The organism is Acinetobacter nosocomialis NIPH 2119, assembly GCF_000368085.1.
GTDB lineage: Bacteria > Pseudomonadota > Gammaproteobacteria > Pseudomonadales > Moraxellaceae > Acinetobacter > Acinetobacter nosocomialis.
The window spans coordinates 2,567,184-2,682,526 of the sequence record NZ_KB849239.1 but is presented as its reverse complement, the minus strand read 5'-3'; the positions used below and the strand labels follow the sequence as shown (position 1 = coordinate 2,682,526).

The window sequence follows — 115,343 nt, the reverse complement described above, 5'->3', positions numbered from 1 at the left end:
GCTATGTTTGGTATGTGAAAAGTGTTATTTTTGAGCGATCAATAATAATAGGATTTATGAGAACATGTCTCAGACATCACCAGTTTATCAAGGAAGTTGTTTATGTCAGGGTATCCGCTATGAAATTAAAGGCGATATCGGAGATATTATTCAGTGTCACTGCCAACGCTGTCGGAAAGCCAATGGAACAGCATTTGCCACGAATGCTCCTATCAACAGTGCAGATTTTAAAATTACGCAAGGTGAAGACCTTGTTAAAAAATTTGCTGTGAATGGTGTGTACCGTTGGTTTTGTAGCGAATGTGGTTCACCGCTTATTAGCTCGCGTGATGCCCAGCCTGAACTGTATCGTTTAAGAATTGGGACACTAGATACACCATTAGATCAAAAGCCGACAATGCATATTTTTGCTGCTTCAAAAGCAGAGTGGGAAAGTATTTGTGACGATTTACCGCAATACGATGAACGTCCATGATTTAAAAAGTATGTTTTAATCAAATCTTAGATGATCTAATATACTTAAAACAGGGAGATGGCATTCCTCCCTTGAAAAACCGCCGTATTGGCTAATGATGCCTACGTTACCCTCATGTATTTATATCGCTGGGTACGTAGGTTATTGCGTACTCTGCTTATTTTTGGAGTACGCCATGTCACGTTTCCCATCATTTTTATTTGCTCTTTTAGCATCTCACTAAAGGGGTAGTTCTATGTATTATCCTTTACTTTCAATTGCTTTAGGCTCAGTTCTAGGGGCGTGGTTGCGTTGGTTTTTAGGTCTAAAACTCAACCCGATTTATCCGCAAATTCCACTGGGTACTGTCACTGTTAATTTAATCGGTGGTTTTATTATTGGTTTTGCGATGGCTTATTTTGCTCATAGTGATTTGAGCCCGAATTATAAACTTTTTGTGATTACCGGTTTTTGTGGTGCTTTAACTACTTTTTCAACGTTCTCGATTGAGATTGTGACTTTATTGCAAAGTGGTAAGTGGGGAATGGCGATGTTGGCGATTTCTATTCATTTAATTGGGTCTTTAATTTTTACGTGTTTGGGGTTGGCGACTTATTATTGGGTAGCGGGACATTGAGTATTTGTTCTGGCTGAAATGTTTACTGCAGAGTCTTTTCAATAAAGTTTTATGTCTGGATTAGCCGTCGGCTCGACCTACTTTTGTTTCGGCAAAAGTAGGCAAAACCATTTTCATCAACAGAACCTGTTATCTGTTTACAATTATCCAATATGTCGCAGAAACATTATATTGCTGATTCGAGTCAGGCTGTTGATGATTTTCCGAGTATCCAATGTAAGAGATTAATCAAATAGTTTAATTAATAATTAGTCATTTACTATCGTGACAGACGGCATGGATGCCGTCGTTTCGCTGTGCTACATGGATGTAGCATCAGCGTAACAAAGGATTTTTGTTACTTTTCATCCTTGAAAAGTAAGCTTAGCCTATACAATCCATCATTTGGATATCACTTCCTTTTAAGGCGGTGCTCATAATAAAAAATTAAGACATTTCTATTATTTATTTAAATCGTATTATTTTTCAGTTAAAGCCTGACCTTCAAACTTCACACCATCCCAACCATTTTGCATAAACTGACGAATATTTTGATGATCAGTTCCTTCTGGTGTAGCCAATACAGATGCGTAGTGCTCTGCAAATAAACTTAAAGTTTGTGCTTGGTCTAAACCTTGTAACTTAGCAAAAGAGAAAACTTTTGCACTGCCTTGATTTTCAGTTGCAGCGTTATGCTGTGCGCCATTTTGAAAAGCTGTTGGAGTATGTTGGTAGCGTGCTTCAATATAAGCTAAAACGTCTGAAAATTTTGCTGTGCCTGCTTGTAATTGGGCAAGTAACTCTTGTGCCATAATCTTAAACTTCCTATCAAATGGGGCTTAAGCATAGCATTGAATACATGCTTTGAAAGCTTGGGAGTTATAAAAAATGATGGGTTGTTGAAAAGAATCAGAAGCATTCTTGTGAAAATTGTGGATAAGTTTAACTTTATACACACCTTAGAAAATCATTGAAAAAATGCACATAAAAAAAGAAGCCTAAGTGGAGGAGATGAGTCTTAGGCTTCCAATGATTTAAGTGTATTGGTTAAAACTTAACATAAGATTAACTCTTACGATTAAAGCGAGCGAAGCGTTTGTTAAAGCTTGCAACACGGCCTTCATTACTTGCTTGACGTACTTCACCTGTATAGAAAGGATGTGAAGCACTCGAAATATCAAGAGTCACATAAGGATAGACTTGTCCTTGATATTCCTTAGTTTGTTTAGTTTGAATGGTACTACCAATTAAGAAGTATACGTCTGCATTGGTGTCATGAAATAACACTTGTTGGTAAGCAGGATGAATATCTTTACGCATGAGAGATTGTCCTAAATTATTTTTGATTAAAGAAATGTTATAACATAACAACAGATAAGTCAATGTAACCTCTGAAAGGTTACATTGATCAGTTCATTGAATTAGTTAGAAGGCGGAACAAGTTCTTCAAATAAATCATTCAGGTTGTCATGTACTTTTAAGTGAATGAGGTTCCAGTAGTGTCCTGAAATGGTTCTATTAACCATTAATGTATCTGGTGAAGGTTTAAAGACATCCCAATATTTTAAAGACTTTTTCACGAGTAACATGCCATCATGATGGGATGAATTCTCTGCAAAATCATAGGTTTTGGTAAGCGGACGCAATAACACTTCAATCCAGAGTTTATAAAGATCGCTCGGGAATTTACCTTTTTCGGTCAAAGAGTGCAGGGCAAGTAATTCGGTTTCAATAAGATCAATATCTTCATGACGAGCTGCATTCACCAGTCGTTTGAAACTGTAAACAATTTCATTGGAAAGTGTTTTAACACTGCCATAGTCATAAATAATGACACTGCCATCTTGGCGGAAGGCAAAGTTACCCGGATGAGGGTCACAGTGAAAACGTTTTAAAAAGAACATTTCCTGACCTAAAGCGCGGATTAGACGACGGCCAATTGTGTTTCGAATTTCGATAGGCCAAGAACTAGCAGTTTCAATACTGTCACCTTGTTCAAGGCTTAAGGTTAAAATACGTCTTGAAGAGTAATCTTTATAAACAGTCGGGATAATAATTTTGTCGTCTAATTTACTATGAAAAGTTTTAAAGACCTCAAGATTTTGAGCTTCGATTTCATAGTTAAGCTCTGCTGATAGACTATCTTGAATCTCTGCAAAAAGCTGATCTTGCAGCTTTTTATCAATCTTAAGTACACCCATTAAGCGTAGTGCTAAACGTACTTGTTTTAAGTCACTTTCACAGGCTTCATCAACACCGGGATATTGAACCTTAACCACAACTTGTTCACCATTTGGCAAAACTGCTTTGTGAACTTGTCCAATCGATGCAGCAGCAAAAGGCTGTTCATCAAAAGATTTAAAGGCAGCGTTGAGCGGTTTTCCAAGCTCACGTTCAACTTGTTGCTGAATCGCTGCAAAAGGCATGGCTGGAGCTTGGCGTTGTAGTTTTGATATTGCTTTAGCAACTTCTGGTGGGAAGATATCTTTATATTGCGATGCAATTTGCCCAACTTTCATGACAGCACCTTTCATTTCGCCTAAGGTGTCTGCAATCTGTAGACCGATATCTTGAAACAATTTAGTTTTTGCAGCCAGTTTCTGTTCTTCATCCGCAGTCAGGTTTCGAATCGAGTTAGAAACGGTTTTTGTTGCAATGCTCGCGGTCATTCCTGCAAGTTTCATAAATCGTTTGCCAGGTGAACTTGCATTCTTTGCCATATCTTCGATACCTCGTTGACTACAACATAATATTGTCTAGTTTTGATCATAGGTGACAAAACTTAAAAAGCCTATATGAAATTGTTTATCGCATGTAAGAAAATTTTCGAAAAACAAAACGTTATTTTTAAAGTAAAAAATGTGAAAAGGTTTTCAAAATTCATTTCATAAACAAAGCTTTAATATCTATAAAGTCGCTGTTTTTTTAGTGCTAAGGTGAAGGACATGTTAAATAAGAAATAGAGACAATAAAAGTTATGACCAGTCTAAATTCGTCCTATGGGCGCTCTCAAGCGGTTCCTTTATCTGTATTCGAGCAGTCGAAAGATGCACATATTATTCGTTCTGATGAAGAAGCAATTGAGATTGCCAAGCAACTTGCTCAAGAGTTTGCACAAGAGGCATCAGATCGTGATAGAGAACGCCGTTTACCCTTAAATGAAATTCAGCAGTTCTCACAAAGCGGCCTGTGGGCCATTACAGTACCTAAGCAATTTGGTGGCGCACAAGTCAAGTATCGAACTTTAGCAGAAGTGATCAAAACAATTGCAAGTGTCGATCCTTCTCTTGCTCAGTTGCCTCAAAATCACTTGGCTTTTGTTGAACATTTAAGACTAGATGCGAAACCTGAACAGCAACAGTTCTTCTTTAATTTGGTGCTAAGAGGAATTCGTTTTGGCAATGCATTTTCGGAAAAACACAGTAAGACAGTCGCGGAGCTCACGACTAAACTTGAAAAGACCGAACATGGCTATGAAATTAATGGCAAAAAATTCTTTGCAACGGGTGCTTTGCTCGCACATTGGATTCCAATTGTTGCTGTAAATGAACAAGGACAACCTTATGCTGCACTTGTGCCACGTGAAACTTCTGGGGTCAATATTATTAATGACTGGTCTGGTTTTGGACAACGTACCACCGCTAGTGGCACGGTAGAACTAAATCAGGTGCCAGTACGTGAAGAATATTTAGTTCCGATTTACCAAGCATTTGAACGCCCAACACCAGCAGGTGCTATTTCTCAGTTTATTCAGGCTGCAGTCGATGCAGGTATTGCGCGTGGTGCAATTGAAGAAACGATTCAATACGTCAAAAATCACAGCCGTGCATGGATTGATTCAGGTCTGGAAAAAGCCAGTGATGACCCTTACACCATTGCAAATATTGGTGACTTAAAAATCAAACTGCGTGCAGCAGAAGCAGTCCTTGACTTGGCTGGAGATGCAATTGATCAGGCGATTGCTGACACCAGCGAAGAACATGTAAACCAAGCGACACTATTGGTTGCCGAGGCAAAAGTACTTACCACAGAAATTGCTATTTTGGCTGCCAATAAACTTTTTGAGTTATCGGGTACGCGTTCTACTTTATCTGAACTCAACCTTGACCGTCACTGGCGCAATGCCCGTACCCATACCTTGCATGACCCTGTGCGTTGGAAATATCACATTGTCGGTAACTACTACCTCAATGGAGTTCAACCACCTCGTCATGCATGGAGTTAAATTGAAGAAAAAACAAAATTAGGAGAATAACGATGACAACAGCTCAAATTGAATTAGAAGAACTATCGGTCGGTGCGGATTATGAAAAGGTTGCAAACAGATTTCGTCCTATTTTTGAGAAAATTGCGCAAGGTGCAATTCAACGGGAAAAAGAGCGAATCTTACCTTTTGAACCGATTCAGTGGTTAAAAGAAGCTAAGTTGGGTGCTGTACGAGTACCCCGTAAATATGGTGGAGATGGGGTTTCATTACCTCAACTGTTCCAGCTTTTAGCAGAGTTAGCAGAAGCTGATTCCAATATTGTACAAGCTTTACGTGGTCATTTTGCATTTGTTGAAGACCGTTTGGTTGCTCATAAAGAGCACTCACAAGAGGTCTGGTTTCAGCGTTTTATACAAGGCGATTTAGTCGGAAATGCATGGACAGAAGTTGGAAACGTACAGATTGGTGATGTCGTTACACGTGTCACCAAAGACGCTTCGGGTAACTTGGTGGTAAATGGCGAAAAGTACTATTCAACAGGAAGTATTTTTGCTGACTGGATTGATTTATTTGCTTACGATGAGGTAAATGACCGTCATGTGATTGCTGCTATTTACCGTCATGAAACAGGTGTAAGTGTGCTTGATGATTGGGATGGCTTTGGTCAAAAGACAACCGGCAGTGGTACTTTAAAAGTACATCAAGTTCATTTGCCAGCTTCAAACCTCATTCCATTTGATCAACGTTTTAAGTATCAAACCGCTTTTTATCAGGTGGTGCATCTTGCAACTTTAACCGGTATTGCGCGCGCTGCAGTCGAGACGTTCAGTCAGGAAATTCGTGAACGCAAACGTATTTTTAGTCATGGTAATGGTGACTTGGTTCGTCACGACCCACAAGTTTTACAAGTGGTCGGTAAGGCCTCAGCTCAAGCTTATGCAAGTGAAGCAATCACCTTGAAAACGGCCGAGGCATTACAAAAGGCTTATGAAAGCCATTTTGCCGAGTCTGAAGTGAAAGAGCATCAGTTTAATGTAGATGCCGAGCTTGAGTCGGCACAAGGGCAGGTCGTAATTTCTAATTTAGTGCTTGATTTAACAAGTCAGTTATTTAATGCATTAGGTGCATCAGCAAGTAGCCAAACGAAACAACTTGACCGTTTCTGGCGTAATGCAAGGACTGTATCTTCACATAATCCGCTTATTTATAAAGAAAAAGTGATTGGAGATTGGGAAGTAAACCGTACGGATTTACCTTTTGTCTGGCAAATTGGAGCAAGCCCGCGGGCAAAGTCTGCATAAAATAAAAAAGCCGATATTTCATCGGCTTTTTTATTAGGTTTGACTTAGGCGCTTTGTATTTAGGTAGAGCCTTGAGAGCAGTAAAACACAGGCGATACTTAAACCAATAATTAAACCAAGCCATACGCCAGCTACGCCCCAATGTGTATAACGTGCCAAATAAAGCCCGATTGGGAAAGCGATCACCCAATAAGCCATTAGGGTAATCCACATTGGTGCTTGAGTGTCTTGCATACCTCTTAAACAGCCGGCAGCGCTGACTTGTAGAGCATCCATCAACTGATACCCCATTGCAAACCAGAGCAAATACATGGCAACAGGTACAACGTCTATATCTTGAGTATAAACCGAGACAATTTGTTCACGGCCTAGAGCAATAAAAGACATGGTCAATAGAGCAAAAAATACTGCTGTGCTTAGACCAATCTTTTGTACTTGGTACATGGAAGCCCAGTTCTTTTCACCATAATATGTCCCCACGCGAATGGTTAAGGCAATTGCAAGTGATAGCGGAATCATAAACAACACAGAGGTAACTGAAATAGCCACTTGGTGTGCAGCAATAAACACTTCACCTAATGGGCTAAGGACTAATGCGCCTGTACTAAAAATACTTACTTCAAAGAACACTGCTAAACCAATTGGCAAGCCAAGCTTTAAAATTCTTTTAACCCAAGTCAGGTTAATTTTGTCAAATCTACTAAAAATAGAGGTATTTCGATAAGCAGAAGCTTTATAAATATAGCCTGCTAAAGTAATCAGCATTAGCCATTGTAAAATGGAGGTTGCAAAGCCACAGCCTGCACTACCTAACGCTGGAATTGGTCCTAAGCCATGCATAAAAATCATGTTAAGCGGGATTAAAACCACTAAGGCCAATAAGCTAATCGCGGTTACAGGACGTGGGTGGCCTAAAGCTTCTGAATAGCCACGTAGCGCTGCGTACATAGTTACGGCAGGCATACCTAACCCAATAGCATGCAAGAATAAACTTGCTTTAGGTCTTAAGCTTTCTGGAACACCGAATACGTGTAAGAAAAAAGGCATAAGCTGTAAAATGAGCATAGCCATTACACCTAAAATGATGGCAACCCATAATGACTGACGAACAATCACAGGAATTTGTTCTGTATTTCTAGCGCCTTTTGCCTCTGCAACTAACGGCGTAGTGGCAATCATGATTCCACTAAACAGAAGCATAATCGGAACCCATAAACCTACACCTACCGCAATAGCGGCTAAGTCTGCGGCAGATAAATGCCCAGCCATAATGGTATCAATTAACCCGAACCCTGCTTGAGCAAACTGCGTAATTAAAATAGGTAACATTAAATGGAAGAGTTGTTTTAATTCAGCCCGAAACGACGTGACATTCGACACAAAAGGTACTCTTTATAAATATAAAAATGAAACTAGCGCTGCAAGGTGAGTAACACACCAACAAAGATGACCACTCCACCAAGAAACCGTTGCCATGTAACAGGTGTCTTTTCGGTGCCTAACCAGCCAAAATGATCAAGTAACATAGAAATGACCAATTGTCCAAAAACGACTAACCCTGTAAAGGTTAAAAAACCAAGCTTAGGTGCAGTATAAATGCTCATGCTAATTGCATAAACCCCAAGAAATCCTCCGGTCCAAAGAAGCCAAGGAATATTAGATATTTCACTTAAAGAGGGTTTTTCAGCACTTTGGAAGAACACCATAATGGCCAAGACAATAGTGCCTATGAAAAATGATAACAATGCCGCTTGTAATGGTGAGTGTAATTGCTCACGAAGCTGAGCATTGATTGCAGTCTGAAAAGCCATGGCAACACCGATTCCCATAGCTAAGGGTAAGATCAGGAAAAGTTGACTAGAGAATTTCATCATTTTTATCAATATTTAAGTATGTTTAAAAACAGTCTAAAGCAATTAAGGTATGTTTTCATAAGCCCATTGATGCAGTCATGTTAAAATAGAAATATTGTGTAAATTGGACCCTGTTCCTTGGCTGTATTAAACCCTGCTTCTGTTCCGTTATCTTTATATATCCACATGCCTTGGTGCGTGCGTAAATGTCCATATTGTGACTTTAACTCGCATGCGGTGCCTGATGGTGCGCTTTCGTCAGAACTCGAGCAAATCTATTTAAAAGCCTTAGTGGCCGACTTTGAAACTCAAGTTGAGATGGCCCAAGGGCGTTCAATTCACAGTGTATTTATTGGTGGGGGAACGCCTTCACTCATTTCTGCTAAAGGTTATACATGGCTGTTTGAGCAGCTTAAGTCATTACTTAAATTTGAAGATAACTGTGAAATTACTTTAGAAGCTAATCCGGGAACACTAGAACATGACCCGTTTGCAGGCTATTTAGAGGCGGGTATTAACCGGTTGTCGATTGGTGTACAGACTTTTAATACAGATCACTTGCAAAAGCTTGGACGTATTCATTCAGCAAACAATGCTATGGATGCAATAGAGCAAGCAAGACAAGCAGGCTTTAAGCGAGTTAATGTCGATTTAATGCATGGTCTGCCTGAACAAACACTCGAACAAGCACTTTATGATTTAAAGATGGCTGTAGAGCATGGTGCTACACATATCAGTTGGTATCAACTTACTATTGAGCCAAATACCGTGTTTTTCCGAACACAGCCTGTTTTACCTCAAGATGAAGTGTTAGAAGATATTCAAGAGCAAGGCGAAGCATATCTAAAAGCAAATGGCTTTATCAATTATGAAGTGTCAGCTTGGCGTAAAGAGCAGCCTTCAGCTCATAATTTAAATTATTGGGAGTTTGGTGATTATCTTGCAATTGGTGCAGGTGCACATGGCAAAGTAACACAGCCAGATGGCGTCTATCGTTTCCAAAAGACTCGTTTGCCGAAAGACTATTTAGCTAAAGTTCCAGCAGAACATTTGCAAATGAAAAAGATTGAAGCAGATGAACTACCTTTTGAATTTATGATGAATACTTTACGCTTAAATGATGGGGTAAAAGCCGATTTATATAAACAGCGTACAGGCTTAAGTTTAGATGATTTAAATGATGTGCTTACTTCATTACGGGCAAGGAAACTTCTGGTAGAGGACAGCACTCGTTTGGCCTGTACAGAGCAAGGGCATATTTTCTTAAATTCGGTACTCGAAGAGTTTTTATAATTAAATAGTCCTAAAGAAAAAGCCGCACGATGAGATGCGGCTTTTTTAATTTTAGCGGGTAGTATAACCGCCATTTGCGAAAATCGTCTGGCCCGTAATCCACCAACCATCAGTGACTAAAAAGCGAACGAGAGGCTCAATATCTTCAATTTTAGTAAGTCCACCTAAAGCTGAAGCTGATTTATGATAAGCGACTGCTTCAGCAGACTCTTGGCCATAAAAGAAGGGTGTGTCCATTGGACCTGGTGCAACAGCAGTTACAGAAATCTGGCGGTCACCAAATTCTTTCGATGCAGCGCGGGTGTAATGCTCAACAGGTGCTTTTAAACCTTCATAGGTTGAATAGAGTCCAGTATAGGCTGCAAGAAGAGAAGTCACGATTGAACAGATTTTTCCGCCGTTATTTAAATGTCGACCTGCCGATTGAATAAAGAAATAGGCAATTTTTGAGTTGATATCGCTCATGCTATCAAACTCTTGTTCTGTCGTTTCTAAAAACGACTTCTTTAAGACCTTTCCAACTGTATTAATCGCAATATCTATTCCACCAAAATGCTGCTTAGTGTCTAAGAATAACTTCTCGATGTTATCGATATCTGTTAGATCTGCCTGAATTAGAATTGCATCTGTACCTAAGGCTTTTACGTCTGCGAGTGTTTGCTCGGCATCTGCTTGAGTTTCTGAACTGTTATAGTGAATTGCGAGTTTTGCTCCTTGTTCTGCAAATTTTCGGCTAATGAGTCCGCCGAGGTTTTTAGCACCGCCAGTAATCAATACAACTTTATCTTTGAGGCTATGAGTTGTCATGATGATTGTTCCTATGATGACTTGTTTTAATGTATTTTTAGTCTAGATTGGCGGTAATTTTTGATCAATTGTGCTAGTTTGGTTTAACTATTCAGAAAATACGAACAATTAAATGGATCGTTTACAGCAATTTTTTATTTTTACAGAAGTCGCTAAACGACAAAGCTTTAGTGAGGTTGCACATCGACTCGATTTACCGCGCTCAACAGTAACGAGTGCTATTCAACAGCTTGAGACTCACTATGGCGTACGCTTATTTCATCGAACTACACGTAAAGTCAGTCTTACGCAAGATGGACAGCGAATATTGCCAGAATGCCAAAATCTTTTATTGGACTATGAACAATTAGAACAACTCATTCAGACCCAAAAACAGCATTACCGAGGCACATTAAAAATTTCGATGCCCAGTCGGATTGTGCATCAAGTAATTATTCCTGAACTGTCAGATTTTTATCATCGCTATCCAGATATACATTTGCAGCTTAATAGTTCTGATGACATGACTGACTTAATTGAAAAAGGAATTGACTGTGTTGTTCGGGTAGGTGAGCTAGATAGCAGTAGTTTAATTGCAAGATTTATTGGCCATTTGGTCATGGTGAATTGTGCAAGTAGAGGCTATTTAGAACAGTACGGTATGCCTGAACAATTAGAAGATCTATCTCAGCACAAACTCATTAACTATGCGGGAGCCGTAGGTGAAAAGCAGGGTGAGTTTGTATATCAAGGAGGAAGCGTCATGATGGATAGTGCTTTAAGTGTAAATAATACCGAAGCTTATAGTGCTGCGGCCTGTGCAGGTTTAGGAATTATTCAAGTTCCTTACTATGATGTTCAAGATAAAATTGAGCAGGGAATCTTGGTTGAGGTCCTGAGTGCTTATAGTGCACCGTCACTTCCACTTAATATTTTGTATCCCAACAGGACTTATATTCCGAAACGATTAGAAGTTTTTATGAATTGGGTGGGAGAGGTTTTAAATCGAAAATGTATCGTCATCTTTTAGTCATAAAAAGAAAATAAGATAACAATAAAAAAAGCCTCTCAAATTGTGAGAGGCTTTTTAGAATTTGGTGGGTCGTCCGCGACTCGAACGCGGGACCAACGGATTAAAAGTCCGCTGCTCTACCAACTGAGCTAACGACCCAAATAGGTTCAAAACAGATAAGTGGTGGGTCGTCCGCGACTCGAACGCGGGACCAACGGATTAAAAGTCCGCTGCTCTACCAACTGAGCTAACGACCCGTATCGTTTTGATGTCGCGTATTTTAGCAAGTTATTCAACTAACACAAGAGGAAATTTAAAAACATTTGCATGATTGCCTATAAAAAGCACGATTTCCTCTTGTTTAGCTAAAAAATGAACTAAAAACGGTATTTATATGCCTGAATGTTGTCAAAAATTTCAGTTGTGATGTCACAATAACTGCTTGCGCCAGGCAATAAAGCGAGTAAACGTTCAGAAGTTTTGCTCGGATTAAACGCATCTTCTTTCAGTTTATTCTTCTGATATTTAAATGTGCCTGTTGTTTCGACCTTTTTTTGTACACGTAAAAATACCGGTACAGCATAAGCAGGCAAACACTTCTTAAACACAGTGACCATTTCGGTTAAATCTGCATCATTTAACTCTTCACCATCTGCCAGCGTAATTGCTGCCATACCAGCACGGCCGTTGGTATTTGGAATTTCTACACCATACACAACAGCTTCAGCAATTTTTTCGTATTCACACACCATGTTTTCCACTTCAGTGGTCGATACGTTTTCACCTTTCCAGCGGAAAGTGTCGCCTAGGCGGTCCACAAACTGAGCATGACGGAAACCGATATCTCGAACTAAATCACCAGTGTTGAAATAAGAGTCACCTTTTTTGAAAACATCTTTCCAGATCACTGATTTGTTCTTTTCAGGGTCGGTGTAACCATCAAATGGAGAACGGCTAGTAATTTTCCCAATGAGTAGGCCAACTTCACCTGCTTTTACTTTTTGGCACCAGCCGTTTTTATCGCGGATTGGTTCATTTTTTTCTTTATCGAACTGAACAATGGCATATGGTGTAGGAGAGAAGCCAACTGTGTTGTCAAAGTTGAAAATGTTGCTAAATCCAACGTTACCTTCGCTCGATGCATAAAGCTCAAGCACTTCTTTAACACCGAAACGTTGTTTGAACTTGTCCCAGATATTTGGGCGCATGCCGTTACCGATCATTTTTGTGACACGATGGTTACGGTCAAGTTCCGTAACAGGAGCATCCATTAAGTAGCGACAAAGTTCACCGACATAACCAATAGCAGATGCATTAAATTTTTGAACGTCTTTCCAGAAAGCGCTAGTCGAATATTTACGACGAATTGCAAGGGTTGCACTTCCAGCAATTACACCACACCAGCAAACCACCACACCTGTTGCATGGTAAAGTGGTAAGGTTACATACATGACGTCATCTGGTCCTAAGTTTAAGATATGGCCATAAGTACCATACGCTAATGTCCAGCGACTGTGTTTGAAAATAACTGCCTTTGGTAAACCTGTTGTACCAGAGGTGTAAATATAAAACAGGCCATCATTACCAGTCACAGAATGGGTAGTGGATGGGTTAAATTTTGGAAATTGATCAATTTGGTCAGCTAGATTGATATAACCTTGAGGTGCTGTACCCGAATTTTGACGGGTTGCCTGATCTGCGAACCAGTGGAAACGATCTTTAGGAACATTTAAATCCTGACGAATTTCGTCAATAGCAGCACGAACTTCTTCACCCGCAATAACAGCAATTGGCTTTACCAGATTGATGCTATGAGCAAGAACCTTACCGACTTGTGATGTATTCACAAGCGCAATCGTGACTCCAATCTTGGCTAAACCAATAATTGTTGCGATTAGCTCAGAGCGGTTTTCAATCATTACAGCAATGACGTCACCCTTATGCGCTCCCAGCGAAAGGTAGTAATGGGAAATCTGGTTTGCCCATTCATTTAAAGCTTCATAAGAATAACTTTGATCTTCAAATAATAATGCCGCGCCTTTAGGATTTCGCTTAACAGCTTTTTCAAAAGCAATACCCAAACCTGTTGGAGTATGTGATGTTCTTAAATAAGCCTGTCTAAGACCATTTAGGATATGGGGTACTTTGGGAATGAAGCTAGGAAGTCTTGTGGCAACATCACCAAGCGTAATGATATCGGTCTGTGTTGTCTGGCTCATATCAATCCTATTTATTTTTCGATCAATCCAAAAAAGGTTGTGGGGCAAAAAGTCCAATAGTTTTCATGGTTCACCATGCTTTTAAAACTTTTCTTCTAGTGCAATCAACCTAATTGGTTAAAAATAACAAAAAAAACCTAGTCATCGAAATGACTAGGTTTGTTTAAATTAGCTGCAATTGAGCAAATGGCTTACTCAGCTACAGGATTAGCTTTTTTTGGCGGACGGCCACGAGGACGGCGAGGACGACTTGGTTTATCCTTGTCGGCTTTAGAGTCTTCTGTTTCAGCATCAGCTGCCGCTTCAGTCGGAGCCGCTGTTTCTTCAGGAACTGCTTTCGCTTTGCTTGCTGCTTTTGATGGCGCAGGTTCTTTTGCTACAGGAGCTTCAGCTACTTTTTCTGTAGTTTTTTCTTCTACAGGGGCAGCTTCAGGCTGTGCAACTTCAGTTGACTGATTAAGTTCAAGCGGTTGCTGTTCTGGTTCAGCAGTAGCTTGTGTTTCAGCTGGTGCAGTAGCAACAGTTTCTTCTGCTACAGGAGTAGGAGTTACAACTTCTTCTTGAGCAGAATGTTGTTGTTTCACTTGCTCAAATGCTTGCTCCGCAGCTAATTTTGCTAAACGGCGACGTTCACGCGGGTCATTTGCAACACGTGGAGTCGGTGCTTGCGATGGAGTAAGTGGAAGTACTGGTGCTGGTTCTGCTTCTTCAGCCGGTTTATGGCTTGGAAGTTCTGCATCACGAGTTACAGGCTTTTTCTCTTCTGTTTCAGAAGTTACTTCAACCACTAAAGTACTTGCATACTGTTCTGCAAACTTTTGCAATGCACGATTAAACGTTGGTACTAAACCAAATTGTTCAATCAATACGGTACAGTCTTCGCCATATATATGACGAATTAAGCTACCAATCGTGTGTTGTGCCAAAGTTGGTATTTGCGATGGCGCAATAGATGGCGCAGCAGCTTTGGCTTGTTTAGCCTCACGTTGCTGACGACGACGCATACGTGGGTCATTGCTAGCACGTTGGATTTGTGGCTGAGCAGCTTGTTCAGTTGGCTGAGCTTCATTTTTTGCTTCAGCAACAACTGCTTTCTCTTCTGCAACAGGAGCTGGTGTTGACTCTGGAGCAACTTCAGCAGGAGTAGGCTCAACACGCTCAACTTGGCGTTCAGGTGTAAGCGCCACAATCTCGCTTTGACCTTGATCAACATTAATAATTAAAGCAGTGTTCATGACATCATGCTTAGGTGCATCAATCACATCAACTTTAACTTGTTTTTCATCAACAACAACTGGTGCCGGCGTATTTTGATTTTCATTTAATACGCTTGGATCGCGGTGGCGATTTGGACGGTTCGGACGCTGTTGATTATTGCGATCACGACGTGGAACAACATTTTCAGTTTGTTGTACATCATTATTTTGATGTTGCTGATCTTGCTGTTGTTGACGTTTTTGCTGACGTTTTAACTCACGTTGCTCTTGGCGTGACAACTGAACCACTTCTTCATGCACTTGATGTTGCTGTTCATGAGATTGGTGATGCTGCTCACGTTGCTCTTTATGTTTACGCTTTTTGTTGTTCTGACGTTGTTGCTGAGATTTATCATCTTTTTCAACATGTTCACGAACTTCTTGTTTCACAGGTGACTGTGAAATATAAGCGTTATTTGTTTGAACTGGCGCAACTTCTGCAACAGCCGGTACGGCTACTTGACCGAACTGACCACGGCTAACAGCACCCGTATTTACCATTTGCTCAATCGCAGCAGCAGCGTTTTGTGCTGAACGAGATTGATCAACAGTTTGCGCTTGTTTTTGAACAAATAAGTTTTCTAACCATGCACAAGGACTTGCTGCTTTTTGAGCTGCAGGCTGTTGTGCTACAGGTTGAGTTGCATGGCTTGTCTTTTTCTGAGCAGAACCATTTTTTGAAGCAGGAGCTGTTACATGAGCATGATCTGCTTCTTCTAAATGCCATTCAGAAGACTCATAACCTAACTCTTTCTCACTAGAGCGAGTTGCTTCAGTACGTTCATAGCTAGATGGAGCAAAACCATCTGGGTTATAAGCAATTTCGTAATGTGGAGTTTCTAAATGCGGGTGAGGTAATACAGTTACACGTACACCAGAAGTTTGCTCTAAATACACCAAACTATGGCGTTTTTCATTAAGCAAGAAGGCTGCAATTTCAACTGGAACTTCAACCTGAACTTCACCATGACGTTCACGAAGAGCAATCTCTTCAACTTTACGCATGATTGAAAGAGAAAGTGAACGTAAGTCACGAACCATGCCTGTACCATGACAGCGAGGGCATACATAACCTGTTGCTTCTTCAAGCGATGGACGTAAGCGTTGACGGCTCATTTCCATTAAGCCAAAACGAGACAACTGACCGAACTGAATACGGGCACGATCGCTTTGGGTTGCTTCACGAAGTTTTGCTTCAACCATACGTTGATTGCGTTCTTTAGTCATATCGATGAAGTCGATGACAACTAAACCGCCAATGTCACGAAGACGAAGTTGACGAGCAATTTCTTCTGCTGCTTCAAGGTTTGTATTCAGTGCAGTTTCTTCAACATCATGTCCGCGAGTTGATTTCGCAGAGTTAATGTCGATTGAAACTAAAGCTTCAGTCTGGTCAATTACGATTGAACCGCCAGAAGGAAGTTTTACTTCACGTTCGTAAGCAGTTTGAATTTGGCTTTCAATACCAAAATGAGCGAACAATGGCTCGTTTAAAGTATAAGTTTTTAATTTGTCTAATTGACGTGGCATAACTGCTTTAACAAAGTTATATGCTTCGTTATAAGCCTGTTCACTATCAATTAAGATTTCAGCAACGTCATCACGTAAGTAATCACGAATCGCACGTGTTACAACGCCAGCTTCCTGATGAACAAGCATCGGAGAAGGGCCTGAGCTTGCTGTACTTTGAATTTGTGCCCAAAGGTCAAGCAAGTGTTGTAAGTCGAGTTGTAATTCTTCTTGAGTACGGCCAATACCAGCGGTACGTACAATAACGCTCATACCACGAGGTACATTTAAAGACGCTAAAATTTCTTTTAACTCTTCACGCACTGAACCTGAAATTTGACGGCTAATACCACCACCTTTCGGGTTGTTTGGCATAAGAACCAAATAACGGCCTGCAAGAGAAATAAAAGTAGAAAGGGCTGCACCTTTATTACCACGTTCTTCTTTTTCAACCTGAACTAAAAGCTCTGTGCCTTCAGTAATAAGTTCACGAATGTTTGAAGTTTGACGTGGGTCTGCCTGAAAATAGCTGTTCGCAATTTCACGCATAGATAAGAAGCCTTGACGACCTGCGCCGTATTCAACAAAAACAGCTTCTAATGAAGGTTCTACGCGGGTGACATGGCCTTTATAGATATTGGATTTTTTCTGTTCTCGGGTACGATTCTCTAAATCAAAATCGTAAAGACGATTACCAGTGATAAGTGCAACGCGAACTTCTTCGGCATGAGTTGCATTAATCAACATACGTTTCATGGGTGTGACACCTAATAGTGACTCACACAAACAAACCAAACAAACTTAAAGGTTCTGAACGAACATCGAACATGACGGATCATTTCCCAGATCTCAAAATACTTGTGGTCTGAGTCATCTGTTACCGGCTACATTTAGCCTTAGCTTCGATTCTCGTCTGTGATGTAGGCAATACTGCTTCAACCTTTAAATCGGAATTCCCTTTTGCTTCACTGGCGGGTGAGCGGTGCATTGGTTAATGACTTTCACTGTCATTGGGCGCGAAGTGACTTCTTTATTGGAAGTTTGATACGGAATGCTCATCGTATCGGTGCTTTCGGCAGTTCCAATGCATCAACGCTTTAGCCTGAAGGCAACATTAAGGATCGATTTGTCTGATGTGTATCAGTTTACGTTCCATAACCAACTAGAGTTGGTAACATATTTTTTTGAACAAACTGAATTAAACGCAACAGTTTGTCATTTTGCCGATATAATAAGCCTTCGGCGTCGGCATAATTCTTTAGGACCTGTCCGAGCTGGTGATGAAAGCATCATTTTGATTGAGGTTTCAATCAGGGAAATTTCCCTTTAGATGTTCACTTACGGTGGTATCCGTGCGCTGACTATATCAAACCTTGCAGCATCTGCCTATGGGCTAAGCTTAGATTTCTTGTGAAAAAACTAAGCTAATCGGTCATTTATTAATCAAATTTCGTAAAATTTCAGGTTTAAATATTAGTATGAATTCTACACAGCAATGGCAAAGTGTCACTTGGTTTGAGGTGGATGAGCATCAAGCAGGACAACGAATCGATAATTTCCTGTTTTCACGTTTGAAGGGTGTACCAAAGAGTCGAATTTATCGTTTGATTCGTGAAGGTCAGGTTCGCGTAAATAAAAAACGTATTAAAGCCGAGACCAAACTTGCAATTGGGGACCAGATTCGCGTTGCGCCTATTCGCTATGAACAAAAAGATGAAACTACTGTTCCTGTAAGCGACAGTGTAGCTCAAGGTTTATTAAGCCGTGTGGTTTACGAAGATGAAGGCCTATTAGTTGTAAATAAACCTTCAGGTATTGCCGTACATGGCGGTAGTGGCGTGGCGTATGGTTTGATTGAGGCACTACGCGCGGCAACAGGTAAAAAATATTTAGAACTGATTCATCGTATTGACCGTGACACGTCTGGTCTGGTCATGATTAGTAAAAAGCGTAGCACCTTAAAACTGCTACAAGATATGTTGCGTGAACACAAAATTCGTAAGACCTATGCCGCTATTGTAAAAGGTCAGGTAAGTCTTGATAAACAACTCATTGATGCTCCTCTATTTCGCTATGAGCTAGCAAATGGCGAGCGTCGCGTACGTGTATCTAAAGAAGGTAAGCCAAGTAAAACTGAATGGGTGGTTGCAGAGCGCTTTAAAAATGCCACACTGGTTCATGCTTCGCCTTTATCGGGTCGTACCCATCAAATTCGTGTACATGGTTTAAGTATTGGACATCCTTTGCTGGGTGACGATAAATATGGTCACAACACTGCTTATGCGGGGCCTGAAGCACGCCGTTTGTGTTTGCATGCCATGCGTTTAGATATTCCGGGTTATCCAACGATTGAAGCACCGTTACCAGAAGACATGACCCAGTTATTAGAGGCTTTGAGAGTAGCAAAATGAGTCTGAAAACCGAATTAGTGATTTTTGACTGGGATGGTACTTTATATAATTCTGTTGGTCAGATTGTGGCAAGTTTACAGCATGCGGCCGAGCAGCATGAGTTAACGCTAACGGATGAAGCCGCAAAAAGTATTATCGGTTTAGGTTTACCGGAAGTGATGCAAACTTTATTTCCGGAAACACCAGAGCTACATGAATCGATTTTAAAAGCATATGGCGATCACTATATTGCCAACTCGACAAATGATGCATGGTTCGAAGGTATTTCTGAGTTACTTCATGACTTAAAAGCTCAAGGTTTAAAACTTGCGGTAGCAACAGGTAAAAACCGCCGTGGGTTAGACCGTGTGATTGCAAAAACACAAAGTACTCATCTGTTTGATGTTACTCGAGCAGCCAATGAAACCCGTTCAAAACCAGATCCACTCATGTTGCAGGAAATTTTGAATGTAACAGGGGTAAGCGTCGAGCGTGCCATAATGATTGGTGATAGTAGCTATGATCTTGAGATGGCACAGCGTTTAGGTATGCCACGTATTGGTGTTGGCTATGGTGTGCATTCAATCGAAGTTCTACAACAGTTCCAGCCTTTAACGATTGCTAAAGATGTACCTGAGCTGCACAACTTTTTAAGAGAGTATGCAAAGTTATCTAATGCAGATGTAGCATAATTTAGAATGATATAAGAAGGGGGAATTTATTCCCTCTTATTGTATGTCCAATAACAATAAGACGAGAAAAATGAGCCGTTCTATTCGTTTATTAAATCTTTTACAGCAACTTCGTGAATCCCGTTATCCAGTGACTGCACAAGTCTTGGCTGAGCGTATGGGAATTAGTGTTCGTAGTATTTACCGCGATATTGATAGTCTACGTGCCCAAGGTGTGAGAATCGATGCATCAGCGGGTTTAGGATTTCAGCTTAAAGAAGACATAGTATTGCCACCAATGACGCTCAATGAAAATGAAGTTGAAGCTATTTTTCTGGCGTTGTATTGGTTGAAGAGTGTACCCGATCAATCTTTACAATCGGCTTCTACATCAATCTTAGCTAAATTAAATTCTGTTCTGCCTGAACATCGCCAATATTTATTACAGCAAACAACCTTAAGAGCGTTTAACACATGGCTGCCTGTAGATAAAAATCAGGTTGAACAAGTACGTTTAGCCATTCGGCAGCAAGTCAAAATTACAATGCATTATCATGATGAACAACAACGAAGTAGTGTTCGAACCTTGTGGCCTTTTGCCTTGGGATACTTTAATGACAAAATTGTGTTGGCCGCATGGTGTGAATTAAGACAGGACTTTCGACATTTTAGAATGGATCGTATTCAACACTTAAGTTTAACCCAAGAAGTATATCCATCATTTAAGCAGCAACTCTTCCAGCAGTGGTGGGCACAAGAATCGCAGACTACTGACAAAAACTGACAAAAGATATTTGTAGACTAGAACCACGATAAACAAGGAGCCATAAAAATGAGCCTTAAACTTTATACTAACAAAGAATCGCGTGGTGTAGTGATCGACTGGCTTTTAGTCGAGCTTGGTGTTGAATGTGAACGTATTGAAGTTGCATACCGAACCGAGATGAAGTCACCAGAATATTTAAAAATTAATCCTTTTGGAAAAGTACCTGTATTGGTAGATGGCGATGTTATTATTTATGAGTTAGGGGCAATTTGCGCATATCTTGCGGACAAGTTTAGTGACAAAGGCTTGGCACCAGCCTTGAATGATCCAAAGCGTGGTTTGTACTATCGTTGGTTATTTATGATGGCTGGTCCTTGGGAAGCTGCTGGCGTTGATAAAGCTCTAGGAATAAAAGTATCTCCTGAGCAAAAAATGTTTGTGAGTTATGGTGATTACAACGATGCTTACCAAGCTTTGATTCAAGGGCTGAGTGAGGCTAATCCATACTTATGTGGTGAACAGTTTACGGCAGCAGATGTCAGCGTGGGCGCGATGTTGTTATGGCAATTGAAAATGAACACGATTGAATCACATCCTGCCATTACACGTTATGTTGAAACGATTAAACAACGTGAAGGGTTAAAACAAAGCAGTATGGGCGGATTATTGTAAACCTATGCTACTTCGAGCCACCTTTTAAGGTGGCTTTTTGTTTTTTAATCAAAAGCTTTAATTGCTAATAAAACCCGCAGCGACGTTAATACAAATTGCTAAAATAGTCGTGTTAAAGCCAAATGCCAGAACGAAATGAAATAAGTTTAGCAAACGCATATGCCTAGTGGTAACCGATACATCTGCTGTTTGTGCTGAAGTACCAATAATATAACTAAAATATAAGAAATCAGGATATGTTGGATTTTTGGTCCCTGGAAAATCTAATCCACCACTTTCTTCATTTCTGGATAAAGCCATGTAAAAGTCATGTGCATAGTGCAAGGCGAAAACGGTGTGCATAAAAAGCCATGCTGAAACAATGGTAAGTAAAGCTAAAGCAACATGTCCTAATTTTGCATAATGGTCAGAAGGAAGCTGAGACAGCTGTACTAATATAGCAACTAGACACATAGAAATTGCAAGTAAAACAATCAGCATAATGACCCATTTGCTTTCATCTTGTTTTTTAGCTTGCTGCTGCATTTGAGAGTGATCAGCATTTTTCATAAGTTTGAAAACATTCAATAAATATAAGCCAATCGAACCGTTCCAGCTTACTAATAAAATAGTAGACCATTTCCATGAGGTAAACCAAGTCAATAGAATTCCGGCAATAACGCCAACGAATAAAGCAATAAAGAAGTGAGGTCGGTTTTTTACGCTACGCCCCAAATGCTTTAATAGTCCCAACATTTACTCGACTCTCCTTATGCCGTAAAAACTATTTTTTTACTATTTGGTTAATTTAACATTAAGTTTTATATATTGTTTATACTTTTGATTGTCTTTTTAAATAATATTTTTGATAAGCTAAAATATAAAAAATTATCGCAATTTAAATAATGGATCAAAAGTATAAAATAAATCTTAAGCTCATTTATTTTATACTTTAATTTAGATTTTCTAACTAATTTATTATTGCCAAATAAAGTTAACTTTAATTTGTCGTATTTAATCGAGATTCTTATCAAGATGAAACACTTTATTGAGCTGGTCAATAAATCTTTTAACACCTACAGATTCTGTATTTTTACGATAACTGACAAATAAATCTAAAGAAGGTAAATCCACATCCAAAGGGCGAACTACTGTATTTGATACACCTAGAGGTGCAACATAGGCTGGTAAAATCGTACAACCTAGACCTGACCCAATAGAATTAATATTGAGTAAAATACTATCGGCCTTTTGTACGATATTCAGATCAATACCATGAGTTTTAGTAAATTCTAAAATAGTATTGTGCAGCGTATTCGATTGTTCGGCGGCAGGAATAATAAAATCTATACCGTGTAAAGCTTTTACAGGAATGCGTTCATATTTAGCCAAAGGATGGTTTCTAGGTAATAAAAAAATTAATGGTTCTGTTAAAACAAATTGGCTTTGGATTTCATCGGTTTCGGTATTATCACGAGTGAAGGTGATGTCGAGTTCACCTCTTTTTAATGCTTTGAGTTGTTCTGTATTATTTAAGCTTGATAGTTCAATGGTCAGGTCAGGATGTTGTAATCGTAGATTTGGAAGTACGTACGGGAAAATTTTCATTTCTGCAATGGGGACAAAACCAATACGTAATAATTGTTGTTTGGCCTTTGAGACTTGACGTGCCATCGCTACAGCTTTATCTGCTTGAGCAAGTGTTAAACGGGCATGTTCTAAAAATACTTCACCTTCTTCAGTTAACTCGACTTTACGTTTTGTGCGGTTTAAAAGTCGTACACCGACATCTTCTTCTAAATCTTTAATTTGTTGGCTAAGGGAGGGTTGAGCAGTATAGAGTTTTAGAGCGGCCTTACTAAAATTTAATTCTTCAGCAACAGTGATGAAATATCGAAGATGGCGTAATTCCATAAGACTAATCCAAAAAATGTCTTACTATGATTTAAGTAAAGTATAAAGCATAAAACTATATAGCGTGAAGATGCTTTAGATATTTATAAAATAAATGAAAATTTATAAATCATTATTAAATTAATATGAAATTTTTCTTAATTATTAATTTATAAAATATATTAATTGCCGATTATTAACTGTTTTTTTTAAATTTTCATAGGAAATTTTAATTTCTTTTTTAAAAATCACTTAAAGTTTTCTCATATTATGAAAAAATCTATTATTAATGTAGAGATTTAGGTGTTGATTTTTTTAGCGAAAAATTTTGGAAAGTATTTTTATAGTAAATATATCACACTTATATTGCTCTATTTTTTTAGTTTATCAAGCATCGATAAAAGTTGATAAAATTAAGCAATTTAAAAGATTTATTGAATAACCAAGATAAAAGTAGTTCATCCTTTAGCTATAGATTACTTATTATATATTATTGTTATGTTATACAGTAGCTTTTAATAAGAACTGTAAGTAACGAATCACAAACTCAACACATCTAAACATTTTTTTGTGGCACTTTAGATTGGTGTATGTCGGCGGCGATAAAAATAAAGGGATATTTATATGATAAATAAGTGTAAGTGTCATAGCTTAATTTATTTAAATCGCTAAGATAGAAAATTGAATGAATCATCCTCCTGATGCTACAACCATAGAATAAGCCCATGAAAGACAAGCCGACATTAACTTATCAATTGCCGACTCAGTCCTGTTGGACGCATACATGGATAAAACCGCCTTTTTGTCATCCTGAATTGGGCCATGAAAACGACACCCGTTTTTATAATCAGCAGCCTAGATCGCCTGCACGAGGATCGAAAGAATTATTGCGTTGGTTAGTCACTCGTGAATCTTATACATGGAATGTTGATATTCAAGGTGAATACGAAACTCGTGTGAATACACCAATTGCCTTACCACAGAACCGTCCTCATGCGGATTTAGATGATTGGCAAGTATGGTTTGTAGGTCACGCTACTGTACTCATTCAAATTGGACCATATAACTTTATTACCGACCCGGTTTGGTGTGATTATGCGAGTCCGTTGCATGGGCGTGGACCACGCCGTGTATGCCCGGCCGGTTTTGCTTTGGAACAGTTGCCCACTATTCATGGAGTCTTACTGAGCCATAATCATTATGATCATATGGATTTGGCAACGCTTGAATGGTTGCACAAGAAATTTGCGATGCCGATTTATACAGGGCTTGGCAACGGGTTTTACTTGCCTAAAGATTTCCATGTCATTGAAATGGATTGGTGGCAAGAAATTCCTTATCATGAGTTAAGAATTGTCTATACACCTGCTCAGCACGGTTCGGGGCGGGGCTTACGTGATCAAAATAAAGCACTTTGGGGTGGTTTTTCGGTTTTAGCAAAAACAGGTCATTGTTTTTTCGCTGGTGACACTGGCTATGCAGCACACTTCAAACAGATACATGCACGTTATGGCGCACCACGTGTTGCTTTACTTCCAATTGGAGCTTATGAACCTCGTAAACTAATGAGCTACGTTCACATGAACCCTCAAGATGCAGTTCATGCACATTTGGATTTACAAGCGCATCGTTCTGTTGCGATTCACTATCGAACTTTTCAGTTAACAGATGAAGATCGGGAAGACCCTGAACATGCTTTAGCTCAAGCTATTAAAGCTTCATCAAAACTTGCTAATCCCTTTTATTGTATTCGAGAAGGGCATAAATTGACTGTCTAAAAGCCTATGGTTTTTATATTAAAAAAGCCAGTTCAAATTGAACTGGCTTTTTATTATTTCGACTTAAATTAAGCTAAGTCAAAACGGTCAAGATTCATGACTTTTGTCCATGCTGCAACAAAGTCTTTAACAAATTTTTCTTTACCGTCGGCTTGAGCATAAACCTCTGCCAATGCACGTAAGATTGAATTAGAACCAAAGACTAAATCATTGCGTGTTGCAGTAAATTTAACTGCACCTGTTTTACGATCTTTGCCTTCAAATACTTCACTTGTTGAATCAACAGGTGCCCATACATTCGACATGTCGAGTAAGTTTGTAAAGAAATCTGTGCTAAGTACACCGACTTGCTGAGTGAATACACCATGCTGTGAACCATCCCAATTGGTGCCCAGTACACGTAAACCACCAATTAATGCAGTTAACTCTGGTGCAGTCAAAGTCAGTTGCTGAGCTTTATCAATCAATAAGATTTCAGCTGGTGTGTTGACTCCCTGTTTTTTCCAGTTTCTAAAGCCATCAGCAGCGCCGAGTAGTAATTGGAAAGTTTCGATATCAGTTTGACTTTGTAATGCATCTACACGACCAGGAGCGAATGGTACGCTAACGTTGAAACCTGCCGCCTGAGCAGCTTGTTCTACACCGATGTTCCCTGCAAGCACAATTAAGTCAGCCAATGATAATTGAGTTGATGCTTTGAGTTCTTCAATTTTAGTTAAAGTCTCAACAGCTTTTTTATTGACTTCCCAACCACGTTGAGGAGCTAAAGCAATGCGTGCACCGTTTGCTCCACCGCGTTTGTCTCCACCACGGAATGTTGATGCTGATGCCCAACCAAGAGAAACCAACTCACCGGCAGATAATCCTAATGCCACAATTTTTGCTTTTGCATCAGCAATACTTGCAGCAGATGGAATAGCGTTAGTGGCCGGTAATGGGTCTTGCCAAATTAAATCTTCAGCAGGAACTTCGGGACCTAAATAACGTGCTTTTGGACCCATATCACGGTGAGTTAATTTGAACCATGCGCGGGCAAAAGCATTTGCAAAGGCTTGAGGGTCGTTATGGAAGCGACGAGAGATCTTTTCAAATTCAGGGTCAAAACGTAAAGTCAAATCTGTAGTCAACATTGTTGGCTTACGTTTAATTGACGGGTCGAAAGGATCAGGAATAATTGCCTCAGCATCTGCTGCTACCCATTGAATTGCACCAGCAGGTGAACGTTCTTGTACCCACTCGTATTTGAATAGGTTTTCAAAGAAGTAATTGCTCCATTGTGTTGGAGTCTGTGACCAAATTACTTCTAAACCTGAAGTGATCGCATCTTTACCCACACCTGTGCCATAGCTATTTGCCCAGCCAAAGCCCATTTGCTCAATTGGAGCGCCTTCTGGATCGGCATGAACATGGTCAGCAGAGGCTGCACCGTGAGTTTTACCTAAAGTATGACCGCCTGCAATCAAAGCAACAATTTCTTCATCGTCCATTGCCATGTTGCCGAAAGTCGCGCGAATAAACGGTGCAGCTGATCTTGGGTCACCGCTAGCTTCTGGACCTTCAGGGTTTACATAAATTAGTCCCATCTCGGTTGCCGCAAGATTACTGCCAGCTAAAGCTTCAGAGTTACGGTGAGCTAACCATTCTTTTTCATCGCCCCAGTTTACATCGTTGTCTGGTTCCCAAACATCTTCACGGCCTGCACCAAAACCAAAGGTACGGAAGCCAGAAGACTCAAGTGCAATGTTTCCGGCAAGAATAAATAAGTCAGCCCATGATATTTTTTGACCGTATTTTTGTTTAACAGGCCATAGTAAACGGCGTGCTTTATCTAAACTTGCGTTGTCAGGCCAGCTATTTAAAGGCGCAAAACGTTGTTGACCACGACCCGCACCACCACGGCCATCACCCATACGGTAGGTGCCGGCAGCATGCCATGCTAAACGAATAAATAAGCCTGTGTAATTTCCCCAATCGGCTGGCCACCAATCTTGGGAATCGGTTAAGACATTTTTGATATCCGCTTTAAGTGCGTAGTAGTCAATTTTTTTAAATTCTTCACGGTAATTAAAATCTTTACCAAGTGGATTAGAGCGTTCTGAATGTTGATTGAGTAAGTCGACGCGTAATTGATTTGGCCACCAGTGCAAATTAGTCGTGCCACCACCGACTGTTACTTGCGGTTTTGAGTTATGACCTGAAAAAGGACATTTTGATTCGTTTGACATGATTATATTCTCTCTGGGTAATATTTATTTGAGCTCTTAATGGAACCGAAAGCTCATTTTCCTGGACTTCTGGGTTAAAAAATGATGCTTATCGAATAAAGAAATGAGGAAACAAGTGGTGAGATAAACCGTTTTAAAAATTTTTCACTGTTATGTCAGCTCATCATTTTTATTCAACAATACATGAGTTTCCTTTGTTTATTATTCCTTCAATTTACTGCATGAAGGCTAAAAAACAAGAGGGAAAATGGTTCGACTTTTGCAAATAATGATGCATGGCATGAGCTCCTTAATCATTGAAACATCGCAATATCTTTCAATTTCGTTCTTTAAATATACTAAAATTTGATTGTTTATTTTTCAAATGGATTAAATTGTCTATATTAATAGGTAAAATCGATTTTAAGGGTTAAGCAAAATTGTTGAGTACGGTAAATGGGGATTTGAAAAAAGAAAAAACTAAAACTAGTTCAATTAAAAAGGAGAGTTAAAACTCTCCTTTTTTAAATATTTATACGGTGACAAGGCGGTTAGATTTAACCATATCCGCCAAACCATGCGTTTTAAAGTAATACTCAAGCCAGCTTTTTACAATAAGCGGGTTATTCATTTTCATGACATCATCAAGTAACTTTTGCGCATCTGTCATTGGTACATGGCAAATTGCTTTACGCACACGCAAGATATTGCTTGAACTCATAGAAAGAGTATTAAAGCCCATTGCCATTAGTAAGATTGCTGATAATGGGTCACCCGCCATCTCACCACAAATACTTACCGGTTTTTGGTATTTGTGACATTCCTTCACCAGTCGAGTCAACGCACGCAAAATAGATGGATGGAAGTGTGAATATACGCTAGCCACATGCGGATTATTACGGTCTACCGCAAGTAAGTATTGAGTTAAGTCATTTGAACCAACCGAGAAGAAATCGACAAGTTCAGCAAACTCATCAATTTGTAGCAGTACACTTGGTACCTCTACCATAATCCCGATTTTTGGTTTAGTAATTTTAACTTGCTCTTCTTCTTGCACGGCTATCCAGTCTCGCTCAAGTAAATAAAGTACTTCTTCGACTTCACTTACTGTTGTCACCATTGGCAATAGAATATGTAAGTTATTTAAACCAATACTGGCTTTGAGCATTGCTCGGATTTGTGCTGAGAAAATCTCTGGATGATCGAGTGTAAAACGAATACCGCGCCATCCTAATGCTGAGTTTTCTTCTTCGATACTAAAGTACGGTAAATCTTTATCGGCACCAATATCGAGGGTTCGCATTACCACTGGTTTATTGGCAAAGTGACTCAACTGTTGGCGGTAGATTGCACGTTGTTCTTCTTCACCCGGGAAACGTTCCCGTAACATGAATGGAATTTCACTTCGGTATAGACCTACACCTTGCGCGCCGCGTTGTACGCCGCGAACAACATCAATCATGAGACCTGTGTTTACAAATAGTTGAACAGAAACCCCATCAGGAGTAATCGCTTCTTTGGTCTCGTATTGTTTGAGATCTTTTGCGATTTGCTCGTCTTCTTTTTGAATTTCTTTATAGCGTTGGCGTAAACGACGTGGAGGGTTCACAAAAACACGACCCTGATAGGCATCCACAATCATTTCCGCGTCATCAAGCGTATTTACAGGCAGTTCGGTTACACCAACTACAGTTGGAATACCTAATGCGCGTGCCACAATCACCATATGTGAATTAGCTGCACCTTCTGAGGTTACAATAGCAGCGATATTATCGACCGGTAACTCGACGAGCGCAGCAGTACTAATTTCTTCACCAATTAAAATACTGTCTGGACTGAGTTCACGGTGGCTAGAATCTTCTTCTTGTAAACACGCTAAAATACGTCGGCCTAAATCTTTAAGATCGGAAACGCGTTCGCGAAGATAGTCATCTTCCATTTGCGCAAATAGGGCAGTGTGCTTTTCAATTACACGACGTACAGCACCTTGTGCCCAATGACCATCACGAATCAGATCTTTAATTTCTGCGGGTAATGCATTTTCATCTAGCATTCTTAAGAAAACACTAAATAAAGCGCGTTCTTCTGCCATGAGTGAATCATGCATTTTTTCGTCTAAAGAACGAATTTCTGAACGAACTGATGAGATCGCTTGATCTAAAAGGCGAAGTTCATGGCTAATATCTTCTGCTTCACGGTCAGGGACAGCACCCAAATCGGCAGGTGGATATAAAATGATAGCGCGGCCTAAAGCAACACCGCCTGCACCTGAAGCGCCTTGGAAGGTTTTATAGGCAGGTCCATTGCTTGGTTTACGAAATACATCGATGTTACCAACCGCGTGAGCATGTGCAATTACCCCGGAAAGCTGTGCACATAGCGTAACTAAAAAGGACTCGGCTGCTTCGCTAAAATCTTGAGGAAGTCTATTTTGGACGACTAAAACACCCATAACCTTACGACGGTACATGACAGGTACGCCGAGGAATGAGTTATAAATTTCTTCGCCCGTTTCGGGTAAGTACAAGAAGCGCTCATGCTTTGGGGCATTATCAAGGTTAACGATTTCCTCACGTTGCCCAACCAGACCGACCAAGCCTTCACCTAACTGCAATGAGACATGTCCAACAGATTCTGGATTTAAGCCTTTTGAGGCCATCAAGACATAACGCTGATTGCGTTCATCGAGTAAATAAATAGAGCAAACATCCACTTTCATGGCCTCAGCAACCTGATTGACCATAATGTCTAACGATTCATGCAAACTCACGGACGCATTAATCTCTTGGACAATGCGTCTTAGAGTGTCGAGTTGCATGTTTGACATGGATGTATACTCCAGTATTTTTTAGACTATGAATGTATTTATAACAGCACTTTTAATAAAAATCATTTGCTAGATAAATGATTTTTAGGGTAATTGTTGCATAGGCAACTGTGTACACAACTCCACCATGGCTTTGCGGTAAACATCACGCTTAAAGTTCACCACTTGACCAAGAGGATACCAATAGCTAACCCACTGCCATTCATCGAATTCGGGCGGGTCAGAGAGGTTCAACTGAATATTTTTTGCAGGCGCAGTTAACTTCAGTAAAAACCATTTTTGTTTCTGTCCGATACATACGGGGTCAGAGTCTGACCGAATGTACCGATGTGGCAAACGATAACGCAGCCATCCCTTGGTTTGCGCAATAATCTGGACATGTTCGGGCAATAAGCCGATTTCTTCTCTCAGTTCTCGAAAAAGTGCCTGTTCAGGGGTTTCTCCAAACTGGATGCCTCCTTGTGGAAATTGCCAAGCATTGTGACCAATGCGCTTTGCCCATAAAACCTGTCCATCATCGTTTGCCAAAATGATCCCGACATTCGGTCGGAAACCTTCTGAGTCGATCATTTGGCTACCTAAATATTTGTCTATATCGTTGACTTTGACCACGGGGACCAACAACTTTTTATGTCCAGCTCGAAAAGATCAAAGTAAAATGTTTAAATTGTTACGATCTTAACGAATTTCTATCGACTAGCGGAGATAGATTTACATTTTTTTTCTTAAATTTCAGTTTAAACGAGAATTTTCATGAAACTGGCGTTGTTTGATTTAGACCATACCTTGTTAAATACCGATTCAGACCATTCTTGGGGTGAATTTTTAGTCAATGAAGGTTTGGTTGATCCGGTTCATCATCGTCAGATGAATGATAAATTTTATGAAGATTACAAAGCTGGGCAACTTGACCCCTATGCTTATAATGAATTTGTTTTTGGCTTTTTAACTAAGCATGACAATAACTATTTAACTGAGCTTCATCAGTTGTTTATGGAAAAAGTAATTCGCCCTCAAATGCGTCCTAAAGGTTTTGAGGCGATTAAGAAACATCAAGATTTAGGCCATACCATTGTGGGTATTACGGCAACGAGTGATTTTATTACGGCGCCGATTTTCCGTGAATTTGGCATTACTGAAATTTTAGCAACCAATGCCGAAGTTGTTGATGGCAAATATACAGGTAAAGTTGCGGGCTTGGCATGTTATCAAAAAGGTAAGCTTGCGCGTCTTGACGATTGGTTGGCTGGACGCAGTGTGTCTGAGTCTTGGGCTTATTCAGATTCAATCAATGACCGTTTTTTACTTGAATATGCAACACATGCAATTGCTGTAAATCCTGATGATCGTCTAGAAAAGTTAGCTCAAGAGCATAACTGGGAAATTCAGGACTGGTCGATTTAAGATTGTAGAGTTGGAAGACCCATACGGTATTTAAGGTTTTCCAACTCTTCATTCATTAGGTTTAAATCGTTCTTTTTATATCCCATGAAAATCCTAATCCAAAAATAAATATTGATAAGTTCAATAAAAATAAATTTAAAAAAAGAGGTAATAATGTCAAAAACACCACAGATTAAATTACCAGAACAACTTTGGAATAATCAAAGCATTGATTTAACACGTCATAGCTATCAAGGAAAATTACTGAGTAAAAGTGAGGGTTTTAAATTAGGTAAGACTCAACGGAAAAAAGTACCGCTTGAACAACTTTCAAAACTTTCTGAACGGCCAGAAGGAACAACTGCTTTAACGATCTATGATTGGAGTAACCAAGGACGTTTAGAAAAACTCAAACCGATTCGTGCAAAACGGATGAGCGTTTCACCATTTACATTTTATCGTGGCATGCCTTCTTTGATGCTATTTGACCAAGTGTGGGAGCCACTAAATTCAGGTTTATTTCAACAGATTTGTGGTGATTGTCATTTAAGTAACTTTGGTGGTTTTGCAAGTCCAGAACGCAACCTGTTATTTGGAATTAATGATTTTGATGAAACTTTAGTTGCCCCGTTTGAATGGGATGTAAAGCGTTTAGCAACCAGTTTTGTGATTGCAGCACGCGATATTAATCTTGCAGATAAAGTGGGTTTAAAAGCAGTTAAAATAATGCTGAATAGTTATCGTCAGCACTTATTAGAAAATGCCAAACTTTCGCCTCTACAAGTTTGGTATGAAAAAATTGATGCCGTTACCTTATTAGAAAATACTGAATGCCGAAAACTAAGAAAAAAAAGTGAAAAGGATCTTGATTCTGCGCAGAAAAAAACGGTGTACTCTGTATTGCCGAAACTTACACAGCAAGACCAAGATACAGGCTTGCGTCATTTTGTAGATGATGCGCCGTTATTATGGCACCCAAATGCAGATGAACCATTTAGTAAAGATGTTGACGTATTCTTTAAACAATACCGTGACTCTTTGAAATATGATCGCCAAGTCCTTTTTGATCGTTATCAATGTACAGATGTGGCTTTTAAAGTGGTTGGTATCGGAAGTGTTGGTACACGATCAGCCATAGCATTATTTCAGGATGCAGATCGGGAACCATTAATTTTACAAATGAAAGAAGCGAATCCATCAATTCTTAGTCCGTTATTTGTAGAACAAGTAAATCACGAAGGTGAACGTGTAATACATGGCCAGCAACTGATGCAAGCCGCAAGTGATATATTTCTTGGATTTTCCTCAATATCAACTCAACATTTTCATGTACGTCAGTTACGTGATATGAAAATCTCTTTTAATCTTAAGGATATGGATGAAGAGTATTTCTATAAGTATGCTGAAGATTGTGGCTTGGCTTTAGCGCATGCCCATGCAAAATCGGGAAATGCAGATGTACTTATAGGATATTTTGGAGAGAGCGATACGATTGTAGACGTATTACAAACCTATGCAGAAGAATATGCAGAGCGTAATCTAAACGACTATCAGCAATTTATGAATGAAATTGCTGATAGTAAGATTCAGCTCGCCGGAGATGATGCGCTTTAATAAATTATTTAACTTTCTCTGTGGCATGCCAAATATTTGGGTCAGGGTTCTGTTGATGCCAAAGCTTGAATTGCGCCCGCCATTGCTGAAAGGGCTCCGATAACGTAGGGCGTGGATCATCACTTAAGCTATAAGCCATGCCTTCTACCAGCCATTTAGGTTTAGTCAGCATTGCTATATTTCCCCATTCTTCGGCTTGTCGATGATGAATAAGCTCATGAGTGATATAGAAATCTTTCCAGCCTCGCGGTGCAACCAATAACCCCAAATTACCAACCGCTTTAGCGGCTGCTTTTTCCATACCAAAGGTATTGGCACATTGTGGAGTGGAGCAAAAAACCATAATGGGTTGTTGATGAAAAGTACCTACTTTATCTTGGGTTTCTTGTAATGCCTGATTATAAAGTGTGTTCGCAAGAGGTTGTGTCTTTGGATCATCTACACAGACTTGACCATCACAATGTAACAATGAAAGGTGATGGGCGAAAATAACACGTATCGGTTTAAACCAAATAAATGTAACTAGAACTAAGATAGCTAAAGTTATAAATATATATAAACCGACTTTAATTATATTTGAATATGGATTCTTCACGATCATGAATCTTAAGCGAAAAGTATAAGGATAGTAGAGTAAAGGGTATATATTTACAGTATTATTTCTAATCAATATATAACTTTATTAATTAAAATAGCATGACTAAAAATAAGCGCACTAAAAGTAAAGGTAGCAATGGTTTCTTTCAAGAATTTATAGATCAGTTCATTACCGCTATTTTTGGTGAGTTACTTATTTATATCATTGCTTTACTGTTTATGAGTGCACTTGGCGGAATTATTTTCGCTGCCATATGTTTCAGTTGGGGCGTTCTATTTTTACTACTACCTTTCGCAGTTTTGATTTATATCCTTGTTAAAAAATATAGCCATTAATACCGTTATTCTTGCATCATTTTAATCAACTCTTGCATGGCTCTAGATTGCGTACGTGCAGGGTGCCATACCATACCTAGCTGACGGTTCATCTCGACATTTAAATCGAGCTGCTGCATATCTTGATTCAATAAAGTTTTTGGTAAAACTGACCAACCTAAACCAATAGAGACCAACATACGAATTGACTCTAGAGGGTTATTACTCATAGTAATTTTCGGTTTAAGCCCCTGTTTTTCAAACTCGGCCAAAGTAATTTGGGCTGTATAAGTCTGTGCGGCAGGCAGCAAACTTGGATATTCAATTAAATCTTGTAAGGTTAAATTCTTTTTTTGAGCCAATGGATGAAATGGAGCAGCTACAAAAACTAAAGGATCATTCCAGATGGTAATGTAGTTAAGACGTTCATCACCTGAAGGAGGAAGCGTTAAAAATGCAAGCTCTAAATCACCAGCAAGGACCTGTTCGTGGGCTTGTTCTGAGTCAACAAAATGTACGTCTAAAGTGACTTGTGGAAACTGCTGAACAAAGTGTTTAAGTGGAGCAGGTAAGTGGTGCAAACCGATGTGATGACTCGTGCCAATTTTTAAACGACCTTGTATTTGTGTTTGTTCATGACTTAGCGTGTGGTGAATATCTTTAAGTTCATTTAACCAGCTTTTGACTTTTGGTAATAATGAATGCGCAGCATGAGTGGCTTGAACCCCACGTCCTGCCGACTCAAATAGCTTTACGCCGAAATATTCTTCGAGACTATGAATACGTTTGGTAACAGCAGGTTGGGTAATAAAGAGTTGATCTGCAGCCACAGAGATAGACCCTGTTTCCATAACTTTTACAAAAGCTTCAAAGGCTGCAAGATTCATAATACAACTCTACTTGGGATAGAAAAATCGAGAGAGGCTAAAGTCGCCAAGCCAAAATCGTATCATGCTTGCAGCCAAACGTTCTATAAACTTGTGATTTGGCGTATTAATCTTAACCTAAGCAGTTGTCTCTTTTTCGTTTAAAGCTGAAATACGACGGTCTTTTGCTGCCCATACTTTTTCATGAAAGAAAAATGCAAATGCTTGTACGGTTGGTTCTAACATACTTAATGTTAAAGCCATCCAAATATTACCCGTTACAAAGTAGGCAACTAACATGGCTACCGTAATATGCATAATGTAGTAACTTAAGGTTTTCTTTAATGTACGTTGGTTATTTACAACGAATTTTTGAATATTAGCCATCATCGTTCTCTCTACCTATATTTGATATTTTTAGTATAGAGATAAGAGTATAAGATTAAAAATGGATTATGCAAATGATAATCATTAACAAAACCGATTTAAATATTTTTGAACAATATAAATAAAGACGGGAATGATTCCTAAAAGTTTTCTAATTTATAAAAATGATAAATTAGATTTATGTGAAACTCTGGCTATAATCGAAGAAAGATTAGAATTACCCAGTCCAATGGAGCAAGACGACATGGCAGGCAAAACTTTATATGACAAATTGTGGGATGACCACGTAGTTACAGAGCGTGATGATGGTTCGTGTTTACTTTATATCGACCGTCATTTATTGCATGAAGTAACAAGTCCACAAGCATTTGAAGGTTTGCAACTTGCGGGTCGTCAACCGTGGCGTTTAAGCGCAAACGTAGCTACACCAGACCACAACGTTCCAACGTCTAAAAAAGAGCGTGATCAGGGCATTGCAGGTATTGAAGATGATACATCGCGTATTCAGGTTCAAACCTTAGATGATAACTGTAAAGCATTTAATATCTTTGAATTTGGTATTAATGATATTCGCCAAGGTATTGTACATGTTGTTGGTCCTGAACAAGGCTTAACTTTACCGGGTATGACGGTGGTATGCGGTGACTCGCATACAGCAACTCACGGTGCCTTTGGTTGTTTGGCACATGGTATCGGGACATCTGAAGTTGAACACGTTTTAGCGACACAATGTTTGATTCAGAAAAAATCAAAAAATATGTTGGTTCGTGTTGATGGCGTTTTAGGTAAGGGCGTAACACCAAAAGATGTGGTGTTGGCGATTATCGGTAAAATCGGTACTGCAGGCGGTACGGGTTACGCAATTGAGTTCGGTGGCCAAGTTTTCCGTGATATGTCGATTGAAGGACGTATGACGGTATGTAACATGGCGATTGAAGCGGGTGCTCGTGTTGGTATGGTTGCAGTTGATGACAAAACCATTGAATACGTAAAAGGCCGTAGCTACGCACCAAAAGGTGAGCAGTGGGAACAAGCGGTTGCTTATTGGAATACTTTACATTCAGACGATGATGCTGTTTTTGATGCAGTCGTTGAGTTAAATGGCGCAGAGATTGAACCACAAGTATCTTGGGGTACTTCACCTGAGATGGTAATTCCAGTATCGAAAGCTGTACCAACTTTAGAACAAGCGAAAGATGACGTACAACGTAGTGACTGGACACGTGCGTATCAATATATGGGGTTAAACGCAGGTCAGGCATTGGCTGAAATTCAACTTGACCGTGTGTTTATTGGTTCTTGCACTAACTCACGTATTGAAGATATCCGTGCTGCTGCTGAGGTGGTTAAAGGCCGTAAAGTGGCTTCTAGCATTAAGCAAGCGATGATTGTTCCGGGTTCTGGTTTAGTGAAACAGCAGGCAGAAAAAGAAGGTTTGGATAAAATTTTCTTAGAAGCTGGTTTCGAGTGGCGTGAACCGGGTTGTTCAATGTGTTTAGCCATGAATGCAGACAAGTTACAACCGGGCGAACACTGTGCATCGACATCAAACCGTAACTTTGAAGGTCGTCAGGGTAATGGTGGTCGTACTCACCTGGTAAGTCCAGCAATGGCTGCTGCTGCTGCGATTGCAGGTCATTTTGTTGACGTTCGTTCATTTTAATTCGGTCTGGAGCAAACCATGAAAGCTTATACAGTTGAACAAGGTATCGTTGCACCATTAGATCGTGCCAATGTCGATACAGATTTAATTATTCCAAAACAGTTTTTAAAATCGATTAAACGTACTGGTTTTGGCGACAACTTATTTGATGAACTTCGTTATTTAGATGAAGGTTACCCAGGTCAAGATAACTCGGTACGTCCAAAAAATCCGGACTTTGTTTTGAATCAACCACGTTATCAGGGAGCAACAGTTTTAATTGCTCGTACGAACTTTGGTTGTGGTTCAAGTCGTGAGCATGCACCTTGGGCATTAAACGAATATGGTTTTCGTACCGTTATTGCGCCAAGCTTTGCTGATATTTTCTTTAATAACTGTTTTAAAAACGGCATGTTACCAGTTATTTTATCTGAGAATATTGTTGATCAGTTATTCAAAGAATGTGCTGCGAATGAAGGATATCAATTAACAATTGATTTGGCTGCGCAAGAAGTTCGTACACCAGCAGGTGAAGCATTTAAATTCGAAGTGGATCCATTTCGTAAGCACTGCTTGTTAAATGGCTTGGATGATATTGGCTTAACTCTCCAAAATGCGGACGCAATTCGCGCTTATGAAGAAAAAACCAAACAGGTTCGTCCTTGGGTATTCCAAGAGATAAATTAACCTTTTGGTACATTTTAAACATAGTCATGGCGTCGTGTTCAAACTCTTGCTAACATGCTAAAGCATAACAACAGCTTAAAATTATGCACTAGATGAGGATTGGGCTTGAACAATGAAGAGGAACGTTACTCATAGCTTTTTGTTGGGCCTGTGCGCAATAACACTAAGTGCTTGTCAGAGCACTTACAATGTAGTGGATACTGTTCGTATTAAGCAGGCTGAACAAGAAAATTTGGGGCAGAATGCAGCAATATATTGTTCGGGCGCAAAAAGTTGCGAATTTGAACGGCTAAATGATATTACTGTTGTTGATGCACAGACACGTCGTATTAGTAATCAGGCAATTCATCAAGGAATTGTGAGATTAAATGGTTCGGTGTTAAGTCAAAGCAATAGTTTGTATTTATCTGTGCCTGCCAAACAATATGAAGTGGTGATTCGTTACTATCCGATTTCTCCAGATCGGGCAGAAACCATCCATGTTATTCACCAATTCAAAGCCAACCATCGCTATATGTTTAAAATGTACCGAGACAAATCTAACCGTTCGGGTAGTTTGCTGAATGTTTCTGTACCAGATCCATTATGTGTTGACTTAGAGCAGGATGGGCGTGTAATTCGCCGTTTTTGTCGACCATTTGATGTAACCACAGGACTCGGTGAATTTCTCGAACAGAAAAAACTAACACCACGACAGTCATAACACTGTCTTGTCTTTGAAAATGGAAAACTTCATGTCTAAACAGATTTTAATTTTGGCTGGCGATGGGATTGGTCCTGAAATTGTTGGGGCAGCAGAAAAAGTATTAAATAAAGTAAATGAAAAATTTAATTTGTCTTTGACTTGGGAACATGGCTTGTTAGGTGGAGCTGCGATTGATGCTCATGGAGAACCGTATCCAGCTGTAACAAGTGAGCAAGCCAAAAAAGCCGATGCCATTTTATTAGGCGCCGTTGGTGGACCAAAATGGGACACTATTGAACGCTCTATTCGCCCTGAACGCGGTCTTTTAAAAATTCGTAGTGAACTTAACTTGTTTGCTAACTTGCGCCCAGCGATTTTATATCCACAATTAGCCGATGCTTCTAGCTTAAAACCTGAAATTGTTGCAGGTTTAGATATTTTAATTGTTCGTGAATTGACTGGTGGTATCTACTTTGGTCAGCCACGTGGTATTCGTGAACTCGAAAATGGTGAAAAACAGGGCTATAACACTGACGTTTATTCTGAGAGCGAAATTAAGCGTATTGCAAAAGTTGCTTTTGAACTTGCAGGATTACGTGGCGGTAAAGTGTGTTCTGTAGATAAAGCAAACGTTTTAGAAGTGACAGAGCTTTGGAAGCAAACGGTTACTGACTTACAGCAAGCGAACTATCCAAATATTCAGCTTTCACATATGTATGTGGATAATGCTGCTATGCAACTTGTACGTGCACCTAAACAGTTTGACGTAATCGTTACAGGTAACTTGTTTGGCGATATCTTGTCTGACGAAGCAGCAATGCTTACAGGCTCAATTGGTATGTTGCCGTCAGCTTCTTTAGATGAAAATGGCAAAGGCATGTATGAACCTTGTCATGGTTCGGCGCCTGATATTGCGGGTCAAAATGTGGCAAACCCATTAGCAACCATTCTTTCTGTTGCAATGATGCTTCGTTATACCTTCCGTGAAGAAGCTGCTGCTAAAGCAATTGAAGATGCGGTAGGGCAAGTACTTGATCAAGGTTTCCGTACAGCCGATATTATGTCTGAAGGCATGACTAAAGTAGGTACAGCCGAGATGGGTGAAGCAGTCGTTGCTGCTCTTGCTTAATCGCTACTTTGCTAAAAAACGCAGCCTCAAGCTGCGTTTTTTTATGGTTGTGTTCAGCAAGCTTTACCTTCGTATTGAATAGATTCAGCAATGTCATTTTTAAGCTGAAAAATAACTTTGCAATTAAAATTAACATCGTAAGAGTTGCTCCCTAATGTCCCGGATTGGATAGGAACTGGATTACCACCCATCTCTACATTACTCACCATAGGAATGGGAATACTTAATGGCCGTAAAATCGTGTAGATGAGTTGATTTGATGTTTTTTGTGGAACATGCGCAATTTGAAAGCCAAGACCGCGTAAGTTTAGTTCTTGTTGAATGGTGGTCGATGATTTGCCCAGAAAGCCTTTTAAATATTCTTGTAAGTCGACAGATTGGCGTGGTTGAGTTGCGCAACCGTTCAAATAAATAGACATCACTGAGAGCAAGGTTATTCGGCATAGGTTCGATATATTCATTTTTCTCTCTATCAAATTATATTTATTGTTAGATAACGGTAGGTTGGATTGCCTAGCTTGTAAAGAAAAAAAGGAAGTTTATGATAAATGGAGGATGAGTTTATCTAGCAATTCATACTCATATCTGAAAGGGTTTATAATTATTTTGCAAAAAACTTAAGGAAAACATGATGAAAAAAATATTTTTAGCACTTTTATGCAGCTTTGGAGTAACAGCGGTATATGCCGATAATTGCGACACTACTCGTAATACCTATGATGATATTTACTGTACAAATAAAATCTATGCGAGTGCTGATGCAGATCTAAATAAAAATTATCAGGCATTAAGAGCAAAATTGAATACGGCACAAAGAAATACACTTAAGAAGTCTCAGCTTGCGTGGATACGTCAACGTGATGCTGAATGTACAGATTCAAATAGAAATAGTGTAGACGTGCAGTGTCGTTTACAGACAACGCAGGAAAGAAACCATTGGCTACAAGAAAGATTGCGTGAATGCCAAACAGTTGGGTGTAAGTCCAGTCGATTAAGTGAATAAATAAAGCAATAAAAAAGCCACATCATGAAGTGGCTTTTTTGCATTCACTAATTAGCGAGCACGGTACGTAATACGACCTTTAGTTAAGTCATATGGAGTCATTTCGACTTTTACACTGTCGCCAGTAAGAATACGGATATAGTGTTTACGCATTTTACCAGAAATGTGTGCAATAACTTCGTGACCGTTTTCAAGACGTACACGGAACATCGTATTAGGAAGCGTTTCGGTGACAACGCCTTCGAACTCAATGAGTTCCTCTTTATTGGCCATAGCCTACCTGATGATCAAATTGGAAAGGCGCAAATTATAGTCAATTTATTTAAAAAAAACAAGATAGACATCTTCTTGTTAAAGCATCTGGTTAAACTATGACTAGTAAAAAAAGATGTAATTTTTTTCACAAAACAACTCTAATTCTGTTGTCAGTTTGGTCAATCAACGCTAATCTAAAATCATAGTTATTAGGGACTGTTCATGCATAAAGAGTCAACAGCTCCTAAGTATCAATGAAGTATCTACATGGAAGGGCACTGCGTGGGTCAGCTAACAGATGCATCAGTTGTATTACGTTTTGGCTATCAAGCAATTCGTCGTGCAGGATTGCCAACAGAAGAAATATTAACTAAAGCGGGAGTCGCTTTAAATCAGGTCGATACAAATGCACGTACTCCGTTAAGTGCACAGTATGCCTTTTGGACTGCAGCTCAGGAAGTCAGTAAAGATCCAGACATCGGTTTGCATTTAGGTGAGCATTTGCCTTTGTACCGTGGTCAGGTGATTGAACATTTATTTATTAGTAGTGAAACCTTTGGTGAAGGCCTTAAAAGAGCTTTAGCGTATCAACGTCTAATTAGTGATGCATTTGATGCAAAGCTGGTTGTCGAAGATGGGCGTTGCTATTTAACCAATGGTGAGCAAGTGGGGGCTGATAACCTTGTGAATCGTCATTTTTCAGAATGTGCGATTTCTGGTGTGCTTCGATTCTTCAAATTTATTACCGAAGGTCAGTTTCATCCTATCTTCATCGATTTTAACTTTAGTGAAGGTGCTTCGGAAGATGAATATTTCCGAGTTTATGGCTGTCCGGTAAGTTTAGGGCAAAAAGAAACAAGGCTATATTTTGATCCTGCTATTTTAGACTTCCAGCTTTGGCAGGCGGAACCTGAACTATTGCAACTGCATGAACAGCTCGCAATTGAAAAGCTACAAGAATTGGCTCGTTATGATTTGGTTGGTGAGGTTCGTCGAGCGATTGGTTCAACACTAGAAAGTGGAGAAACCACGCTAGAAACTGTAGCAGCACAATTAAATATTACGCCACGTCGTTTACGCACTCAGTTGAGTGAAGCGAATACCAGTTTCCAACAAATACTTTCTGACTATCGTTGTCGTTTAGCTAAAAAACTTTTGGCAAATACCAGTGAGAGTGTGGAGCGTATTGTGTATTTAACGGGTTTCTCTGAACCAAGTACGTTCTATCGTGCGTTTAAACGTTGGACCAATGAAACACCAGTTGAGTACCGTAAGCGTAAACAGCACCGCTAATAAAAATGGGTTAAGCCTACTCAGGTAGGTTTAACCAATGTGGCCCAAGTGGTGGCTGTGGTAAGTCAAACTGCTCGGGATAGTAACATTGAATAAAGTAGAGACCGTCAGGTGGAGCAGTGACTCCTGCCGCTTTACGATCTTGTGCTGCAAACATCGTATCAATATGGTCTATTTCATACATACCTTGACCAATTTCGAGTAAGCATCCAACAATATTACGCACCATATGGTGTAAAAAACCATCTGCTTGAATATCTAACACTAAATAGCGGCCATGTTCAAATAGACGACAATGCGTTACATGTCGAACAGGTTTATTGGACTGACATGCTGCTGCGCGAAAGGTTTCAAAGTTATGTGTACCTTCAAATTTACTAGCAGCTTTAATCATCTTTTGCACATCTAGCTTTTGGTAAATGTGCGTGACCTGTTTATGTAAGAGGGCTGGTCGGCAAGGAGCGTTATAAATAACATAGCGGTAACGTCGAGCCGTTGCTTTAAAGCGTGCATGAAAATTTTCATCCATCAGTTTAATCCACTGAATGGAAATATCTTTAGGTAACTGGCTATTTGCTCCTCTCAACCATCCCATTTCTGGACGAATGGCGTTCGTATCGAAGTGTGCCACCATATTCGTTGCATGTACTCCCGCATCTGTTCGGCCTGCACCGTGAAGTGCAATAGGTTCATCTGCGATTTTGCTGAGTACACGCTCGATAGTTTCCTGAACGCTGGCAACGCCTGGCTGTTGTGTTTGCCATCCTCGATATTGAACTCCGCTAAACTCAATACCGACCGCATAACGTTGCATAGCTTTACCTCTATTTAATGCAAATTTTCATTCCAATGGCTGAGCCATTGTTCTGGGGTTGGGTATTTTAAATAGATTTGAAGTGCTTTTGCATAAAGATCTGCATGACTATGCGCATCATTAATGACAATTTTTGCAGTTTTGGCCCATGCACTAATTGCATAACGTTGGTCAATGCCGCCAAATGTCACTTGTGTTGCCAAGATTGGAACACAACCATGAGCATAGAGTTCATCTAAGGTTGCCAATAGTTCAGGGTTAACTGCGATATTGCCTGTACCAAAGCCTTGTAACACTAAAAAGTGCGGTGGAGCAGGAAGTAAGTGACGTAACTGTTGTACCAAGTGCTGTGTTGCAATCGGTTGCATCATCCAGTTTAAAATCTGAAATGAAGCGGCTCGTTCAATTTGAGCATCTTGTACGATCAATTCATTTTGTTGAGGCGTAAATTCAACTTCACTACTTAAACCTGAAAATGCATCGAGTTCAGTTGTATGAGTTTTTAATGCAGTTTGTGCATGGAATACTTGATGATGGAATGCAAGATAAGCACCTACAGGTAAGCTAATAACTTGTTCTAATGCAAGATATAAGTTCTCAATTGCATCAGTGAATTCACGAGTATTATCACCTTGAACATTGAGTAACGGGTATTGGCTACCAGTAATCACAATATGACAGCTTTGGCCTAAAAAGCGAGCTAGGGTCGCAGCCGCATAACTGAGCGTGTCTGTACCGTGAATAACAACGAAATGCTGATAGCCTTCAAGTTGTAGTTGTTGTATGCGTTGAATTAGACGTAACCAATCAGGTGCCGTACATGCACTGCTATCGACAATATTGGGTGCTGCAAAGCAGTCAACTGTTAAGTGTGGAGGTATCACTTTCTCAAGTTGAGGTAAGAATTGGTCATAAGGCATAGGTGCTAAAGGCTCACCGACGCAACCAAAAGTACCACCCATGTAAAATAAGGCTATTTTTTTCATATTTTTGCAGGCATAAAAAAGCAGTCATCTCTGACTGCTTATGGTAAATCGAACAGTTCTAAGAAGCTATGCGATTAAGTAGGTTTTTCGCATGTTGTTGTTGTTCTGTGTTGAATTTTTGCTCATTAGCCTGTAGTAAATTGCGCGCTGCTTGGTTCTCACCAAACTTGATATATTGCTCAGCCAGTTTTAAGTCGAGCTCACTTTCATTTACTTGTTTTAATTCTGGAAATGCGTCTAGTAGTGGATCCTCTATTTGAGTTTGAGTAGCCTCTTTAGTTACTACATCTAGATGGTTTTGAGTTTCAATTTCTGGTGCTGTAACTAGTGCAGGTTCATCTAGCGAAAACTCAAGAGGTGCGATAGAAGTCGCTTCTAATGGTGCTTGTTCTACGAGTGTAAGTTCATCTAATGATGAAACTTGTTCATCAGATTTCTTTTCTGAAATTGAAGGATTTAAGTCAAGGTTAAAATCTAATGCATTGACGCTATTTTCTTGATTTGCTTTTACTTCTACTGCTTGAGTTTTTTCTTCATTTTCATGCAGAGGTGCCAAGTCAAAAGAAAACTCTAAATCAGCTAGTTCATTTGTTTCTTGAGATGACGAAACTTCTGGTATTTGCTGAGATGTTGATTGTTCTGGTTCCTGTATGGGTTGACTGATATTTTCGGTAGCTGCAGTTTTTTCAAATGAAAAGTTAAATTCTAACGGTTCAACTTCAACTGCTGGTTCTTGTTTTACAGGTGTATAGTCTTTCTGCAAGTCATCAAAAGAAGTTTCAGAAGAACTTGTTGTTAACTGGTCAAACTGAGCAGTTGTGTCAGGTGTGTTTTTCGGTTCTTCATACGATTGAGATTGAGGAAAATCAATAGCATCGGGTTGTCTTGCAGACTCATATTCTTTTTGTCTTGCTTCTGCTTTAATCGCGATTTCATTTAATGCCAAACTGCGAATGTGGCTAATTAATTGTTGAATCGCGAATTCATCTTTTTGAGCAATATGAACTTCAAGAAGTAATAAATACAATTCGTGCTGGGTATTGTCTTTTTTTAGTGCCTGATTGACTTGAGCTTCAGCCGCTGAAAACTGTTTTTCTTGAATGAGCTGTTGAATATTTTGACGAACAGCCTCAGGAACAGGACTACTTTGTGGAAGAGCAGGAGCGACTTCTTCAACTACACTGGCTTTACTTTTTTCACGCGAGCTTTTACTCGATTTGGCACCTGCTTTTTTGCCCGATTTTTTACTTATACTCTTTGGGGAGGTGGTCTCTTGTTTTTGGCCATTCTCGCGCTTTTTTAAAACAACGGCGACCACGAGTAATATGATAAACGGAATCACATATAACATTACTTTCCCCTTAAAAAATAAAATTTTGCAATATAAAGCGAGCTAACTCTGGTTTTAACTTAGTGTTTTTGCTTGTGAGTTTGTTGCTGTGCTTTTAATTGCTGCTGTAACTCTGCCAAACGCGCATTCAGAAGTTGAATACGTTGGTCTTTTAAACTTAAAGTTTGATTTAGTTTGGTTACATTCCTTTGTAATGTAACGGTTTTTTCTCGAGTTGTCATAACTTTTACTGCTAACTCAGTATTGTTTTGACCTTGTTGTGTGCTCTTTTTTGCACTTCCATGATTAGAATTTGGGCTGTTCTCTGCCACAATGCTCATTTCAGCTTGTTGCAAACGATATTTAGCTCGGCCAGAAGTAGGTTTTGCTAAGTTAGCTTCAGTTGATTTAGATTTTGTATGAGGTGCTTTGGCTGTATTTGCTGCTGTTAAATTTAGTGAAATTCCCTGACGTAAACGGTTTACATCGCCTTGGATAAAAGCATGTCGATTTTGAGCTTGGATATCTCTCATGACTTTAGCCACAGGTTGTTTAGTTTGTGCTGCAATACGATTGGCAATAGACCATAAAGACTCATTACGTTGTACGACATACTTACCTGTAGGTGCTGGACCTTTATAGGTGCTTATTTTTTGCTTTGTTTGTGTGTTTTTACTTAATACATTTTTGTGTTGAGCAGGCTTAGGTTGGGCTGCTTTTTTGACTGTAGTTGTTTGATTGTCATTGCTTGGTTTAAGAGGCGTAGATGGCTGTTTTTCTATAGCAGATGGCCCAGTACTCATTGCTGCTATAGTTTGCTGTGGCGCTTGAGTCGAAGGTTTTTCGGTAAAAGGCGTCGCAGGAGCAGAGCTATTCAAAGCTGGAGCAGTTCCAGTACTAATATTTAGATTACGTTCATTAGCTGGAGTTTCTGCTACGGCTGTTGCTGTCTCAGCAGGTGTGTATCGAGTACTTTCCGGTAAGTTTAACGCGATGTCTTTTTCATTTACGATAAATTGCGGTGAAAGTGGACTTTCGTTAGCAGCGACCTTTTTTATAGGCGATGGCTTTAAAACGGTTTTAATATGTTGAAGACGAGTTGCATTACCTTCACTGACTTTTACGACAATATTCAATTCAGGATCAATAATAGGACGAGATGAGGTAATCACAATAACGCCAGAACCTTGGCCATTTTGGCGTGTATAAAAATTCAGATTACCAGGAGGTTGGTGAGTGACTCCCAAACTATTAAGATCTTCTTGAGTGGCTAAACTGACTTGTAATGGGGTATTTGGATCCGCTTGCTGAAAATTCATTTCTGCATAAAGTAATTCCCCAGGCGCAGATTGAATTTGAATAGGATCTAATGTAATCGCATAAACACAAGGCGAAGACATAATGGTGAAAATGGCAATTTTTAATTTGTTATATGCAGTCATCTCAATCCATGACCTGATCAGTCGTAAAGTCGTTCAAAATTATACAATAATGAAATGTAAATAAATTGTTAATTTTTCACAAACCAGTTACGAAAAAGCCGATCAAATGTGATCGGCTTTTTATTTTGACTGAATAATTCAGGTCAAATTATGAACTTTTGTATTCTACTAAAATACGTAACATACGACGTAAAGGTTCAGCAGCACCCCAAAGTAGCTGATCGCCTACTGTGAATGCACCGAGATACTCTTTACCCATATTGAGTTTGCGTAAACGGCCTACAGGTACAGTTAAGGTACCAGTCACAGCTACAGGTGTAAGATCAGTCATTGATGCTTCACGTGTATTTGGTACAACTTTAGCCCACTGGTTTGAGTTACGAATCATATCTTCGATCTCATCAAGCGGAACATCTTTTTTCAGTTTGATGGTTAATGCTTGAGAGTGGCAACGCATTGCACCGATACGCACACAGTGACCATCAATAGGAACAATTTGAGAGTTACCTAAAATCTTGTTGGTTTCAACTTGACCTTTCCACTCTTCTTTAGATTGACCGCTTTCAAGCTGTTTATCAATGTAAGGAATCAATGAACCAGCAAGTGGCACACCAAAGTTCGCAGAAGGGAAGCCTTCACCACGTTGTAACTCAGCAACTTGACGGTCAATATCAAGAATTGCAGATTTAGGATCATCTAACAAAGTCTTGGTATTGTTGTACAAATAACCCATACCTGTTAACAACTCACGCATGTTTTGTGCGCCAGCACCTGATGCTGCTTGATAAGTCATAGCAGTCATCCACTCAACCAAATTATTTTGGAAAAGTGCGCCTACGCCCATCAACATAAGTGATACTGTACAGTTACCACCAACGAAAGTTTTAGTACCTTTCGCTAAACCGTCTTTAATTACGTTAAGGTTAACTGGATCAAGAACGATGATTGCATCATCAGACATACGTAAAGTAGATGCAGCATCAATCCAGTAGCCATCCCAACCAGTTGCTTTTAACTGTGGGAAAACTTCAGACGTGTAGTCACCACCTTGGCAGGTAATAATGACATCCATTTGCTTCAGACTGGTAATGTCTGTAGCTTCCATAAGTGCTGGGGCAGTCTTACCACCAAATGAAGGAGCTTCACCACCTGCATTACTGGTAGAGAAGTAGAATGGCTCAATATGAGCAAAATCATTCTCTTCAACCATACGTTGCATAAGGACGGAACCGACCATCCCGCGCCAACCGACCAGACCTACTTTCATGTCATTTTGCCTCGGTGCGTTAAAATTGTTAGGGGGAGTTGAGTGTATCAAAAGTGCTCACAACTGCAAGCGTTACAGAATCAAAACAGCAATTTTATTGAGTAGAATATCTTGTTTATGTTACATACAAAATTGATAAAGATGACAAAAACATTAAAAAACAAATCATCTTAAAAGAGTAATTTCAATGATTTATATCGAAGTTGTGTCTGTGATGGTGATTTGGTTGACTTTCTGGTCACTTATCCCTCGTGATGAGTGGTGGTTTAGAGGGGCTGATTTTCCACGTTTACAAATTCTGTTTGTGGGCTTTATTGCTTTAATTGGCATGTTGTTTTGGCCGTCTGAATGGAACATATGGCGTGAGCTTTTGCTTGCAGTACTCATTGCAGCAATTGCTTATCAACTTAAAATGGTTTTGCCTTATACCTTGTTTTGGAAAAAACAGGTTAAAAAGGTAAAGCAACATCAAGTAGATCCTAAAAAGCAGATTTCACTAATTGTTTCTAATGTGCTTACACCCAATGATAAATATCATTTATTACTTGAGCATGTACGGACATTAAAACCTGATTTATTGTTGACGTTAGAAAGTGACAAGACATGGGAAAATGCTCTAAAAGAAATTGAAGAGGAGTACCCTTACCGTGTGCCTGTGCCATTAGATAATTTATATGGCATGCATTTATATAGCCGGTTACCGCTTAAAAATACTGAGGTTAAATTCATTTTAAGTAATGAAATTCCTTCTATTCATACCACTGTAATCTTACGTTCTGGGATGCCTGTTCAGCTCTACTGTTTACATCCTAAACCGCCTAGTCCAACTGAAGCAAAAGATTCAACACTACGAGATGCAGAGCTTTTAATTGTTGGAGATCAAATTAAAGATCTGGATGAGAGTTGTATCGTGATGGGAGATCTAAATGATGTCGCATGGTCACGCACAACACGTTTATTTCAACGTATTAGTGGATTACTCGATCCGCGAGTTGGCCGACACTTTATTAATACTTTTCATGCAGATTACTCTTTATTGCGTTGGTCACTTGATCATATCTTTCATAGTACAGACTTTGGTTTAGTAAAAATGCAGCGTTTATCTCATATTGGCTCAGATCATTTTCCTGTCTACGTTGTTTTACAAACAGGTCGAATATTTGAAGAGATTCAAGAAGAAATTGAAGAAACTCAAGATGATGAAGAAGAAGCTCAAGCTGCTATACAAGAAGGTATTGCTAAAGCTGAAAAAGAAGAAAAGATAGTGACTGATGAAATTGCAGAGCCTTATAAAGAGAAAAGTATATAAAAGCAGGTTGTAAGCAATATCGTACAAAGATTTGAGTCTAGGTCCAATAGGCAGGGGGAGCTAAAACCCGTATTCTACATTCATCGGCACACGGAAGCGGGAATGGATAATCCCAAGTAAGGATGCACTAAGCTGATATGGAACGACATCACGGATAAGATGTTAGAACGGAAGCAATAAAAAGAATTATATACCCTGAAAGCACAACCTCATTTACCCGAGTTTTGCAGGACGCAGAACTCGGGTTGATATTTTATATAAATACCATTTAATTATTTGTAAATTAAAGAAATATTTTTAAGGTTATCTTAATTTTAAAATCTATTTAATTATAGGTAGTTGTCCATAAGTTTTTTTATATATCCGAGCCTTTTTCGATGAAAATAGATACAAAAATTTTTTTTGATAAGTTTTTGTTTTTATAGATTATTGAAGAATAAATATAGGCTTTGGTCTATTTAGACATAAATTGGACTTGTTTAATTGGCAAATCTCAATAGAATGTGCCGATCGTTGACATGTTGGATCGTCAACAGGCATTGTTGTTTACTTCGCCGGATCGGCGGGTTGTGATTTGCTTGTGCATTTAAATTTCTGTTTGGAAATTAGTGTACATATTGAGGTTTCACTCTAAGATAGTGGTCTTCTCCCTCTCATATTTGATACTTTGCGGTGCATAAGGATTGTCTTATGAAGAATTTTAAATTTAGCCTTGCGTGGCAAATTTTAATTGCTTTAATCCTAGGGATAGTTGTCGGGGCTGTTTTACATAATCAGCCTGAAATCAAAGATAGTATTGTAAATAACGTTCTTACGCCGTTAGGTAAGATCTTTATTAGCCTGATTAAAATGATTGTTATTCCAATCGTTTTCTCTACATTGATTTTAGGTATTGCGGGTGTTGGCAGTACAAAAAGTCTTGGGCGTCTTGGTTTTAAAACCATTCTCTATTTCGAAATTATTACTACTATTGCTATTTTGGTCGGCTTGGTTGCAGCAAATATCTTCCATCCAGGTTCAGGCATTGATATGTCTCAACTGGTTCAAACTGATATTTCTCAATATAAGCATACAACTGAAGAAGTACAGTCACAGTCTCATGGTATTATCCAGACGATATTATCGCTTATCCCAACGAACATTATTAGTTCAATGGCACATGGCGAAATGTTACCAGTGATTTTCTTTGCTGTGCTTTTTGGTATTGGCTTATCTTCATTGCCAGCTACAACAAAAGACCCATTATTAAATGTATTTCATGCTGTATCGGAAACAATGTTCCGTGTGACACACATCATCATGAAATATGCGCCAGTGGGTGTATTTGGTTTAATCGCTGTAACTGTTGCAAACTTTGGTTTTGCTTCACTTATTCCATTAGGTAAATTGGTTGTATTGGTTTACGGTGCAATCTTGTTCTTTGCTTTAGTGGTACTTGGTTTAACTGCAAAAATGTTCAGCATCAACATCTTTACTTTGTTTAAGATTTTGAAAGATGAATTAATCTTGGCATATTCAACTGCGAGTTCTGAAACAGTTTTACCGCGTATTATGCAAAAAATGGAAGCTTATGGTGCGCCAAAAGCGATTTCTAGTTTTGTAATCCCAACTGGTTATTCTTTTAACCTTGACGGTTCTACGCTTTATCAAAGTATCGCAGCAATCTTTATTGCACAGCTTTACGGTATTGAAATGTCGATCAGCCAACAAGTTATTTTGGTTGTAACATTAATGATTACTTCGAAAGGTATTGCAGGTGTTCCTGGCGTATCGTTTGTTGTGTTATTAGCGACATTAGGTAGTGTTGGTATTCCTGTGGAAGGCTTAGCGTTTATTGCTGGTGTTGACCGTATCATGGATATGGCACGTACTGCGTTGAACGTTGTTGGTAACGCACTTGCTGTACTTGTTATCAGTAAGTGGGAAAAACAATATGACTATGAAAAAGCTGCTGCTTATGAAGCAACATTTAAATAAGACTGCTTTCTTTTAGTTAATAAAAAACCCGCGATGATCGCGGGTTTTTTATTACGTTATTTCAATACACTTTGATATAGCTCAAGCGTCTGGTCGCACATATCTTTTAAACTGAACATTGTCACAGGTGCGACTGTTTGCGGTTGTTCAATATGATGCTTTACTGTTTCTACTAAAGCTTTTTCATTTTCAGCTTCAACAAGACCTTGTGGATATACATGAGATAAAATCTCTGCAACACCTCCACGATTCCAGCCAATCACTGGCGTACCGACTGACAGTGCTTCTAAGGCTGTTCTACCGAATGTTTCTGCTTGATTGGATAGAGAGAGCACAATGTCGCTAAAAGCGAGCCATTCACGTATATCTGAGCGATGTCCTACAAAGGTGATCTTATCTGCAAGTCCTTTGTTTTGAATGGTGCTTTGCAACTCACTTAAATAGGCCTGTTTTTTAGCATCGGCACCCCCCACAACAACAGCATGAAGTTGAGGATATTGCGACTGAAGTTGTTGCATCAATTCAATTAAGCTTTCATGTCCTTTTAAACGCGTAATACGGCCAGGCAGACAAAGTAAAAATTTATTTTCGAGTTCAGGAAAGTCATTAAAAACTTGATTAAACCACTGTGCTGAGGGTTGGTAGTTATGCGGGAAAGCAGCTGGATCAATCCCTCGATAAATCCGGACAATATCTTGTGGTGGACAGTTTTTATAATGGTCAGTGATGTATTTAACCACGCTGTCAGAAACGGCAATTACTTTTTCTGCCTGAGTCATGATCGCACTATAGCGATTGACTGAGTAGAAACCATGTACTGTACTGATGAGGTGAGGGCGCTTATGGGCTGGTATTCCTTTTAAAGCAAAATGGGTAAGCCATGCAGGAACACGTGAGCGTACATGAACAATATCGGGCTGATGCTCTTCAATAAGTCGACGTAAAGGGCGGATTTGCCATAAGCTCGATAAAGATTTTTTATGAATCGGTAGTGTTAAGTGTTTAGAGCCCTCGGCTTCAAGTTGAGACACTAATCGTCCGCCATTTGATACAACCAAAGATTTGTGGCCTTGTGCAACCAGTGCACGTGCAATTTCCAGTGTGCCGCGTTCTACGCCACCGCTATTGAGTTCTGGGAGAAGTTGCATCACTTTCATTGATTTTGCCTTTAGGTTGTAGCAAAGCGGTGTTTTACCGGTTATTCATTTAATAGGTGGAGTTTACTCCTTACTTTTGTTTTGGCAAAAGTAACAAAACCATTTGTTGGACTAACGACACATCCTGAGCGATTCCCAAAGCACTGCTTTAGGAATCAGCGCAAGGTAGTCCAACGGGCGACGTCCTTGTCGCCTTCGCACGATAGTACATGCTGGTGTTTATTTAGATGTTTATTACTACAGTGCGGCCGTTACTAAAGATTATTTAATAGATCTCTTCATATCCCTCAGGACGTGTCTTAAATCGACGATGAAACCACATATATTGAGTTGGTGCGATGCGAAGCTGACTCTCAATAATCTTATTCACGCGGGTTGCATCATCGACTTCATCTTCGCTTGGCATATTGTCGACTGCAGGCTCAATCAAGATATGATATTTAGGGTCGTGTACATCGCCATGACGATAAAAATATAAAGGAACAGCAACCGCTTTGGAAATTTTTAATAAACGACGGTGAGCCGTTACTGTCGCAGCTGGCACTCCAAAAAATGGTGCCATAACGCCTTGTTTAAGCCCGAAGTCTTGATCGGGACTATACCAAATGGCATCACCATCTTTAAGGTGACGAATTAAGCCGCGCATATCATCATGATCAATTTGTGCTTTGTAGATTGTGCCGCGGCAGCGATAAATCAGCATATCGAGTAGTGGATTATTTTGAGGACGATAAACAACATCAGGTTCAAAATATTGAGCGCATACATAACCACCGGCATCAAGCAAAGTACTATGAGTTCCCAGTAATAAAACACCTTTGCCCTGAGCTTGAGCATCAGTAATGTGTTCTAAACCTTCAATTGTGACGCGGTTTTTAAACCAGTAAGGCTTATACCATGCGTTTAAGGTTTCAAAAATACCAAGCATCATATCTACAAAAACTTGTTTTGCTTGTTGCTGTACTTTTTCAGGTGACCATTCAGGGAAGCAAACTTCTAAATTACGAATAGTAGTTTTGCGACGAGATTTTAAATATTTCCAAGCAAGGTTTGCTAATCCATGAGCTAAACGCCATTGGATCGCCCATGGTAAAATAGCCAAAAGCATGAGGAAAGTAATCGCAATCCATACACCCCAATATTTAGGTAACAAAAAGGACCATTGAAACTCACCGGGCGTATAAGGCTGCTTTTGGCTCATAACGATATAAAGAATTTAAAAAGTTAAAACTGGCAAAAGTGTATCACGAACTGAATTTATCGTCGTAATACACAGGAGTAAATTGAAGTTTTAGAGCAGGGGGAAGAAAACAAAGTGGGTTATCGGCGGTGTTCTAAAAGAATACGAACAGCGAGTCCGGCTAATACAGTCCCCATAATCCAGCGTTGAATGCTTGCCCAAAGCGGTTTTTGCTGTAGAAAGAGCGCAATACTACCTGCAGAAAATACAATAAGTGCATTTACTGAAACACTTACAAAAATTTGTATGGTTCCGAGTTGAATGGACTGCGCTAAAATACTGCCTTGTTGTGGATGTATAAACTGTGGCAATAAAGACAAATACATAATTGCAATTTTAGGATTAAGTAAATTTGTCAAAAAGCCCATTAAAAATAATTTTAATGGTGAGTCAATAGATAAGTCTTTTACACTGAAAATAGGCGCTGCATTTGGACGTAATGCTTTCCATGCAAGCCAGAGTAAATATATGGCACCGGCAATACGAATCGTGTCATAGGCATATGGAACTGCCACAACAAGCGCTGTGATCCCGAAAGAAGCGCAGAGCATATAAAATACAAAACCAACAGCAACCCCACCGAGGGAAATAAAACCTGCTATTTTGCCTTGACTAATGGAGCGAGAGATAAGATAAATCATGTTCGGACCCGGGGTGAGTACCATCGCCAAGCAAATGAGTCCGAATGCCAAAATTTGAGAGAGATCTAGCACGGAATTATCCTTAAATATTATTATACTGATAGGTATATCATAATTATTTTATATACAGCGAAACTTTATTCATTGTCTTTTTAAATTAAAAAATAAGAATAATTCAGTATGATATGAATATCCTGATTTCATAGAAATTTATGAGAAATCTCCATATCGATGCCACAAAAGGCATCTTAATTTTTCTGGTTGTATTAGGTCATTACCTTGAAAGGTTAATTGGCTGGAACGAGCCTTTAAATCAAGCGATTTTAGGGAGTATTTACTTTGTTCATATGCCAGCTTTTATTTTTATATCGGGCATGTTTTTTAAAGAAGAGAAAATACTAGAAAAATTAATTTACTTTCTATCTTTATATTTGCCATTTCAAATTTTATTTCAATTGCTTGATGCCTTTTATAATGGAAGTCTTTGGACTGGTACATTTCATTTGGCATGGTTTGCTAAACCTTATTGGGTGTTATGGTATTTATTTGGCATGGGGGCTTGGACGGTTCTCGCTTTTTTCCTAAAAAAGATGGCATATCCACTTCTGTTTTCAATAGTTTTAGCTTTACTGGTTGGATGCTCACCCATTAATAATTACAGCTATTCGATGGGTCGAATTTTCGTATTTCTACCTTTTTTTATGGCTGGGGCGATTTATGGTAAAACCATTTTTCAGTATATATCGCAGTTGCCTTATGCAAAGTTATTTGCTGTTATTACATTATTCATCATTACTGCTGTAGCGGCTATAAGTCATTATAGTTATTACTGGTTATTTGGCAGTTTATCTTATCTACAGTTACATGTGGATGTTTGGCAAGGAATGCTGATTCGCAGTGTAATAATGTTGCTATCGGCTATGGGAGTTTTGAGTTTATTTATACTCACTCAAAGCTTTAAACAACCTTGGATTGGTTTAGGCCAAAAAACGCTGCCAGTTTATATATTGCATGGTTTTATAATTATTGTTTTGACTCATCAGTTAAGCTTTAAATATTCGGTCGAGATCAATATTTTGATTAGTCTTGTTTTGGCTATCCTGACTTGTATGGTTTTGCAGTTACAGCTATTTGAACGTTTAATTGGTTTAATTTCCTTCTTTATTTACAGACCTTTTATAAAACTATTAGAACTTTTAAAACCAAAAAAGGGCTTTAATTAAAGCCCTTTTTTATTGATTAACTGCCTTTACTCATTTGCTCAAGTTCATCCCAACGCTCTAATTTTTCAAGCAATAATTCTTCAATTTCTGCTAGGCGTTGACTTGCTTGAGTCGCAGCATCTGCATCAGACACAAACCATGAACCATCTGCAAGTTTGTCAGAAAGCTCGGCTTGTTCAACTTCCAGCTTTTCAATTTCAGCAGGAAGTTGCTCAAGTTCACGTTGGTCTTTATAGCTCAATTTCACCTTTTTTACGGTACTTTGAGCAGCAGCTTTTTCAGCTTCAGCTTTTGCCTGAGCTTTCTTAACGTCAGACTTCTGGTCTACCACTTTTTCATCTGGGCGTTGTAGTAAGTAGTCTTGGTAACCACCTATGTACTCTGCAATACCACCTTTACCATCAAAGACCCAAGTAGAAGTGACAACATTGTCCATAAATGCACGGTCATGCGAAATAAGTAATAGCGTGCCTTTATATTCAGAAAGCATCTCTTCAAGTAGCTCAAGAGTTACCATATCCAAGTCATTGGTTGGTTCGTCCATCACAATCAGGTTCGATGGTTTAAGCAATAATTTAGCAAGCAAAATACGGTTACGCTCACCACCAGAAAGGGCTTTTACTGGTGTACGTGCACGTTCAGGTGAGAACAAGAAATCTTGTAAATAACTGTAGATATGACGACGGTTGCCATTTACATCAACAAAGTCAGAGCCTTCTGAAACGTTTGCCATGACTGTTTTTTCAAGATCTAAGGCATTACGTAATTGATCAAAATAAGCAATCTCTAATTGAGTACCTGTTTTAACAGAGCCACCGTGTTCGATTTCACCTAAAATAGCTTTAATTAAAGTCGTTTTACCGACACCGTTATCACCGACTAAGCCAATACGGTCACCACGCATGACGAGCGTAGAGAAGTCTTTGATGAGTGGTTTACCATCATAAGATACGCTCAAGTGCTCAATATCAAATACTAATTTACCAGAGCGATTTGCTTCTTGAGTCGCCATGCTCACTTTGCCTTGTTGTGAACGGCGTGCTTTCGATTCTTCGCGTAAAGCTTTTAATGCACGAACACGGCCTTCGTTACGTGTACGACGTGCTTTAATGCCTTGACGAATCCAAGCCTCTTCTTCAGCTAATTTTTTATCAAATAAAGCATTTTGTTTCTCTTCGGCTTCCATTTGCTGAGCTTTAAGCTCCAAATAGCGTGAATAGTTACCTTCGTAGCCACGTAAGATGCCGCGGTCAAGTTCAACAATTCGAGTCGCAATGCTATCTACAAAAGAGCGGTCATGCGAAATAAATAGAAGTGTTAAATTATTTTGATCGAGTAGGAATTTTTCTAGCCACTCAATACTTTCAACATCTAAATGGTTGGTTGGTTCGTCTAGAAGCAATACGTCTGGCTGCGTTAAAAGAGCACGAGCGAGTAAAACACGACGTTTACGTCCACCAGATAAGTCTGCTAAGTCTGCATTTGGATCGAGACCCATTTTACTTAATAGAGCATTCACCTTATTTTCAAGTGCCCAACCGTCTAGTTGGTCTAGCTTGTGCTGAAGGTTACCCATACGGTCGCAAGCTTCCATATCGCCAAGCATACAAGCATCGGTTGCTTGGTGATACGCTTTGAGTACTTCAGCCGCTTCTCCTGCGCCGTCTGCTACAATATCAGCAACCTTACCTGAATCCATTGGAACGTCTTGGGCTAACATGGAAACCGTTAAACCATTTTGGATAGAAACTTCACCAGAATCCGGTAATAAGCTTCCCTCGATGAGTTTAAGTAAAGTAGACTTACCTTCACCATTACGCCCAATTAAACAGACTCGTTCGCCACGTTCTAGATTAAAGTTCGCGCCATCGAGCAGGGCAGGTCCGCCAAAAGCAAGTTGGACATCCCTTAGGGTAATATAGGCCATAATGTTTTCCAGAATCTCAAATGAGGATTTAAATGACTAAACCACCATATCATGATGATCAAGCGTCATTTTCCGCACCCATTGAAGATTTGCAAGTGCGAATTACATTTTTGGATGATTTAGTTGAACAATTAAATCAACAACTCGCTATTCAAACTCAGGAAATAGCTGATTTGAAAAAACAAATGCAATTGCTTTATCAACGTGTGGAATCTTCGGATTTATCAGAAGGCATTGCACCTTTTGATCCATTAACGAATAAACCCCCGCACTATTAATAAAAAGGCAAGTTCAATACTTGCCTTTTTATTAGGGGGTATTTTGAATTTTACTTAAAAACCTTGTAAAACAATCTTCCCTTTTGTTGTTCCACTTTCAATTTGCTGATGAACCCGTTTTAAGTTTTCAGCATTAATTGGGCTTAAAACTTCAGTCACAGTTGTTTTAATTTTCCCTTCATCAACCAGCTTGCTGACTTCATTTAATAGATCACTTTGTTTTTGCATATCTTCAGTCTGAAACATTGAACGCGTAAACATAAATTCCCAATGTACGGATACAGACTTCGATTTAAACGGTTTAATATCTAACTGTTCAGGGTCATCAATTAAGCCAAAATGCCCTTGTGGTGCAATCAACTCTACAATATCTGATAAATGCTGATCCGTTTGAGTGGTCGAGAACACATATGAAGGTGCATTTAAGCCTAATTGCTTGATTTGTGGGGCTAAAGGCTCGCGATGATCTAATACATAGTCGGCACCTAGTTGTTCTACCCATTCTTTTGTTTCAGGGCGTGAAGCTGTAGCAATAATCGTGAGGTTAGTTAATTGCTTAAGAAGCTGAATGGTAATTGAACCTACACCGCCAGCTCCACCAATCACTAAAATAGTTGTATTAGCAGGTGCAGTCTTTGGAACTTGCAGACGATCAAATAGCATTTCCCAAGCTGTGATTGCAGTTAAAGGGAGAGCTGCTGCCTCTGTTGCTTCTAAAATTTTTGGTTTATGACCAACAATACGTTCATCAACCAATTGCAATTCACTATTACTGCCTTGGCGATTTAAAGCACCTGCATACCAAACAACATCGCCTACTCTGAATTGAGTGACTTTATCGCCAATCGTTTCTACCGTGCCTACAGCATCCCAGCCAAGCACTTTCCAGCCGGATTCGGCACTTATATTTTTACGTATTTTGGTATCGACTGGATTTACTGAAATAGCTTGCACGCGAACTAGTAAATCGTGTCCCTTCGCAGCAGGTGTATCGAGTTCAATATCAACGAGTGATTCTGGCGATGTAATGGGACCTGCTTTTTGATATGCGACAGCTTTCATAATTGTGATTCCTCTTGTTGAGAGTTTGATCATAACGTAAGCTTAAAAATAGTGACTACAGACAAATAACGCTCATAGTGTCAAAAAGGATACTGTAAAATGGCAAAAGCTCGACATTCAAGTTTTGACTGCTCACCGGGTTGTTCAGTTGAAGCCGCGATCAGTTTGATTGATGGTAAATGGAAATGCGTCATTCTTTGGCATTTATTAAATGAAGGAACTTTACGATTTAATGAAATCCGTAAACGAGTTCCAAGCATTACGCAAAGAATGCTCACCAATCAGCTTCGTGAGTTAGAACAAGATGGCATTATTCATCGCGAGGTTTATCCTCAAGTTCCTCCTAAAGTGGAATATAGCCTGACTGATTTGGGGCTCGGGCTGGAGCAGATACTTCTTGCTCTAAAAACGTGGGGAGATGCGCATCTGAATCAGTTTGGTAAGTTAGCTAGTCTTGAAACTGAAAAGAGCGCCTAAATATTGTGCCTAGATTGCTAAGAATATCTATGAGGAAATGTTGTAGTTTTTAACCTCGTCGGTTAATTGGACATTATTTTTATGATGTAACTTGCGTTTTCTGGTCAGCTTATGCAACTCTAATAAAAGAGATTAATAGGTTTTGCTATGGACAATATCGGAATTTGGGTTACCGTTATCATTGTTCTTTTTGTGCTGGGCTCCATTTTTGGTTTAAGAGTGAGTCCGCGTGAAAAGGCACTCGGTATTATGCGAGACAAAGCCCGTAAAATGGGACTACATCCACGCATAATTGCCGCACCTGAATGGACACATGTCCCGATGGCAACTGAAAAGCGTGCCAGCATGGTTGCTTATTATAGTGTATTGATCCCCGATGCTCGTTTAACGCTCATGCGTGCTCGTGTTATAGACGGAAAATTAAAAGTAGTGCAGGGTGATGAGAAATTTAATGATTCTCCCATTGCATTAAAAGGGATTTATGCTATTGATATGCAGGCAAACTGTGTAGGCCTTTATTGGGATGAGGAATCGGACCTAAAAGCCACGCAATTAGATGAGATGAAGGCTTATCTGTTGGCCTTGGCTGAAGCCTGATTTTTAAATTTATTGGTATAGGAATAACATTTTATATGGCGAATACCTCGCGCTCTGCATCTCAAAGCACAGCATCTACTGCCTCTGCTGCACATAAACGTGCCTTAGTGATTGTGGAGTCGCCTGCCAAAGCGAAAACCATCAACAAATATTTAGGTTCGCAGTACATTGTTAAGTCTTCTGTAGGTCACGTACGTGACTTGCCAACAGGCGGCAGCAAATCAACAGAGAAAAAGCCGGCTGCCCGGACAAAACTCACTGAAGCTGAAAAAGAACAAAAAGCTCAATCTGCGCTGATTAATCGTATGGGTGTCGATCCGGAACATGACTGGAAAGCACACTACGAGGTTCTACCTGGCAAAGAAAATGTTGTTGCTGAACTCAAGAAACTTGCCAAAGATGCAGATGCAATCTATCTCGCAACGGACTTGGATAGAGAAGGGGAAGCAATCGCTTGGCACTTACGCGAAGTGATTGGTGGTGACGATAGCCGTTATCATCGTGTGGTATTTAACGAAATTACTAAAAATGCCATTCAAGAAGCATTTAAACAGCCAACACGTCTCGACTTAAACCGTGTTAATGCACAGCAAGCGCGTCGTTTCTTGGACCGTGTAGTAGGCTTCATGGTTTCGCCATTACTATGGGAAAAGATTGCCCGTGGTTTGTCAGCAGGTCGTGTACAGTCTGTAGCGGTAAAGCTTGTTGTTGAACGTGAACGTGAAATTCGTGCTTTTATTCCAGAAGAATATTGGCAAGTGTTTGCAGACACTAAGGCTAAAAAAGATGATATTCGTCTTGAGGCTGTTAAACAGGCTGGAAAAACACTTAAATTAAAGAACAAAGCTGAAACAGATGCCCTGTTGGATGTATTAAAGGGCGCTGAATATAAAGTTGCACAGCGTGAAGATAAGCCGACTAAGGTGAATCCGAGTGCACCATATATCACGTCGACTTTACAACAGGCGGCAAGTACACGCTTAGGTTTCTCTGTAAAGAAAACCATGATGTTGGCGCAACGTTTGTATGAAGCTGGTTTTATTACCTATATGCGTACGGACTCAACATTCTTGAGTGATGACGCTGTAAGTATGGTCCGTGCGCATATTGAAAGCCAGTTTGGTGAGAAATATTTACCAGCAAAGCCAAACCGCTATGGTAACAAAGCGGGTGCTCAAGAAGCCCATGAAGCAATTCGTCCGTCAAATGTTGCACTTACAGGTGATCAACTTGCAGGTGTAGAGCGTGATGCGCAGCGTTTATATGATTTAATTTGGCGTCAATTTGTTGCTTGCCAAATGACTCCGGCAGAATATTTATCTTCAACTTTAACCGTTGAAGCTGGCAATGTGGAGTTAAAGGCAAAAGGCCGTACGCTTGTATTTGATGGCTTCACTAAAGTTCGTGGTGCTAACAAATCTGATGACGATATCATTTTACCTGCAATTAAAGTGGGTGAAATTTTAAAATTAGAAAAGCTAGATCCAAGTCAGCATTTTACCAAACCACCAGCTCGTTTTACTGAAGCATCTTTAGTAAAAGAACTTGAAAAACGTGGTATTGGTCGTCCGTCAACTTATGCTGCCATTATTTCTACAATTCAAGAACGCGGTTATGTTAAGTTAGAAAATCGCCGTCTCTTTGCCGAGAAAATGGGCGAAATCGTAACAGATCGTCTTGATGAAAGTTTTAATAACCTGATGAATTATGCTTTTACCGCAGATTTAGAAGGTCAGTTGGACCGTGTGGCAACGGGTGAGCGTAATTGGAAAGAATTACTCGATACATTCTACGGTGATTTTAAAAAGCGTCTGACCAATGCTCAAGGTGAGCAGGGAATGCGCCGTAATCAACCAGTTGAAGTGCCAGCAGTACATTGTCCTGAATGTTCACGACCAATGCAGATTCGTACGGGTACTACAGGCGTATTCTTAGGTTGTTCAGGTTATAACTTGCCGCCTAAAGAACGCTGTAAAGGAACTTTGAACTTAACACCAGTTGAGTCATTAGCAGCGTTATCTGATGATGACAGTGCTGAAACCGCAGACTTGATGTCTAAACATCGTTGTCCTAAATGTGGTACAGCAATGGACAGTTATGTCATTGATGGTGGCCGCAAGTTACATGTTTGTGGTAACAACCCAGACTGTGATGGTTATGAGCTTGAAGAAGGCGAGTTCAAGATCAAAGGTTATGATGGTCCAACCATTCCATGTGATAAATGTGATGGTGAAATGCAGCTTAAAACTGGCCGTTTTGGTCCGTATTTCGCTTGTACAAGCTGTGATAATACCCGTAAAGTCTTGAAAAATGGACAACCTGTACCACCACGCGTAGAACCAATTAAGATGGAACATTTGCGCTCGACCAAACATGATGACTATTTTGTGTTACGTGATGGCGCGGCTGGTCTGTTCTTGGCTGCAAGTAAGTTCCCGAAAATTCGTGAAACACGTGCACCAAAAGTTGCTGAGCTTCGTAGTGTTGCTGACCAACTTGATCCAAAATACCAGTTTATTTTACAAGCTCCGGATGTAGACCCTGAAGGTAACCCAACGATTGTGAAGTTTAGTCGTAAGAACCAATCACAGTATGTGGGATCTGAAACACCAGAAGGTAAACAAACTAAATGGAGCCTGATTTACCAAGACGGTAAATGGATTGAAGGCTAAATAAGACAAATGAAAAATGCTAGCTCAGCTAGCATTTTTTATATCTAGAACAAGAAAAGAAAATTTAATTTTTATGGGGAACAAGAATGTGGAAAAACATTCGGATTTTGTGTCTATTGATTGTTTTATTAATCGTTGCAGTTCAAGCGTGGCGTGACCAAAACCAAGACTGGAATCAGCCTATTGTTGTGGTATTGCACCCAATAAATGTGGATGGTTTACAAACCACGCAAGCTTATATTCATCAGCTACAAAACGCTGACTTCCAAACGCTTAAAAGCTACCTAAGTGAATGGTCACAGCATTATCGTGGGCAATCTAGTAACTTTGAAATTCGTTTAGGGCAGCAACTACAGCAGAGGCCGCCTGTAGTTCCTCAAAATGCCAATATCCTGAATGTCATTTGGTGGAGCTTAAAGTTTCGTTTTTATGCATGGCGACAACAGCAACCTGAAGACAGGGACGCATCACTCAAACTTTATTTAAATTATTATGATCCAAGTTATCAAAAAGTTTTGGTGCATTCGACTGCTTTAGAAAAAGGCCGTATTGGTAGCGTTAATTTGTTTGCTACACGAGAGCAAGCCCCACAAAATCAGGTTGTTATCGTTCACGAGCTATTACACGGCTTTGGCGCAAAAGATAAATATGATTTAAAAACAGGTCAGCCGATTTATCCATTAGGCTACGCACAACCTGAAAAGGTCCCTCTTTATCCACAAACACGATCAGAAATCATGGGTGGTCGAACACCATTATCTGAACAGACCAATAAAATGCCAAGTGATTTACAAGAAACTGTAATCGGTTTACCGACTGCTCAAGAAATTGGATGGTTGAAATAAAATTGTGGATAAATACTGTTTTATCCCCATCAATTGTTAATAAACGATGCAGATCTTATACAGACAATAAATGTGAAGTACATCACTATAATGACATTATATAAACTTTCTAATACCTGATAATAAGAGTAGCCATGATGAAAACTGTAGGTAATGATTTAGTTCGTAATCAGCTACATGCTGATCGTAAATGGTATCTAATATTAGGCTTTGTGCTCATTATTTTCGGTTTGGTGTTATTTAGCTCACTGCCATTTGCAACATTTTCGGTTGTTTTCCTATTTGGTATTTTAATGATGATAGGTGGTGTGCTGCACTTGATTGCTGCCATAAGTGTATTTAAGGGCGGTAGCCGATGGCTGTGGGCACTTTTTGGTGTGCTGTATTTAATGGCGGGCTATTACGCATTTTCTACGCCTGTGACTACGGCTGTGGTTTTAACTAGCTTATTATCAATTGCCCTGATTATTGCCGGGGTAATTCGTACTATAAATGCATTTTTATTGAGACCAATCGCTGGATGGGGCTGGACCTTATTTTCCGGGTTACTAACACTCGCTACCGGTATTTTAATTTTAGTTTCTAAAGACTCACCTTTTTGGGTGTTGGGAATGTTTTTAGCAGTAGATATTTTATTTCAGGGAATCAACTTTTTAGGACTTGCTTCTGCAATTAAACATTTGCCTTCTAGTTCAAAAACGGTTTCTTAATATAAATAACGAACAAAAGGACACCTAGGGTGTCCTTTTTTGTTTTTAGTGAGTGAAGGTCCATCTCATGGCATGGGTCTGTTAAACTAAGCCTTGGTGTTTTAGCGATATGTGTTATGAGTCTTGCAAAGTTAATTAATGAATTAAATGCTCAGCAAAAAAAAGCAGCAACTACTACAGCACAAAACTGTTTGGTTTTGGCTGGAGCGGGCTGTGGCAAGACTAAAACCATTGTTGCTCGCGCAGCTTATTTAATTGATCAGGGTTTGTCAGCCAATCAAATTCAGATTTTAACGTTCACGCGCCGTGCTGCGAGTGAAATTGTTGCAAGGGTTGAACAGCATGTTGGTGCACAAGCCAAAGGCCTTCGCGCATCCACTTTTCATACCTTTTGCATGTATTTATTGCGTCGTAATCCGCAAGCGTTTGGTTTAACCCAATTTAGTATTATTGATCGTGATGATCAGTTACTCATGTTTCGCTTATTGAGAGGCAAAGACAAAGATAGTGTTTTGCCTAAAGCGGCAGAGCTGTGTGATTTATATTCTTATGCCCGAAATACGCAATCTAAGCTGTCTGAAGCGTTACTCAAGCAATTACCTGAAGCATATGAATATAAATCACAAATTGCTGAGTTAATGAAAACCTATGAACAGCGTAAAAGAGAGCGTAATTTTTTAGATTATGATGACATTTTGTCGATCGTCGCTGTTCATTTACAAAACTCGGAAGCACTGACGAATTGGGTTGCAGGCTTTTGCCAAGCTTTACTGGTTGATGAGATGCAAGATACCAATCCTTTACAGTGGGCTCTTTTGCAGCCACTGATTGGTAAGGTGAAATTATTTTGTGTGGGAGATGATGCTCAGTCGATTTACGGTTTTCGTGGTGCCGACTTTGAAAACATTCATTCGTTTAAAGAGCGGATTCCAGACGCAGTAATTCATACTTTAGATTTAAATTATCGCTCGACTCAAGAAATATTAGATTTATCAAATTGGTTACTCGCCCACAGTCCAATCGATTATCAAAAACAGTTACAGGCACATCGTGGCAAAGGACAAAAGCCACAACTCCATTTGTTTGGTAATGAATTTGAAGAAGCCAACTGGATTGCACAAGACTTAATAGAGCGGCATCAGCAGGGCGCAAATTGGTATGACCATATGGTATTAGTCCGCTCTGGCTACAGTGCTCGTTATTTGGAAGGGGCATTTATTGCTGCTGAAATTCCGTATCGTTTTATTGGGGGCGTAAAGTTACTTGAATCAGCGCATGTAAAGGATGTGCTCAGTTTATTACGTATTGTGAGTAACCCGCAGGATGACTTGGCTTGGATGCGCTTTTTAACCTTATGGGATGGTATTGGTGACGTTGGGGCCAGCAAGTTAGCACAAGAGTTAATGAGCATTAGTGAGGTTGAAGAGCGTTGCCAGCGTTTGGAGCGTCATGGAAAAGTTCCTTTACAGGCTATTTTGATTTTGAAGCAGCTTGATGTGCTACAGCAGCATGTTGAGGCAAGTATTGGACTAGCTCTTGATGCCTTAAGTGAACAGTTGGAGCAAAACTATAAAACTAAAGATTGGTCACGTCGCGCTAGAGATTTTGATTTAGTCAAACAACTAGCGCGTAAACATGCATCTCTTGGTGAGTTCCTTGAAGAATATGTGCTTGAACCAATTTCAGTTTCTGAAATTGAAAAAGCGGGTGATGATGATTTAGTGACCTTAATTACAATTCATTCGGCTAAAGGTGCAGAACAGAAGGTGTGTTATGTGCCGCATGTCTCACCAAATCAATTTCCATATGCGCGTGTGCAGGGCGATTTTGATGAAGTCGAAGAAGAACGCCGTGTATTGTATGTTGCATTAACACGTGCGGAAAATGAATTGATTTTAACGAAGCAAAATCTCAATACATGGTCACAAGATACATATGACGAACAAGGCCGTAAAATCGAAAGTTATTTCCTAAATGATTTACCTGCTCATTTGGTGCAGGCAAAAATTCATCGTCAAGTTCCGCAGCCATTTGCCAAAAAACAATGGAACACTTCACGAACAGTAAACTTAGGTTTTGGTATCGATCTCGACTAAACTACTGTATAAGACACTGTGAATACTCAAATGTGTATTGGCCTTTATTATTTAAGGCTAATCAAGGTTGGAAAATGAAAATATTAGTTCGTAATTTAGATCGTTCAGTGACTGAAGCAGAAGTTTTAGAGCTGTTTAAGGCTTATGGTAAAGTTGAGTCTTGTGTGGTTGTTACCGATAAAGATACAGGTAAATCAAAAGGTTTTGGCTTTGTTGAAATGCCGAATTCGCGTGAAGCCATTAAAGCAATCAAAGGTCTAAATACACTTAAGGTAAAAGGTTATGGTATTCGCGTTAAGGCTGCTGAAGAGTAATACTTTTATGCAACAATTTTTAGCTCTTTCTGTGGTTGCTCCAAATGGAACCTATATAGCCCAAGGTGTAAAGACACTTGAAGTCCGTTCATGGGTGCCTACAGAGTTACCTCTTAAAGATCTATTAATTGTTAAAAACAAGAATTTTTTAATCAATGATGGTGATGAGGGATAACGTAAAATTTATCAAGTCTCTCTGGATTTACCATAAATAACGTTGATTTTATCAATGGAGTCGTTAAGCTAAGAATAGCCATATTGATGGCAATTTTAGAACAGGAAAGTTTAGTTATGTCACGTGTTGCTCGTTATCATGCCGATCGTACCAATCAAAAACTCTATTTTGCGCGCCTAGCGTGTCAACAAGCAGAGCAAACTGATCATGTACAGCAGGTACAAGCGTATCGTGAAACAGCTGTCTTTCACTTGCATGGTGCGATGTTAGCATTCCTGCAAGAACTGGTACGTTATTACCGTTTAAATGACTCACAGCCGACATTAAAATCGATTGAAGAGCATATGGCGGCAAAAGGACAAGTTTCTCCTGAAGTTTCTGTTTTGCAGCAATTGGCAAAAGATGGTTTTGTTGCAGAGTTAAAGCGTGCTTACCGCATGTGCCAATATGCACCGGAACCTACTGAACCGACACCGGAAGAAGAAACTTCTTCTAATTTGATCATTAAAGTGACTCAGGGGCCACAATCATGGTTACCTGATGTGAAAATTTTGCGTGAATGGCATAGAGAGTTAAGTCATTTAATTGATGGTTTTCGTAACGAAATGGTCGAGTTCTAAAATTAAACTGTCTGAGCGCTTGAAATTTAATCCTAGTGCGCCTATATAAATAAGACGAGAGATGCAAAGTGCAAGGGTGCTTTGCCACCATGTTGAAACATGGAGGAAGTATATGTCTATACAGCAATTGAAAGAGTTATTTGGAAATCAAGAAGCAGTGTTGGAGTTAGTCCAACTCGAAGGTGGTGAGCTCGCCTTGCGTAATGCTGGTTCTGAAAAAGAGCCTTTGGTTAAAATTCAATTTAGTGATGAACTAAAAGAGATATTAGGCGAGCAAACGCCTATCGTTGCCCAGCATATGATTCAAGCTGCTTTATTTGGACTGCTAGAGAAGCAGGTTAATGAATGGCAGGCTGAAGTTGTAGATGAGCAGCCTAAATTCCTAAGTTAAAAAAAGCGTACTCTTGAGTACGCTTTTTTGTATGCGTTAATGATGTGTTGACTGATGCGCAAGCTCGATTTGATTTAAAATATGATGGCTCATATTCTTTGCCATTTCTTCTTTTGCATAGAATACTTCACCAATATTTTCATCTCGAATAACGGCAGCTTCTTCTTTACTTTCTGCACAAATTAAAACCTGAATTTGAGGGTTCAATTGTTTGGCAATATCCACAATCCGGTGAATATCTAAAATATCCATAGGGGAAATCACCAAAAGACGTGCATGCATGATATGAGCCTGAATGAGAACGCCGGGTTCAGTTGCTACACCACTTACGGCAGCAATATTTGCTTGACGTAACTTTTCTACAATTTCACGATTTTCTTCTGCAATCACGACTTTAATATTCTGATTAATTAAATTTTCAGTAATACGTCGTCCAACGCCACCATATCCTACAATTACCACTTGATCGCGTAGATAAGCCTGATCGACTTCATCTGGCAACATAGCGAGTGGGTCACCACTACGTTCAAGAAGTCGTGCCAAATGAGAGCGTTCACGAATCCAGCGTTGTACAGGTTCAACTGCCGAGAAAACAAAAGAGTTAAGCGTAATTGAGAACAAAGCACCCGCTAAAATCAGGTTTTGCGCTTCTAGAGTTAATAGACCTAAAGAAACTCCCAGTGTAGCCAAAATAAATGAAAACTCACCAATTTGTGCAAGGCTAGCCCCGACTGTCAAAGCAGTATTAATTGGATAGCGGAAGAATAAAACCAAGGCCATTGCAGCAAGTGTTTTACCCACCATAATAATCGCGATAACTGCCAAAATATGCAGTGGACGCTCGATAAGAATATGTGGATCAAACAACATTCCTACCGAAACGAAAAATAAAATTGAGAAAATTTCACGTAGAGGAAGAGTCTCTTCTTCTGCACGATGGCTAAAGTCTGATTCTTTTACGACCATACCCGCAAAGAAGGCCCCTAAGGCCATTGAAACGCCAAAGATAGCATAAGAGCCATAGGCGATTGAAACAGCTGCTGCTACGACTGTCAGCGTAAATAGCTCTCTTGAACCTAAGCGAGCAACAAACTGCATAATGATAGGCACTACACGCTTGCCTACAATGAGCATGAACGCAATAAAGCCAATCACTTTTAATAGGGTGATTCCAAGCGTTAACCAAATGTTGCCTTCTGCGCCTGCTGGTGCTTTGCCACCAAGTAAAACTGCTGTAGCTGGAAGAAGTACTAAAACAAGTACCATCACTAAGTCTTCAACTAACAGCCAACCCACAGCAATTTTGCCGTTTACTGAGTCTAAAAGACCGCGGTCTCCTAAAGCTTTTAATAAGACAACAGTACTCGCACACGATAGGCTTAAGCCAAAAACCAGAGCGGAGCCAAAGCTCCAGCCCCATAACATTGAAACGCCAATACCAAGTAAGGTGGCAACAGCAATCTGTAAAATCGCACCCGGCAAGGCAATACGACGAACTTGTAAAAGATCATTTAATGAAAAATGCATCCCAACGCCAAACATCAAGAACATTACGCCGAGTTCAGCCAGTTGGTTGGCAAGATGAATATCTGCTTCTATGCCAGGGGTATTCGGACTAATAATAATTCCGGCAATAAGATAGCCAATAAGAGGGGGAAGTCGTAGTCGGGCGGCTATATAGCCAAAAAAGAGGGCAACACCGAAACCAACAGCAAGTAAAATAATTAAATCTACGTCATGCGGCACTAAAAACTCCTTTTACGTGAGTTAGGCTAAAGACAAGCATAAAAAATGCCAAGGCGGAATATGTAGAAAGTTTAACAAAAAGGCAGGTATAAAAAAAATGCAAAAAAAAACGACTTCTTAAAGAAGTCGTTTTTTTCGACGCTAAAATTATTTGATTTTAGCTTCTTTGAAAATCACGTGTTGACGGATTTTTGGATCAAATTTTTTGATTTCCATTTTTTCCGGCATAGTACGTTTGTTTTTAGTCGTGGTATAGAAATAACCTGTACCAGCTGAAGAAACGAGACGAATCTTATCACGCATTGCTCAGACTCCTTAGATCTTTTGACCTTGAGCACGAAGGTCTGCAACAACCTTTTCGATACCCAATTTGTCAATAATACGCATACCTTTAGTGGTTAAACGAAGACGTACAAAACGTTTTTCGCTTTCTAACCAGAAACGGTGGTGGTGCAGGTTCGGCTCGAACCGGCGCTTGGTTTTGTTGTTGGCGTGTGAGACGTTGTTACCAACGACTGGACGCTTGCCGGTAACTTGGCAAACCTTAGACATGGTGTAACTCCATTGATTTAGCCAACAGCAAATCTGTGGCCAGTCATACTAAATGTAAACGGATGAATTCATTCAAGGGGCGTTTTATACCAAAAATACGATTAAAAGACAAGCGAAATTGGTAAAAACGAGGCATGATCTAGTGTAACAGATCATGCCTTGATCAGTTAACGCAACAAGGTTTTCGAAATGAAGCGATGAATTGGTTTATTGAACGGTGGAAGAATGTATTTCAAGCTATAAAGTTTTGGATTTGACATGACCGAACGTTCATGTGACAGCCCAAAAAAGCCTTCAGGTCCGTGGTATTTACCCATACCTGATGCGCCGATTCCTCCAAATGGCAAGTCATCTTGCGCAACATGGGTAATCACCATGTTAATTCCGAAATGCCCTGAATGAGTATGTTGAGAGATATAATCAGCGCGTGCCTGATCATAATCAAAATAATACATTGCTAAAGGACGCGGGCGACTATTAATAAACTCAATGACCTCTTCGATTTGGTCATATTCTAAAATTGGTAGTACAGGACCAAAAATTTCATTTTGCATAATATCCATTGCAGTTGTTACACCAGTCACTAGAGTCGGTGCAATTTTGCGGACATCATCTAAAATTTCATTTTGCGGATTAACTTCAACAATACGCGCACCTTGATCACGGGCATTTTCGAGATATCCCTGAATACGGTTGTACTGTTTATCATTAATAATAGAGGTGTAGTCTTGGTTGTTACGGAAATGTGGGTACATTCCAGCCACAATCAATTTAAAGTTTTCAATGAACTCGGCAGTTTTTCCGCGTGGCAAGAAAATATGATCTGGCGCAACACAAGTTTGGCCTGCATTCCATAGTTTACCAACAGCAATACGCTGTGCGACATCTTTCATATCTACGGAAGCATGTACCAAAGCAGGGGATTTACCACCCAACTCAAGAATAACCGGAACCAGATTTTGAGCTGCGGCTGCCATGACGGTTTTACCAACAGAAGTCGAGCCAGTGAAAATCATTTTATCGAAAGGCAAATGACTAAACGCATCAGAAATTACGCCGCCGCCATTTACCACCGCAACCAGCTCTTGTGGGAAGGCTTCAGAAAGTGCATTTTCAAGAACCTGTCCAAAATTTGGAGAAGCACTCGAAATTTTGATCATGGCATGGTTACCTGCAGCCAACGCACAAATAAGTGGACCAACAGACAGTAGTAAAGGGTAGTTCCATGGTGTAATAATGCCAATTACTCCCATTGGTTGATATTGTACCCAACCTTTTGCTGGCTGATGTAATACACTGATATGGCGTTTTGATGGTTTCATCCATCCGGTCAGGTTCTTACTGTAATATTTGATTTGTTCAAGACAGGTAAGCAACTCACCAATTTTGGTTTCCATAATGGCACGATTGCCATAATCAAGGTTAATTGCTTCGGCAATCTGATCTTGATATTTTACCAAGACTCTTTTAAGACGAGCTAAACGATCAATACGCTCTTTAGCAGTGGGTACCGGATGACGTAAGTAGGCAATCTTTTGCTGCTCAAGCAAATCTTGTAAATGCTTAACATCATAAGGAACCTGAGTCTCTGGATTTGTTTTTGTTTGACTGTTCATCGGTACTTACCAAATATACTGATATACTTATTTTTTAGAGTAAATACTCTAAAGAGTCAAGTTGGTTTCTGTGTGCAAGTCTTAACCATATGAATTAACGAAGGTTATTAAAATGTCTCTACCTAAAGCTTTGAAGACAAAAGACCGGATTTTACAAATCAGTTTGCAGCTTTTTAATGAGCGTGGCGAACGGTCTGTCACTACCAATCATATTGCTGCAGAGTTGGGCATTAGTCCTGGAAACTTGTATTATCACTTTCGAAACAAGCATGAAATTATTAAAGAATTAATGTATCAATATCAGGTCGAGACTTTGGAAATGCTATCTTTACCTGAAGACAGACCATTAACGACCAATGACAAAATTAACTATTTTCAAGTGCTCAGCGGTCAGTTATGGAACTATCGTTTTATTCATCGTGATGTTTATCACTTAGTTGAAAGTAACGAAGACTTTAAAAAAATCTACCCTCGATTTGCGGGGCAGGTGATGCAACAAGGACAACGAATTTATCAGGCCTTTGTTGATGCAGGACTTATGAAAATGACAGCTTCTGAAATTGAAGCTTTAATTATTAACCTTTGGATTGTCTTAACGAACTGGACCAACTTTCTATATATGTCTGGGCATATTAGTGACAATAATCACCTTGAAGAGAAATGGGTCTGGCAAGCATTACGTCAAATGGTTTTCTTAGAAGGCCCTTATTTGATGGGTGAAAGCCGTGCGACTTATGAACAATTGTTAGAATCACTTGGACCCTCTGATCTTTTTGCAAGCTTGTCATCCTTAAAAGATGAATAGTTGTGCTTGTTTATTTAGAGCGCTAGAATACTCGGCTTATCAAAATTTTGTCTCAATTAAGTGATATTAACCAAATGAATATGACCACTGCCAATACAGCCCGTTTACTGATTACTTGTGAAGACAAGCCTGGGATCGTACAGGCTGTATCGAGCTTTTTGTACCACCAAGGTGCAAACATTACCGCGCTTGATCAGTATGCGACGGAAGCTCAAGGCGGGCGTTATTTCATGCGTGTTGAATTTGAACTTGATCATTTACAGTCACGTAAGGATGCTTTAATTCAGACTTTCGCTGCAAATGTTGCTGAACGTTATGGCATGCAATGGCGTCTTGCTTTTGTAAATGACGTTAAAAAGGTTGGTATTTTAGTTTCTAAAGTCGACCATGCTTTGCTTGAGTTATTGTGGCGCCATGCTCGTGGTTCTTTACCTTGTGAAATTACCCACGTTATTTCTAACCATGAAGATTTACGTGAAGCAGTTGAAAACTTTGGTATTCCGTTTACTGTGATTAAGGTAACTAAAGACAATAAAGCAGAAGCCTATGCTCAAATTCATGAAATGATGCAGGGTAATGACTTATTAGTTCTAGCGCGTTACATGCAGATTTTAAGTGAAGATTTCGTTTCTAAATGGGAAATGAAAATCATCAATATTCACCACTCATTCTTACCTGCTTTCGTTGGGGCAAATCCATATAAGCAAGCCTATGAAAAAGGTGTGAAGTTGATTGGTGCAACAGCTCACTATGTGACTGCTGACCTAGACCAAGGCCCAATTATTGAGCAAGACGTTGAACGTGTGAGCCACGATTATAATGTTGAGCAGTTACGTGAGCTTGGGGAAGATGTGGAACGTAATGTGTTAGCTCGTGCTGTTAAATGGCATTTAGAAGACCGAATCATTGTAGATGGTAATAAGACGGTTGTTTTCTAATTACCTCATATTTTTAAAAGCACACTTTTGAGTGTGCTTTTTTATGGCTAAAATAAAATTAAAATGTTATAACATAACTATGATTTGAGGTTTCATTGATTACGTTCAATATAGTTGCTTAATGTTTTTTTAAGTTGAGCACGATTTGATAAGTAGTATCTGAAACCAACAAGTTTTAGTGCATTGTCTAAACATGAGAAAAGTAAAGTGATATCACTTTATGAAGTTAGATCGCACAATACTGGAAAGTGTTTTCACAAAAAAAAGTAGTTGCAAATGAAAACACTTCTCATTTATTATTGTGGCACTTTATTGTTCTATCCGATGTTTGAAATCGTTTCTATAAATTGAAGTCGACTTCATCATCCATTAGGTAATTAGATTCTTATGAGTCAATCTTCCGCAGCCTTAAACTCTCCCAATCCGATGAAAAAGAAAGTCATCACGGCACTAATTGCGGTTGCAATTGGTCATATCGGGGTCTTATGGGCAGTTAGCCACATTAAGCCTGCTGAACTAAAGCCAATTGATAAGAAGCCTTTACAAGTCCGCTTTGTAAAAATTCAAGAACAACCAAAACCTTTACCACCGAAACCGAAAGAACCGCCTAAAAAGCCGGAACCTAAAAAAGAAGTGAAAGAAGTTAAGGTTGTTGAGAAACCTGTGACTCCGCCTAAACCAGTGGAAAAAATTCAGCAGGTGAAAAAGGCTGAAACTCCTAAACAAGCAGTAAAGACAGAACCTAAAGTTGAACCAAAAGTAGTGACCCCAACAACTACTGTGACTGAAAAAGTCGTTGAAAAGCCAAAGCCAGTGGTGCAAGAAGCACCTAAAGCTCAACCTGCGCCAGATCCATCACCAAAACATGTTTCAATTGGTGGTTCAGGTGTGCAGTGGAGTCGCTCACCACGTTTGACTGTTTCACCAAAAGATTTACAAGGCGAAGCGCGTTCAGTTGTTGTACTCATTGAAGCCGATGAAAAAGGCAAGATTACTAATGTGCGCGTAACACGAAGCAGTGGCATCTCAAGTCTAGATGACAAAGTAGTCCGTGCTGTACGTGGTGCAAAATTTAAACCTTATATGGAAAACGGTGTTGCTTATCCAATTAAAGCAGAGCAACCGTTTGATTTAACCCCTTAAACGAAATTTGAGTCCCAACGGCTAACCTTAATCAGGAGTTCGAATATGAACTTTTCAATCTATTGGCAACATGCAGATGCAGTGAGTAAAACCCTGTATTTCATCTTATTGGCAATGTCGATTGCTACCTGGACAGTTTTCATCTTACGTTTGATGGGGACTCGCCAACTAAAACAACAAGCTTATGCTCAACTCTCTAAAGCTATTAGTTCGCTAAAAGCGAAGTTACAGCCTTTGAGTTTTGAACAGCGTAAAGCAGTTGCAGAGCAAGCATTATTGCGCCAAATTTCTGCTGAAAAAGTCAATGCTGAGAAAGGTATTTCTGTTTTAGGAACAATTGCTTCAATTGCACCATTTGTTGGTTTGTTTGGTACGGTATGGGGTATTTTCCACGCGCTGGTTGCTGTAGGTAAGAGCGGACAAGCAGGTTTGGCTCAGGTGGCTACACCAGTAGGTGAAGCACTTATTATGACTGGTCTTGGTCTTGCAGTTGCGATTCCTGCGGTATTGGCTTATAACATTTGTGTACGTGCTAATCGTGGTCTTGCTCATGATTTACAAGATCAAGCACACAGTTTGTTAATCGACACCATGTTGCAGCAAGACTCAACTGTAAAGTCTGATGTTAAAACTGCAGAGCAAAGTTATGTTGGAGGTCAAGCTTAATGGCTTTTCAATTGGGTGAAGACCACGATAGTGGCATAAATGAGATGAACCTCATTCCGCTAATCGACATTATGTTGGTGTTAATGATCATCTTTTTGGTCACAGCAACAGTTGCCAACCCATCGATTCCATTAACACTGCCTAAAACAACTGCTGAAATTATTGATCCACCACCAAAAGCAATTACGATTAGTATCAATGCAAATGGTGAAGTGGCTTGGGATACTCAAGTAATTAGTCTTGATGAGCTTCAAAAACGTTTCCAAGAAGCAGGTCAAGGTGCGGTTAAACCAACCGTTCAACTTCGTGCTGATAAAGAGTCGAAGTACGATATGGTAGCTCAGGTAATGTCTCGCGCCAGTGAAGCCGGACTGAGCGATATTGCCTTTGTAAGTGAAAACTAAAATTTAGTTTACTCAATAAAAAAGCAACCAAGTCGGTTGCTTTTTTATTGCTCTAATTTATTGATCTTTCATTAGATGCTGGAATTTACTATATAGCTTTAATAGCTTAGGTGGAATCGCAAAGTTGCAATAACCTTGTGAAGGATTCTTTGCATAGTAATTCTGATGATATTCTTCGGCTGGATAGAATGTCGGGGCAGGAGACAGCTCAGTCACAATATCAAGATCGTCATCTTTTAACGTTTGAATCGTGTGTTCTGCTGCCTGTTTTTGCTCTTCATTAAAATAGTAAATAACAGAGCGGTACTGAGTACCAATATCATTACCTTGGCGATTTAAGGTCGTTGGATCATGCGTTGCAAAGAACACATCAAGTAACTGAGAATATGTAACTTGTTGTTCATCAAAGTCGATGAGAACTACTTCAGCATGTTGAGTGTCACCTTGACATACTTGCTCATAAGTTGGCTGAGTTGTATGTCCACCAGCATAACCACTTGTTACTTTTTCTACACCACGTATTTGTAAAAATACAGCTTCGACGCACCAAAAACAGCCGCCACCAAATAATGCCTGTTGCATTGTTTTTCCCTCTATTTCCTGCCTATTACAATAGGATCTATCTATCTAGATTACAAAGTAAAGCGTGTATAAAAAAGTAAAGAAAAAGAGAATAACTTATTTAGTTTTCGATAGCCACCAACAGATCCTCTATATTTAAAGGGTTTTTAAATAAGCTTCTAAATTGGAGAATGTTCCATTAAATCCTTGCGTCATTCCATCGCGTGCAGAATCAAAAGTTGAGTTACCAATATCGTCAGAGTTCCACGGTTGCCAAGTAATTGTGACTTTTGTTTTATTATCAATATCTTCAAAAGTTGTGGTTGCTAACATTTCTAATGGCCATGTCGGTGACATAGGGTGTCGTGTGTTGTTACCGTCTTTGTCTGAAAAAGATTGAATAAACGTTAATCGCTCATTAGGTACAATCTCACGAAACACTTGCTTACCCCACATTTGTGTTCCATCGGGTCCTTCTAATCCATAGTGATAAGTTCCCCCAACTCTAAAATCCATTAAGGTATGAATGATTTTAAAATTTTTTGGACTCATCCAATTTTGTAAGTGATTAATATCAGTATGTACCTTGAATACAAGATCACGGGGTGCATTAAATACTTTAGAAATACTAAATGGTGTAATTTTTTCTGTCATGATTATTTTCCTTTATTAGAAAACTGGTTAATTTACAAATTGAATAAGTTTTGAAATTACTTTGTAATTTTTGCAGATCATATTCAATGCTATCAAAGTATTCTTCTAATATTTGGCGAAAATGAGCCTATAAAATATCAAGCAGACTCTAGTCAGCTTTGGGTAAACCTTGTCGCACAATTTGAGAGAAGTGTTCACTACTCTGATCTGAAAGTTGTTCAAAATGCTCAGTACGTGGATTGATATGTGCGATTTGATACCACTGTTTTAAACTAATATTTTGATTAAGTGCTTTAAGATCATATAAATAATTAGGTAAGTAACCAGAAGCAATCAACCGATAATCTTTAGGAAGTTGATATGGATTAATGGCTTGAACCATATCAAAAATCAAGGTTGTGCAATTACTTGTGAGGGTGTTATACCATTTTGGCTGTGCATGTAGCTCATCTGACTTTTTAAGATATTCTAAAAATAGTGCTTTTTGTTCAGAGCGAGGCATATTGACCGGGAAATTATAAACTTGCTCTTTACGAATGTTGCTACGTGTGTAGACAATATCTTTTTCATCAGATGCAATTAAGCTCAGTTCATATTTTCTAAAAAAACCACCAATTGCTGAAAACTCTTCAGTCTTTTCTTTTCGTATTTCGATGGAAAAAACTAAAGGTTGTTGATTTTTAAATTCGAAACTGACCAGTGTATGGGCAATTTGTGGCCCCATCCAATAAGAGGTAATGATATTTATGCCATTTAACTGGTTTAGATCAAAAGTACGGGTTTCCCAGCGGACATCATAGGTTCCATCTGGATGCCAGTTGAAGTTACGGACATTATGCAAGGTAATAACATCGCCGTGTTTTTCGTAACTTAACATATTGGCAACTTCAGGGTTCCAGTCACGGTCTTGACGTGCTGTAATCGAAAAGTACCAAACCAAAGAGCAGGCAAAAGCTAACAGGTAGATTAAAACGTCTGTACGACGGCTAATGATATGTCCATTGAAATATAAGCCTGCCATACTTAAAGCAAAAGCAATCCATATGCCGATAATAATACGGCTGCCTAACCAGCCAAAAGGTTGTTGCACCCATAAGGCTAAGCATACCCAAATGCTGGAAAGCACAATAAACAACGTGAATAAACTATGTAAAGCGCCGAAAGCGAGGGTGATAATAAATTCACGCGTTCCGATATTGTGCATAGGCGACCAGAAAATTATTTTTTATAAGTGGCAAATTCGAATGAAGTTCCTGATTTTTCATCTACTTGCTGTTCGCTTGCAGTTTTATGAAATTCACTCGGTATAGTTGGATAATGTGCATCACCTTGTACATCTAAGTCAACATGAGTGAGCTCAAGACGGTCTGCAATTGACAAGGTTTGCTTAAAGATTTCGCCACCACCAATAATGAATAAAGCTTGCTTTTCGGTGTTTTTGGCATCTTCTAAAGCAGCATTTAAAGCATCTTCAATTGAATACGCAATTTTTACGCCGTCAAAATGCCAGTTAATGTCACGGGTAATTACCCAGTTCACACGGTTCGGTAGAGCACGGCCCATAGACTCAAGGGTTTTGCGGCCCATGATCACCACACCACCTTGTGTGATTTCTTTAAAGTGTTTTAAGTCGGCAGAGATATGCCATGGCAACGCATTGCCTTTACCAATACAGTGATTTTTGTCCATTGCGACAACGTGGACAACTTCTACATTTTGCCATGCCATAATTTTATTCTCTAAACCGTAATCTAATGAAATTTAAGCCGTCGTTATACTGCAACTGGTGCTTTAATTGCCGGATGTGACTCGTAGCCTACAATCTCGATATCTTCAAATTTAAAGTCGAAAATATCTTTAACTTCCGGATTAAGTTTTAATTGGCAAAGTGGTAATGGCTCACGCGTCAATTGTAGTTTTGCCTGTTCAAAATGGTTTGCGTAAAGATGCGTATCGCCACCTGTCCAAACAAAATCACCAACACCTAAGCCACACACCTGAGCAATCATATGGGTGAGTAGGGCATAGCTGGCAATATTAAATGGCACGCCTAAGAATACGTCAGCACTACGTTGATAAAGCTGGCATGACAACTTGTTGTCTTGTACAAAAAATTGGAAGAGTGTATGGCAAGGCGGTAATGCAACTTGTCCTGCCTCATTTGGATTCCAGCCAGAGACAATTAAGCGGCGTGAATTTGGGTTGGTTTTAATTTCATTAATTAACCATTTAATTTGGTCAAAACCATCTTGGTTATAAGTACCATCGGCATTTTTGGTTGCGCCGAAATTACGCCATTGATGGCCATAAACTGGACCAAGTTCATGTTCTGGGCGGCCGAAACGGGCAGTTTGTTCTGCTGTTGCCCATTCATCCCAAATGGTGACTTTATTGTCTTGTAAGTACTTAACGTTAGTATCGCCTTTTAAGAACCAAAGTAACTCAATCACGATAGAACGAAAGTGAACTTTTTTTGTGGTGAGTAAAGGAAAACCCTTAGAGAGATCAAAACGCATTTGATGACCAAATACAGAACGGGTTCCTGTGCCTGTACGGTCGCCTTTGTCACCGCCATTATCAAGGATATGTTGTAGAAGGTCTAAATATGCACGCATAACACTCTCGAGTTCGGATTAATTCCATAAAATAAAAGGGAGACGGTTCATGGATCAATAAACCGTGGAAGATAATAGCATGCTTTAGGAATAGTAAAAACGAGCTAAACTTTATGCTTAAAAACGCTTGGCACGATTTTGATAAATTGAAACAAGAAAAAATCCAACCAGTACAAAGCCTAAAGCTTGTATTGTTGCGATCCAATTGTGTTGAGGGGGCAGTAACCACATCACAATAACAACAATAATGAGAGGGTAAATTCCAAGCAGAAACTGGAGTTTAGATTTATATGAGCTGTGCTCTGGAATTTTTGTTTGTAAATATTGCCCGAAATGAAGCCCGAACCCTAACACGAGGCTCAGAATAGTGTAAGTCGACGATAAAGGCTGAACTTGATTGGCTGCATAAATTGCAGCACAAACGACAATAATAAAGATGAGTTTGATGTGACGTGGTGCGTTATACCAATAAGCCAACATAAAAAATGAGCCTATTTGTTAAATAACGATTGTGGTGAAAAAATAAAAGCAGCAAGTGCCATAAATGCAATGCCTTGGACGCCCCAGATCAACAAGTTAGGCATGGTTTTTACAAAAATAAGTGCAAACAAGAGGGCAATAGGCACCCACGTAAATAGGCGGTAAAGTAAACCAGTCGGGTTACTTTGAGCAAAATGCAATTTAAAGTAACGGCAGATTAAAAAAATAACCCCAGTTCCTGTAAACATTAAAATAGTATCTAAGGGCAATGGTTGATATTGATATAACCCAATACAGATTAAGAGGGTAATAATTAAGATCATTAATTTTTTAAAAGTCGGGACTTGCTTGTTAAACCAGAATTCCAGCATGGCGAATCTTCTTACTTGGGAGATAAAAACTGTAGCATAAAAAAGAGGAGCCGAAACTCCTCTGATTTAGATGTTAACTGTTCTTTTGAGGGCCCCAGTCATAAATTTTCTTTTGGTAGGCATACCACATCATCCAAAGGCCAATGAGTAGCATTGGAACGGTGAGGATTTGTCCTTTCGTCATCCAACCAAACAAGATAAAACCTTGGTCAGCATCTGGTTGACGGAAGAATTCCATCACAAAGCGTGCAACACCATAACCCATTAAAAATAGGGCAGATACGGCCATGCGTGGGCGTGGTTTTGAGCTAAACCACCACAAAACAATGAATAGAATTAGGCCTTCACAAAGCGCTTGATAAATTTGAGAAGGGTGACGAACTAAATGTAATGGGTCGGTTGGGAAAATCATTCCGAATGGATAATTCGGGTCTGTAACCGCACGACCATATAATTCTCCACCAATAAAGTTACCGAAGCGTCCAAACATTAAGCCTGTCGGTACACAAGGGGCAATAAAGTCGAGTGTCTGGAACCATGTTTTTTGATATTTTTTACACCAGAATAGCATTGCAATCATGACGCCTAAGAAGCCGCCGTGGAAGCTCATACCACCTGTCCAGACTTGGAAGAGCCAGATCGGGTTTTCCAGGAATTTATCAAACTCATAGAAAAGTACATAGCCGATACGTCCGCCGAGTACAACCCCTAAGGCGCCGTAAAACACCAGATCGGAAACCATGTCCGATGTCCAGCCATCACGCTGTTTGGCACGGTAGGAAGCGAGTCCCCAAGCACATAAAAATGCCAATAAATACATGAGTCCATACCAATGGACTTGAAGAGGCCCTAGATGTATTGCGACCGGATCGATATTAGGATAGGTCAGCATTGCTGCTCCTTGATCTTACGTTTTGACAGATTGTAGCGGAATGATGTGAAAAATGTTGTACATTCAATGTGTAAACATAGGGAACAAGAATCAATGTGTATTGTGGCTTTAGCATGGCATGTTCTGGATGATATGCCCTTGTGTCTGATTTCAAACCGTGATGAGTTTTATCACCGACCAACAGCATTGTTGCATCAATGGGAACATACGCCAATCATTGCAGGGCAAGACTTACAGTCGGGTGGTACTTGGATGGGTGTTACGCCGCAGGGCCGATGGGCTGTGTTAACCAATTTTCGTGATGGACGTGATAAAAAACAATATGAAACTTCTCGTGGTCATTTGGTTCAGGCTTTTTTAGAGTCTGATTTATTACCGATTCGCTTTGCTCAGCAATTAGAACAACGGCAACAGAACTTTGCTGGTTTTAACCTGTTTATGGGGACTGCTGATCAAGCGGTCTACATGAGCAACCGTGGTGAGGCTCCTCAAGTATTAGCCAACGGTGTTTATGTGGTTTCGAATGGTTTAATGTCCGATCACTGGGAGAAAACCAGACATTTACGCACACGTTTTACGCAAGAGTTCTTGCCTATGCATCAGCACAAAACAGAAGAGTTAAGCTTGCAACATGCAGCGTGGGATATTTTAGAAGATGAGCGCAAGGTCACCACAGCATTGTTGCCAAATACAGGCATTCAACCAGAAATGGAAGAGTTGTTATCATCGACTTTTATTCAAAGTTCAGTATATGGAACTCGGTGTTCTAATTTCTTAAGAATGACCAATAATGAATGGATTTGGTTGGAAAAGACCCAGCAAGGCGAACATAGCGGCCAAATTGTACAGCAGCAGGTGCCTCTAAACCGTTAAAAGAATGCCGATCACTTGATCGGCATTTTCTAGGAAGAAATCAATTAACCAGCAATAACACCGCCATCTTTACGGGTAATAACTACAGTTGCCGAACGTGGGCGCGCAGTTTTGTTGCTTGGATCTTTTTGTGTGGCAGGCCAGTTACTTTCTGGTTTTGCATAACTTGCCGAGTCTTCACCAGGATGCTGAACATTAATGAAAATAGCTTTGTAGTCAGGTGTCATGGCAATACCAGTAATTTCACATTGCTTTGGTCCAACTAAGAAACGGCGTAATGTTGCGTCTGTAACTTTAGCACCTGTTATGGTTTGCTGACCATTTGAAGTAGTTGCCGCACCACCATCACCAATTTGTCCTGGTAGGGCAGCAAGCATCATACAGTTGGTGACATCTGTATAAGCGCCGTCATCTGTTTCAATCCAGAGAACACCGCGTGGGTCAAACCACATCCCATCTGGAGACGAAAAGTCGTTATTATCTGTTAAGCCTGACAAATTGATATTTGAAGCCATCGAAGCTTCTGCACCGAACAGATAAATATCCCATTTGAAGGTTTCAGCAGTGGTTTTGTCATCGGCTTCTCTAAAACGGATGATATGACCGTTCACATTTCCCTTTTGTTCTTTTGTGCCTGCATACAGATCGGTATAGTTACGAGGGTTAGCCGCATCTGTAGGGTAATCTTTACCACGGTTTGAGTTATTTGTAAGTGTGACATAGATTTCGCCATTGATTGGGTTAACTGTAGCCCACTCTGGGCGATCCATTTTAGTTGCTCCGACTGAATCTGCCGCCAAGCGTGCAAAAGTGACTACCTCTGCCTGAGATTTAAATGGATAGGTAGTGTTACTTTCATTTAAACCATTTTTACCGTAGGCAAGTTCAATCCATTGACCTGAACCATCGTTATTAAACTTGGCAACATACAACTTACCTGAGTTCATGTATTTGTCACCGGCTGCATAGCCGCCGTTTATATCTTTTGTGTCCCACACTGCGGTTGAAACAAACTTATAGATATATTCGCCACGAGAGTCATCCCCCATATAAAATGCGATTGGTTGACCTGCTACGGCACGGCATGCACTATCTTCATGGGCAAAACGGCCTAATGATGTGCGTTTAACCGGATTTTGGCGATTATCAAATGGGTCAATTTCGACCATCCAGCCAAATGTGTTTGGTCCATTGCGGTAATCTTGAGTTGCTTGAGCTGCTTTTACATCGGCATTCCAGCGGTCATATAGGTCTTGCGCCTCTACTTGACCAATTGCGGTTTCCCAACCGTAGCGAGAGCTTGATCCTGCTTTAAGACCATAGCGTTTAAGAGCAATAATTTCTTCTGGAGTACGTAGCGCATCATCAGTTGTACTACGCGCAAAATAACCAATGAAGTTTTCTTCCGTGGTTAAGTATGTTCCCCAAGGTGTATAGCCATTACCACAGTTGTTGTGTGTACCACGAGTCTGGCGGCCAGCAGGCGAAAAACGCGTCGAAAGTAAGTTGGATCCTGCCGCGGCACCAGCAAAGTCCATGACTGTAGAACCTGTAATACGTCTATTAAAAATAGAGTTTTTTACAACCTCGACTTTTTGAGTAGCAGGGTCTTTTTTGATATGAACTACAGAAACCCCATGGGCATTGGTTTCACGAATGACTTCGTCTTCTGGGCGGCGTCCATCAACTTTGGTTGGACCTTTAGGGTGTAGAAAGGTTTGGTTGATGTATTCGTGGTTCATCACCAATAAACCTTGTGCTGAAACAGTGTCATCAAAACGGTTTGTTGATGTGTTTAAACCAAAATAGTGCATACCATCATGGCAGTCACCTGAGCGAAACTGGAAGCTTGGACCAGATGGAATATTGTTATCGTCCCAATCACCAAAAGAAGGATTAAGAGAATCACCTAAAGCGTAAATTACATTTGCTTCGTAACCTTCTGGTACGGTCACAATATCATTTAAATTTTTAGCAACTGGCGTAAAGGTAAGTTTTTCAGGCTTTTTGTTTGGATCGACTGGAGCAGTTCCACCGTTATTAGAACCAGAGTCATCGTTATTATCATTACAGCCCGTTAAAGTAGAGGCTAAAGTTAATGCCACAGCACCGCTTGCTGCTTTAGTAATGAGGCTACGACGGCTCACATATTGGTCTAAAACATCACGAAAGTGAATATTGTCTGAAGTGTTGTTGTCTAATTCCTGATCTTCATGATATGGCGTCAAATCGTTCATATTAAATTCCTAATTCAAAATAAGTTTTTTCTAAAAGTCTTGATTAGCTTAAATTTTGAATATGACGAGGTCTTGACGTTTTAATGATAACTTAATGAAAAATTTGATCGTTTAGTCAAAAAAGAAAAGGGCTTTTTATTTTTATAAATGCTTTTAAATAAAAGAAACCTGCATAAGGCAGGCTTCTTTTGAGTTGCGCTAAGAATTATTTCTTCACAACAGATGGTGCTATAGGGTCAGCTGTAATATAACCAACTGCTGCTGCAAAACGATCTTTGTAGTTTGCACGAACAAGAGGATCAAGAGTTGCTTTTACTTTATCGTGTAATGGAGATTCCCAGTCACCAGGGTGCTGGAAGTTACTCATGATATAAGTCCAACCATTTACAGAGTCAACTGCGTGCAAACCTGTAGATTCTGCGCCAGCAGGTGTTGATAAGATACGGCTTAATTGTTTGGTATCAACATTATATGCCCATAAGAAGTTATTTACATGCATACCACTATCTTCACCAATGAAGAGGGTACGTAAATTTTCAGAGAACTTAATGTTATCTGGGTTGGCAATTTTATCTGCATTTGCAGTATTACCTAAAGCATCAGCAGTTGTTAGGTCTTCACCCACTAAAGCTGCAGGTGGTTCCATATGAGTCGATACCCATTCACTGTTAATAAGCTGACCTTTGTTATCAACTTGGCTGCCTTTTAACGTATGTGCGTAAATTGCACCAGCTTTTGGACCTTGTACTTGAATATCAGTAGTTTTATCAACCATAGAAGACTGTACATAAGACATCGCAGAGTAAGCGATTTTATCTTTGATATTTACAGTTGTGCCTTCCATCTTAGTAAAGCCCATACTTGCACCAACCAAGGCTGCATAACGATGCGTTTCTAAGAAAGCCGCTTCACGTTCTTTACCAGGTACAAGTTTTACCCAGTTGTCTTTACCGCTATAACGGATTTTGGTGTAGCTTGCATCTTTTGGATCAGACGTTTTTACATCCATCAGGTCGGTAATCTTATATTGATCAGCCCAGCTCTTTACTTCAGCACTTGTTGCATGACCAAGGTTAATCCACGAAATATCACCGGCACCAGCACCTACGCCTGAGGTTTGCTTCCATTTAGCTACATAGAGCGTACCCGCAGATAAGTCTTTTTCTTTATCTGCAACAAACATGAATAAACCGCCATTTGTTGCATCATCACCCATCAATGCAGTGCGGTTATCTGGCATAACTTGAATAAGTTCGTGAGAGATACGACCTAAACAGTAATGTTTTTTGATTGAACCTGTACCATCCGTATTTACAGTAACTTCTGGTAAGTGACCGTAGTGGTAAGGATTACCTTTTGTACTGTCGCCAAATAAGTTTTTGCTAAATACTGGTAAATAGCTTCCAGCAACATTGTTTGCATCTGGTTCATATTCTTCACTCGACAGGTGAGTTCCCCATGGAGATAAACTTGCACCACACGTGATCCATAAACCGTTTACTTTAGAGGTATCGACATTGTGGTATTTAACAAGGGTTAAATGACCAGTTTTAGGGTCTTGGTCTAAAGTTAAAATTGCAATTGGAGATGGTAGTAAACCATACATAGACGCTAAGCTTTGGTCACGAGTCGTATATTCAAATTGAACTACGTGAAATACAGGGTTGCCAGTAACACCTAAAGCTTGTTTGTCTGCATCGGTAAAGTCACGGCCTGTTGCTTGTTTAAAGCTAATTAAAGAGCTTCCGTCCGGACAGTCAGAGAAGAATTGACGTTCTTGACCTGGTTTTGACTTATCAATAATTGGTTGATTATTAATATCAACATATCCACCCGCTAGAATTTTTCCACCTTTACCGTCTGCAACCAAATCACCTGTGGTAAAGAAAGGCTTATACGCTAATGTGTAGTCAGTTTTTGAGCCATCTTCCCAATTAATTGAAAGGCTTGATGCAACAGTTGTGGTTGCCATCGCCGCTGGGTTAGCTAAAGATGGCGCTGCCATTGATGTAAAGGTTGCGTTTTTAAAGTTTACTGTTGGTGGTGGAGTAACAACATCTGAATCATTATTGCTGTCATTACAGCCTGCTAACGTTGCTGCCGTAGCCATCGCACCTAATGGAAGAAAAGGAATCCCCGTAAACCATTTTAAAATATCGCGACGTGTTGGGTGGTTAGAAGCAGTTGTCATAATAAATCCGTAACTTTTGTGTGTATATTTGTTGAGTCGATTCTATGGATTGGAAATGACACTTTTCTTACATTTTTAAGTCACTTTGAAGACAGTTTATGGTTTGATTAATTAAGACGATTTAAAAGTAAAAAGCCCAAATTTTAATATTCGGGCTTTTAAAGAGAAGTTTTAAATTATTCAGCAGTCTGGCTTTTTCTCTTCTCAAGAATCTTACCGAACAGTAGGCCTATTTCAAAAAGTAACCACATTGGAATAGCTAACATCACCATTGAAATCGCATCTGGTGGAGTAATAAACATTGCAACAAAAAAACAGCCCACAATAATAAAACGTCTTTTTTCAGCAAGGCTTTGCGTATTTACTACACCAATCAAAATGAGTAGCAAGGTCGCGATAGGAATCTCAAAGGTCACACCAAATACCAAAAATAGCTTTAAACAGAAGCTTAAATAACTATTAATATCGGTCATTGGTGCTACTGTTTCAGGTGAAACGCTAATAAAGAAATGTAATATGGCAGGCAAGGTAATGTAATAAGCAAAAGCGACACCTGCATAAAATAGGACAATACTACCAATCAGTAACGGTAGCGCTAAATGGCGTTCTTTTTGATAAAGCGCAGGGCGAACAAAAGACCATATTTCATAAAGAATAAATGGCATTGCAAGCATAAGTGCGACAAATAAATTAAGTTTAAATGGTGCCATAAAGGTTGCTGTTACATCTGTTGCAATCATTGACGATGATGCAGGGAGTTGTAACCTTAAAGGCTCAGATAATAATTGGTAAGTATTATTTCGAAAGGGTAATAAACAAAAGAATAAGAATAATGTTACCCCTACAATCCTGAATAAATGGCGTCTTAAAACAACCAAATGATTCATGATTGGCATTTGGTCTAAGTTTTCTTGACTATTTACAGTGGTTGAAGGCAGTTGGTTCATACGGCAATCTTCAATTCAACAGGAGATGTTTCTGCAATATCAGTTTGAGTCACTAAAGGCGTAGGTTTAGCAACATACGGTACTTTGTAATGGTCTGATATAGGAATACATTTCCGAATAGGCTTTGGTGTTGTTTTAGGCGTTTCAGTAACTTCTAAATGTTCTGAAATCTGCTGTTTTTGTATTTCTTCAAGCTGTTGCTGTACTTTTCGTTCCAATGCTTCGATGCGGTTAAGTTCCTCTTGCATTTCTTTGCGGAACTCAGAAAGACGCAGCTCCTGATCAATCTCGTTTTGCAGATTGGTAATATAGCGTTTCAGTCGAACATACCAGCGGCCTGCAAAGCGTGCAGCTTCGGGAAGCTTATCTGGACCTAAAACTAAAATTGCAATAATTGCAAAACAGAGTAGCTCTGTCATTCCTACATCAAGCATGGGTCAAACCTTTAGCTTTTCACTGATGTGCTTTCAGATGTTTTAACTTGTGCATCGATTGTACGAGGAGTATTTAAAGATGCAGCTTCGTCTTCTTCACGAACTGATTTTTTAAAGTCTCTTACTGCACCGCCAACATCTTTACCAATATTTTTTAATTTAGATGTACCGAACAATAAAATAACTACAATTGCGAAAATGACGACATGCCAAATAGATAAACCGGCCATAATTTTATACCTCTTTTTAGTTCGCTTTATCTCAACAGGTTGCCATGACAAGAATGTGACACTTATATTTCATTTTTAAGACAATATTTATAAGTAGACACTTATGATCAGTTTTTAAAAGATATTTTTTGGAAGGATTTTTAAGTTTTATTGAGCTTCTTTCTTAGATGAATTTACTTGAAATAGACCATACATTTCAAAATTAAAAGGTGTAGCATAACAAGCTGATTTTGACGAGCGAGAGGAGAGAGCGTGGCATTACTACTGCCTGTATTGGCATTTATCACAGGACTTCTACTTGCTCAGACCTCCATTTCAGAAACCGTAAAACCTATTCTTTCAGCTTGGCTTGCACGACTCCTGATTCCAGTTGTAATTATTTACAACATGGTCTTTTATCAATCGGGAAGTTTGAGCTTAATGCTCTTTAGTTTTGGATCAGCGTTTATTATTTTCTTTGCCTATTTGGCTTTATTTAAAGACCGCTTATTGGCGCTTTGCGTCAGTTATACCAATATGGGATGGCTTGGTTTTCCGTTCGCTATGGCTTTATTTGGCCCTGAAGCAACTGCTCCAATTGTCGCTTTATATATTGGAATGTCGCTTTTTGGCAATGCTTGGGCTGTGACTGCCGTTACTACGGCACCGCAAAGTAAGCTCAATATATTAAAAAAGGTTTTAACGTCGCCACCTTGTATATCAATATTTTGTGCTGTTGTGCTCAGACTGTTAGGGGCCCAGCATATCGAAAGCCCTGCTATACATTGGGTTTATGAGGTTGCTAAATTTGCGATGACTTTCGCAGGTATGTGTGTGCTTGGAATGTGGCTACGCCGTACCAGAGTTTATGCAAAAGATTTAATTTACAGTACGAAGGCTCAAACATTTAAAGTAGCCTGTGGATTTGTACTTTGTGGATTAAGTTATAGATTTTTACCGATTCCAAATATAAATCAGCATATTGGTGTAATGTTTTTAATGTTTTGTTTGCCACCGGCAGCCAATATTGTAGCTCTGGAAACACATTATCAAGGGACGGGTAGATCTGCGGCTTATATCGCATCAGGGACGATTGTGAGTTGTGTGTGTATTGCGATTTATGCAGTGTTTTTACACTTGTTCGTATAATTAATTATTTAATTCTAAGTTCCTCTACACTCGCTGGTGCGAAGGCGGCATGGATGCCGCCAGTTAGACTGTGGTACATGAACGTACCATCAGTCTAACAAAAGATTTTTGCTTACTTTTCATCTTTGAAAAGTAAGGTTTGCCTATACAAAGCTTAATATGTTTTAACGCTGCATATTGTGGCTATATGATCAGCTTACTTCTGTAAACTCTCTCTAAATAACTGCATCGCTTGTCCACGATGACTAATCTTATTTTTTTCTTCTTTAGACAACTCAGCGCTAGAAACTTGTAGCTCTGGCAACCAGAACAGTGGGTCATAACCAAAACCATTTTCACCGCGTGGTGCTTCTAAAATTTCACCATGCCAAATGCCTTGGAAAATTTGTGGTAATGGATCTTCCGCATGAGTCACTAAAGCAAGTACGCACACAAACATACCTTCAATCACTTCTCCATTTTTACGAAATGGCAAAAGATCATTTAATAACTTGGCATTATTAGCTGCATCGTCACCATGTTCTCCAGCATAGCGTGCTGAATAAATACCAGGTGCACCACCTAAAACCGGAACACAAATACCTGAGTCATCAGCCATAGCAGGTTTCCCTGAAATTTTAGAGGCATGACGTGCTTTAATAATGGCATTTTCAATAAAGCTTAAGCCGTCTTCAATGGCGTCGGGAATATTAAGGCGACCTTGAGGAATAATTTCTACAGGTAACTTAAGCTGTTCAAAAAGTTTTTCAAACTCTGCGACTTTACCTTTGTTATTACTTGCAAGGACTAAAGAGCCCTGATCAAACCAATGTGGGGTAGACATAAGATAACCAAACTTTATAACCAATATTGAACGTGAGCTATGTTACGTGTTTTTTGAAAGGGGATATAGAGCAAAACAAATAGAATATAAAATTAGAAGCTTAAAAACTAAAACCACCTTATAGGTGATATAAGGTGGTTTTAGTCGAGTAAGTATAAGCTGGATTATTATTGTGCTTGAATCCATTTATCCGCGCGGTCGCGTGCCATACGGATTTGCTCTTGAGTTAAGTTTGCAGCAAGAGCCGTCTTTTTACCTTCAGATAAGCTAATTACTTTATTGTCGAGCATGCCATCACGAGTTGAAAGCTCATACCACTGGTAAGCACCTACGTAGTTTTTCTTTTGCTCTTCCATCATCGCAAGGTTATAGCTTGCACGGTTATCGCCGTTACTTGCCGCTTTTTCGAAATACTTACGAGCCATAGACTCATCTTTCTTAACGCCAATACCATCGGCGTACATACGGCCAACATTTAATTGCGCAGGTGAAAGGCCTTGGTCAGCAGCAGCTTTGAACCAAGTAAAAGCTTGTTTATCGTCTTTTGCTACATCTTTACCGTATTGGTAACGTGTTCCAAGATAAAATTGTGCGCCAGCTTGACCCGCTTGAGCTGCTTTTTGAAGGTCATGAATCCCCATTGTGGAGAAGCGCGCAGCCTGGCTCGCAACCGATTGTGGCTGGGCGATATAATCTGCATGAGCCTGCATACTTAGCAGTCCTGCAATTAGTGTGCTAAATAATGTCTTTTTCATAGTGCACTCACTCGATAAATAGCGACTTCACCAAACAAATTCGGAACATGTTTGCTTAACAGGCTTCCCTGCTGGTTTCCATTGACGGCGAGTCGATTAATAATTTGTATTTGATTTTCCGCACATAGTGCTTCGAAATCTTTAAACGTACATAAATGAATGTTGGGGGTGTTATACCACATATATGGTAGAGCATCCGATACAGGCATCATTCCTTTTAATGCTAGAAAAGAGCGAGTCTTCCAATGCGCAAAGTTTGGAAAAGTAATAATAGCCTGTTTACCCACACGCACCATGTCTCTTAATAAAACATCGGGTGCATCTACGGCTTGCAAAGCCTGTGCCATAACCACATAGTCAAAAGACTGGTCGGCAAAACGGCTCAAACCGAGATTCAAATCTTGTTGAATAATATTTAACCCGCGACTGACGGCAATTGCAATCTTTTCTTGATCAATTTCTAAACCATAAGCACGAATTTGATGCTTTTGGCTCATATGAGCGAGTAATTCACCGTCACCACACCCTAAATCGAGTACGCTAGAGCCGGGTTTAATCCACTTTTCTGCCAGTTGTTGATCAATACGCATTAGCTTGCCTCCAGTGATGTCGATTTTAAATGTTCTTCACCGCCTAAGAAAGCGCGCAGTGTTTTGACATACAGAGGAATCGGGAATAAAAACGAGTCATGACCTTGTTCAGCATCAATATCGAGGTAACTTACCGGCTTATGGTTGGTAATGAGTGCATCTACAATTTCTTGTGAACGGCTTGGTGCAAAACGCCAGTCAGTGGTGAACGAGACAATCAGAAACTGACATTTGGTCTTACTCATCGCTTCTGTAAGCGAGTGGCCGTACTCACGCGAAGGATCAAAATAATCCAAAGCTTTGGTCATAATCAGATAAGTATTGGCATCAAAGTTACGGCTAAACTGTTCACCTTGATAACGCAGATAACTTTCAACTTGAAACTCGACATCAAAACCGTACATAAACTTGCCGGACTTTAAATCACGACCAAATTTTTGTTTCATGGCTTCTTCAGAAAGATAGGTAATATGGCCGACCATACGAGCCAAAATTAGACCGCGTTTTGGATAACTGTCATTTTCTAAATAACGACCATGATGGAAGTCTGGGTCAGACAGAATTGACTGACGTGCGACTTCATTAAATGCAATATTTTGTGCTGAAAGTTTTGGCGCACTGGCAATAACGACACATTTTTGTAAACGGTCAGGGTAATCTACCGACCATTGTAGTGCTTGCATGCCCCCTAATGAACCGCCAACGACTGCATACCAAACGCTTACTCCTAAACGATCAGAAAGCATGGCTTGAGTTTTAACCCAGTCGCGTACCGTTACTAATGGGAAATCTGGTCCATAAGGGCGATTGTCATTTTCAGGGTTTGGTGAAGTTGGACCGGTCGATCCGCTACATCCACCAATATTGTTGAGTGCAACTACAAAAAATTTATTTGTGTCGATTGCCTTACCCGGGCCAATACAGCTATCCCACCATCCAGCTTTTTTATCATCTTCATGGTGATAACCCGCTGCATGATGATGTCCGGAAAGGGCATGGCAGATTAAAATCGCATTTGATTTATCTGCATTTAAAGTGCCGTAAGTTTCAACCATTAACTCAAAGCGCGGTAAAACACGGCCACATTCAAGATGTAAGGGTTCTTCAAATTGGAACTTTTGCGGAGTGACTAACCCCACTGAGTCAGCTGGAAAAGACACGGGAACATTTCGCCTTTTAAATCTTTCAGGAATAAAAAGAAAGGATACCAAGCTAGGTATCCTTTCCAAAGTCTTTTTTTTAATTAAACAGCGGCGGCAACAACCTGATCTGTACTTAAAACACCTTGATCAATCAAACGGTTGGTACATGCAATAATGGCTTCAATAGATGAAGTGACTGTGTTGTCGTGAACACCTGCACCAAATGAGCCTCTACCTGTACCTTTCACTTGAAGTTCAATTAAGGTTAATGCTTTGGCATTTGCACCTGAACTAATGCTACGTTCTTCATAGTTCAATACGTCAATTGGTAATTGAAGTGCATTTAAGAATGCAGAGATTGGACCATTACCTTCGCCACGTAATTGTTGAGTTTCACCTTCAACATCAATCTCAAGTTCAATAATTTGAGTACCATTAATGTCAGATAACTTATAGTTTTTGACCGTGTAATGGTGGTTTTTCACTTCAACATACGTGTCTTTAAATAAAGTCCAGATTTGTTTAGCACTAATCTCTGTACCATTTTCATCAGTATATTGTTGAACAACCTGACTAAATTCGATTTGTAAGCGACGAGGCAATACAACGTTATAGTTCGATTCTAATAAGTAAGCGATACCACCTTTACCAGACTGACTATTTACACGAATGACAGCATCATAGTCGCGGCCCAAATCTTTCGGGTCGATTGGTAAGTAAGGCATATCCCAGATTTCTTCGTTTTTCTGGTATTCAAAGCCTTTTTTGATTGCATCTTGATGCGAACCAGAGAATGCAGTAAATACCAAGTCACCTGCATATGGATGACGAGGGTGTACAGGCAAACCAGTACATTCTTCAACCGTTGCAATGACTTCATTAATATTAGAGAAATCTAACTCTGGCGCTACACCTTGGGTGTACATGTTCAATGCAATTGCTGCAACGTCAACGTTACCTGTACGCTCACCATTACCAAACACACAACCTTCAACACGGTCGGCACCCGCCATAATGGCAAGTTCTGATGCGGCAATACCACAGCCACGGTCATTGTGACAGTGAACGGAAATAATCACACCATCACGACGTGCCAAATTACGATGCATCCATTCGATTTGGTCTGCATAAACATTTGGTGTTGAAACTTCGACAGTCGCAGGTAAGTTCAAAATAACTTTATGATCTGGGCGTGCATCCCAAATTTCTGTAACCGCATCACAGACTTCTTTCGCTACTTCTAATTCAGTTGCAGAGAAACATTCTGGGCTGTACTGGAAAATCCAGTCAGTTTCAGGATATTGCGCAGCATATTCTTTCACTTTCTGAGCTGCATTCACCGCCAACTGTTTTGCGCCATTAACATCTACATTCAACACTTTTTGACGGAAGGTTGGAGAGTTAGAGTTATAAATATGCACAATTGCGCGCTTAGCACCTGCCAAAGCTTCAAAAGTACGCTCAATTAAATGATCACGTGCCTGTACCAAAACTTCAATGTATACATCATCCGGAATATGATTTTCTTCGATCAACATACGAGTAAAATCGAAGTCAATTTGAGATGCAGAAGGGAAGCCGATTTCAATATGTTTAAAACCGATTTTTACAAGCATTTTAAACATCTTGAACTTTTGTTCCATGTTCATCGGTTCAAAAATTGCTTGGTTGCCATCACGTAAATCCGTGCTCATCCAGATTGGCGCTTTTGTAATTTCATTATTTGGCCATTGGCGATCTGGTAAATCGACTCGCTGGTACATACGGCGGTATTTTTTGCTAGGGTCAGCCAACATCATGAGAAAACTCCTTATCTCGTAGCACGGTTGCTCTAGGTATCGTATAAAAGGCAACGTTCTACAGTTATATATGGTATCTAATACAGAAAAATTAAAGGGAATTTGAAAAGGTCTGCTCTAAAATACAGACAAAAATTTATACGCGCGCGAGGCGCAGCATCAGGAGTTCGAGATGATGTCTTGCTTGAGTAGGCTGGGCAAACAAGTGATTCGTTTTCATCTATGGACCATGTAATAGTAAGTTTGGTGGTTTGCAAATATGCTTATTGTTTAGATATACCACATCTAAACAATGATTACACGTTGTGCAAAAGTCTTATACTCATTTTAATTTTAGTGTTCAGAAAATAATTTTCTAATTTTGCGTTGTTTAATGTTTTGTCGAAAATAATTTTCATTGTTTTGCCTTATTGAGATAAAAATAATTAATTAGTCCAAATAAGGCAAAAATAAATAGAGTTACAGTTCAGCCCATTTACGCATTAAGTTATGGTAAAGGTTAGTCAGTTTAATGACTTCGCTATGATTGTCACCCAGCTGGATTCTTAGGTTTTGTACTGTTTGATCTAGATTAAAAAGCATATGTCGCTCAGCATCATCACGCACCATACTTTGCACCCAGAAAAAAGAAGCAATACGACAGCCAGAAGTAATCGCCGTCACTTCATGTAAACTGGTAGATGGATATAAAATCATATCTCCTGCCGGAAGTTTCACTTCGTGATAGCCATAAGTGTCTTCTACGACTAGATCACCACCTTCATATTCTTCAGGTTCGCTTAAAAATAAAGTGCATGATAAATCGGTTCTAAGCCGTTCATTGGTACCACGTATGCGGCGGATAGAATTGTCTACGTGAAAACCAAAAGACTCCTGATTTTCATAACGATTAAACAGGGGAGGGATAATATCAAGTGGTATTGCAGCAGATAAAAATAATGGGTGAGTGCCTAGTGCCTCAAGAATAATATTACTCAGATGGTGAGTAAGCGGATGATCTTCGGGTAATTGCTGATTGCGTTTTACAGTTGCAGAGAGTGTACCAGCTGTTACTTTGCCATTGACCCATTCAATTTTATCCATTTCATTACGAAAATATTGAACCTGTTCTTTACTCAATACATTGGGAATATGGTGGATCACGGTGATACCTGCGAGTAATAGTAGTAGAAAATTAAAAATAGCCTCTAACTATAGAGGCTATTTTATATCAGAACCCATAAAAAGATTATGGGATTCTAGACTAACTTAGTATTTAAAGTTGATTGCGAGTACTGCGCTACGGCCTTCTGCTTCTGTTGCATAGTGAGAAGCATAAGCTTTAGTAAAGTAACGCTTATCAGATAAGTTGTTTAGGTTAAGCTGTAAATTAACATTTTTATTTACGTCATAACGAGCCATAGCATCGTAACGAACATAACCAGGAACGTATTTAGTATTTGCAGCATCTCCAAATACTTTATCCATAGCGACTGCTCCAGCACCTACTGTCACTTGTGGTAATACTTTATAAGTTGTCCAAAGTGTCGCTGAGTTTTTTGCTACGTTTTGTACTTGATTACCGTTTGTTGGGCTTGGAACATAGTTGCCGTTACTATCTTTAGCATATCCACCATCAACGATTTCGCTATCTAAATAGGTGTAACCAGCAGAGACTGCCCACTTTTCAGTAATGTTACCGTTCGCACCTAATTCAATACCGTCAACACGTGTTTCACCAATATTTCTTGTGAAACCATCAGTACCTAAAGCACGTGTATTGGTTTTTTCAGTACGGAAGATTGCAGCAGTTAAGTTTAAACGGTTATTTAACACATCCCATTTTGTACCTAACTCATAAGTTTTAACTTCTTCTGGCTTAAGGTTATTAATAGCTCTTGCTTGTTCATCGGTTGTATTACGGTTTGGAACACTAATTCCTTCTGAACCGTCACCAGCATCTACACCTACTGGGTTAGCTGACGTTGCGTAGCTCAAATAAATAGAACCATTTTCAACAGGCTTAAATGTGATACCTGCTTGATAGTTAAAGAAGTCATTGCTTGAGCTGTATTTTGTGCCAGCTTTAATGAGCGTTGCACCTGAGCCTGAGTCCTTATTATATTTAACATCAGTATCAAATTTGTCCCAACGTACACCTAAGTCAATTAACCATTGAGGTGTAATTTCAATGTTGTTTAATGCGTAAATTGACTGGGTTTTAGATGTAATGTTGGTAACATTTGGGTTTGCTTGTATACGACCCAACCATGCATCATTTGGATTAGGGTTATTAAGGTCAGTACACCAGCCATTTGAGTTAGCAAGTGAACAAGCATTGTTTGTACCGCTACCACCAATTTGTGAAGTATTTGGATCTGTTACGATGTTTGTGCCACGATCTGAATCTTGCTTGCTATATTCAGCACCAATATTAAAGCTGTGCTTAAGAGAACCCGTATTGAATTTACCTTTTAATGATAGTTGATCAGTAAAGCTGTCTGTATCAGTAATATTGGTATTTACACGGCGCCAAACCTTACCATTAACAATGTTACCTTGGCTGTCATCTGGCTGAGTCCATAAATAATTATTTTTAGACTTACCATAAACAGCGGTATTGCTGAGAGTTAGGTTATCGTTGAAGTCATGTTCAAGTTTAAGTGTACCAATCTGGTTTTCTTGCTTTTGGAAATCGCGATCTTTCCAACCGTAATAAATACCTTGTTTAACATCAACCGGTTTACCAGCAGTCGCTTTCTTAATGACGTCATATTGATAAGGCACACCAGAATCAGGTGTATCATCAGTTTTTAAATAGTAGTAGCTCAGTGTTCCGCGAGTAGCACTATCTAAACCGAAGCTAATACTTGGTGCGATACCAGCGCGTTTATATTCCGCACCATTACTTTGGCCGGCTTTGTCATTTTGGTGTCCCATCACAATCACACGGGCAGCTACTCCATTGCCGAAGTCTTTATTGCCATCCAAAGTAACACGTGCATAGTTATCTGTGCCCCCGGCAACAGAACCTTCAAGAGAGTCACCTTTTTTCGCAACTTTCGTAATCAGGTTAATACTACCGCCTGAACCACCAGCACCACTTAAAGCAGATGAAGAACCTTTGGTCACTTCTACTTGCTCGACAGCAAACATTTCACGGTTTTGAGAAGTTGCGTTACGAACGCCGTCTACATACATCGAACTTTCTGAATTGTAGCCACGAATGAAAGGTCGGTCGCCATTTGGATTGCCACCTTCACCTGCACCTAAAGTGATACCAGGGACGGTACGTAATGCATCTGATAAGGTTGTTACTTTTGTATCTTCAATAAGTTGTTTTGAAATCACTGAAACTGATTTCGGAGTATTTAAAAGGGGAGCAACGAATTTTGCATTTGCTGATTGATCTACCTTTAAAGATTCTTCTTGTGTTGCTTGAGTATGAATCGTTGGTAGTTGTGAAACAGCTACTTGTGCCATTGCAGTAGTTGCAATCATAGAAAGGGATGAAGCGATCGCAGATGAAACAATTTTTTTACGTGTTCTAATCAATGACATGACTTTCAGGACTTAAATACAAAACGTTATGCGAATAATAATAATTCTTATTTATATGTACAGTTTGTGTTAATTGGATTTGCCGATAGGATTATGAAGAAAATATGAAAGATTTAATAGGTTTTTATGTCTAAAATTCTCTAATTGATTGATTATTCTTAACTGTTTGTAAAATCGATAATAATGTGAAATTTAATTGTAATTTTAGATTCATAAAGAATAACTAAAAAGTTACTTTGGCTTAAGGTTGAATTAAAAAAAATTAAAAAATCATAAAATTATTGTGAAATTTCCTGGAAAAACCACCTTCAATTTACTGATCTGATCGGTTAATTTTGTATATCTTGAAAGTTGTCATATAATACAGCACTTTTTTAAAAACTGTTCCTACTAACTAATTTTTATCGAGGAAGCCATGCAAGTAACGACTGAAGCGGTTTCGGGCGTTGCCCGTCGTTTAAATGTTTCTGTACCGACGAGCCGTATTAACGAGCAATTTGAAGCTCGTTTGAAGCGCACTGCCAAAACTGTGAAGATCAACGGCTTCCGTCCGGGCAAAGTACCTGCAAACGTTGTTCGTCGCGAATACGGTGCAAGTATTTATCAAGAAGTTGTGAATGACATCATTCGTGACAGCGTATTTGAAGCAATTCAACAAGAAAAAATCAATGCGGTAGGTATGCCGAACATTGAGAAAGTTGAACATAAAGAAGATGCTTTAGTTTTTGAAGCGACTGTAGAAGTTTATCCTGAAGTTGAAGTAAAAGCATTTGACGGCTTAGAAGTTGAACGTAAAACAGCTGAAATTAAAGATGCTGACGTCGACACTATGATCGAAAACTTGCAAAAACAACGTCAAACTTGGGCTGTGACCAAGGGTATGGCGAAAAAAGATATGCAAGTGACTTTTGACTTCGAAGGTTCTATCGACGGTGAGAAGTTCGAAGGCGGTTCTGCTGAAGACTTTAAACTTGTGTTAGGTTCAGGTCGTATGATTCCTGGCTTCGAAGACGGCATCATTGGTATGAAAGCTGGTGAAGAGAAAGTAATTGATGTGACTTTCCCTGAAGACTACCAAGCTGAAAACTTGGCTGGTAAAGCAGCTCAATTCAAAATCACTGTGAAGCAAGTTGAAAAACCTAAACTTCCAGAGATTGATGCTGAATTCTTAAAAATCTTCGGTGTTACTGAAGAAGAAGGCATTGAAAAATTAAAAGCTGACGTTCGTAAAAACATGGAACGTGAAGTTCGCAATGGTTTACGTAACCAAGTTAAACAAGCGGCATTTGATGCTCTTGTTGCTGCGAACGAAGTTGAAGTTCCAGCTGCAATGGTTGCTCAAGAAATTGACCGTCAACGTCAACAAATGGTTCAACAGTTCACTCAACAATTTGGTGGCGCTGGTGCTCAATCTTTTGACAAGAGTATGCTTCCTGACGAATTGTTCAAAGAACAAGCAGAGCGTTCTGTTAAACTTGGTGTATTAGTAAGCAAAGTATTAGCTGATGCTAAACTTGAAGTTGACCAATCACGTGTTGATGCTTACATCGACGACATGGCTTCTTCTTATGAAGATCCAACTGAAGTGATCGAATACTTCAAAAATGATGCTCAACAACGTGCTCAAATCGAAGCTGTTGTATTAGAAGATCAAGTTGTTGATCACATCTTAGCTGCTGCTAAAGTGACTGACAAAGCAGTATCTTACGAAGATTTATTGAAAGAACAACAAGCTCGCCGTATGGGCTAATCTTTTGAGAAGTCAGGAAAAGGCGCTTTAGGCGCCTTTTTCATTTTTTAGGTATGTGGTTAATTTGAGTACGTCATTAAGTACTTAGGTATAAATAATATAATATTTCAGTGCGAACCTTTTGCAATTTGAGAAATTATCCCGCATATTGTTGCCATAGGTTAAGTCACAAAAAATTTAGGAATAAATAACGTATGTATGTTCCAACAATTGAAAATGCTTTAGTTCCTGTTGTGGTTGAACAATCTTCTCGCGGCGAACGTTCTTTTGATATTTATTCACGACTTTTACGTGAGCGCGTCATTTTTCTAACTGGTGAAGTTGAAGACAACATGGCAAATTTGATTGTTGCTCAAATGTTGTTCTTAGAAGCTGAAAACCCGGATAAAGATATCCATCTTTATATTAACTCGCCTGGTGGTTCAGTCACTGCTGGTATGGCGATTTATGACACGATGCAATTTATCAAACCTGATGTAGTGACATACTGTATGGGGCAGGCTGCATCTATGGGTGCATTCTTATTAAATGCTGGTGCTAAAGGTAAGCGCTATTGCCTTGAAAATGCACGTGTAATGATTCACCAACCATTAGGTGGATTCCGTGGTCAGGCATCAGACATTGAAATTCACGCACGTGAAATTCTATTTATTAAAGAACGCTTGAATCGTTTGATGGCAGAACACAGTGGTCAAGACTATGACACGATTGCTCGTGATACTGATCGTGATAACTTTATGACTGCACAAGCAGCAAAAGAATATGGCTTAGTCGATCAGGTATTAAGTAAGCGTCCATAAGGGGAGTTTTTAAGTGGCTTGAGTTGTTAGAAAACGCCTCCATATAGTCATTTAACCCTATCGCTTGCCCTCATATTTAAGATTCTATTTGTGGAGAGAATATGTCCGAACATCCTCAAGGACAAAAACATTGTTCATTTTGCGGTAAAACGCAGTCTGAAGTCGGGAAACTGATTGCGGGCGAGGACGCATATATTTGTAATGAGTGTGTAGATGTCTGCTTAGACCTTGTACAAACCAGCCAACAGGTTGAAGCAGGTGACTGGGCGAGCAAGGCATTGCCAAAACCACATGAAATACGTGCTGCGCTTGATCAATATGTGATTGGTCAGGATCTTGCCAAAAAGACATTATCTGTTGCCGTTTATAACCATTATAAGCGTTTGAAAGTCGGGCAATCTGGTCATGTGTCTAAAGATGTGGAAATTGCTAAAAGTAATATTCTACTGATTGGACCTACCGGTTCAGGTAAAACATTACTTGCTCAAACATTGGCTCGTTTGTTAGATGTTCCATTTGCGATGGCAGATGCGACCACTTTAACTGAAGCGGGTTATGTCGGCGAAGACGTTGAAAATATTGTACAAAAGCTTTTGCAAAAAGCAGATTACGATGTAGAAAAAGCTCAAAAGGGCATTATCTATATCGATGAAATCGACAAGATTACACGTAAATCTGAAAATCCTTCGATTACGCGTGACGTTTCTGGTGAAGGTGTACAACAAGCATTGCTTAAGATGATTGAAGGTACTGTAGCTTCAATTCCACCACAAGGTGGACGTAAACATCCGCAGCAAGAGTTCATTCAAATTGATACCTCAAATATCTTATTTATTTGTGGTGGTGCATTTGCTGGACTGGAAAAAATTGTACAACAACGCCAAGAGAAAGGCGGAATTGGCTTTACAGCTGACGTGAAGAAAAAAGATGAAAGCAAGAAAATTGCTGAACTGTTCCGTCAAGTTGAGCCAACTGACTTAGTGAAATTTGGTTTGATCCCAGAATTTATTGGTCGTTTACCAGTTATTGCAACGCTTGAAGAGCTTGATGAAGAAGCATTAATGCAAATTTTGACAGAACCAAAAAATGCATTAACTCGTCAATACCAATACTTGTTCAATATGGAAAATGTTGACCTTGTATTTGAAGATTCAGCTTTACGTGCAGTTGCTAAGCGAGCGCTTGAGCGTAATACCGGAGCTCGTGGTCTACGTTCGATTTTGGAAAATGTTTTACTTGAAACAATGTATGACTTACCAAGTCGTACAGATGTAGGAACAGTTTTCATTAATGAAGCAGTGATTAATGGTGAAGCTGAGCCTGTTTACAAGCCAGAACGCCAGCCTAAAGAAGCAGCAACTCATGAAAGTGTTGCTAAGGCAGATTTAAAAGTAATTGATTCGAAGTCTGCTTAGATTTCATTCATCTAAAAAGCATGAATCGCGCTCGTGATTCATGCTTTTTTTGTTTTCAATTCATGTAGGTGGTGTTAATCTAAAAAAACAAAATACGCATAGTTTTGCGATATAGAAAAATCAAAAGAAAACGCTTTGAGGGATGTCATGCGTTATTTAATTATTGCATTAAGTTGTACCGCATTACTTGTGGGTTGCCAAAGTTCATCACACTTAGCAAAAAATTCAGGTGAGCTGACTGCGACTTTACCGAAAGTTGATGTAGATAAAGCACCTGGGGTGTTTGATCAATACCATGTCGGTGGCTTTAGCATGGGTGGGTGGGTAAATCAGAAACTAGGTCAGACATTTGTACCGATTAAACCGCAAAATGAACATGCGGCAGTTGTCTATCTGTATCGGCCAGATACTAAATGGAACCGTCAGGAAATTGCAGCCATCAATTTGTTTGTAAATGGCAAGCGAATTCCAAGTTTATTGCATAACCACTATTACTGGATTGAACTGCCAGCAGGAAGTTATCGTATTTCTGCAAGTCGGCCTTTGTTAGGTATTCATTTCCAAGAGCCAAAATATATTGATATTACGGTCGATGCAGGAACATCTTATTATTTAAAATACGATGAAGAAAATAAAATGGACCGTGGTGAACACACTGGCCCGTTTATGTTAATGCAAGATAATATCGGTCGTAGAGAAATTGCATTTACCGAGCTTAAATCTTCTAGCTATAATTTTGTTGCTGAAGATGCTTCAGGAAAAATACGTCATAAACCACAAGAGCTAAAACCAGCCAAATATGACGAAAAGTCAGATGTTCATCTGATTAAACCATTTAAATTATGGAATCCTTTAACGTGGTAATGGGTTGCAAAAGATAAAGAAAAGTTAAGACTTTTCTTTATCTTTCATGAGTGGCGCAATAATTTTAAGCATCTCTTCTTGCATATGGTCACGTGCTTTAGGGTCATTAAAAGTTTGTTGTCCCAGCTCCATCATATATTCTGAAATTTGCCCCATAATCTGTACGTTTTTACGCGTAATCGATTGGCCTTCTGGGGTTTTTAAAAACTTTAAATTTGCCTGAACTTCTTCTTCAGTATATGTCTTTAAATAAATATCTTGTAAGGCTTGCGTAGTTTTTGGGCTACTAATGAGCTGGTTACTCGAATCTTTTAAAAGTAAGCCTAACTTTTTTGCGGCCTCTTTTTCTTTCGGGCCTAAAGTTTTGATGCCCGTAATATTAGTGATGATCTGCTCAGCTTGTTGATCATAATAAGGTGTTAATTCATTAATTGATTCTTTCAGTAAATAATCAATTTGGCTCATTTGCATGAGTTCTTTGACTGAACTTAATTTGGCAGGAGAAGCAAATAAGCTTGTCGTAATACAGCTTAGGCAGAGGCTGATTGAGAGATTTTTGAGAATAGGGCGGATAGTCATGAAATGACCTATATGCAATATATGGCGGGGGGGGTTATTTATTAATAACACAGATTGGTGAATCAATTGTTACAATTCTTTTCAATTTCCAAAAAAAATTATAAGGCATAAAAAAAGCACCGAATTCGGTGCTTTTCTTTATTAGCCTGCTGCGGCATCGATTACTGGAATTTTACCAATTTTCGCTTGCCAGATTTTTGGAGCCACTGCGTGAATTGAAGTACCGTTTACATCAACTGCTACAGATACAGGCATGTCTTCAACTACGAATTTGTAGATTGCTTCCATACCTAAGTCTGCAAATGCTACAACTTCAGCTTCACGAACAGCTTTAGATACGAGGTAAGCCGCACCACCAACTGCCATGAGGTAAGTTGCTTTATTGTCTTTGATTGCTTCAATTGCTGCTGGACCACGGTCAGCTTTACCAATCATACCGAATAAACCAGTATGCTCGAGTACTTTACGTGTGAATTTGTCCATACGTGTTGCAGTTGTAGGACCAGCAGGACCAACGACTTCATCACCCACTGGATCAACAGGGCCAACGTAGTAAATAAATTTACCTTTAAGATCAACTGGTAATTCTTCACCATTGTCGATCATTTCAACCATACGTTTGTGCGCAGCGTCACGACCTGTGTACATTGTACCGCTAAGAAGTAATGTGTCACCTGGTTTCCAAGAATCCATTTCTTCTTGAGTAATGGTATCAAGGTTTACGCGCTTAGATTGTGAAGAGTCCCAAGTGACTGAAGGGTAGTCTTCAAGTTTTGGTGCTTGAATATGAGCTACACCTGAACCATCAAGCTGGAAGTGAGCATGACGAGTCGCAGCACAGTTAGGAATCATACCCACTGGTTTACCAGCAGCATGACATGGATAATCTTTGATTTTAATATCAAGAACAGTCGTTAAACCGCCAAGACCTTGAGCACCAATACCAAGAGCATTTACTTTTTCAAAGATTTCGATACGAAGTTCTTCGATTTTGTTCTCTGGCCCACGGCGAAGTAATTCGTCCATGTTGATTTCTTCCATGAGCGCTTCTTTCGCAAGCATCATGGCTTTTTCAGCAGTACCACCAATACCGATACCGAGCATACCAGGAGGACACCAGCCTGCACCCATAGTCGGAACAGTTTTAAGTACCCAGTCAACAATCGAGTCAGATGGGTTAAGCATTGCAAGCTTAGATTTGTTTTCTGAACCACCACCTTTCGCAGCAACAGTAATATCTACCTTGTTACCCGGTACGAGTTTGTAGTGAATAACAGCAGGGGTGTTGTCTTTTGTATTTTTACGACCAAATGCAGGGTCAGCAAGTACAGATGCACGAAGAACGTTACTGTTTTCAAGGTAGCCTTGGCGAACACCTTCGTTTACTGCATCGTCTAAGCTCATTGTTAAATCAAATTTAACATCTAAGCCCACTTCAAGGAAAACGTTAACAATACCAGTATCTTGGCAAATTGGGCGATGACCTTCCGCACACATGCGAGAGTTAATTAAAATCTGTGCAATTGCATCCTTTGCAGCTTTGTTTTCTTCGCGATCATAAGCACGGCTCATCGCTTGGATAAAGTCTTGCGGGTGATAGTACGAAATAAACTGTAGGGCGTCCTTGATTGATGTAATCAAGTCATCTTGTTTGATAATCGTTGTCATACCAGAAAATCTCTTGAGCGGGCTGTTAGCTAGCGGGCTAAATTATATGACAAAAACACAAACTTGTGGGGGATTGGTTGATCTTTTGACCGAAAGTCGAATAGGACTAGTGCTAAGTGTTTTAAAACTAAGAATAACCAAAAGGGAATGTTGTTATTTAAGAATAAAAAAAGCCATTTGAGCGGATATCAAATGGCGAGAGGTAGAAAAGATTAAATGATATTAATTATTTCGCAGCAGCCTGTTGTTCTGCCTGAATTGCTGTTAAGGCAATAGTAAAGACAATATCATCTACTAAAGCACCACGAGACAAGTCATTGACTGGCTTGTTTAGACCTTGCAGCATTGGTCCAACGCTGACTACATTTGCTGCACGTTGTACTGCTTTATAGGTCGTGTTACCTGTATTTAAGTCAGGGAAAATAAATACATTGGCACGGCCAGCTACAGGTGAATTCGGTGCCTTTTGGCGTCCGACACTTTCAACGGAAGCTGCATCATATTGGAGTGGACCGTCAATTAGTAAATCAGGACGGCGTTGCTGTGCAATTTGAGTCGCTTGCTGTACTTTCTCAACATCCGCACCTGTTCCAGACGTACCAGTTGAATAGCTGATCATGGCAATACGTGGGTCAATTCCAAACGCTTTTGCAGAGTCAGCAGACTGAATCGCAATTTCAGCAAGTTGGTCGGCTGTAGGGTCTGGGTTAATTGCACAGTCACCGTAAACATATACTTCATCTGGTAAAAGCATAAAGAATATGGACGAAACTAAAGAGTAAGAAGGTGCGGTTTTAATCAGCTGAAAAGCAGGGCGCACGGTGTTAGCCGTGGTGTGAACTGCACCTGAAACCAAACCATCTACATGATCTAGCGCCAGCATCATGGTGCCAAGAACTACGGTGTCTTGTAATTGATCTTTGGCTTGTAACTCATTGAGTTTGCCTTTGCGGAGTTCAACCATAGGTGCAACATATTGATTACGAATGCTGTCCGGATCAATAATTTCCAAATCTGCTGGTAATTCAATACCGCGTGCTTTTGCAACGTCTTGTACCGCATCTGGTTTTGCTAACAAAATACAATGCGCAATACCACGAGCCTGACATATAGCAGCAGCTTCAATAGTGCGTGGTTCATCGCCTTCAGGTAGGACAATCCGTTTTTTTGCTGCAATCGATTTTTGTACCAACTCATGACGGAATGCAGAAGGAGAAAGACGTGGAGTTGCTCCGTTATTACTGTGTTGTTTAAGCCATTCGACATCGATATGACTTGAAACAAAACGAGTCACTTGCTCGGCACGCTCAGTGTCATCGGTTGGAATTTCATTACCAAAATCGGATAAGCGCTGTGCTGTTTCCAGTGTGTTTAAACGGGTATGTAAAATTGGCAACCCTTGTTTGATAGCACTTTGGCAGAACTCTAAAAGCTCAGGAGCAGGGACTTCGCGTTCCGTCAACACCAAGCCTGCCAGTGGAATACCATTACTGGTTGCTAAACTACTTGCAAGTAATACATCGGTACGTTCAGATGCACTAATAATCAGCTCGCCTGCAATGAATTTATTAAGTTCATATTCAATACTTGAAGCAATTAAACTTGAGTGCAAAATACGACGTGTTTTCGCTTCGCCTTGATGTACCCATTGACCATCAATCACGTTCGCGATGTCTAAAGTTCTAGGTACACTTAAGGTATTACTAAATGGGACTAAACCAATAATTGGTAAATCGTTTGATCCAAAGTAGCGATTGTATTTTTGCAGTTCTGTCGTAAATTTTGCGATGTCTTCGGTTGGGCGTAGTGACGGATCAAATGCGACAGGTATTTGCGCTGTTTCCTCAGATAACCCACGTGTACGCATAAAGAGTACACCCGCTGTTCGATTAGAGGTTGCACCACCAAATTGACGTAAGTGTGCTTCAACTTTCTCTGCTGTTTTACGTGGGTTTTGAATATCTGCTGTGCTTACCAAAACTACTTCTGCATCTAGGGCTTGAGCAAGGCTTGCATTAAGTTCACTAGCAAAATGATCTTGCCCATTTGGCAATAAGCCTTCAACAATAATTACATTATTGTCTGCTGCAATACTGCGATGAAGACTTACCGCTTCTTCAAGTAGTTCATCGACTTCGCCAGCCGCAATGCGTTGGGTTAGCTTTTCATGAGAAATGGATTGAACGGTTTTACCTTGAAATAAGTGGCCAAATAAAGAGGTGGTCCGGTCTAAATTTTCTTGATCTACCTGAGAAAATGGTTTTAAAAAGCCTGCTTTAATCCCATTACAATCAAGTGCATAAATCATACCTAAACAGGCAGAGGTTAAACCAACCCCTTCACCTGTAGGAATTAATAAAATTGTATTCATATAAACCTATAAATAAATGAATAACGTTCTTTGACTTCTGTAATTAAGCAAGGCTAACTTCAGGAGATGTATTTGGTAAAACGTCTACAACCTGACGAGTTTCTTTAGCAATTCGGCCTTCTTCATCGGTTGGAATCACCCAGATTTGTGGACCTGTACCACTATCGATACGGCCTTCTGTACCACGTTTTAAGTTGTTATTTTGATCTTTATCGAGCTGTAAACCGAAGTGAGGTAAATAAGCTAGAGTTTTTTCACGAATATAAGCAGAGTTCTCACCGATACCACCTGTGAAGATCAGACCATCAATACTTGGTAAACCACAACTTAAGGCAGCAAGTGATTTTGCAAGGCGATAGCTAAATACTTCTATTGCAAGGCGAGCATCCTCGTTGCCGTTTTCAGAAGCTTCAATCACTGTACGCATATCGTTAGAAAGTTGTGATAAGCCAAGTAATCCACTTTCGTTATTTAAAACTTTGTCTATTTTCGCTAAGTCCCAGCCAAGGTTTTTTGCAAGGAAGCTGTGTAAGCTTGGGTCGACATCACCACTACGGGTTCCCATTACAACGCCTTCAAGCGGAGTAAGGCCCATAGAAGTATCAACACTTTGTCCATTCCATACTGCACAAGTCGAGCTACCATTGCCCAAGTGTGCTGTTAGCCAACCACCTTTTTGGAAATTTCCAGCCAGCTCACTGCCGCGGTCAGACACATAAGCATGGCTTGTGCCGTGGAAGCCATAGCGGCGAACGTTATGGTCTTCATATAAAAATTTCGGAATTGCATAACGGTATGCATGCGCAGGCATGGTTTGATGGAATGCGGTGTCAAATACGGCAACTTGAGGCAATTCAGGAAATAGGCGCATTGTTGCTTCAATCCCAATTAAGTGAGCAGGGTTATGAAGCGGGGCAAGAGGCGTGGCTGAACGAATACGTTCTATAATTTCAGGGGTGAGTAATTCAGCTTTAGTAAGACTTCCACCATGTACGACACGATGACCGATTGCTTGAGGTTTATAGTTTGCAAGACGTGCAAGTAAGGTTTCTAAAGCTTTGGCGTGGTCAGCATAGGGAATTGAAAGCTCTAGCGGTTCTCCACCGACTGTAATTCCTTTAATACGAGCATCAGCTGCCCCTAAGTTTTCTGCTAAACCATAAATACGATCTTCACGACGCTCTGAAACCAGTGCGTATTTAATAGATGAAGAACCGCAATTAATAACTAATACTGATGTAGCCACGTTGAAATACCCAAGTCCTGATTTAAAAATAGTTTTCCTAACTTCCTGATCAAAAGGCATTAATTGCAATATGCACTAAGAGCAGGTTGTGATGTTTTAACATGTGTTGTTTTTCTGTCCAAGATAGACTTTAGCCCATTAGACTTAAGCACTATCGACCATTAAATTTTTTATAACTAATATTTGTTCAGTATAAAGCTTAACCACTGTATTCATTTATTTTTTGTAGATGAATTAAACAGTTTTTTGTATATATTTATGAAGAGTAAATTTGTATTTAATGTAATTTTCAACTATTTGGTATAATTTTTTTAAGAAAAAGAAGTGCTGTTATTTTAATCAAGCTCGATGAATATATTACAAATAATATACGTAAATGAAATTAAGATTTAATCGTCTATATATAGGTTAAAATGAATAAATCATAAACATTTTTATTATAAAATTTAGTATAAAAAAACTGTGTTAATACATTTATAAAGATATTTTATTGCTTTGATATTATGAGAATTTTCTCATAGTTATTAGTGGCTAATATATAGGTAAATATAGTCAAAAATAAAACCAGCTTCTTGTTTAAAACTTAAACATAATTTGTATTTAATACTCATGCTCAGGTATTACCGTAAAGTTGTCTAGGGCTTGCATGTCGCTTTTTGCCTTAATAATATTGTTCCTCCCCCTTATCAAATGATGATGAAATATATCATTTGGTCTATTTTTATTGTTCCGGCTTATCCGGTTGTACAGGAGCGTCCAGCATGGACTTGCCGAATCCAATATTGGCAAAAGTTACCGAACGTGTAATTGCGCGTAGCCAAAAAACTCGTTCTGCATATTTACAACGTATTGAACATGCTCAAGGCAAATTTCCAGCTCGTGGAGCACTTTCATGTGCCAATCTGGCTCATGGATTTGCCGGCATGGAAGATAATGAAAAATTAATTATTAAAGTTGGCCGTGAACCAAATATTGGCATTGTGTCTTCATATAATGAAATGCTTTCAGCACATGCCCCATATAAAACATTCCCTGACATTATAAAAACAGCTGCACGTGAAAATGGTGGTGTTGCACAGTTTGCGGGCGGTGTACCGGCAATGTGTGATGGTATTACTCAAGGTAATGCTGGTATGGAATTATCACTATTTTCACGTGAAACCATTGCGATGGGGACTGCGATTGCACTTTCCCATAACATGTTCGATGCCGCATTGTGTCTCGGAGTATGCGATAAGATTGTGCCAGGCTTGCTAATTGGTGCTTTACAGTTTGGTTATCTACCAACTATTTTTGTACCCGCAGGTCCAATGAGCAGCGGTTTATCGAATGATGATAAAGCTAAAATCCGCCAGCAATTCGCTACAGGCCAAGTAGGTCGCGATGCCTTACTTGAAGCTGAGTCGGCTGCATATCATGGGCAGGGCACATGTACATTCTATGGTACTGCCAATAGTAACCAAATGTTGATGGAAGTGATGGGTTTACATTTGCCAAGTGCTGCATTTGTTCATCCTCACACACCACTACGTGACGCGCTTACTGCCGAAGCTGCTAAGCGTGTACTCGACCTAACTGCTGAGCGTGGTAACTATACGCCGATTGGTCATGTTATTGATGAAAAAGCCATTATCAATGGCATTGTAGCTTTACTGGCTACAGGCGGTTCAACCAACCATACCTTACATCTTATTGCGATTGCACGTGCGGCTGGCATCTTAATTGACTGGGATGACTTTGATGAGTTGTCTGCTGTTGTTCCATTGCTCGCAAAAATCTATCCAAATGGTAAAGCCGATGTAAACCATTTCCAAGCAGCGGGTGGGGTGGCATTCCTTATCCGTAACTTACTTGAGGCTGGTTTACTACATAACGATGTGACGACCGTCGCTGGTAAAGGTTTACAGCACTACACTAAAGAACCGAAATTGATTGACGGTCAGCTCACTTGGGTTGACGGTGTGGTTCAAAGCCTTGATGACAAAGTACTCCGTAGTATTGATGCGCCGTTTCAGCCAGATGGTGGCTTGCGCTTAATGCAAGGTCGCCTTGGCCGTGGTGTTATTAAAATTTCTGCGGTTGCGCCAGAGCACCGTAAAGTGAAAGCACCAGCAATCGTATTTGACTCGCAAGAAGCGGTACAAGCGGCGTTTGATCGTGGTGAATTACACCGAGACTTTATTGCGGTGGTTCGTTTCCAAGGTGCTCGTGCGAATGGTATGCCTGAATTACACCGTTTAACGCCTGTGTTGGGTGTTTTACAAGATCAAGGTTTCCATGTTGCATTAGTGACTGATGGCCGTATGTCTGGTGCTTCAGGCAAAGTACCGGCAGTCATTCATTTGTCTCCAGAAGCGTTATTAAACGGCCCGATTGGAAAAGTTCAAACCGGAGATATGTTAATCATTGATGCTGAAGCTGGCGTACTCGATATTGAGTTAGATGAACAAACTTGGCAGTCACGCCCTGTTGCACAGCCAGAACATCAGGCTGAAAACGAAGTCGGTTTTGGACGTGAATTATTTGGTGTATTCCGTGCAGCAGCAGCGCCTGCTGAGCATGGTGCATCTGTGTTTGGTGCACTTGTTGGCGAAGAGCCACAAGCGCATATTTGAGACGAAGGAATTACAAAGTAATGAGCAAGATTGAAGATGTTGTCAAATTAGGCCCAGTAATTCCAGTGTTGGCTTTTGATTCTGCTGAACAAGGTGAGCATGTATCACGTGCGTTGCATGCTGGTGGTGTAAAAGTACTGGAAATTACTTTACGTACCGCTGCTGGTTTGGCTGCTATTGAGCGAGCGTCTCAGTTAGCAGATGACATTGTGGTGGGCGTAGGAACGATTACTAAGCCTGAGCATTGTGCTCAAGCTAAAAAAGCAGGCGCTAAATTCGGGGTATCTCCGGGTTTGACTAAGGACTTGCATCTGGCTGCGCAAGATGCGGGCTTGCCTCTTTTACCAGGGGTAATGACACCGAGTGATCTTATTCAAGCGATTGAATTGGGTTACGACATTGTGAAGTTTTTCCCTGCTCAACAGGCTGGTGGTGTAGAGATGCTAAAAGCATTTTATGGGCCATTTCCAAACTTACGTTTTTGTCCTACAGGTGGAATTACAGCGGAGTCAGCTCCAGATTTCTTGAAGCAACCTAATGTCGTGTGTGTAGGTGGGTCATGGTTAACACCTAAACCTGTTGTCGCTGCACAAGATTGGGCTGAAATTACCCGTTTAGCCCAAATTGCAAGTCAGTTGTGAGTTTTACGAAAGTAATTGTGGTTTGAAAATCTAAAGTATCTTTTAGGTGCTTTAGATTTTTTGTGATGCGGTGACTGGCGGATGCCAGTCATACAAAATATAAAAAATGAGTGCTTCAACAATGAGTATATCTCTGGTTGAAGAGCTTCGTTTGGGCAGTATGCCTAGATAGCATTATTCCAAGGAGAAAGTGTCACATGGAGACCGTTCAGGGTGGCATGTTGCTTATCTATACTTTAATCGCGATTTTTGCTTTGATTGTTATGATCGCGAAGTTTAGAATTTACCCCTTTTTAGTTCTTATTATTGTTTCTCTCGGTTTAGCTCTTGCAGTTGGCATGCCAATGGATGGGATCGTTAAATCATATGAGGCTGGTACCGGTAAAACATTAGGTCACCTTGCGATTGTGATTGCGCTAGGAACCATGCTTGGCAAGATGATGGCCGAGTCAGGTGGTGCGGAACGAATAGCAATTACTTTAATTAAATGGTTTGGTGAAAAACATATTCACTGGGCCATGATGTTCATTGCATTAATTGTGGGGCTTCCCGTATTTTTCGAAGTCGGTTTTGTACTTCTAATTCCAATTGCCTTCAACATTGCTAAACGCACAGGTAAATCATTGTTGGTTGTAGGTTTACCTATGGTTGCAGGTTTATCGGTCGTACACGGGTTGATTCCACCACATCCAGCAGCTTTGCTCGCGGTGCAGGCTTACCACGCCGACATCGGTAAAACTATTATGTACAGTTTGTTGGTTGGTGTCCCGACAGCGGTTGTTGCAGGTCCATTGTATGCATTATGGATCAACAAATATGTCAAATTGCCTGAAAATAATCCTTTAGCAAAGCAGTTTGTTGAAGCAGATGCTAACAAGACACGTGAATTACCAAGTTTTGGGATTACCTTATTTACGATCATGCTGCCAGTTGCATTGATGCTAGTTGGTAGTTGGGCAGATGTTTTCTTTGCTCCAAAAACTTTTCCAAATGAGTTATTACGCTTTATTGGTACTTCTGATATTGCATTGCTTATTGCTGTTTTGGTCAGCTTTATTACTTTCGGCACCATGCAGGGTTTCAACCGTGAACAAATTGAAAAGTTCTGTGGTGGGTGCTTGGCTTCAATTGCCGGTATTTTGTTGATTGTTGGTGCTGGTGGCGGTTTTGGCGGTATTTTAAGAGACAGTGGAATTTCTAATGAAATTGTATCTACTGCTTTAAAAGCAAACCTTTCACCATTGTTGTTAGGATGGCTTGTTGCAGCTCTTATACGCTTGGCTACAGGTTCGGCTACTGTTGCAATGGCTACGGCTTGTAGCATTGTTGCACCTATTGCGGCGGCGGCAGGTGTAGTTGTTAGACCTGAACTTTTAGTATTAGCAACAGGTTCAGGATCATTAATTTTCTCGCATGTAAACGATGCTGGTTTCTGGCTAATCAAAGAATATTTTGGAATGACAGTTGGGCAGACACTGAAGACTTGGTCTGTACTGGAAACAATTATTTCAGTACTTGGTTTGTCTTTCACATTGTTGCTTAGCGCTGTTTTGTAATTAGAGGTAGGTAATCCATGATTGTGATAGCTATGGGTGTCTGTGGAACAGGGAAAACCCTCATTGGTGAGTTGTTATCAGAGCGTTTGGCTTGTGAGTTTCTTGATGGCGATACGCTTCATTCCGCTGCAAATAAAAGCAAGATGAGCCAAGGTATTCCTTTAACTGATGAAGATCGCTTGCCATGGTTGCAAGCCATTCGTCAGGCAATTGAAACAAAACAAAGAGATGGTGAAACAGCTGTGTTTACATGCTCATCTTTAAAGCGGATGTATCGCGATATTTTAAGAGGGCAGGACCAGAATGTTAAGTTTGTATATCTAAAAGGTTCTTTTGAACTATTACAGCAAAGACTTGCAGAAAGATCTGGTCATTTTTTTGACCCATCGTTGTTACAAACTCAACTAGATACATTAGAAGAACCTGATGTGAATGAGGCAATAGCAATTGATATTGCTCTCACACCAGAACAGATCATTGAACAAGTCATCCAGAAGCTAGGGGTGACTGATAGTGTGTGTCGGGGGTAAATTCATCTAGAAAATATCGAAACTATCACAGCCTTAAGATATTCACCTTGCATCTACGGTTCAAGCAAGGTGAGTACTGATAATAATAGTAGTATTGACCCGAATAAGACCTGATTACAGTGAAAGCTCGGTAGATATAAAAAGATATACAAAGAATAAGGTATTAAGAAGAATGAATCAGTTAAATAATTTACAGCATAAATTTCCAGTAGTGGACAGTATTCCTGAAAGTGTACGTCTACCATCTCAAATTCATCAACGTGTCTCACTGGTGGACGGTGAGTTGAAGCTATGGGCTGGTCCAACCAAGAAAACATTATCTCCAATCTGGATTCAGCAGTCTGACGGTAGCCTACAGCAAGTTGAACTTGGTAGTTATCCAGTCATGGGCGAAAAAGAAAGTGATGAAGCTCTGGAAGCGGCAGTACGGGCTTACAACAATGGTCGCGGCGAATGGCCAATGATGAAAGTTGGTGAGCGCATCGCTTGTATGCAGAATTTCATTCAGCGCATGGTAGAGCAACGAGATCTGATTATTAAGCTGATCATGTGGGAAATTGGCAAGAGCTTGGCTGACTCAGAGAAAGAGTTTGATCGTACTATTACCTATATGCGTCAAACCATTGATGCTTTAAAAGATCTGGATAATGCTAACTCTCGCTTTGTAATTGCTGAAGGTACTATTGGTCAAATTCGTCGTACTCCATTAGGTGTTGTGTTGTGTATGGGACCATACAACTACCCACTGAATGAAACCTTCGCAACCCTCATCCCAGCTATGCTAATGGGTAATACCATTATTTTTAAACCACCTCAATTTGGAACTTTACTATTTGAACCATTGCTAGAGGCATTCCGAGATTCATTTCCAAAAGGCGTAATCAATACTATCTATGCACCCGGTTCTCTGGTAGTGCCTCACTTATTAGCGTCAGGGCAAATTAATGTATTGGCACTGATTGGTTCTAGTAAAGTGGCTGATCATTTGAAAAAGCAACATCCAAAATCCCATCGTCTGCGTGCGATTCTGGGGTTGGATGCGAAGAATGCAGCCATTATTCTGCCAGATGCTGACTTAGACCTGACAGTGAAAGAATGTCTACTGGGTGCATTGTCATTCAATGGTCAGCGTTGTACTGCTTTGAAAATGCTGATGGTACACCGCTCAATAGCCGATGAATTTGTTAATCGTTTAACGACTGAGCTGGCTAAACTGAAAGTAGGTATGCCGTGGGAAAAAGGTGTCTCTATTACGCCGTTACCGGGTATGCACCGTACCGCCTACATGACTGAAGTGATTGAAGATGCTGTGGCAAAAGGGGCTAAAGTGGTTAATCCGGAAGGTGGTGAATTCTGCAAAACCATGTTCTATCCAGCTGTCGTTTATCCAGTGACTGAGGGGATGAGACTATATCGCGAAGAACAGTTTGGGCCAGTGGTACCAGTTGCTGTTTATGATGATATTGAAACTGTATTGGATTATGTCACTACTTCTGATCATGGTCAGCAGGTGAGTATCTTTGGTAGTGACCCAGCGCAAATTGGTCATTTGGTCGATACACTGGTACATCAAGTTTGTCGTGTAAACATCAACTGTCAATGTCAGCGTGGCCCTGATGTATTCCCATTTGGTGGTCGTAAAGATTCTGCAGAAGGTACACTGTCTGTGCATGATGCGCTTCGTGCATTCTCGATCCGCTCTATGATTGCGGCTAAACAGACTGATGACAGTAAAGGTATGCTGGCTTCTATGGTGTCTGAGCACTATTCGAAGTTTGTGAATACCGACTTTATTTTCTAATTGATATACGATTAAAAAAACCAGCCTTCGGGCTGGCTTTTTTATGGGAAATAACAAAATAAAAACGCCTGATATGGATTAGGCGTTTTTATTTAAATAAGGGATTTATTGACGAATTTGACCGTCACCTAACACAATCCATTTTTGAGAAGTTAAACCTTCTAAGCCAACAGGGCCGCGTGCATGGATTTTATCAGTTGAGATACCAATCTCAGCACCTAAACCATATTCAAAGCCATCAGCAAAACGAGTTGAGGCATTAACTACGACTGAACTCGAATCT

Annotated in this window: 106 protein-coding genes, 2 tRNA genes, 1 pseudogene and 1 riboswitch (1 of these 110 only partly in view); of the genes and pseudogenes, 50 read left to right on the top strand and 59 right to left on the bottom strand. The window is 39.8% G+C overall.

Features of this window, described 5'->3' with window-relative positions:
- The first annotated feature begins 64 nt into the window (after positions 1–64).
- The gene (locus F984_RS16380) at positions 65–475 is read left to right on the top strand and encodes a GFA family protein (RefSeq protein ID WP_000084236.1); all 411 of its coding nucleotides are present in this window, start codon (positions 65–67) and stop codon (positions 473–475) included.
- Between the two features lie 44 nt (positions 476–519).
- Positions 520–586: riboswitch (Fluoride riboswitch) on the top strand.
- Between the two features lie 124 nt (positions 587–710).
- Positions 711–1,091 carry a fluoride efflux transporter CrcB gene (gene crcB, locus F984_RS16375; protein WP_004710759.1) on the top strand — a complete coding sequence of 127 codons (381 nt, stop codon included), beginning with the start codon at positions 711–713 and terminating at the stop codon, positions 1,089–1,091.
- 458 nt (positions 1,092–1,549) lie between these two features.
- On the opposite strand, the gene F984_RS16370 is transcribed toward crcB, so the two are convergent.
- From F984_RS16370 to F984_RS16360, 3 genes are all read right to left on the bottom strand, one after another.
- A complete protein-coding gene (locus tag F984_RS16370; RefSeq protein WP_000046495.1) occupies positions 1,550–1,882 on the bottom strand; it encodes a HopJ type III effector protein in 333 nt (110 codons plus the stop codon).
- A 253-nt stretch (positions 1,883–2,135) separates the two neighbouring features.
- Entirely contained in the window at positions 2,136–2,390 is a 255-nt protein-coding gene (locus tag F984_RS16365) for a type B 50S ribosomal protein L31 (RefSeq protein WP_001224256.1), read from the bottom strand.
- A gap of 101 nt (positions 2,391–2,491) precedes the next feature.
- Positions 2,492–3,790 carry an ABC1 kinase family protein gene (locus tag F984_RS16360; RefSeq protein WP_004710757.1) on the bottom strand — a complete coding sequence of 433 codons (1,299 nt, stop codon included), beginning with the start codon at positions 3,788–3,790 and terminating at the stop codon, positions 2,492–2,494.
- Between the two features lie 257 nt (positions 3,791–4,047).
- Here F984_RS16360 and F984_RS16355 point away from each other — a divergent pair, with 257 nt between their 5' ends.
- A complete protein-coding gene (locus F984_RS16355) occupies positions 4,048–5,295 on the top strand; it encodes an SfnB family sulfur acquisition oxidoreductase (protein WP_004710755.1) in 1,248 nt (415 codons plus the stop codon).
- A 32-nt stretch (positions 5,296–5,327) separates the two neighbouring features.
- A complete protein-coding gene (locus F984_RS16350; RefSeq protein ID WP_004710753.1) occupies positions 5,328–6,578 on the top strand; it encodes an acyl-CoA dehydrogenase family protein in 1,251 nt (416 codons plus the stop codon).
- A gap of 33 nt (positions 6,579–6,611) precedes the next feature.
- Here the strand turns inward: F984_RS16350 and abeM are convergent, their stop codons facing one another.
- On the bottom strand, positions 6,612–7,958 hold the full coding sequence (abeM, locus tag F984_RS16345) for a multidrug efflux MATE transporter AbeM (RefSeq protein ID WP_004710751.1): 1,347 nt from the start codon (positions 7,956–7,958) through the stop codon (positions 6,612–6,614).
- A 32-nt stretch (positions 7,959–7,990) separates the two neighbouring features.
- On the bottom strand, positions 7,991–8,452 hold the full coding sequence (locus F984_RS16340) for a DMT family transporter (protein ID WP_001984522.1): 462 nt from the start codon (positions 8,450–8,452) through the stop codon (positions 7,991–7,993).
- 117 nt (positions 8,453–8,569) lie between these two features.
- On the opposite strand from F984_RS16340, the gene hemW reads away from it, so the two are divergent.
- Entirely contained in the window at positions 8,570–9,724 is a 1,155-nt protein-coding gene (gene hemW, locus F984_RS16335) for a radical SAM family heme chaperone HemW (protein ID WP_004710749.1), read from the top strand.
- A 51-nt stretch (positions 9,725–9,775) separates the two neighbouring features.
- Here hemW and F984_RS16330 read toward each other — a convergent pair whose 3' ends face one another.
- Positions 9,776–10,531 (bottom strand): SDR family oxidoreductase, encoded by a 756-nt coding sequence (locus F984_RS16330; protein ID WP_004710747.1) that lies wholly within the window; start codon positions 10,529–10,531, stop codon positions 9,776–9,778.
- A 112-nt stretch (positions 10,532–10,643) separates the two neighbouring features.
- Between F984_RS16330 and F984_RS16325 the strand changes: the two genes are divergently transcribed.
- Positions 10,644–11,540 carry a LysR family transcriptional regulator gene (locus F984_RS16325; RefSeq protein ID WP_002053490.1) on the top strand — a complete coding sequence of 299 codons (897 nt, stop codon included), beginning with the start codon at positions 10,644–10,646 and terminating at the stop codon, positions 11,538–11,540.
- A 65-nt stretch (positions 11,541–11,605) separates the two neighbouring features.
- Here F984_RS16325 and F984_RS16320 read toward each other — a convergent pair.
- From F984_RS16320 to F984_RS16305, 4 genes are all read right to left on the bottom strand, one after another.
- Positions 11,606–11,681 (bottom strand) — tRNA-Lys (locus F984_RS16320).
- Between the two features lie 22 nt (positions 11,682–11,703).
- Positions 11,704–11,779: transfer RNA gene (locus tag F984_RS16315), tRNA-Lys, on the bottom strand.
- 120 nt (positions 11,780–11,899) lie between these two features.
- On the bottom strand, positions 11,900–13,741 hold the full coding sequence (locus tag F984_RS16310) for a long-chain-acyl-CoA synthetase (RefSeq protein ID WP_004710745.1): 1,842 nt from the start codon (positions 13,739–13,741) through the stop codon (positions 11,900–11,902).
- A gap of 191 nt (positions 13,742–13,932) precedes the next feature.
- Complete coding sequence (locus tag F984_RS16305; RefSeq protein WP_004710743.1) at positions 13,933–17,262, bottom strand: Rne/Rng family ribonuclease; 3,330 nt, start codon at positions 17,260–17,262, stop codon at positions 13,933–13,935.
- A 722-nt stretch (positions 17,263–17,984) separates the two neighbouring features.
- On the opposite strand from F984_RS16305, the gene F984_RS16300 reads away from it, so the two are divergent.
- The 4 genes from F984_RS16300 (at position 17,985) to F984_RS16285 (ending at position 21,005) form a co-directional block, all read left to right on the top strand.
- Positions 17,985–18,917 carry an RluA family pseudouridine synthase gene (locus tag F984_RS16300; RefSeq protein ID WP_004710741.1) on the top strand — a complete coding sequence of 311 codons (933 nt, stop codon included), beginning with the start codon at positions 17,985–17,987 and terminating at the stop codon, positions 18,915–18,917.
- Complete coding sequence (locus F984_RS16295; RefSeq protein WP_004710739.1) at positions 18,914–19,588, top strand: HAD-IA family hydrolase; 675 nt, start codon at positions 18,914–18,916, stop codon at positions 19,586–19,588. Before F984_RS16300 ends, F984_RS16295 begins: the two co-directional genes overlap by 4 nt.
- 70 nt (positions 19,589–19,658) lie before the next feature.
- A complete protein-coding gene (locus F984_RS16290) occupies positions 19,659–20,351 on the top strand; it encodes a helix-turn-helix transcriptional regulator (RefSeq protein WP_004710738.1) in 693 nt (230 codons plus the stop codon).
- Positions 20,352–20,399: 48 nt separating this feature from the next.
- The gene (locus F984_RS16285; RefSeq protein WP_004710736.1) at positions 20,400–21,005 is read left to right on the top strand and encodes a glutathione S-transferase family protein; all 606 of its coding nucleotides are present in this window, start codon (positions 20,400–20,402) and stop codon (positions 21,003–21,005) included.
- 57 nt (positions 21,006–21,062) lie between these two features.
- Here F984_RS16285 and F984_RS16280 read toward each other — a convergent pair whose 3' ends face one another.
- Entirely contained in the window at positions 21,063–21,740 is a 678-nt protein-coding gene (locus tag F984_RS16280) for a DUF1345 domain-containing protein (protein ID WP_004710735.1), read from the bottom strand.
- Positions 21,741–21,998: 258 nt separating this feature from the next.
- Positions 21,999–22,898, bottom strand: a complete 900-nt coding sequence (gene hcaR / locus F984_RS16275) for a DNA-binding transcriptional regulator HcaR (protein WP_002053339.1) — start codon at positions 22,896–22,898, stop codon at positions 21,999–22,001.
- Positions 22,899–23,602: 704 nt separating this feature from the next.
- Between hcaR and F984_RS16270 the strand changes: the two genes are divergently transcribed.
- Complete coding sequence (locus F984_RS16270; RefSeq protein WP_004710732.1) at positions 23,603–24,655, top strand: MBL fold metallo-hydrolase; 1,053 nt, start codon at positions 23,603–23,605, stop codon at positions 24,653–24,655.
- Between the two features lie 68 nt (positions 24,656–24,723).
- Here the strand turns inward: F984_RS16270 and katG are convergent, their stop codons facing one another.
- From katG to F984_RS16255, 3 genes are all read right to left on the bottom strand, one after another.
- On the bottom strand, positions 24,724–26,880 hold the full coding sequence (gene katG / locus F984_RS16265) for a catalase/peroxidase HPI (RefSeq protein WP_004710731.1): 2,157 nt from the start codon (positions 26,878–26,880) through the stop codon (positions 24,724–24,726).
- 511 nt (positions 26,881–27,391) lie between these two features.
- Positions 27,392–29,686 carry a phosphoenolpyruvate--protein phosphotransferase gene (ptsP, locus tag F984_RS16260; RefSeq protein ID WP_004710729.1) on the bottom strand — a complete coding sequence of 765 codons (2,295 nt, stop codon included), beginning with the start codon at positions 29,684–29,686 and terminating at the stop codon, positions 27,392–27,394.
- 84 nt (positions 29,687–29,770) lie between these two features.
- On the bottom strand, positions 29,771–30,256 hold the full coding sequence (locus tag F984_RS16255) for an RNA pyrophosphohydrolase (RefSeq protein ID WP_000567255.1): 486 nt from the start codon (positions 30,254–30,256) through the stop codon (positions 29,771–29,773).
- A gap of 183 nt (positions 30,257–30,439) precedes the next feature.
- Here F984_RS16255 and F984_RS16250 point away from each other — a divergent pair, with 183 nt between their 5' ends.
- On the top strand, positions 30,440–31,090 hold the full coding sequence (locus tag F984_RS16250; RefSeq protein WP_002053378.1) for an HAD family hydrolase: 651 nt from the start codon (positions 30,440–30,442) through the stop codon (positions 31,088–31,090).
- Between the two features lie 153 nt (positions 31,091–31,243).
- The gene (locus F984_RS16245) at positions 31,244–32,683 is read left to right on the top strand and encodes a DUF2252 domain-containing protein (protein ID WP_004710724.1); all 1,440 of its coding nucleotides are present in this window, start codon (positions 31,244–31,246) and stop codon (positions 32,681–32,683) included.
- A 4-nt stretch (positions 32,684–32,687) separates the two neighbouring features.
- Here the strand turns inward: F984_RS16245 and F984_RS16240 are convergent, their stop codons facing one another.
- Positions 32,688–33,284, bottom strand: a complete 597-nt coding sequence (locus F984_RS16240) for a hypothetical protein (RefSeq protein WP_004710716.1) — start codon at positions 33,282–33,284, stop codon at positions 32,688–32,690.
- A gap of 95 nt (positions 33,285–33,379) precedes the next feature.
- Here F984_RS16240 and F984_RS16235 point away from each other — a divergent pair, with 95 nt between their 5' ends.
- Positions 33,380–33,616 carry a hypothetical protein gene (locus tag F984_RS16235; RefSeq protein WP_004710714.1) on the top strand — a complete coding sequence of 79 codons (237 nt, stop codon included), beginning with the start codon at positions 33,380–33,382 and terminating at the stop codon, positions 33,614–33,616.
- A 5-nt stretch (positions 33,617–33,621) separates the two neighbouring features.
- Here the strand turns inward: F984_RS16235 and F984_RS16230 are convergent, their stop codons facing one another.
- Together F984_RS16230 and F984_RS16225 are read right to left on the bottom strand one after the other, a co-directional pair.
- Positions 33,622–34,482, bottom strand: a complete 861-nt coding sequence (locus F984_RS16230) for a LysR family transcriptional regulator (RefSeq protein WP_004710713.1) — start codon at positions 34,480–34,482, stop codon at positions 33,622–33,624.
- Between the two features lie 117 nt (positions 34,483–34,599).
- Positions 34,600–34,848 carry a DUF2061 domain-containing protein gene (locus F984_RS16225; RefSeq protein WP_031944325.1) on the bottom strand — a complete coding sequence of 83 codons (249 nt, stop codon included), beginning with the start codon at positions 34,846–34,848 and terminating at the stop codon, positions 34,600–34,602.
- A gap of 244 nt (positions 34,849–35,092) precedes the next feature.
- Here F984_RS16225 and leuC point away from each other — a divergent pair, with 244 nt between their 5' ends.
- The 4 genes from leuC (at position 35,093) to leuB (ending at position 38,991) form a co-directional block, all read left to right on the top strand.
- Positions 35,093–36,511 carry a 3-isopropylmalate dehydratase large subunit gene (leuC, locus tag F984_RS16220; protein WP_025469355.1) on the top strand — a complete coding sequence of 473 codons (1,419 nt, stop codon included), beginning with the start codon at positions 35,093–35,095 and terminating at the stop codon, positions 36,509–36,511.
- 18 nt (positions 36,512–36,529) lie between these two features.
- Positions 36,530–37,177: a 3-isopropylmalate dehydratase small subunit gene (leuD, locus tag F984_RS16215; RefSeq protein WP_004710710.1), complete on the top strand. Its 648-nt coding sequence runs from the start codon at positions 36,530–36,532 to the stop codon at positions 37,175–37,177.
- A gap of 112 nt (positions 37,178–37,289) precedes the next feature.
- Positions 37,290–37,880 (top strand): hypothetical protein, encoded by a 591-nt coding sequence (locus F984_RS16210; RefSeq protein WP_004710709.1) that lies wholly within the window; start codon positions 37,290–37,292, stop codon positions 37,878–37,880.
- Between the two features lie 31 nt (positions 37,881–37,911).
- On the top strand, positions 37,912–38,991 hold the full coding sequence (gene leuB / locus F984_RS16205) for a 3-isopropylmalate dehydrogenase (RefSeq protein WP_000043184.1): 1,080 nt from the start codon (positions 37,912–37,914) through the stop codon (positions 38,989–38,991).
- Between the two features lie 53 nt (positions 38,992–39,044).
- Here leuB and F984_RS16200 read toward each other — a convergent pair whose 3' ends face one another.
- Positions 39,045–39,452 (bottom strand): hypothetical protein, encoded by a 408-nt coding sequence (locus F984_RS16200; RefSeq protein ID WP_004710708.1) that lies wholly within the window; start codon positions 39,450–39,452, stop codon positions 39,045–39,047.
- Positions 39,453–39,619: 167 nt separating this feature from the next.
- Between F984_RS16200 and F984_RS16195 the strand changes: the two genes are divergently transcribed.
- The gene (locus tag F984_RS16195; protein WP_080631571.1) at positions 39,620–39,994 is read left to right on the top strand and encodes a lysozyme inhibitor LprI family protein; all 375 of its coding nucleotides are present in this window, start codon (positions 39,620–39,622) and stop codon (positions 39,992–39,994) included.
- 51 nt (positions 39,995–40,045) lie between these two features.
- On the opposite strand, the gene infA is transcribed toward F984_RS16195, so the two are convergent.
- On the bottom strand, positions 40,046–40,267 hold the full coding sequence (gene infA / locus F984_RS16190; protein ID WP_001284370.1) for a translation initiation factor IF-1: 222 nt from the start codon (positions 40,265–40,267) through the stop codon (positions 40,046–40,048).
- A gap of 264 nt (positions 40,268–40,531) precedes the next feature.
- On the opposite strand from infA, the gene F984_RS16185 reads away from it, so the two are divergent.
- Positions 40,532–41,542, top strand: a complete 1,011-nt coding sequence (locus tag F984_RS16185; protein WP_004710706.1) for an AraC family transcriptional regulator — start codon at positions 40,532–40,534, stop codon at positions 41,540–41,542.
- A gap of 16 nt (positions 41,543–41,558) precedes the next feature.
- Here F984_RS16185 and truA read toward each other — a convergent pair whose 3' ends face one another.
- From truA to asd, 5 genes are all read right to left on the bottom strand, one after another.
- Positions 41,559–42,356: a tRNA pseudouridine(38-40) synthase TruA gene (gene truA / locus F984_RS16180; protein WP_004710705.1), complete on the bottom strand. Its 798-nt coding sequence runs from the start codon at positions 42,354–42,356 to the stop codon at positions 41,559–41,561.
- 14 nt (positions 42,357–42,370) lie between these two features.
- Positions 42,371–43,342, bottom strand: a complete 972-nt coding sequence (locus tag F984_RS16175; RefSeq protein WP_023188504.1) for an asparaginase — start codon at positions 43,340–43,342, stop codon at positions 42,371–42,373.
- Positions 43,343–43,400: 58 nt separating this feature from the next.
- Positions 43,401–44,693, bottom strand: coding sequence for a hypothetical protein (locus F984_RS16170; protein ID WP_004710703.1), 1,293 nt, complete (start codon positions 44,691–44,693; stop codon positions 43,401–43,403).
- A gap of 59 nt (positions 44,694–44,752) precedes the next feature.
- On the bottom strand, positions 44,753–46,114 hold the full coding sequence (locus tag F984_RS16165; RefSeq protein ID WP_004710701.1) for a type IV pilus assembly protein FimV: 1,362 nt from the start codon (positions 46,112–46,114) through the stop codon (positions 44,753–44,755).
- A 148-nt stretch (positions 46,115–46,262) separates the two neighbouring features.
- The gene (asd, locus tag F984_RS16160) at positions 46,263–47,381 is read right to left on the bottom strand and encodes an aspartate-semialdehyde dehydrogenase (protein ID WP_002053322.1); all 1,119 of its coding nucleotides are present in this window, start codon (positions 47,379–47,381) and stop codon (positions 46,263–46,265) included.
- Between the two features lie 187 nt (positions 47,382–47,568).
- Here asd and F984_RS16155 point away from each other — a divergent pair, with 187 nt between their 5' ends.
- Positions 47,569–48,690 (top strand): endonuclease/exonuclease/phosphatase family protein, encoded by a 1,122-nt coding sequence (locus tag F984_RS16155; RefSeq protein ID WP_004710699.1) that lies wholly within the window; start codon positions 47,569–47,571, stop codon positions 48,688–48,690.
- A gap of 690 nt (positions 48,691–49,380) precedes the next feature.
- Positions 49,381–50,667 (top strand): glutamate/aspartate:proton symporter GltP, encoded by a 1,287-nt coding sequence (gene gltP / locus F984_RS16150; protein ID WP_002053256.1) that lies wholly within the window; start codon positions 49,381–49,383, stop codon positions 50,665–50,667.
- Between the two features lie 56 nt (positions 50,668–50,723).
- On the opposite strand, the gene F984_RS16145 is transcribed toward gltP, so the two are convergent.
- From F984_RS16145 to F984_RS16135, 3 genes are all read right to left on the bottom strand, one after another.
- Positions 50,724–51,824 carry a glycosyltransferase family 4 protein gene (locus tag F984_RS16145; protein WP_004710697.1) on the bottom strand — a complete coding sequence of 367 codons (1,101 nt, stop codon included), beginning with the start codon at positions 51,822–51,824 and terminating at the stop codon, positions 50,724–50,726.
- Between the two features lie 265 nt (positions 51,825–52,089).
- Positions 52,090–53,025 (bottom strand): LpxL/LpxP family Kdo(2)-lipid IV(A) lauroyl/palmitoleoyl acyltransferase, encoded by a 936-nt coding sequence (gene lpxL / locus F984_RS16140; RefSeq protein ID WP_004710696.1) that lies wholly within the window; start codon positions 53,023–53,025, stop codon positions 52,090–52,092.
- Between the two features lie 119 nt (positions 53,026–53,144).
- Entirely contained in the window at positions 53,145–53,777 is a 633-nt protein-coding gene (locus tag F984_RS16135; RefSeq protein ID WP_004710695.1) for a LysE family translocator, read from the bottom strand.
- Between the two features lie 140 nt (positions 53,778–53,917).
- Between F984_RS16135 and F984_RS16130 the strand changes: the two genes are divergently transcribed.
- Positions 53,918–54,928: an acyltransferase family protein gene (locus tag F984_RS16130; RefSeq protein WP_004710694.1), complete on the top strand. Its 1,011-nt coding sequence runs from the start codon at positions 53,918–53,920 to the stop codon at positions 54,926–54,928.
- A 16-nt stretch (positions 54,929–54,944) separates the two neighbouring features.
- On the opposite strand, the gene F984_RS16125 is transcribed toward F984_RS16130, so the two are convergent.
- On the bottom strand, positions 54,945–56,855 hold the full coding sequence (locus tag F984_RS16125) for an ATP-binding cassette domain-containing protein (RefSeq protein WP_004710693.1): 1,911 nt from the start codon (positions 56,853–56,855) through the stop codon (positions 54,945–54,947).
- Between the two features lie 32 nt (positions 56,856–56,887).
- Here F984_RS16125 and F984_RS16120 point away from each other — a divergent pair, with 32 nt between their 5' ends.
- Positions 56,888–57,133, top strand: a complete 246-nt coding sequence (locus F984_RS16120; protein ID WP_002053395.1) for a SlyX family protein — start codon at positions 56,888–56,890, stop codon at positions 57,131–57,133.
- Positions 57,134–57,187: 54 nt separating this feature from the next.
- On the opposite strand, the gene F984_RS16115 is transcribed toward F984_RS16120, so the two are convergent.
- On the bottom strand, positions 57,188–58,195 hold the full coding sequence (locus tag F984_RS16115; protein ID WP_004710692.1) for a zinc-binding alcohol dehydrogenase family protein: 1,008 nt from the start codon (positions 58,193–58,195) through the stop codon (positions 57,188–57,190).
- A 99-nt stretch (positions 58,196–58,294) separates the two neighbouring features.
- Here F984_RS16115 and F984_RS16110 point away from each other — a divergent pair, with 99 nt between their 5' ends.
- The 10 genes and pseudogenes from F984_RS16110 to F984_RS16065 all read left to right on the top strand — a co-directional run bounded on the left by F984_RS16110 (position 58,295) and on the right by F984_RS16065 (position 67,092).
- Complete coding sequence (locus F984_RS16110) at positions 58,295–58,672, top strand: winged helix-turn-helix transcriptional regulator (protein WP_004710691.1); 378 nt, start codon at positions 58,295–58,297, stop codon at positions 58,670–58,672.
- Between the two features lie 147 nt (positions 58,673–58,819).
- On the top strand, positions 58,820–59,269 hold the full coding sequence (locus F984_RS16105) for a hypothetical protein (protein ID WP_002053270.1): 450 nt from the start codon (positions 58,820–58,822) through the stop codon (positions 59,267–59,269).
- Between the two features lie 35 nt (positions 59,270–59,304).
- The gene (topA, locus tag F984_RS16100; RefSeq protein WP_004710690.1) at positions 59,305–61,941 is read left to right on the top strand and encodes a type I DNA topoisomerase; all 2,637 of its coding nucleotides are present in this window, start codon (positions 59,305–59,307) and stop codon (positions 61,939–61,941) included.
- 86 nt (positions 61,942–62,027) lie between these two features.
- The gene (locus F984_RS16095) at positions 62,028–62,786 is read left to right on the top strand and encodes a hypothetical protein (RefSeq protein ID WP_004710689.1); all 759 of its coding nucleotides are present in this window, start codon (positions 62,028–62,030) and stop codon (positions 62,784–62,786) included.
- A gap of 137 nt (positions 62,787–62,923) precedes the next feature.
- The gene (locus F984_RS16090) at positions 62,924–63,496 is read left to right on the top strand and encodes an HdeD family acid-resistance protein (protein ID WP_006580460.1); all 573 of its coding nucleotides are present in this window, start codon (positions 62,924–62,926) and stop codon (positions 63,494–63,496) included.
- Between the two features lie 116 nt (positions 63,497–63,612).
- Positions 63,613–65,592, top strand: coding sequence for an ATP-dependent helicase (locus F984_RS16085; protein WP_004710688.1), 1,980 nt, complete (start codon positions 63,613–63,615; stop codon positions 65,590–65,592).
- Positions 65,593–65,666: 74 nt separating this feature from the next.
- Positions 65,667–65,906, top strand: coding sequence for an RNA recognition motif domain-containing protein (locus F984_RS16080; protein WP_004710687.1), 240 nt, complete (start codon positions 65,667–65,669; stop codon positions 65,904–65,906).
- Between the two features lie 7 nt (positions 65,907–65,913).
- Positions 65,914–66,075, top strand: a pseudogene (locus tag F984_RS16075) (ASCH domain-containing protein); the annotation flags it as partial.
- Between the two features lie 122 nt (positions 66,076–66,197).
- Positions 66,198–66,701, top strand: coding sequence for a DUF6586 family protein (locus F984_RS16070; protein WP_004710685.1), 504 nt, complete (start codon positions 66,198–66,200; stop codon positions 66,699–66,701).
- Positions 66,702–66,813: 112 nt separating this feature from the next.
- Entirely contained in the window at positions 66,814–67,092 is a 279-nt protein-coding gene (locus tag F984_RS16065) for a hypothetical protein (protein ID WP_002053465.1), read from the top strand.
- A gap of 36 nt (positions 67,093–67,128) precedes the next feature.
- On the opposite strand, the gene F984_RS16060 is transcribed toward F984_RS16065, so the two are convergent.
- The 4 genes from F984_RS16060 to F984_RS16045 form a co-directional block, all read right to left on the bottom strand.
- Positions 67,129–68,838: a cation:proton antiporter gene (locus F984_RS16060; RefSeq protein WP_004710684.1), complete on the bottom strand. Its 1,710-nt coding sequence runs from the start codon at positions 68,836–68,838 to the stop codon at positions 67,129–67,131.
- A 147-nt stretch (positions 68,839–68,985) separates the two neighbouring features.
- A complete protein-coding gene (gene rpmG, locus F984_RS16055; protein ID WP_001205031.1) occupies positions 68,986–69,141 on the bottom strand; it encodes a 50S ribosomal protein L33 in 156 nt (51 codons plus the stop codon).
- 12 nt (positions 69,142–69,153) lie between these two features.
- Positions 69,154–69,390, bottom strand: a complete 237-nt coding sequence (gene rpmB, locus F984_RS16050) for a 50S ribosomal protein L28 (protein WP_000048256.1) — start codon at positions 69,388–69,390, stop codon at positions 69,154–69,156.
- A 167-nt stretch (positions 69,391–69,557) separates the two neighbouring features.
- Entirely contained in the window at positions 69,558–71,006 is a 1,449-nt protein-coding gene (locus F984_RS16045) for a coniferyl aldehyde dehydrogenase (protein WP_004710683.1), read from the bottom strand.
- Positions 71,007–71,118: 112 nt separating this feature from the next.
- Here F984_RS16045 and F984_RS16040 point away from each other — a divergent pair, with 112 nt between their 5' ends.
- The 5 genes from F984_RS16040 (at position 71,119) to F984_RS16020 (ending at position 74,962) form a co-directional block, all read left to right on the top strand.
- Entirely contained in the window at positions 71,119–71,811 is a 693-nt protein-coding gene (locus F984_RS16040; protein ID WP_002053350.1) for a TetR/AcrR family transcriptional regulator, read from the top strand.
- 74 nt (positions 71,812–71,885) lie between these two features.
- Positions 71,886–72,749, top strand: coding sequence for a formyltetrahydrofolate deformylase (purU, locus tag F984_RS16035; protein WP_002053369.1), 864 nt, complete (start codon positions 71,886–71,888; stop codon positions 72,747–72,749).
- A gap of 387 nt (positions 72,750–73,136) precedes the next feature.
- The gene (locus tag F984_RS16030; protein ID WP_002053518.1) at positions 73,137–73,892 is read left to right on the top strand and encodes an energy transducer TonB; all 756 of its coding nucleotides are present in this window, start codon (positions 73,137–73,139) and stop codon (positions 73,890–73,892) included.
- A 45-nt stretch (positions 73,893–73,937) separates the two neighbouring features.
- A complete protein-coding gene (locus F984_RS16025; protein WP_002053291.1) occupies positions 73,938–74,558 on the top strand; it encodes a MotA/TolQ/ExbB proton channel family protein in 621 nt (206 codons plus the stop codon).
- Positions 74,558–74,962, top strand: a complete 405-nt coding sequence (locus F984_RS16020; RefSeq protein ID WP_004710682.1) for an ExbD/TolR family protein — start codon at positions 74,558–74,560, stop codon at positions 74,960–74,962. Before F984_RS16025 ends, F984_RS16020 begins: the two co-directional genes overlap by 1 nt.
- 57 nt (positions 74,963–75,019) lie before the next feature.
- Here F984_RS16020 and msrA read toward each other — a convergent pair whose 3' ends face one another.
- The 8 genes from msrA to lgt all read right to left on the bottom strand — a co-directional run bounded on the left by msrA (position 75,020) and on the right by lgt (position 80,535).
- Positions 75,020–75,544, bottom strand: coding sequence for a peptide-methionine (S)-S-oxide reductase MsrA (gene msrA, locus F984_RS16015; protein ID WP_002053439.1), 525 nt, complete (start codon positions 75,542–75,544; stop codon positions 75,020–75,022).
- A 135-nt stretch (positions 75,545–75,679) separates the two neighbouring features.
- On the bottom strand, positions 75,680–76,177 hold the full coding sequence (locus tag F984_RS16010; protein WP_004710681.1) for an SRPBCC family protein: 498 nt from the start codon (positions 76,175–76,177) through the stop codon (positions 75,680–75,682).
- A gap of 148 nt (positions 76,178–76,325) precedes the next feature.
- Entirely contained in the window at positions 76,326–77,381 is a 1,056-nt protein-coding gene (locus tag F984_RS16005; protein ID WP_004710680.1) for an Lnb N-terminal periplasmic domain-containing protein, read from the bottom strand.
- A 14-nt stretch (positions 77,382–77,395) separates the two neighbouring features.
- Positions 77,396–77,905: a dihydrofolate reductase gene (locus F984_RS16000; protein WP_000312548.1), complete on the bottom strand. Its 510-nt coding sequence runs from the start codon at positions 77,903–77,905 to the stop codon at positions 77,396–77,398.
- A gap of 44 nt (positions 77,906–77,949) precedes the next feature.
- Positions 77,950–78,792: a thymidylate synthase gene (gene thyA / locus F984_RS15995; RefSeq protein WP_001203170.1), complete on the bottom strand. Its 843-nt coding sequence runs from the start codon at positions 78,790–78,792 to the stop codon at positions 77,950–77,952.
- Positions 78,793–78,909: 117 nt separating this feature from the next.
- Positions 78,910–79,272, bottom strand: a complete 363-nt coding sequence (locus F984_RS15990) for a hypothetical protein (RefSeq protein ID WP_004710679.1) — start codon at positions 79,270–79,272, stop codon at positions 78,910–78,912.
- 11 nt (positions 79,273–79,283) lie between these two features.
- The gene (locus F984_RS15985) at positions 79,284–79,643 is read right to left on the bottom strand and encodes a hypothetical protein (RefSeq protein WP_004710678.1); all 360 of its coding nucleotides are present in this window, start codon (positions 79,641–79,643) and stop codon (positions 79,284–79,286) included.
- Positions 79,644–79,716: 73 nt separating this feature from the next.
- Positions 79,717–80,535: a prolipoprotein diacylglyceryl transferase gene (gene lgt, locus F984_RS15980; RefSeq protein ID WP_002053387.1), complete on the bottom strand. Its 819-nt coding sequence runs from the start codon at positions 80,533–80,535 to the stop codon at positions 79,717–79,719.
- Between the two features lie 93 nt (positions 80,536–80,628).
- On the opposite strand from lgt, the gene F984_RS15975 reads away from it, so the two are divergent.
- A complete protein-coding gene (locus tag F984_RS15975; RefSeq protein ID WP_004710677.1) occupies positions 80,629–81,408 on the top strand; it encodes an NRDE family protein in 780 nt (259 codons plus the stop codon).
- A gap of 44 nt (positions 81,409–81,452) precedes the next feature.
- On the opposite strand, the gene F984_RS15970 is transcribed toward F984_RS15975, so the two are convergent.
- From F984_RS15970 to F984_RS15950, 5 genes are all read right to left on the bottom strand, one after another.
- Positions 81,453–83,645 (bottom strand): PhoX family protein, encoded by a 2,193-nt coding sequence (locus F984_RS15970; protein WP_004710676.1) that lies wholly within the window; start codon positions 83,643–83,645, stop codon positions 81,453–81,455.
- A 205-nt stretch (positions 83,646–83,850) separates the two neighbouring features.
- Positions 83,851–85,836, bottom strand: coding sequence for a PhoX family protein (locus F984_RS15965; protein ID WP_002053376.1), 1,986 nt, complete (start codon positions 85,834–85,836; stop codon positions 83,851–83,853).
- A gap of 176 nt (positions 85,837–86,012) precedes the next feature.
- Positions 86,013–86,783 (bottom strand): twin-arginine translocase subunit TatC, encoded by a 771-nt coding sequence (gene tatC / locus F984_RS15960; RefSeq protein ID WP_002053474.1) that lies wholly within the window; start codon positions 86,781–86,783, stop codon positions 86,013–86,015.
- Complete coding sequence (gene tatB, locus F984_RS15955) at positions 86,780–87,217, bottom strand: Sec-independent protein translocase protein TatB (RefSeq protein WP_002053452.1); 438 nt, start codon at positions 87,215–87,217, stop codon at positions 86,780–86,782. The genes tatC and tatB overlap by 4 nt, the downstream gene beginning before the upstream one ends.
- Before the next feature lie 11 nt (positions 87,218–87,228).
- Positions 87,229–87,447, bottom strand: coding sequence for a Sec-independent protein translocase subunit TatA (locus tag F984_RS15950; protein WP_002053267.1), 219 nt, complete (start codon positions 87,445–87,447; stop codon positions 87,229–87,231).
- 252 nt (positions 87,448–87,699) lie between these two features.
- Here F984_RS15950 and F984_RS15945 point away from each other — a divergent pair, with 252 nt between their 5' ends.
- Entirely contained in the window at positions 87,700–88,575 is an 876-nt protein-coding gene (locus F984_RS15945; RefSeq protein ID WP_004710675.1) for an AEC family transporter, read from the top strand.
- 196 nt (positions 88,576–88,771) lie between these two features.
- On the opposite strand, the gene rdgB is transcribed toward F984_RS15945, so the two are convergent.
- From rdgB to F984_RS15910, 7 genes are all read right to left on the bottom strand, one after another.
- Positions 88,772–89,398: an RdgB/HAM1 family non-canonical purine NTP pyrophosphatase gene (gene rdgB / locus F984_RS15940; protein ID WP_002053259.1), complete on the bottom strand. Its 627-nt coding sequence runs from the start codon at positions 89,396–89,398 to the stop codon at positions 88,772–88,774.
- 167 nt (positions 89,399–89,565) lie between these two features.
- Positions 89,566–90,153 carry a tetratricopeptide repeat protein gene (locus tag F984_RS15935; RefSeq protein WP_000751694.1) on the bottom strand — a complete coding sequence of 196 codons (588 nt, stop codon included), beginning with the start codon at positions 90,151–90,153 and terminating at the stop codon, positions 89,566–89,568.
- A complete protein-coding gene (gene metW, locus F984_RS15930; RefSeq protein WP_001217230.1) occupies positions 90,150–90,743 on the bottom strand; it encodes a methionine biosynthesis protein MetW in 594 nt (197 codons plus the stop codon). The genes F984_RS15935 and metW overlap by 4 nt, the downstream gene beginning before the upstream one ends.
- Entirely contained in the window at positions 90,743–91,903 is a 1,161-nt protein-coding gene (metX, locus tag F984_RS15925; protein WP_002053295.1) for a homoserine O-succinyltransferase MetX, read from the bottom strand. The genes metW and metX overlap by 1 nt, the downstream gene beginning before the upstream one ends.
- A gap of 83 nt (positions 91,904–91,986) precedes the next feature.
- A complete protein-coding gene (leuA, locus tag F984_RS15920) occupies positions 91,987–93,684 on the bottom strand; it encodes a 2-isopropylmalate synthase (protein ID WP_000978841.1) in 1,698 nt (565 codons plus the stop codon).
- 459 nt (positions 93,685–94,143) lie between these two features.
- Positions 94,144–94,827: a Fe2+-dependent dioxygenase gene (locus F984_RS15915; protein WP_002053497.1), complete on the bottom strand. Its 684-nt coding sequence runs from the start codon at positions 94,825–94,827 to the stop codon at positions 94,144–94,146.
- A 105-nt stretch (positions 94,828–94,932) separates the two neighbouring features.
- Positions 94,933–97,224, bottom strand: coding sequence for a TonB-dependent receptor (locus F984_RS15910; protein ID WP_004710674.1), 2,292 nt, complete (start codon positions 97,222–97,224; stop codon positions 94,933–94,935).
- A gap of 415 nt (positions 97,225–97,639) precedes the next feature.
- Between F984_RS15910 and tig the strand changes: the two genes are divergently transcribed.
- From tig to F984_RS15890, 4 genes are all read left to right on the top strand, one after another.
- Positions 97,640–98,974 carry a trigger factor gene (gene tig / locus F984_RS15905; protein WP_002053278.1) on the top strand — a complete coding sequence of 445 codons (1,335 nt, stop codon included), beginning with the start codon at positions 97,640–97,642 and terminating at the stop codon, positions 98,972–98,974.
- Positions 98,975–99,168: 194 nt separating this feature from the next.
- Positions 99,169–99,774 (top strand): ATP-dependent Clp endopeptidase proteolytic subunit ClpP, encoded by a 606-nt coding sequence (clpP, locus tag F984_RS15900; protein ID WP_000289452.1) that lies wholly within the window; start codon positions 99,169–99,171, stop codon positions 99,772–99,774.
- 101 nt (positions 99,775–99,875) lie between these two features.
- The gene (gene clpX, locus F984_RS15895; RefSeq protein WP_004710673.1) at positions 99,876–101,189 is read left to right on the top strand and encodes an ATP-dependent Clp protease ATP-binding subunit ClpX; all 1,314 of its coding nucleotides are present in this window, start codon (positions 99,876–99,878) and stop codon (positions 101,187–101,189) included.
- A 147-nt stretch (positions 101,190–101,336) separates the two neighbouring features.
- Entirely contained in the window at positions 101,337–102,053 is a 717-nt protein-coding gene (locus tag F984_RS15890; RefSeq protein WP_004710672.1) for a DUF2846 domain-containing protein, read from the top strand.
- A 24-nt stretch (positions 102,054–102,077) separates the two neighbouring features.
- Here F984_RS15890 and F984_RS15885 read toward each other — a convergent pair whose 3' ends face one another.
- The 4 genes from F984_RS15885 to F984_RS15870 all read right to left on the bottom strand — a co-directional run bounded on the left by F984_RS15885 (position 102,078) and on the right by F984_RS15870 (position 107,917).
- The gene (locus F984_RS15885) at positions 102,078–102,632 is read right to left on the bottom strand and encodes a DUF2059 domain-containing protein (RefSeq protein ID WP_004710671.1); all 555 of its coding nucleotides are present in this window, start codon (positions 102,630–102,632) and stop codon (positions 102,078–102,080) included.
- A gap of 141 nt (positions 102,633–102,773) precedes the next feature.
- Positions 102,774–104,300 carry a fumarate hydratase gene (locus F984_RS15880; RefSeq protein WP_002053445.1) on the bottom strand — a complete coding sequence of 509 codons (1,527 nt, stop codon included), beginning with the start codon at positions 104,298–104,300 and terminating at the stop codon, positions 102,774–102,776.
- A 226-nt stretch (positions 104,301–104,526) separates the two neighbouring features.
- Complete coding sequence (gene pta / locus F984_RS15875) at positions 104,527–106,671, bottom strand: phosphate acetyltransferase (RefSeq protein WP_004710670.1); 2,145 nt, start codon at positions 106,669–106,671, stop codon at positions 104,527–104,529.
- 43 nt (positions 106,672–106,714) lie between these two features.
- On the bottom strand, positions 106,715–107,917 hold the full coding sequence (locus F984_RS15870; protein WP_025469353.1) for an acetate/propionate family kinase: 1,203 nt from the start codon (positions 107,915–107,917) through the stop codon (positions 106,715–106,717).
- 761 nt (positions 107,918–108,678) lie between these two features.
- On the opposite strand from F984_RS15870, the gene edd reads away from it, so the two are divergent.
- The 5 genes from edd (at position 108,679) to F984_RS15845 (ending at position 115,060) form a co-directional block, all read left to right on the top strand.
- The gene (gene edd / locus F984_RS15865) at positions 108,679–110,532 is read left to right on the top strand and encodes a phosphogluconate dehydratase (protein ID WP_004710668.1); all 1,854 of its coding nucleotides are present in this window, start codon (positions 108,679–108,681) and stop codon (positions 110,530–110,532) included.
- 20 nt (positions 110,533–110,552) lie between these two features.
- A complete protein-coding gene (gene eda / locus F984_RS15860) occupies positions 110,553–111,173 on the top strand; it encodes a bifunctional 4-hydroxy-2-oxoglutarate aldolase/2-dehydro-3-deoxy-phosphogluconate aldolase (RefSeq protein WP_002053427.1) in 621 nt (206 codons plus the stop codon).
- Positions 111,174–111,370: 197 nt separating this feature from the next.
- Positions 111,371–112,729 carry a GntT/GntP/DsdX family permease gene (locus tag F984_RS15855; protein WP_004710667.1) on the top strand — a complete coding sequence of 453 codons (1,359 nt, stop codon included), beginning with the start codon at positions 111,371–111,373 and terminating at the stop codon, positions 112,727–112,729.
- Between the two features lie 17 nt (positions 112,730–112,746).
- Positions 112,747–113,259 carry a gluconokinase gene (locus tag F984_RS15850; protein WP_004710666.1) on the top strand — a complete coding sequence of 171 codons (513 nt, stop codon included), beginning with the start codon at positions 112,747–112,749 and terminating at the stop codon, positions 113,257–113,259.
- A gap of 172 nt (positions 113,260–113,431) precedes the next feature.
- Positions 113,432–115,060: an NADP-dependent glyceraldehyde-3-phosphate dehydrogenase gene (locus F984_RS15845; protein ID WP_002053334.1), complete on the top strand. Its 1,629-nt coding sequence runs from the start codon at positions 113,432–113,434 to the stop codon at positions 115,058–115,060.
- 105 nt (positions 115,061–115,165) lie between these two features.
- On the opposite strand, the gene F984_RS15840 is transcribed toward F984_RS15845, so the two are convergent.
- Positions 115,166–115,343: the final stretch of a glutamate-5-semialdehyde dehydrogenase gene (locus tag F984_RS15840; RefSeq protein ID WP_002053346.1), read on the bottom strand. The gene runs 1,088 nt beyond the window's last position; only the last 178 of its 1,266 coding nucleotides appear in the window; the start codon falls outside the window, past its right edge; the stop codon is at positions 115,166–115,168.

Coding starts and splice junctions, on each gene's coding strand:
- F984_RS16330 (WP_004710747.1), bottom strand. CDS start 10,531: ATGACAACTCATAGCCTCAAAGATAAAGTTGTATTGATTACTGGCGGT.
- leuD (WP_004710710.1), top strand. CDS start 36,530: ATGAAAGCTTATACAGTTGAACAAGGTATCGTTGCACCATTAGATCGT.
- F984_RS16280 (WP_004710735.1), bottom strand. CDS start 21,740: ATGTTGGGACTATTAAAGCATTTGGGGCGTAGCGTAAAAAACCGACCT.
- F984_RS16070 (WP_004710685.1), top strand. CDS start 66,198: ATGTCACGTGTTGCTCGTTATCATGCCGATCGTACCAATCAAAAACTC.
- tig (WP_002053278.1), top strand. CDS start 97,640: ATGCAAGTAACGACTGAAGCGGTTTCGGGCGTTGCCCGTCGTTTAAAT.
- F984_RS16095 (WP_004710689.1), top strand. CDS start 62,028: ATGTGGAAAAACATTCGGATTTTGTGTCTATTGATTGTTTTATTAATC.
- hcaR (WP_002053339.1), bottom strand. CDS start 22,898: ATGGAATTACGCCATCTTCGATATTTCATCACTGTTGCTGAAGAATTA.
- F984_RS15855 (WP_004710667.1), top strand. CDS start 111,371: ATGGAGACCGTTCAGGGTGGCATGTTGCTTATCTATACTTTAATCGCG.
- F984_RS15950 (WP_002053267.1), bottom strand. CDS start 87,447: ATGGCCGGTTTATCTATTTGGCATGTCGTCATTTTCGCAATTGTAGTT.
- F984_RS16325 (WP_002053490.1), top strand. CDS start 10,644: ATGGATCGTTTACAGCAATTTTTTATTTTTACAGAAGTCGCTAAACGA.
- F984_RS16115 (WP_004710692.1), bottom strand. CDS start 58,195: ATGAAAGCTGTCGCATATCAAAAAGCAGGTCCCATTACATCGCCAGAA.
- F984_RS16040 (WP_002053350.1), top strand. CDS start 71,119: ATGTCTCTACCTAAAGCTTTGAAGACAAAAGACCGGATTTTACAAATC.
- F984_RS16170 (WP_004710703.1), bottom strand. CDS start 44,693: ATGTTATATGTGATTCCGTTTATCATATTACTCGTGGTCGCCGTTGTT.
- F984_RS15935 (WP_000751694.1), bottom strand. CDS start 90,153: ATGAAAAAGACATTATTTAGCACACTAATTGCAGGACTGCTAAGTATG.
- topA (WP_004710690.1), top strand. CDS start 59,305: ATGGCGAATACCTCGCGCTCTGCATCTCAAAGCACAGCATCTACTGCC.
- F984_RS16370 (WP_000046495.1), bottom strand. CDS start 1,882: ATGGCACAAGAGTTACTTGCCCAATTACAAGCAGGCACAGCAAAATTT.
- truA (WP_004710705.1), bottom strand. CDS start 42,356: ATGCAACGTTATGCGGTCGGTATTGAGTTTAGCGGAGTTCAATATCGA.
- gltP (WP_002053256.1), top strand. CDS start 49,381: ATGAAGAATTTTAAATTTAGCCTTGCGTGGCAAATTTTAATTGCTTTA.
- F984_RS16120 (WP_002053395.1), top strand. CDS start 56,888: ATGACTAAACCACCATATCATGATGATCAAGCGTCATTTTCCGCACCC.
- F984_RS16145 (WP_004710697.1), bottom strand. CDS start 51,824: ATGAAAGTGATGCAACTTCTCCCAGAACTCAATAGCGGTGGCGTAGAA.
- F984_RS16165 (WP_004710701.1), bottom strand. CDS start 46,114: ATGACTGCATATAACAAATTAAAAATTGCCATTTTCACCATTATGTCT.
- F984_RS15990 (WP_004710679.1), bottom strand. CDS start 79,272: ATGTTGGCTTATTGGTATAACGCACCACGTCACATCAAACTCATCTTT.
- F984_RS15845 (WP_002053334.1), top strand. CDS start 113,432: ATGAATCAGTTAAATAATTTACAGCATAAATTTCCAGTAGTGGACAGT.
- F984_RS16240 (WP_004710716.1), bottom strand. CDS start 33,284: ATGATCGTGAAGAATCCATATTCAAATATAATTAAAGTCGGTTTATAT.
- F984_RS16210 (WP_004710709.1), top strand. CDS start 37,290: ATGAAGAGGAACGTTACTCATAGCTTTTTGTTGGGCCTGTGCGCAATA.
- F984_RS16090 (WP_006580460.1), top strand. CDS start 62,924: ATGAAAACTGTAGGTAATGATTTAGTTCGTAATCAGCTACATGCTGAT.
- metW (WP_001217230.1), bottom strand. CDS start 90,743: ATGCGTATTGATCAACAACTGGCAGAAAAGTGGATTAAACCCGGCTCT.
- F984_RS16290 (WP_004710738.1), top strand. CDS start 19,659: ATGAGCCGTTCTATTCGTTTATTAAATCTTTTACAGCAACTTCGTGAA.
- F984_RS16110 (WP_004710691.1), top strand. CDS start 58,295: ATGGCAAAAGCTCGACATTCAAGTTTTGACTGCTCACCGGGTTGTTCA.
- F984_RS16225 (WP_031944325.1), bottom strand. CDS start 34,848: ATGGCTAATATTCAAAAATTCGTTGTAAATAACCAACGTACATTAAAG.
- pta (WP_004710670.1), bottom strand. CDS start 106,671: ATGAATACAATTTTATTAATTCCTACAGGTGAAGGGGTTGGTTTAACC.
- F984_RS16285 (WP_004710736.1), top strand. CDS start 20,400: ATGAGCCTTAAACTTTATACTAACAAAGAATCGCGTGGTGTAGTGATC.
- F984_RS16130 (WP_004710694.1), top strand. CDS start 53,918: ATGAGAAATCTCCATATCGATGCCACAAAAGGCATCTTAATTTTTCTG.
- tatC (WP_002053474.1), bottom strand. CDS start 86,783: ATGAACCAACTGCCTTCAACCACTGTAAATAGTCAAGAAAACTTAGAC.
- rdgB (WP_002053259.1), bottom strand. CDS start 89,398: ATGTCTACCCCACATTGGTTTGATCAGGGCTCTTTAGTCCTTGCAAGT.
- F984_RS16230 (WP_004710713.1), bottom strand. CDS start 34,482: ATGAATCTTGCAGCCTTTGAAGCTTTTGTAAAAGTTATGGAAACAGGG.
- leuB (WP_000043184.1), top strand. CDS start 37,912: ATGTCTAAACAGATTTTAATTTTGGCTGGCGATGGGATTGGTCCTGAA.
- tatB (WP_002053452.1), bottom strand. CDS start 87,217: ATGCTTGATGTAGGAATGACAGAGCTACTCTGTTTTGCAATTATTGCA.
- clpP (WP_000289452.1), top strand. CDS start 99,169: ATGTATGTTCCAACAATTGAAAATGCTTTAGTTCCTGTTGTGGTTGAA.
- F984_RS16175 (WP_023188504.1), bottom strand. CDS start 43,342: ATGAAAAAAATAGCCTTATTTTACATGGGTGGTACTTTTGGTTGCGTC.
- F984_RS16025 (WP_002053291.1), top strand. CDS start 73,938: ATGAACTTTTCAATCTATTGGCAACATGCAGATGCAGTGAGTAAAACC.
- F984_RS15885 (WP_004710671.1), bottom strand. CDS start 102,632: ATGACTATCCGCCCTATTCTCAAAAATCTCTCAATCAGCCTCTGCCTA.
- F984_RS16125 (WP_004710693.1), bottom strand. CDS start 56,855: ATGGCCTATATTACCCTAAGGGATGTCCAACTTGCTTTTGGCGGACCT.
- F984_RS15850 (WP_004710666.1), top strand. CDS start 112,747: ATGATTGTGATAGCTATGGGTGTCTGTGGAACAGGGAAAACCCTCATT.
- F984_RS15890 (WP_004710672.1), top strand. CDS start 101,337: ATGCGTTATTTAATTATTGCATTAAGTTGTACCGCATTACTTGTGGGT.
- clpX (WP_004710673.1), top strand. CDS start 99,876: ATGTCCGAACATCCTCAAGGACAAAAACATTGTTCATTTTGCGGTAAA.
- katG (WP_004710731.1), bottom strand. CDS start 26,880: ATGTCAAACGAATCAAAATGTCCTTTTTCAGGTCATAACTCAAAACCG.
- rpmB (WP_000048256.1), bottom strand. CDS start 69,390: ATGTCTAAGGTTTGCCAAGTTACCGGCAAGCGTCCAGTCGTTGGTAAC.
- F984_RS16355 (WP_004710755.1), top strand. CDS start 4,048: ATGACCAGTCTAAATTCGTCCTATGGGCGCTCTCAAGCGGTTCCTTTA.
- F984_RS16020 (WP_004710682.1), top strand. CDS start 74,558: ATGGCTTTTCAATTGGGTGAAGACCACGATAGTGGCATAAATGAGATG.
- F984_RS16105 (WP_002053270.1), top strand. CDS start 58,820: ATGGACAATATCGGAATTTGGGTTACCGTTATCATTGTTCTTTTTGTG.
- F984_RS16340 (WP_001984522.1), bottom strand. CDS start 8,452: ATGATGAAATTCTCTAGTCAACTTTTCCTGATCTTACCCTTAGCTATG.
- F984_RS16295 (WP_004710739.1), top strand. CDS start 18,914: ATGAGTCTGAAAACCGAATTAGTGATTTTTGACTGGGATGGTACTTTA.
- F984_RS16065 (WP_002053465.1), top strand. CDS start 66,814: ATGTCTATACAGCAATTGAAAGAGTTATTTGGAAATCAAGAAGCAGTG.
- F984_RS16030 (WP_002053518.1), top strand. CDS start 73,137: ATGAGTCAATCTTCCGCAGCCTTAAACTCTCCCAATCCGATGAAAAAG.
- eda (WP_002053427.1), top strand. CDS start 110,553: ATGAGCAAGATTGAAGATGTTGTCAAATTAGGCCCAGTAATTCCAGTG.
- leuC (WP_025469355.1), top strand. CDS start 35,093: ATGGCAGGCAAAACTTTATATGACAAATTGTGGGATGACCACGTAGTT.
- leuA (WP_000978841.1), bottom strand. CDS start 93,684: ATGATGTTGGCTGACCCTAGCAAAAAATACCGCCGTATGTACCAGCGA.
- lgt (WP_002053387.1), bottom strand. CDS start 80,535: ATGCTGACCTATCCTAATATCGATCCGGTCGCAATACATCTAGGGCCT.
- F984_RS16245 (WP_004710724.1), top strand. CDS start 31,244: ATGTCAAAAACACCACAGATTAAATTACCAGAACAACTTTGGAATAAT.
- msrA (WP_002053439.1), bottom strand. CDS start 75,544: ATGCAACAGGCATTATTTGGTGGCGGCTGTTTTTGGTGCGTCGAAGCT.
- F984_RS16300 (WP_004710741.1), top strand. CDS start 17,985: ATGAATTCTACACAGCAATGGCAAAGTGTCACTTGGTTTGAGGTGGAT.
- F984_RS16380 (WP_000084236.1), top strand. CDS start 65: ATGTCTCAGACATCACCAGTTTATCAAGGAAGTTGTTTATGTCAGGGT.
- infA (WP_001284370.1), bottom strand. CDS start 40,267: ATGGCCAATAAAGAGGAACTCATTGAGTTCGAAGGCGTTGTCACCGAA.
- F984_RS16000 (WP_000312548.1), bottom strand. CDS start 77,905: ATGGCATGGCAAAATGTAGAAGTTGTCCACGTTGTCGCAATGGACAAA.
- asd (WP_002053322.1), bottom strand. CDS start 47,381: ATGAAAGTAGGTCTGGTCGGTTGGCGCGGGATGGTCGGTTCCGTCCTT.
- F984_RS16255 (WP_000567255.1), bottom strand. CDS start 30,256: ATGATCGACTCAGAAGGTTTCCGACCGAATGTCGGGATCATTTTGGCA.
- edd (WP_004710668.1), top strand. CDS start 108,679: ATGGACTTGCCGAATCCAATATTGGCAAAAGTTACCGAACGTGTAATT.
- F984_RS16250 (WP_002053378.1), top strand. CDS start 30,440: ATGAAACTGGCGTTGTTTGATTTAGACCATACCTTGTTAAATACCGAT.
- F984_RS16045 (WP_004710683.1), bottom strand. CDS start 71,006: ATGAACAGTCAAACAAAAACAAATCCAGAGACTCAGGTTCCTTATGAT.
- lpxL (WP_004710696.1), bottom strand. CDS start 53,025: ATGAGCCAAAAGCAGCCTTATACGCCCGGTGAGTTTCAATGGTCCTTT.
- F984_RS15910 (WP_004710674.1), bottom strand. CDS start 97,224: ATGTCATTGATTAGAACACGTAAAAAAATTGTTTCATCTGCGATCGCT.
- thyA (WP_001203170.1), bottom strand. CDS start 78,792: ATGCGTGCATATTTAGACCTTCTACAACATATCCTTGATAATGGCGGT.
- F984_RS16305 (WP_004710743.1), bottom strand. CDS start 17,262: ATGAAACGTATGTTGATTAATGCAACTCATGCCGAAGAAGTTCGCGTT.
- crcB (WP_004710759.1), top strand. CDS start 711: ATGTATTATCCTTTACTTTCAATTGCTTTAGGCTCAGTTCTAGGGGCG.
- F984_RS15970 (WP_004710676.1), bottom strand. CDS start 83,645: ATGAACGATTTGACGCCATATCATGAAGATCAGGAATTAGACAACAAC.
- F984_RS16360 (WP_004710757.1), bottom strand. CDS start 3,790: ATGGCAAAGAATGCAAGTTCACCTGGCAAACGATTTATGAAACTTGCA.
- F984_RS16235 (WP_004710714.1), top strand. CDS start 33,380: ATGACTAAAAATAAGCGCACTAAAAGTAAAGGTAGCAATGGTTTCTTT.
- purU (WP_002053369.1), top strand. CDS start 71,886: ATGAATATGACCACTGCCAATACAGCCCGTTTACTGATTACTTGTGAA.
- F984_RS16005 (WP_004710680.1), bottom strand. CDS start 77,381: ATGCACAATATCGGAACGCGTGAATTTATTATCACCCTCGCTTTCGGC.
- F984_RS16350 (WP_004710753.1), top strand. CDS start 5,328: ATGACAACAGCTCAAATTGAATTAGAAGAACTATCGGTCGGTGCGGAT.
- F984_RS15965 (WP_002053376.1), bottom strand. CDS start 85,836: ATGACAACTGCTTCTAACCACCCAACACGTCGCGATATTTTAAAATGG.
- F984_RS16310 (WP_004710745.1), bottom strand. CDS start 13,741: ATGAGCCAGACAACACAGACCGATATCATTACGCTTGGTGATGTTGCC.
- F984_RS16365 (WP_001224256.1), bottom strand. CDS start 2,390: ATGCGTAAAGATATTCATCCTGCTTACCAACAAGTGTTATTTCATGAC.
- F984_RS15985 (WP_004710678.1), bottom strand. CDS start 79,643: ATGCTGGAATTCTGGTTTAACAAGCAAGTCCCGACTTTTAAAAAATTA.
- F984_RS16200 (WP_004710708.1), bottom strand. CDS start 39,452: ATGAATATATCGAACCTATGCCGAATAACCTTGCTCTCAGTGATGTCT.
- F984_RS16270 (WP_004710732.1), top strand. CDS start 23,603: ATGAAAGACAAGCCGACATTAACTTATCAATTGCCGACTCAGTCCTGT.
- F984_RS15975 (WP_004710677.1), top strand. CDS start 80,629: ATGTGTATTGTGGCTTTAGCATGGCATGTTCTGGATGATATGCCCTTG.
- F984_RS15880 (WP_002053445.1), bottom strand. CDS start 104,300: ATGACAACGATTATCAAACAAGATGACTTGATTACATCAATCAAGGAC.
- F984_RS16010 (WP_004710681.1), bottom strand. CDS start 76,177: ATGACAGAAAAAATTACACCATTTAGTATTTCTAAAGTATTTAATGCA.
- rpmG (WP_001205031.1), bottom strand. CDS start 69,141: ATGCGTGATAAGATTCGTCTCGTTTCTTCAGCTGGTACAGGTTATTTC.
- ptsP (WP_004710729.1), bottom strand. CDS start 29,686: ATGTCAAACATGCAACTCGACACTCTAAGACGCATTGTCCAAGAGATT.
- F984_RS16080 (WP_004710687.1), top strand. CDS start 65,667: ATGAAAATATTAGTTCGTAATTTAGATCGTTCAGTGACTGAAGCAGAA.
- F984_RS16085 (WP_004710688.1), top strand. CDS start 63,613: ATGAGTCTTGCAAAGTTAATTAATGAATTAAATGCTCAGCAAAAAAAA.
- F984_RS16195 (WP_080631571.1), top strand. CDS start 39,620: ATGATGAAAAAAATATTTTTAGCACTTTTATGCAGCTTTGGAGTAACA.
- F984_RS16155 (WP_004710699.1), top strand. CDS start 47,569: ATGATTTATATCGAAGTTGTGTCTGTGATGGTGATTTGGTTGACTTTC.